The 115343-nt window shown below is 53.9% G+C and carries 108 protein-coding genes and 5 pseudogenes (2 of these 113 cut by a window edge); 40 read left to right on the top strand and 73 right to left on the bottom strand.

What is annotated here, in order from left to right; translation table 11 throughout:
• The 9 genes from ABKW30_RS09785 to hutI form a co-directional block, all read right to left on the bottom strand.
• A protein-coding gene (locus tag ABKW30_RS09785; protein ID WP_348598701.1) for a sugar ABC transporter permease crosses the window boundary here: on the bottom strand, positions 1-245 show its start. Its footprint begins 577 nt before the window's first position; 245 of the gene's 822 nt are visible here — the first part of the coding sequence; it begins with the start codon at positions 243-245; its stop codon lies beyond the left edge, outside the window.
• A gap of 67 nt (positions 246-312) precedes the next feature.
• Positions 313-1449 carry an extracellular solute-binding protein gene (locus ABKW30_RS09780; RefSeq protein WP_348598700.1) on the bottom strand — a complete coding sequence of 379 codons (1137 nt, stop codon included), beginning with the start codon at positions 1447-1449 and terminating at the stop codon, positions 313-315.
• Between the two features lie 75 nt (positions 1450-1524).
• Entirely contained in the window at positions 1525-2628 is a 1104-nt protein-coding gene (locus ABKW30_RS09775; RefSeq protein ID WP_348598699.1) for an ABC transporter ATP-binding protein, read from the bottom strand.
• A gap of 108 nt (positions 2629-2736) precedes the next feature.
• Positions 2737-3423, bottom strand: coding sequence for a UTRA domain-containing protein (locus tag ABKW30_RS09770; protein WP_348599003.1), 687 nt, complete (start codon positions 3421-3423; stop codon positions 2737-2739).
• Positions 3424-3499: 76 nt separating this feature from the next.
• Complete coding sequence (locus ABKW30_RS09765; RefSeq protein WP_348598697.1) at positions 3500-4078, bottom strand: HutD family protein; 579 nt, start codon at positions 4076-4078, stop codon at positions 3500-3502.
• On the bottom strand, positions 4078-5748 hold the full coding sequence (gene hutU, locus ABKW30_RS09760) for a urocanate hydratase (protein WP_348598696.1): 1671 nt from the start codon (positions 5746-5748) through the stop codon (positions 4078-4080). Before hutU ends, ABKW30_RS09765 begins: the two co-directional genes overlap by 1 nt.
• Positions 5729-6550 carry an N-formylglutamate deformylase gene (gene hutG / locus ABKW30_RS09755; RefSeq protein ID WP_348598695.1) on the bottom strand — a complete coding sequence of 274 codons (822 nt, stop codon included), beginning with the start codon at positions 6548-6550 and terminating at the stop codon, positions 5729-5731. Before hutG ends, hutU begins: the two co-directional genes overlap by 20 nt.
• A 10-nt stretch (positions 6551-6560) precedes the next feature.
• Entirely contained in the window at positions 6561-8102 is a 1542-nt protein-coding gene (hutH, locus tag ABKW30_RS09750) for a histidine ammonia-lyase (RefSeq protein ID WP_348598693.1), read from the bottom strand.
• Positions 8099-9352, bottom strand: coding sequence for an imidazolonepropionase (gene hutI, locus ABKW30_RS09745; RefSeq protein WP_348598692.1), 1254 nt, complete (start codon positions 9350-9352; stop codon positions 8099-8101). The genes hutH and hutI overlap by 4 nt, the downstream gene beginning before the upstream one ends.
• A 92-nt stretch (positions 9353-9444) precedes the next feature.
• Here hutI and ABKW30_RS09740 point away from each other — a divergent pair, with 92 nt between their 5' ends.
• Positions 9445-10797 carry a formimidoylglutamate deiminase gene (locus tag ABKW30_RS09740; RefSeq protein WP_348598691.1) on the top strand — a complete coding sequence of 451 codons (1353 nt, stop codon included), beginning with the start codon at positions 9445-9447 and terminating at the stop codon, positions 10795-10797.
• 135 nt (positions 10798-10932) lie between these two features.
• Here ABKW30_RS09740 and ABKW30_RS09735 read toward each other — a convergent pair whose 3' ends face one another.
• The 6 genes from ABKW30_RS09735 to ABKW30_RS09710 form a co-directional block, all read right to left on the bottom strand.
• Complete coding sequence (locus tag ABKW30_RS09735; RefSeq protein ID WP_348598690.1) at positions 10933-12684, bottom strand: cytochrome c biogenesis protein DipZ; 1752 nt, start codon at positions 12682-12684, stop codon at positions 10933-10935.
• A 121-nt stretch (positions 12685-12805) separates the two neighbouring features.
• On the bottom strand, positions 12806-13321 hold the full coding sequence (locus ABKW30_RS09730; RefSeq protein ID WP_348598689.1) for an HPP family protein: 516 nt from the start codon (positions 13319-13321) through the stop codon (positions 12806-12808).
• Between the two features lie 68 nt (positions 13322-13389).
• Positions 13390-14592, bottom strand: coding sequence for an NAD-dependent formate dehydrogenase (locus tag ABKW30_RS09725; RefSeq protein ID WP_348598688.1), 1203 nt, complete (start codon positions 14590-14592; stop codon positions 13390-13392).
• Positions 14593-14841: 249 nt separating this feature from the next.
• Positions 14842-15759 (bottom strand): LysR family transcriptional regulator, encoded by a 918-nt coding sequence (locus ABKW30_RS09720; protein WP_348598687.1) that lies wholly within the window; start codon positions 15757-15759, stop codon positions 14842-14844.
• An 81-nt stretch (positions 15760-15840) separates the two neighbouring features.
• Complete coding sequence (locus ABKW30_RS09715; protein WP_348598686.1) at positions 15841-16491, bottom strand: pyridoxal 5'-phosphate synthase; 651 nt, start codon at positions 16489-16491, stop codon at positions 15841-15843.
• A gap of 53 nt (positions 16492-16544) precedes the next feature.
• Positions 16545-17318: a class I SAM-dependent methyltransferase gene (locus ABKW30_RS09710; RefSeq protein ID WP_348598685.1), complete on the bottom strand. Its 774-nt coding sequence runs from the start codon at positions 17316-17318 to the stop codon at positions 16545-16547.
• A gap of 189 nt (positions 17319-17507) precedes the next feature.
• On the opposite strand from ABKW30_RS09710, the gene ABKW30_RS09705 reads away from it, so the two are divergent.
• Entirely contained in the window at positions 17508-18389 is an 882-nt protein-coding gene (locus tag ABKW30_RS09705) for a LysR family transcriptional regulator (RefSeq protein WP_348598684.1), read from the top strand.
• A gap of 294 nt (positions 18390-18683) precedes the next feature.
• On the opposite strand, the gene ABKW30_RS09700 is transcribed toward ABKW30_RS09705, so the two are convergent.
• From ABKW30_RS09700 to ABKW30_RS09675, 6 genes are read right to left on the bottom strand one after another with little or no spacing between them, the layout of a single operon-like run.
• Positions 18684-19574: an SIS domain-containing protein gene (locus ABKW30_RS09700; RefSeq protein WP_348598683.1), complete on the bottom strand. Its 891-nt coding sequence runs from the start codon at positions 19572-19574 to the stop codon at positions 18684-18686.
• Positions 19575-19633: 59 nt separating this feature from the next.
• Entirely contained in the window at positions 19634-20497 is an 864-nt protein-coding gene (locus ABKW30_RS09695) for an MBL fold metallo-hydrolase (protein ID WP_348598682.1), read from the bottom strand.
• A 6-nt stretch (positions 20498-20503) separates the two neighbouring features.
• On the bottom strand, positions 20504-21433 hold the full coding sequence (locus ABKW30_RS09690) for a phosphoglycerate dehydrogenase (protein WP_348598681.1): 930 nt from the start codon (positions 21431-21433) through the stop codon (positions 20504-20506).
• A 1-nt stretch (position 21434) separates the two neighbouring features.
• Positions 21435-22388: a shikimate dehydrogenase gene (locus tag ABKW30_RS09685; protein ID WP_348598680.1), complete on the bottom strand. Its 954-nt coding sequence runs from the start codon at positions 22386-22388 to the stop codon at positions 21435-21437.
• A complete protein-coding gene (eda, locus tag ABKW30_RS09680) occupies positions 22385-23038 on the bottom strand; it encodes a bifunctional 4-hydroxy-2-oxoglutarate aldolase/2-dehydro-3-deoxy-phosphogluconate aldolase (RefSeq protein ID WP_348598679.1) in 654 nt (217 codons plus the stop codon). The genes ABKW30_RS09685 and eda overlap by 4 nt, the downstream gene beginning before the upstream one ends.
• A 28-nt stretch (positions 23039-23066) precedes the next feature.
• On the bottom strand, positions 23067-23690 hold the full coding sequence (locus tag ABKW30_RS09675) for a glucose-6-phosphate isomerase (protein WP_348598678.1): 624 nt from the start codon (positions 23688-23690) through the stop codon (positions 23067-23069).
• Between the two features lie 198 nt (positions 23691-23888).
• Here ABKW30_RS09675 and ABKW30_RS09670 point away from each other — a divergent pair, with 198 nt between their 5' ends.
• From ABKW30_RS09670 to ABKW30_RS09635, 8 genes are all read left to right on the top strand, one after another.
• Complete coding sequence (locus ABKW30_RS09670; protein ID WP_348598677.1) at positions 23889-24869, top strand: substrate-binding domain-containing protein; 981 nt, start codon at positions 23889-23891, stop codon at positions 24867-24869.
• Between the two features lie 76 nt (positions 24870-24945).
• Positions 24946-26451 (top strand): sugar ABC transporter ATP-binding protein, encoded by a 1506-nt coding sequence (locus ABKW30_RS09665; RefSeq protein ID WP_348598675.1) that lies wholly within the window; start codon positions 24946-24948, stop codon positions 26449-26451.
• 12 nt (positions 26452-26463) lie between these two features.
• Positions 26464-27435: an ABC transporter permease gene (locus tag ABKW30_RS09660; protein ID WP_348598674.1), complete on the top strand. Its 972-nt coding sequence runs from the start codon at positions 26464-26466 to the stop codon at positions 27433-27435.
• 62 nt (positions 27436-27497) lie between these two features.
• The gene (locus tag ABKW30_RS09655) at positions 27498-29000 is read left to right on the top strand and encodes an FGGY family carbohydrate kinase (protein WP_348598672.1); all 1503 of its coding nucleotides are present in this window, start codon (positions 27498-27500) and stop codon (positions 28998-29000) included.
• A gap of 54 nt (positions 29001-29054) precedes the next feature.
• Entirely contained in the window at positions 29055-29828 is a 774-nt protein-coding gene (locus tag ABKW30_RS09650) for an SDR family oxidoreductase (protein WP_348598671.1), read from the top strand.
• Positions 29819-30895 (top strand): glycerol dehydrogenase, encoded by a 1077-nt coding sequence (locus tag ABKW30_RS09645; RefSeq protein ID WP_348598670.1) that lies wholly within the window; start codon positions 29819-29821, stop codon positions 30893-30895. Before ABKW30_RS09650 ends, ABKW30_RS09645 begins: the two co-directional genes overlap by 10 nt.
• 19 nt (positions 30896-30914) lie before the next feature.
• Entirely contained in the window at positions 30915-31661 is a 747-nt protein-coding gene (locus tag ABKW30_RS09640) for an SDR family oxidoreductase (RefSeq protein WP_348598668.1), read from the top strand.
• A 162-nt stretch (positions 31662-31823) separates the two neighbouring features.
• Positions 31824-32183 (top strand): hypothetical protein, encoded by a 360-nt coding sequence (locus tag ABKW30_RS09635; RefSeq protein WP_348599019.1) that lies wholly within the window; start codon positions 31824-31826, stop codon positions 32181-32183.
• On the opposite strand, the gene ABKW30_RS09630 is transcribed toward ABKW30_RS09635, so the two are convergent.
• From ABKW30_RS09630 to ABKW30_RS09600, 7 genes are all read right to left on the bottom strand, one after another.
• Positions 32154-33179 (bottom strand): GlxA family transcriptional regulator, encoded by a 1026-nt coding sequence (locus ABKW30_RS09630; RefSeq protein WP_348598667.1) that lies wholly within the window; start codon positions 33177-33179, stop codon positions 32154-32156. The two genes, ABKW30_RS09635 and ABKW30_RS09630, sit on opposite strands and share 30 nt — an antisense overlap.
• 237 nt (positions 33180-33416) lie before the next feature.
• Positions 33417-34808: a M20/M25/M40 family metallo-hydrolase gene (locus tag ABKW30_RS09625; protein ID WP_348598665.1), complete on the bottom strand. Its 1392-nt coding sequence runs from the start codon at positions 34806-34808 to the stop codon at positions 33417-33419.
• 77 nt (positions 34809-34885) lie between these two features.
• Positions 34886-36064 (bottom strand): PLP-dependent transferase, encoded by a 1179-nt coding sequence (locus ABKW30_RS09620; protein WP_348598663.1) that lies wholly within the window; start codon positions 36062-36064, stop codon positions 34886-34888.
• 157 nt (positions 36065-36221) lie between these two features.
• Complete coding sequence (locus ABKW30_RS09615) at positions 36222-37004, bottom strand: amino acid ABC transporter ATP-binding protein (RefSeq protein ID WP_348598662.1); 783 nt, start codon at positions 37002-37004, stop codon at positions 36222-36224.
• Between the two features lie 3 nt (positions 37005-37007).
• Positions 37008-37919 carry an amino acid ABC transporter permease gene (locus tag ABKW30_RS09610; RefSeq protein WP_348598661.1) on the bottom strand — a complete coding sequence of 304 codons (912 nt, stop codon included), beginning with the start codon at positions 37917-37919 and terminating at the stop codon, positions 37008-37010.
• 3 nt (positions 37920-37922) lie between these two features.
• The gene (locus ABKW30_RS09605; protein ID WP_348598659.1) at positions 37923-38819 is read right to left on the bottom strand and encodes an ABC transporter substrate-binding protein; all 897 of its coding nucleotides are present in this window, start codon (positions 38817-38819) and stop codon (positions 37923-37925) included.
• 196 nt (positions 38820-39015) lie between these two features.
• Entirely contained in the window at positions 39016-39942 is a 927-nt protein-coding gene (locus ABKW30_RS09600) for a LysR family transcriptional regulator (RefSeq protein ID WP_348598658.1), read from the bottom strand.
• 86 nt (positions 39943-40028) lie between these two features.
• Between ABKW30_RS09600 and ABKW30_RS09595 the strand changes: the two genes are divergently transcribed.
• Positions 40029-40832, top strand: a complete 804-nt coding sequence (locus tag ABKW30_RS09595) for a phytanoyl-CoA dioxygenase family protein (protein WP_348598656.1) — start codon at positions 40029-40031, stop codon at positions 40830-40832.
• Positions 40833-41235: 403 nt separating this feature from the next.
• Here ABKW30_RS09595 and ABKW30_RS09590 read toward each other — a convergent pair whose 3' ends face one another.
• The 6 genes from ABKW30_RS09590 to ABKW30_RS09565 all read right to left on the bottom strand — a co-directional run bounded on the left by ABKW30_RS09590 (position 41236) and on the right by ABKW30_RS09565 (position 46459).
• A complete protein-coding gene (locus ABKW30_RS09590) occupies positions 41236-42135 on the bottom strand; it encodes a LysR substrate-binding domain-containing protein (RefSeq protein ID WP_348598654.1) in 900 nt (299 codons plus the stop codon).
• A 445-nt stretch (positions 42136-42580) separates the two neighbouring features.
• Complete coding sequence (locus ABKW30_RS09585; RefSeq protein WP_348598652.1) at positions 42581-43636, bottom strand: linear amide C-N hydrolase; 1056 nt, start codon at positions 43634-43636, stop codon at positions 42581-42583.
• Positions 43637-43679: 43 nt separating this feature from the next.
• Positions 43680-44438: a hypothetical protein gene (locus ABKW30_RS09580; protein WP_348599002.1), complete on the bottom strand. Its 759-nt coding sequence runs from the start codon at positions 44436-44438 to the stop codon at positions 43680-43682.
• Between the two features lie 785 nt (positions 44439-45223).
• A complete protein-coding gene (locus ABKW30_RS09575; RefSeq protein ID WP_348598650.1) occupies positions 45224-45400 on the bottom strand; it encodes a hypothetical protein in 177 nt (58 codons plus the stop codon).
• A complete protein-coding gene (locus tag ABKW30_RS09570; protein ID WP_348598649.1) occupies positions 45397-45693 on the bottom strand; it encodes a hypothetical protein in 297 nt (98 codons plus the stop codon). The genes ABKW30_RS09575 and ABKW30_RS09570 overlap by 4 nt, the downstream gene beginning before the upstream one ends.
• A complete protein-coding gene (locus tag ABKW30_RS09565) occupies positions 45677-46459 on the bottom strand; it encodes an MFS transporter (protein WP_348598647.1) in 783 nt (260 codons plus the stop codon). Before ABKW30_RS09565 ends, ABKW30_RS09570 begins: the two co-directional genes overlap by 17 nt.
• A gap of 163 nt (positions 46460-46622) precedes the next feature.
• Between ABKW30_RS09565 and ABKW30_RS09560 the strand changes: the two genes are divergently transcribed.
• The gene (locus ABKW30_RS09560) at positions 46623-47591 is read left to right on the top strand and encodes a LysR family transcriptional regulator (protein WP_348598646.1); all 969 of its coding nucleotides are present in this window, start codon (positions 46623-46625) and stop codon (positions 47589-47591) included.
• Here ABKW30_RS09560 and ABKW30_RS09555 read toward each other — a convergent pair.
• Positions 47570-47866: pseudogene (locus tag ABKW30_RS09555) on the bottom strand (transposase); the annotation flags it as partial. The gene ABKW30_RS09560 and the pseudogene ABKW30_RS09555 overlap by 22 nt on opposite strands.
• Positions 47867-48361: 495 nt before the next feature.
• On the opposite strand from ABKW30_RS09555, the gene ABKW30_RS09550 reads away from it, so the two are divergent.
• A complete protein-coding gene (locus ABKW30_RS09550; RefSeq protein ID WP_348598645.1) occupies positions 48362-50092 on the top strand; it encodes a calcium-binding protein in 1731 nt (576 codons plus the stop codon).
• 119 nt (positions 50093-50211) lie between these two features.
• On the opposite strand, the gene ABKW30_RS09545 is transcribed toward ABKW30_RS09550, so the two are convergent.
• The 5 genes from ABKW30_RS09545 to ABKW30_RS09525 form a co-directional block, all read right to left on the bottom strand.
• On the bottom strand, positions 50212-50913 hold the full coding sequence (locus tag ABKW30_RS09545) for a glycosyltransferase (protein ID WP_348598643.1): 702 nt from the start codon (positions 50911-50913) through the stop codon (positions 50212-50214).
• A gap of 421 nt (positions 50914-51334) precedes the next feature.
• Positions 51335-51949 (bottom strand): hypothetical protein, encoded by a 615-nt coding sequence (locus ABKW30_RS09540; protein ID WP_348598642.1) that lies wholly within the window; start codon positions 51947-51949, stop codon positions 51335-51337.
• A 204-nt stretch (positions 51950-52153) separates the two neighbouring features.
• Entirely contained in the window at positions 52154-53530 is a 1377-nt protein-coding gene (locus ABKW30_RS09535) for an ATP-binding protein (protein WP_348598641.1), read from the bottom strand.
• Positions 53527-54183: a response regulator transcription factor gene (locus ABKW30_RS09530; protein ID WP_348598639.1), complete on the bottom strand. Its 657-nt coding sequence runs from the start codon at positions 54181-54183 to the stop codon at positions 53527-53529. Before ABKW30_RS09530 ends, ABKW30_RS09535 begins: the two co-directional genes overlap by 4 nt.
• A gap of 122 nt (positions 54184-54305) precedes the next feature.
• Complete coding sequence (locus ABKW30_RS09525; RefSeq protein WP_348598637.1) at positions 54306-54653, bottom strand: hypothetical protein; 348 nt, start codon at positions 54651-54653, stop codon at positions 54306-54308.
• A gap of 19 nt (positions 54654-54672) precedes the next feature.
• Between ABKW30_RS09525 and comJ the strand changes: the two genes are divergently transcribed.
• From comJ to ABKW30_RS09510, 3 genes and pseudogenes are all read left to right on the top strand, one after another.
• Positions 54673-55089: a competence protein ComJ gene (comJ, locus tag ABKW30_RS09520; RefSeq protein ID WP_348598636.1), complete on the top strand. Its 417-nt coding sequence runs from the start codon at positions 54673-54675 to the stop codon at positions 55087-55089.
• 15 nt (positions 55090-55104) lie between these two features.
• A pseudogene (locus ABKW30_RS09515) lies at positions 55105-55274 on the top strand (IS110 family transposase); the annotation flags it as partial.
• Between the two features lie 101 nt (positions 55275-55375).
• Positions 55376-55486, top strand: a pseudogene (locus tag ABKW30_RS09510) (plasmid stabilization protein); the annotation flags it as partial.
• 2 nt (positions 55487-55488) lie between these two features.
• On the opposite strand, the gene ABKW30_RS09505 reads toward ABKW30_RS09510, so the two are convergent.
• Positions 55489-56205 carry a GntR family transcriptional regulator gene (locus ABKW30_RS09505; protein WP_348598634.1) on the bottom strand — a complete coding sequence of 239 codons (717 nt, stop codon included), beginning with the start codon at positions 56203-56205 and terminating at the stop codon, positions 55489-55491.
• A 109-nt stretch (positions 56206-56314) separates the two neighbouring features.
• Here ABKW30_RS09505 and ABKW30_RS09500 point away from each other — a divergent pair, with 109 nt between their 5' ends.
• From ABKW30_RS09500 to ABKW30_RS09475, 6 genes and pseudogenes are all read left to right on the top strand, one after another.
• On the top strand, positions 56315-57829 hold the full coding sequence (locus ABKW30_RS09500) for an aldehyde dehydrogenase family protein (RefSeq protein ID WP_348599001.1): 1515 nt from the start codon (positions 56315-56317) through the stop codon (positions 57827-57829).
• 120 nt (positions 57830-57949) lie between these two features.
• Positions 57950-58900: a substrate-binding domain-containing protein gene (locus ABKW30_RS09495; protein ID WP_348598633.1), complete on the top strand. Its 951-nt coding sequence runs from the start codon at positions 57950-57952 to the stop codon at positions 58898-58900.
• A gap of 73 nt (positions 58901-58973) precedes the next feature.
• Positions 58974-59993: an ABC transporter permease gene (locus tag ABKW30_RS09490; RefSeq protein ID WP_348598631.1), complete on the top strand. Its 1020-nt coding sequence runs from the start codon at positions 58974-58976 to the stop codon at positions 59991-59993.
• Complete coding sequence (locus tag ABKW30_RS09485) at positions 59993-60730, top strand: ATP-binding cassette domain-containing protein (RefSeq protein ID WP_348599000.1); 738 nt, start codon at positions 59993-59995, stop codon at positions 60728-60730. Before ABKW30_RS09490 ends, ABKW30_RS09485 begins: the two co-directional genes overlap by 1 nt.
• A 31-nt stretch (positions 60731-60761) precedes the next feature.
• Positions 60762-61603, top strand: a pseudogene (gene kduI, locus ABKW30_RS09480) (5-dehydro-4-deoxy-D-glucuronate isomerase).
• 1017 nt (positions 61604-62620) lie between these two features.
• Positions 62621-62770: a hypothetical protein gene (locus ABKW30_RS09475; protein WP_348598630.1), complete on the top strand. Its 150-nt coding sequence runs from the start codon at positions 62621-62623 to the stop codon at positions 62768-62770.
• 8 nt (positions 62771-62778) lie between these two features.
• Here the strand turns inward: ABKW30_RS09475 and mnhG are convergent, their stop codons facing one another.
• From mnhG to ABKW30_RS09440, 7 genes are all read right to left on the bottom strand, one after another.
• Positions 62779-63165 (bottom strand): monovalent cation/H(+) antiporter subunit G, encoded by a 387-nt coding sequence (mnhG, locus tag ABKW30_RS09470; protein ID WP_348598628.1) that lies wholly within the window; start codon positions 63163-63165, stop codon positions 62779-62781.
• Positions 63162-63443: a K+/H+ antiporter subunit F gene (locus ABKW30_RS09465; protein WP_348598627.1), complete on the bottom strand. Its 282-nt coding sequence runs from the start codon at positions 63441-63443 to the stop codon at positions 63162-63164. Before ABKW30_RS09465 ends, mnhG begins: the two co-directional genes overlap by 4 nt.
• Complete coding sequence (locus ABKW30_RS09460; RefSeq protein ID WP_348598625.1) at positions 63440-63925, bottom strand: Na+/H+ antiporter subunit E; 486 nt, start codon at positions 63923-63925, stop codon at positions 63440-63442. Before ABKW30_RS09460 ends, ABKW30_RS09465 begins: the two co-directional genes overlap by 4 nt.
• The gene (locus ABKW30_RS09455; RefSeq protein WP_348598623.1) at positions 63922-65544 is read right to left on the bottom strand and encodes a monovalent cation/H+ antiporter subunit D; all 1623 of its coding nucleotides are present in this window, start codon (positions 65542-65544) and stop codon (positions 63922-63924) included. The genes ABKW30_RS09460 and ABKW30_RS09455 overlap by 4 nt, the downstream gene beginning before the upstream one ends.
• The gene (locus ABKW30_RS09450; protein WP_348598621.1) at positions 65544-65885 is read right to left on the bottom strand and encodes a Na+/H+ antiporter subunit C; all 342 of its coding nucleotides are present in this window, start codon (positions 65883-65885) and stop codon (positions 65544-65546) included. The genes ABKW30_RS09455 and ABKW30_RS09450 overlap by 1 nt, the downstream gene beginning before the upstream one ends.
• Entirely contained in the window at positions 65885-68803 is a 2919-nt protein-coding gene (locus tag ABKW30_RS09445; RefSeq protein WP_348598619.1) for a monovalent cation/H+ antiporter subunit A, read from the bottom strand. Before ABKW30_RS09445 ends, ABKW30_RS09450 begins: the two co-directional genes overlap by 1 nt.
• A gap of 68 nt (positions 68804-68871) precedes the next feature.
• The gene (locus ABKW30_RS09440; RefSeq protein WP_348598617.1) at positions 68872-69255 is read right to left on the bottom strand and encodes a helix-turn-helix domain-containing protein; all 384 of its coding nucleotides are present in this window, start codon (positions 69253-69255) and stop codon (positions 68872-68874) included.
• A 63-nt stretch (positions 69256-69318) separates the two neighbouring features.
• On the opposite strand from ABKW30_RS09440, the gene ABKW30_RS09435 reads away from it, so the two are divergent.
• A complete protein-coding gene (locus ABKW30_RS09435; RefSeq protein ID WP_348598616.1) occupies positions 69319-69507 on the top strand; it encodes a hypothetical protein in 189 nt (62 codons plus the stop codon).
• Between the two features lie 194 nt (positions 69508-69701).
• Here the strand turns inward: ABKW30_RS09435 and ABKW30_RS09430 are convergent, their stop codons facing one another.
• The 6 genes from ABKW30_RS09430 to ABKW30_RS09405 all read right to left on the bottom strand — a co-directional run bounded on the left by ABKW30_RS09430 (position 69702) and on the right by ABKW30_RS09405 (position 75559).
• On the bottom strand, positions 69702-70673 hold the full coding sequence (locus ABKW30_RS09430; protein ID WP_348598614.1) for an ROK family protein: 972 nt from the start codon (positions 70671-70673) through the stop codon (positions 69702-69704).
• Positions 70674-70677: 4 nt separating this feature from the next.
• Positions 70678-71385: a ribulose-phosphate 3-epimerase gene (locus tag ABKW30_RS09425; protein WP_348598613.1), complete on the bottom strand. Its 708-nt coding sequence runs from the start codon at positions 71383-71385 to the stop codon at positions 70678-70680.
• 1 nt (position 71386) lies between these two features.
• Positions 71387-72190, bottom strand: a complete 804-nt coding sequence (locus ABKW30_RS09420; RefSeq protein WP_348598611.1) for an alpha/beta hydrolase — start codon at positions 72188-72190, stop codon at positions 71387-71389.
• 5 nt (positions 72191-72195) lie between these two features.
• Positions 72196-73026, bottom strand: coding sequence for a sugar phosphate isomerase/epimerase (locus ABKW30_RS09415; RefSeq protein ID WP_348598609.1), 831 nt, complete (start codon positions 73024-73026; stop codon positions 72196-72198).
• Entirely contained in the window at positions 73026-74099 is a 1074-nt protein-coding gene (locus ABKW30_RS09410) for a Gfo/Idh/MocA family oxidoreductase (RefSeq protein WP_348598607.1), read from the bottom strand. Before ABKW30_RS09410 ends, ABKW30_RS09415 begins: the two co-directional genes overlap by 1 nt.
• Positions 74100-74350: 251 nt before the next feature.
• Complete coding sequence (locus tag ABKW30_RS09405) at positions 74351-75559, bottom strand: ROK family transcriptional regulator (RefSeq protein WP_348598605.1); 1209 nt, start codon at positions 75557-75559, stop codon at positions 74351-74353.
• A 272-nt stretch (positions 75560-75831) separates the two neighbouring features.
• Here ABKW30_RS09405 and ABKW30_RS09400 point away from each other — a divergent pair, with 272 nt between their 5' ends.
• The 5 genes from ABKW30_RS09400 (at position 75832) to ABKW30_RS09380 (ending at position 80914) form a co-directional block, all read left to right on the top strand.
• A complete protein-coding gene (locus ABKW30_RS09400; RefSeq protein ID WP_348598603.1) occupies positions 75832-76575 on the top strand; it encodes an ATP-binding cassette domain-containing protein in 744 nt (247 codons plus the stop codon).
• A 46-nt stretch (positions 76576-76621) separates the two neighbouring features.
• On the top strand, positions 76622-77602 hold the full coding sequence (locus tag ABKW30_RS09395) for an ABC transporter permease (protein ID WP_348598999.1): 981 nt from the start codon (positions 76622-76624) through the stop codon (positions 77600-77602).
• A 38-nt stretch (positions 77603-77640) separates the two neighbouring features.
• Positions 77641-78654, top strand: a complete 1014-nt coding sequence (locus ABKW30_RS09390; protein ID WP_348598601.1) for a sugar-binding protein — start codon at positions 77641-77643, stop codon at positions 78652-78654.
• Positions 78655-78728: 74 nt separating this feature from the next.
• Complete coding sequence (locus tag ABKW30_RS09385; RefSeq protein ID WP_348598599.1) at positions 78729-79862, top strand: Gfo/Idh/MocA family oxidoreductase; 1134 nt, start codon at positions 78729-78731, stop codon at positions 79860-79862.
• A 23-nt stretch (positions 79863-79885) separates the two neighbouring features.
• Positions 79886-80914 carry a hydroxyacid dehydrogenase gene (locus ABKW30_RS09380; RefSeq protein ID WP_348598597.1) on the top strand — a complete coding sequence of 343 codons (1029 nt, stop codon included), beginning with the start codon at positions 79886-79888 and terminating at the stop codon, positions 80912-80914.
• A 216-nt stretch (positions 80915-81130) separates the two neighbouring features.
• Here ABKW30_RS09380 and ABKW30_RS09375 read toward each other — a convergent pair whose 3' ends face one another.
• The 5 genes from ABKW30_RS09375 to ABKW30_RS09355 all read right to left on the bottom strand — a co-directional run bounded on the left by ABKW30_RS09375 (position 81131) and on the right by ABKW30_RS09355 (position 85535).
• Positions 81131-81442 (bottom strand): I78 family peptidase inhibitor, encoded by a 312-nt coding sequence (locus ABKW30_RS09375; RefSeq protein ID WP_348598595.1) that lies wholly within the window; start codon positions 81440-81442, stop codon positions 81131-81133.
• A 256-nt stretch (positions 81443-81698) separates the two neighbouring features.
• Positions 81699-82514, bottom strand: coding sequence for an ABC transporter ATP-binding protein (locus ABKW30_RS09370; RefSeq protein ID WP_348598593.1), 816 nt, complete (start codon positions 82512-82514; stop codon positions 81699-81701).
• A complete protein-coding gene (locus ABKW30_RS09365) occupies positions 82511-83551 on the bottom strand; it encodes an iron ABC transporter permease (RefSeq protein WP_348598592.1) in 1041 nt (346 codons plus the stop codon). The genes ABKW30_RS09370 and ABKW30_RS09365 overlap by 4 nt, the downstream gene beginning before the upstream one ends.
• Positions 83548-84591: an iron ABC transporter permease gene (locus ABKW30_RS09360; RefSeq protein ID WP_348598590.1), complete on the bottom strand. Its 1044-nt coding sequence runs from the start codon at positions 84589-84591 to the stop codon at positions 83548-83550. Before ABKW30_RS09360 ends, ABKW30_RS09365 begins: the two co-directional genes overlap by 4 nt.
• A complete protein-coding gene (locus ABKW30_RS09355) occupies positions 84588-85535 on the bottom strand; it encodes an iron-siderophore ABC transporter substrate-binding protein (protein ID WP_348598998.1) in 948 nt (315 codons plus the stop codon). The genes ABKW30_RS09360 and ABKW30_RS09355 overlap by 4 nt, the downstream gene beginning before the upstream one ends.
• Before the next feature lie 404 nt (positions 85536-85939).
• On the opposite strand from ABKW30_RS09355, the gene ABKW30_RS09350 reads away from it, so the two are divergent.
• Entirely contained in the window at positions 85940-88045 is a 2106-nt protein-coding gene (locus ABKW30_RS09350) for a TonB-dependent siderophore receptor (RefSeq protein ID WP_348598997.1), read from the top strand.
• Positions 88046-88086: 41 nt separating this feature from the next.
• Here the strand turns inward: ABKW30_RS09350 and ABKW30_RS09345 are convergent, their stop codons facing one another.
• The 8 genes from ABKW30_RS09345 to ABKW30_RS09310 all read right to left on the bottom strand — a co-directional run bounded on the left by ABKW30_RS09345 (position 88087) and on the right by ABKW30_RS09310 (position 95997).
• Positions 88087-88980 (bottom strand): AraC family transcriptional regulator, encoded by an 894-nt coding sequence (locus ABKW30_RS09345; RefSeq protein WP_348598589.1) that lies wholly within the window; start codon positions 88978-88980, stop codon positions 88087-88089.
• A gap of 482 nt (positions 88981-89462) precedes the next feature.
• The gene (locus tag ABKW30_RS09340; protein ID WP_348598588.1) at positions 89463-89762 is read right to left on the bottom strand and encodes an XRE family transcriptional regulator; all 300 of its coding nucleotides are present in this window, start codon (positions 89760-89762) and stop codon (positions 89463-89465) included.
• 124 nt (positions 89763-89886) lie between these two features.
• A complete protein-coding gene (locus tag ABKW30_RS09335) occupies positions 89887-90441 on the bottom strand; it encodes a nucleoside-diphosphate kinase (RefSeq protein ID WP_348598586.1) in 555 nt (184 codons plus the stop codon).
• A 156-nt stretch (positions 90442-90597) separates the two neighbouring features.
• Positions 90598-91062: a nucleoside diphosphate kinase regulator gene (gene rnk, locus ABKW30_RS09330; protein ID WP_348598584.1), complete on the bottom strand. Its 465-nt coding sequence runs from the start codon at positions 91060-91062 to the stop codon at positions 90598-90600.
• A gap of 665 nt (positions 91063-91727) precedes the next feature.
• Entirely contained in the window at positions 91728-92765 is a 1038-nt protein-coding gene (locus ABKW30_RS09325; protein ID WP_348598582.1) for an SMP-30/gluconolactonase/LRE family protein, read from the bottom strand.
• A 35-nt stretch (positions 92766-92800) separates the two neighbouring features.
• A complete protein-coding gene (locus tag ABKW30_RS09320) occupies positions 92801-94183 on the bottom strand; it encodes a tripartite tricarboxylate transporter permease (RefSeq protein ID WP_348598579.1) in 1383 nt (460 codons plus the stop codon).
• 1 nt (position 94184) lies between these two features.
• Positions 94185-94643 (bottom strand): hypothetical protein, encoded by a 459-nt coding sequence (locus tag ABKW30_RS09315; protein ID WP_348598578.1) that lies wholly within the window; start codon positions 94641-94643, stop codon positions 94185-94187.
• Positions 94644-94704: 61 nt separating this feature from the next.
• Positions 94705-95997 carry a hydroxymethylglutaryl-CoA reductase, degradative gene (locus ABKW30_RS09310; RefSeq protein WP_348598576.1) on the bottom strand — a complete coding sequence of 431 codons (1293 nt, stop codon included), beginning with the start codon at positions 95995-95997 and terminating at the stop codon, positions 94705-94707.
• 130 nt (positions 95998-96127) lie between these two features.
• On the opposite strand from ABKW30_RS09310, the gene ABKW30_RS09305 reads away from it, so the two are divergent.
• The 3 genes from ABKW30_RS09305 (at position 96128) to ABKW30_RS09295 (ending at position 99134) form a co-directional block, all read left to right on the top strand.
• Positions 96128-97510, top strand: a complete 1383-nt coding sequence (locus tag ABKW30_RS09305) for a PLP-dependent aminotransferase family protein (protein ID WP_348598574.1) — start codon at positions 96128-96130, stop codon at positions 97508-97510.
• Positions 97511-97517: 7 nt separating this feature from the next.
• Complete coding sequence (locus ABKW30_RS09300) at positions 97518-98426, top strand: hydroxymethylglutaryl-CoA lyase (RefSeq protein WP_348598573.1); 909 nt, start codon at positions 97518-97520, stop codon at positions 98424-98426.
• A gap of 315 nt (positions 98427-98741) precedes the next feature.
• Positions 98742-99134 carry a nuclear transport factor 2 family protein gene (locus ABKW30_RS09295; protein ID WP_348598996.1) on the top strand — a complete coding sequence of 131 codons (393 nt, stop codon included), beginning with the start codon at positions 98742-98744 and terminating at the stop codon, positions 99132-99134.
• Here the strand turns inward: ABKW30_RS09295 and ABKW30_RS09290 are convergent.
• Both ABKW30_RS09290 and ABKW30_RS09285 read right to left on the bottom strand, forming a co-directional pair.
• A pseudogene (locus ABKW30_RS09290) lies at positions 99124-99861 on the bottom strand (YoaK family protein); the annotation flags it as partial. The gene ABKW30_RS09295 and the pseudogene ABKW30_RS09290 overlap by 11 nt on opposite strands.
• A gap of 276 nt (positions 99862-100137) precedes the next feature.
• Positions 100138-100404: a helix-turn-helix transcriptional regulator gene (locus ABKW30_RS09285; RefSeq protein WP_348598572.1), complete on the bottom strand. Its 267-nt coding sequence runs from the start codon at positions 100402-100404 to the stop codon at positions 100138-100140.
• 177 nt (positions 100405-100581) lie between these two features.
• Between ABKW30_RS09285 and ABKW30_RS09280 the strand changes: the two genes are divergently transcribed.
• The 8 genes from ABKW30_RS09280 (at position 100582) to ABKW30_RS09245 (ending at position 110880) form a co-directional block, all read left to right on the top strand.
• The gene (locus ABKW30_RS09280) at positions 100582-100731 is read left to right on the top strand and encodes a hypothetical protein (protein WP_348598570.1); all 150 of its coding nucleotides are present in this window, start codon (positions 100582-100584) and stop codon (positions 100729-100731) included.
• Positions 100732-101014: 283 nt separating this feature from the next.
• Complete coding sequence (locus ABKW30_RS09275; RefSeq protein ID WP_348598568.1) at positions 101015-101404, top strand: DUF983 domain-containing protein; 390 nt, start codon at positions 101015-101017, stop codon at positions 101402-101404.
• Positions 101405-101495: 91 nt separating this feature from the next.
• Positions 101496-101786 carry a hypothetical protein gene (locus ABKW30_RS09270; protein ID WP_348598567.1) on the top strand — a complete coding sequence of 97 codons (291 nt, stop codon included), beginning with the start codon at positions 101496-101498 and terminating at the stop codon, positions 101784-101786.
• A 396-nt stretch (positions 101787-102182) separates the two neighbouring features.
• Complete coding sequence (locus ABKW30_RS09265) at positions 102183-102422, top strand: hypothetical protein (RefSeq protein WP_348598565.1); 240 nt, start codon at positions 102183-102185, stop codon at positions 102420-102422.
• Between the two features lie 180 nt (positions 102423-102602).
• Positions 102603-104246 carry a Na+/H+ antiporter gene (locus ABKW30_RS09260; RefSeq protein ID WP_348598563.1) on the top strand — a complete coding sequence of 548 codons (1644 nt, stop codon included), beginning with the start codon at positions 102603-102605 and terminating at the stop codon, positions 104244-104246.
• Positions 104247-105151: 905 nt separating this feature from the next.
• Entirely contained in the window at positions 105152-105997 is an 846-nt protein-coding gene (locus ABKW30_RS09255; RefSeq protein WP_348598560.1) for a hypothetical protein, read from the top strand.
• A 370-nt stretch (positions 105998-106367) separates the two neighbouring features.
• Positions 106368-107771 carry an ATP-binding protein gene (locus tag ABKW30_RS09250; protein WP_348598559.1) on the top strand — a complete coding sequence of 468 codons (1404 nt, stop codon included), beginning with the start codon at positions 106368-106370 and terminating at the stop codon, positions 107769-107771.
• A gap of 235 nt (positions 107772-108006) precedes the next feature.
• Positions 108007-110880: a winged helix-turn-helix domain-containing protein gene (locus ABKW30_RS09245; RefSeq protein ID WP_348598557.1), complete on the top strand. Its 2874-nt coding sequence runs from the start codon at positions 108007-108009 to the stop codon at positions 110878-110880.
• A gap of 394 nt (positions 110881-111274) precedes the next feature.
• On the opposite strand, the gene ABKW30_RS09240 is transcribed toward ABKW30_RS09245, so the two are convergent.
• The 4 genes from ABKW30_RS09240 to ABKW30_RS09225 form a co-directional block, all read right to left on the bottom strand.
• Positions 111275-112087, bottom strand: a complete 813-nt coding sequence (locus tag ABKW30_RS09240; RefSeq protein ID WP_348598555.1) for a siderophore-interacting protein — start codon at positions 112085-112087, stop codon at positions 111275-111277.
• Positions 112088-112092: 5 nt separating this feature from the next.
• Positions 112093-114099, bottom strand: coding sequence for a Fe(3+)-hydroxamate ABC transporter permease FhuB (gene fhuB / locus ABKW30_RS09235; RefSeq protein WP_348598554.1), 2007 nt, complete (start codon positions 114097-114099; stop codon positions 112093-112095).
• Entirely contained in the window at positions 114089-114934 is an 846-nt protein-coding gene (locus ABKW30_RS09230; protein WP_348598552.1) for an ABC transporter substrate-binding protein, read from the bottom strand. Before ABKW30_RS09230 ends, fhuB begins: the two co-directional genes overlap by 11 nt.
• Positions 114935-115020: 86 nt before the next feature.
• A protein-coding gene (locus ABKW30_RS09225; protein WP_348598550.1) for a TonB-dependent siderophore receptor crosses the window boundary here: on the bottom strand, positions 115021-115343 show its end. It continues 2095 nt past the right edge of the window; the window shows 323 of its 2418 coding nt (coding positions 2096-2418); its start codon lies beyond the right edge, outside the window; its stop codon occupies positions 115021-115023.

The following is a 115343-nucleotide window of genomic DNA, read 5'->3' as shown; positions in this document are numbered from 1 at the left end:
GTCAAATATCCGCCGATAGCCACAGAAAACAGACCTATCAGTGCTGTTGAGACGGTCACGATCACGACTGTAAAAATCATATCGCTTGAGTAAAGTTCAAACGATTTGCGAAAATTACCCAGCCCCAAGGCATTGCCAACCTCGAACGCACCAATAACGGATGCGATCAGCGGAACAATAAAAAACAGCACGATCATTATAAGTGCTGGAAGGACGAGCAGTATGGCGAGCAGGTTTTTCCGCATTAAATCAACCTTCCTGTAGAAGGGGAGGGGCCATCGTCGACAATGGCCCCCGGCTTGTTGCTTACAATCAGTTCGCTACGTTCTTCTCATAGGCCTCAAGAATCGCCGAGTTGTAGGGAGCGATCGGGAAAGGCTTCGCCTTGGTTGCCAGATCATCCGGTGAAATGTCTACAAAGAGCTTTTCCCAGCTGGCCTTGTCGAGTTCTGGCTGCACGAACTTCGCGTCAATGCCCGGATACCAGTTGAAGCGCTTCACAATGCCCTCAGCCTGAACCTTCGGGCTGGTTGCAAGTGCAACAAACTTTTCTGCCAGCTCCGTGTTGGGACTCTTGGCAGGAATGACATAGTGCATTGGCTGGCCGGGCATGCCAGGCGCAGGCAGGAACAGCTTCATTTCTGGTGGCAACTTGCCGTCAGCCTGCCAGGAATAGAACATATCCACCCAAACCGGGCCCATGGCGATCTCGCCACGGCTGAGCATGTCCAGCGTACCGGCATTGCCGGGTGTCAACGTGGCGTTGGTAGTGAAGTCTTTCAGACCGGCAAATGCCTTGTCCCACTTCCTGGTTTCGGCCTCTTCAAACGGGCCATTCATCAGTTTCTTCGCGTCGCCATCACCGAAGGCGTAAATCCAGCCCATGACAAAGCTGACACCCGAAGCGCCACCCTTGATGCCGTTATAACCGAACTGCCCGGGATTTTCCTTTGCCCAGGTGACAAGCTCCTCATAGCTTTTCGGCGGTGTAGGAATGAGGGCAGGATTATAGGCAATGGCGGTCTGGCTTGAGAACATTGGCATGACATAGCCATCAACATTCGAGCCAAGCGCCATTTTGGCCTTCTCGCTCGTCACCATCTCTCCGGATGCAATCTTGGAACGATAGGATTCCAGATAGCCGTCCGTGACCATTGGTCCGGCAAACTTTTCGTGGACAACTGCAACGTCCGCATCCCACTTTTCGACATTGGCCTTTGATTGCGCGTCAAAGCGCTCAACGATCTTCTGAGAGCCCGCATCCCCGGGACCCGTGCCTACAACCCTGACGGTCGTGCCGGGGTTTTCCTTTTCAAAGAGCGGCCCGAGATAATCATTGATGTAGTCGACCATATTCTGGTCGCCAGCCGTCAAAACGGTCAAATCCGCTGCGGAGGCTGAACCAGTGGCCAGCCCCAGAATGAGAGAAGCCTGTAGAAGCGTTTTCATGTGTAACTCCCTGAGCAAGTTGGTTATTCGTTGATATAAGAGACAGCAGAAGCTAAGCGTTATTTCACTTCCGTTTTATGATGGTTTTGCCGCATTTACCGGGGTATTGAAAATAAAGAGAGAATCCGCCGGTATGCGTATCTTCACCGTTTCGCCCTGGTTGAGCGGAGCATCGGCATCAACGAGTATTTCCCGATCTCCAAGCCGCACTGCATGGCGCCAATGGCCGCCGGGGTAGCTCACACTTGCTATCTGCCCCCGTAGTTCGAGATGGTCCGCCCTTTGCGACGGGGCATCGTGATTGCGAACAAGCTGCGCGGCCTCGGCACGAAAACGCAGCTCCACAGGACCTGTCATCAATGGACGTCCGGATCGCGACGTAACCGAAGTCTGATTATATTCACCCTCGGCAAGTTCAATCTGGTCCCCTTGCACCCGTGCGTGCATGGTCAGGATATTTTCGGCCCCCATGAACGCGGCAACGAAAGGTGAAGCCGGCTTATTGTAGACTTCCTCTGGCGGCCCCTGCTGTTCGATCCGTCCCGCATTCATGATGACAATGCGATCAGCCATGACCATCGCTTCTTCGCGGTCGTGTGTAACATGGACAGCCGTGATGCCAAGCCGCTTTTGAAGCGAGCGAATTTCATGACGGACCGTGAGCCGGATACGCGCATCGAGATTTGACAGCGGTTCATCGAGAAGGAGGATTTCGGGGTCAATCGCAAGCGCTCTTCCAAGCGCAACGCGTTGACGCTGTCCGCCGGAAAGTTGACCCGGCTTGCGATTACCCAAACCCGAAAGGCCAAGCAGACCCTGCATTTCGGCAACCCGGGTATTAATGGTATCGCGGGAATGTTTTTGCAGCTTCAAACCATAACCGATATTCTGCGCGACCGTCATATGAGGCCATAGAGCATAGGATTGGAAAACGAGCGCCATACCGCGCTTGTCAGGTGGAAGTTCCGTTACGTTCCGTCCCGCAACTTCGATTCTGCCTGAAAACGGTTTTGCAAAACCGGCGATTGTACGCAGCAGCGTTGTCTTGCCACAACCGGACGAGCCAAGCAGGGCAACAAACTCGCCTTTGGCAATATCCAGTTCGAGATTATCCAGAACAGTAGTCGAACCATAACCGACACTCATCCCGGCCACTCTAAGGAAAGCTTGATCGTCCATTTCCATCCCCTATTGCACAGCTGCGCAATTTTTTCTTTGTACTGTCTGTTTATAACAGCGGGATGACAAGTGAAATTTTTATGCCGTCCCAAAATGCACCGGAAATGACTAACTGCCCTTGGGGCTGAAATGAGCGATCAGGCGATAGGTATCACCGGGGTAGTACATGCGGACCGCAGTAATCGGTTTTGTCCCTCGCCATGTCGAGCGTTCAACCTGCAAGCAGGCAGCTCCCTCCTTTACGCCCAGATGGGCAGACAACGCAGAATCAGCATTCAAGGCACTGATGCGGTTTTCAGCCTCGGACCATGGCACATGCTCGCGAAGCCAGGTGCCGGGCGGGTCCTTTTCAAATGTCAGACCGGCGGCATCCGGTACACTCACCAGATCAATCAGCCGGTCTTCGAATGCGTGCACGCGCTTGCCCGCAAGATGGCGGCAGAGCACAGCCAGCACCGGGCGAGGGGTCTGAATATCAAGGCGTTTCATATCCGCAACTGTGCTGGTGCGTTGTCGCCTTGAAAGGATTTCAATGGAATAGACCTGTCCGACAGCCTCTACTTCAGCCCTTACATCCGAAATCTCGATGACAGCAGACTGCACAAGAGGCTGGGAAACAAAGCTGCCCGCGCGACGTCGACGCTCTATCAGTCCCGAAGCAACCAGCGCAACCAGCGCCTTGTTAACAGTCATACGCGCGCAGCCGTAAGTCTCCATCAACTCACGTTCGATCGGAATGCGGTATCCCGGAGCCCATTCCCCTGAAAGTATGCGTCGCTCGATATCGCTGCGGATCCGTGCCGAAAGCTGACCTTTGGACTGGTCAGGCTCATCGGAAGGAGGAGGGAGGACTTTGTTCAAAACAGCCTCATCAATTGACCGGCGGGTTTTGCGAGAGGCGGATAATCAGGATATGCGCTGCCCCCCCGACGGCAATGGGGGCCATATCATCGGCTTCATCGACAAACAACGCATCGTATTTCGTGAGCACTGTTTGCGAAAGTTCAAGTGTTCCGTCGCTGCAAAACACAATACTGATACCGGGCCCGGCTCTCACAAAACAGGGCTCGCCAACAGTCATCCGCTCCACTGTTGCATGCCATAGGTCACGCCGGGTCATGACATTGAGATCGACAATCATGCCCGATAAGAGTGTTGCGGACGCTGCAGCATCACCCCGAAATGCAAAAGGTGCAGATGCGGTTGTCAGGCAAGGAGGCGCCATGCCTGCCACCTCGAGATTCATGCCAGCCCCCTCCAGAACGGTGAGGATGCGGTCAATGTTCTCGAACGTTGAGAATGGGCCGTCGGCTGCCACGGTAGCCATGCTGACGCGCCAGTGAAAATCACCCACTTCTGCGCCTGCGGGGCCGACGGCTATTTCAGTCGTCACGCCGCCACCATTCTTCCAGGGCATCTGTTTGTGATCAGCAGCGCGCAGTATACGCATCAGCCCAAAATACCCGGCAGGTTGAGACCTTTTTCCTTGGCGCAATCAATGGCGATCTCATAGCCCGCATCGGCATGACGCATCACACCTGTTGCAGGATCGTTCCACAGAACCCGCCTGATACGCTCCGCAGCGTCATCGGTGCCATCACAGCAGATGACCATGCCTGAATGCTGCGAGAAGCCCATGCCCACGCCGCCGCCATGATGCAACGATACCCACGTTGCACCAGATGCCGTGTTAAGAAGCGCATTCAAAAGCGGCCAGTCAGATACGGCATCCGAGCCATCCTTCATCGCTTCCGTTTCACGATTGGGAGAGGCGACCGAACCTGAGTCGAGATGATCGCGCCCGATTACGACAGGTGCTTTCAGTTCACCCGTGCGCACCATTTCATTGAAGGCGAGACCAAGACGGTCACGGTCCCCCAGACCAACCCAGCAAATGCGTGCTGGCAGACCCTGGAAGGCGATGCGATCACGCGCCATGTCGAGCCAATTGTGCAGATGTGTATTGCCCGGTGTCAGTTCCTTGACCTTGGCGTCTGTCTTGTAAATATCTTCCGGATCGCCAGAAAGCGCCGCCCAGCGGAACGGTCCTACGCCACGGCAAAACAGAGGGCGGATATAGGCAGGCACGAAGCCGGGGAATGAAAAGGCATTTTCCAGCCCTTCATCCTTGGCGACCTGGCGAATATTATTACCGTAGTCGAGCGTGGGAATACCTTGATCCCAGAATGCAATCATAGCTTCAACATGTTCACGCATTGAAGCACGCGCCGCTTTTCCGACTGCTTTCGGGTCACTCTCGCGCTTGGCTCGCCATTCAGCCAGTGTCCAGCCTTTTGGCAGATAACCGTTGACCGGGTCATGCGCCGACGTCTGGTCCGTGACAATATCGGGGCGAACACCACGACGTACCAGCTCAGGCAGGATTTCGGCAGCATTTCCAAGAAGGCCGACCGACCTGGCTTCTCCGGCCTTTGTCCAGCGATCGATCATCTCTAGCGCTTCATCAAGCGTTTCGGCCTTCGCATCGACATAGCGTGTACGCAGGCGGAAATCGATTGAATCGGGATTGCATTCGACAGCAAGACAGCAGGCGCCTGCCATAACAGCGGCAAGCGGCTGCGCACCGCCCATGCCACCAAGACCGCCGGTCAATATCCATTTTCCTTTGAGGCTGCCGTTATAATGCTGGCGACCAGCTTCGACGAAGGTCTCGTACGTTCCCTGGACAATACCTTGCGTACCAATATAGATCCACGAACCGGCGGTCATCTGGCCGTACATGGCCAGACCTTTCTTGTCCAGTTCATTGAAATGATCCCATGTCGCCCAATGCGGCACGAGATTGGAATTTGCGATCAGCACGCGCGGGGCGTTTGAGTGTGTCTTGAACACACCGACGGGTTTGCCGGACTGAACCAGCAGTGTCTCGTCCTCGTTCAGCGTTTTCAATGTCGCTACGATCTTGTCAAAGTCGTCCCATGTGCGGGCGGCGCGACCAATGCCGCCATAGACGACCAGCTCATTCGGGTTCTCGGCAACATCCGGATCCAGATTGTTCATCAACATGCGCAAAGGCGCTTCGGTCATCCACGATTTTGCATTGAGTACATTGCCGCGAGGGCTGCGGATTTCGCGGATATTATGTCTTGGGTTGTTCATATCTGCTCCCCAGTTTGATTGCTGTCTGTTCCAGAATTTCGAGAATATCTTTCAGGTGTCTGCGCAGCTTTTCGGCCTTCGTCTCATCATATTTGAAGGGGAGGGCCTCGGTCGCCAGATGCGACGATTGCGTCAGCTCCATCTGTATTGCGTGAACGCCCTTTTCAGGCTGTCCATAATGCCGGGTAGTCCACCCGCCTTTGAAGCGCCCATTGATCACTGCGTCATAACCGGGTGCTGCAAAAGCAATACGACCCACCGCCGAAGCGATCTCCGGCGAGCAGCTTTTGCCCTCGCTGGTTCCGATGTTGAAATCCGGCAGCTTGCCTTGAAACAGGAAGGGGATATGCGAGCGTATAGAGTGGCAGTCATAAAGAATGCAAAGTCCATGTTCTGCCTGCACCCGCTTGATCTGCTCAGCCAATGCATCGTGATAAGGACGATGAAACGTCTCCAGCCTCCGCCTGACATCAGCAGCGGTCGGCTTTTCCTTGTCGCGCCAGATCGGCCTGCCGTCAAAGTCTGTTTCAGGAACCAGCGTCGTCGTGTTCTGGCCGGGATAAAGGCTCTTGCCATCCGGGTCGCGATTGGCATCAATCACATAGCGATGAAACGTGGCCCGAACCGTTGTTACGGTCGGTAACAGACCATCATATAGCTGGTCGATGTGCCAATCCGTATCCGCCAGCATCTGGCCATTCTCGTTAAGACGGGCAAAGATGTCAGACGGAACGTCGGTTCCGGTGTGCGGAAAACCGAGGATGATCGGGGAAGTCCCCTGTTTCACTTCAACAACGCTCATTGGCCGATCCTCACAGACTTGTATCGAGCAGCGGCAGTATATCTGATGAGATCGAAGCATTCAGCGCACCTGAAGCGACTACATCTGCAACGGCCTTCAGGTCAGGAGCCATATAGCGATCCTCTTCCAATGTGGGTACCGCTGCTCGAATAACGCCATGGGCACGGCTGAGTTCCGGACTGGTCTGCAAGGGAGCCCGCAGATCAATTCCCTGGGCTGCAGTCAGCGCCTCGATGCCGATGATCGAGAACAGATTATCGGTCATCTGCAGCAGGCGACGGGCACCATGGCAGGCCATTGAAACATGATCTTCCTGATTGGCGGAAGTCGGCGTCGAATCGACGGATGCCGGATGCGACATTTGCTTGTTTTCGGACATCAACGCAGCGGAGGTGACTTCGGCAATCATCAGGCCCGAATTCAATCCCGGCTTACGGGCAAGGAACGCTGGCAAGCCGTAGCTCAGTGCGGGATCTACCAGCAGGGCTATACGGCGCTGGGCTATTGATCCGATTTCGCAAATGGCGATTGCAATCTGGTCAGCTGCAAATGCGACGGGCTCCGCGTGGAAATTGCCGCCCGAGACGACCGAACCGTCGCTCAAAACCAACGGATTATCCGTAACCGCGTTGGCTTCGATTTCCAGTGTGCGTGCTGCCATTCTCAAAAGATCAAGACAAGCGCCGTCAACCTGCGGTTGGCAGCGGATACAATAGGGGTCCTGTACCCGCTCATCACCTTCAATGTGACTTTCCCTGATCGGGGAATTCTCAAGCAGACGCCGCAATGCAGCGCCCGTATCGATCTGGCCCCGATGGCCCCGAAGTGAATGTATGTCCGCATGGAAGGGAGCAGACGAGCCCATTGCAGCATCCGTCGACAGGGCACCTGTAATCAATGCCGACTGGCCAGCGCGATGCACACGGAAGAGTCCGGCCAAAGCCAAAGCGGTGGAAACCTGCGTGCCATTGATAAGCGCAAGGCCTTCCTTGGCTGCAAGTACAACCGGCTTGAGACCAGCCCGGGCAAGACCATCACCAGCAGGCATCTGCTTGCCATCGAATATGACATCACCTTCGCCAATCATGGCCGCAGCCATATGTGCCAGGGGAGCCAAATCACCGGAAGCACCGACGGACCCTTTTTCCGGAATGACCGGGATAACGCCCTTTTCCAGCATTGCTTCAATAAGAGTGATCAATTCGAAGCGTACGCCCGAAGCGCCGCGGCCAAGCGATATGAGCTTCAAAGCCATGATCAGGCGAACAATATTTTCCGGTAATGCATTGCCCACGCCACAGCAGTGCGAGAGGATCAGGTTGCGCTGCAGCGTTCCGACATCCGCTGCGTCGATTTTAATGGAGGCGAGTTTACCGAAGCCCGTATTGATACCGTAGACCGGGGCGTTTCCGGCGGCGATTTCAGCAATACGTCGCGCAGCAGCTTCAATTCCCGCATGATACGAGGAATCCAGCCTCACAGGCGTACCTTGCCAGTAGATGATTTCCAGAGTGCTGAGCGAAACTTTGCCCGGATGCAGTATAACGGTCATTGAGTAATCCTTTGTCCCCGGAATATGCGTGCACAGAGGGGGTTGAAGCCGATGCGGTAGACAAGATCGGCAGGACTCGTCGCATTCCAGACAGCAAAGTCAGCCGATTTTCCTGCTTCGATCGTGCCCGTCTCGTTCAATATGCCAAGCGCACGCGCCGCCTCGCGCGTTGTGCCGCAAAGCACTTCATCAACCGTCAGGCGAAAAAGTGTGCACGCCATATTCATCGTCAGAAGCAGCGAGGTAAGCGGCGATGTGCCGGGATTGCAGTCAGTCGCGACAGCAATGTGAACGCCTGCATCACGCAGGACATGCACGGGCGGAGCCTGCTCTTCGCGCAATGTATAAAAGGCACCCGGCAAAAGAACTGCGACAGTCCCGGCTGCCGCCATGGCTTTTGCACCATCTTTGTCAAGATATTCGAGATGGTCGGCAGACAATGCATCATAGGACGCAGCAAGCTTGGCACCGCCAAGATTGGAAAGTTGCTCCGCATGCAGTTTGACGGGAATACCGAGGGCTTTTGCCTTGTCGAAAACGCGGCTTATCTGTGCGGGTGAAAACGCAATGCCTTCACAGAACCCGTCAACAGCATCGACCAGACCTTCGCCATGGGCAGCGTCGAGCCCGGGCAAAACGACTTCTGCGATGTAGTCATCGGCGCGGCCTCGATATTCGACGGGCACTGCATGGGCCGCAAGATAGCTGGTATGAATGCGCACCGGACGCATTGTCGCCAACCGACGCGCAACGCGAAGCATTTTCAATTCGGCTTCAATATTAAGGCCATAGCCAGACTTGATCTCGATGGTCGAGAGCCCTTCGCTTAGCAGCGTATCCAGCCGCGGCAGGCTCTGAGCAAGAAGCTCATCTTCGCTCAGCGCATTGGTCGCCTTTACGGATGAGACTATGCCGCCGCCTGCACGCGCAACTTCCTCGTAAGTTGCACCTTCAAGACGCATCTCGAACTCGCGGGCCCGGTTGCCGCCATAGACCAGATGAGTGTGGCAATCGATCAGCGCCGGCGTTACCAGCTTGCCTTCAAGATCAAATGATTCAGCTGTGCTTGTCTGTGCGGGAAGTTCATTTTCGATCCCCGCAAAAACGACGCGCCCATCTTTTACGAGGATCGCAGCGCCCTCGATAATGTCAGTCGCATTATTCCTGCATGTCACCAAACGCAAATTGCGCCAGAGTTGATACCCGACGCTCGAAAAAGCACTGTCATCTGAAATTATATTTCCACCCATGAACTTTACGCCTTTTCTTCTCCTGCTAATATGTATAGACATAATTGAGATCAACGCAAACGGTTTTTCTGCCGCTTCGGGAGGATTCAACATTGACGCACGTTTTTGCACAATCTGCGCTGACGCCTTCCGGCTGGCAGCAGAACGTCCGCATAGGGTTCGACAATAACGCAATTACCGATATTCGGACGGATGCTACACCGATCTCGGGTGACGAATGCCATTCGATCATTCTTCCCGGAATGCCAAATCTTCACAGCCATGCATTTCAGCGTGGCATGGCCGGTCTGGCGGAAAGCCGTGGCCCGGGTTCTGACAGCTTCTGGAGCTGGCGCAATGTCATGTATCGCTTTGCTTTGACAATGACGCCTGATCAGGTGGAAGCGGTCGCTGCCCAGTTATATATGGAGATGCTGGAGGCGGGCTTCATTCGGGTCGGCGAGTTCCATTATCTCCATCATGATACTGATGGCCAGCCTTACGCCAACATAGCGGAAATGGCCGAGCGGATCGCAGCAGCCGCAAGCCAAACCGGCATTGGATTGACCCTGCTTCCTGTCTTCTACGCGCACTCGACTTTTGGAGGCGCCGAGCCATCGGAAGGGCAGCGCCGCTTTATAAACTCGCTGGACTCCTATGAGAAAATCCATGCCGGTTGTTTGGATGCAATCAAGGCCTTGCCCGGCGGCAATGTCGGCGTGGCCCCGCACAGCCTGCGGGCGGTTATTCCCGATGAACTTGCAGCCGTGACAGCTATCGCAGGCAGGAACCCGAAACATATTCATGTGGCGGAGCAGGTAAAAGAAGTCGAGGATTGCATCGCGTGGTCCGGTGCCCGCCCGGTTGAATGGCTGCTCCGGCATGCAGGGATTGACGAGACCTGGTGCCTGATCCACGCAACACATATGACTGACGATGAAATCAGCGCGATGGCACGCACTGGCGCGGTCGCTGGGCTTTGCCCGACAACCGAAGCCAACCTGGGCGACGGTACATTTTCTGCAGATCTGTTTGCGCAAGCGGGTGGCAGGCTTGGCATTGGTTCAGACTCCAATGTTCTCATCGGAATCGCAGATGAACTGCGCCAACTGGAATATTCTCAACGTCTGGCGCACCGCTCACGCAACGTGCTTGCACCAGCGGGCGGATCGACAGGCCGCAGCATTTTCGACCACGCAGTTCATGGCGGTGGAACCGCCCTTGGTGTCGAAACAGGGCTTGCGGTTGGCAGGCCAGCAGACTTCATCAGCATCCAACCGCAGACGGCTGCAATCTTCTCCGGTGACCTAGCACTGGACTCCTGGATATTTGCCAACGGTGCCAAGATCAACAGCACCTGGGTATCCGGCATCAAGCAGGTTGAGGGCGGCCGCCACAAGCTCCGTGACCAGATCGAAGGTCAATTCGGAAAAGTCATGAAAGAACTGGTTTCGGCAACTCCCTAGCGTAGCTTGCCGCGGCACCATGCCTGGAGAGCCAATGCTCCGCCCGTTGTTTCAGTCGGCGTGCTCGGGAATTTTGCTGGTTATTTTCCAGGCAGCGTGAGCCGGCCACAGGTTGGAAGTGTCCTTGCTTCTACATCACCCGAACGTAAATGCAAAAGCTTGCGCCCCGGAATCCAGAAACTCGATTTCAAAAAGTTTGTCTTCGATCGCCCCTTTCTGGCGCACCAATTGATAGAGACGCTGATCTGTGACAGTGCCGTTACCTTGCTCGTCAACGTCCATGCCGTGATCCGTCCCCGGCGCCGTGCCGTCAATTGTCAGACGAAAGCGCACAGGCTTTCCTGCCTGTTGCGGACCGAGAACCAAATGCAGGTCGCGGGCATGAAAGCGAAACGAAATCCTGCCGCCCGGGCGATTGAGTACACTACGCTCGTTTTCAATGGTCCATTGCCCTGCAAGCGCCCATTGGTTTAATTGAAGTTCTGGAGGAGCTGAGTAAATGCGGTTCACGTCTGCTCCGACATCTTCGATGGATACGAAGTTCGAACCACGATCATAACCCAGATAAGTCTCGGACGTGATCATGTCGGCCTTGTTCGCTGCGGCTTCCACCCCAGCGGCTTTGACCGTCACGAGATCGGTAGAGACGTTGCTTTTTCCTGCTTCTGCCAGCAATTGCTGGATGACCTTTTCAGACCGGTCATACTCACCTTCACCGAAATGGTGATAGCGGACCCGTCCCTGAACATCGATGAAATAATGCGCCGGCCAGTATTCATTCCTGAAGGCACGCCATATTTCATAATTGTTGTCGATTGCGATGGGATAGTCGATCTTCAGATCGGTTGCTGCCTTCCGGACATTGGCAACATCCTTTTCAAAGGCAAATTCCGGTGCATGCACGCCAATGACCACCAAGCCTTGATCTTTGTATTTTTCCGCCCATGCCCGCACGTAGGGAACGGCGCGCAGACAGTTGATGCATGAGTAAGTCCAGAAATCGACGAGGACGACTTTGCCGCGCAGTCCCTCAACCGTCAGAGGTGGTGAGTTCAACCATTCGACAGCGCCGACAAGTGGCGGAAATTGTCCTTCGACAGGCAGAGAATTTCCCGGACCCCCGGAATTGTCTGCCAGGGGGGCTGATGGTTCGCGGGAGGATTTCGGGCGTACCGTATCAACAATGGTCTGTTCGAGGCGTGATGTACTGGCGAGAGATATCTGCGTCAGGTATCCTGTATCGAGACCAAGAGCGATCACTGCAACACCGGCCAGAACTGCGGCTCCCAAACCGCGCCTGATCCATTCTCCGGCACCGAGTGAACGTTTCATGACCACGAACACTTTGCCACCGATCAGCAAGGCCAATGCGAGTGAAGTAGCAGCGCCTGCGGCATAGGCGAGGAGAAGAAAAGATGTTTGAACACTCGCGCCGTTAAGAGCAGCGCCGGTTAAAAGCAGGCCGAGTACAGGTCCCGCGCAAGGTGCCCATAACAGGCCCGTAGCAATACCCAGCAGAAATGACGATGCGACGGTGGTGCTGGATGTTCCATTGGATGCAGACCGGGAAAGTCTTGCACCGAGCGACACCAGGGGGCGGGTAAGCCTATCTGCAAGACTTGGGAACAGAAGTGTTGTTCCGAAGAACGCAACAAGTATAATTGCAGCTATCCTGCCAAATTGATTTGCCTGTACCGCCCATCCACCTCCAATGGCAGCCAGGCTGGCCACGCCAGCAAACGTAATGGCCATGCCGAGCAGAAGCGGGAACCCGCTCTTGGCGAATGGTTGGTCTGTCCTTGCGAAAACAAAGGGAAGCAACGGAAGAATACACGGGCTGACAATCGTCAGCGCACCGCCAATATAGGAAACAAGAAAGAGGATCATACTGTCTGCCTTTTGATGTCAGTCCCGATGGAGTTCATCCATCTGCTGTCTGAGATACGTTGGCTGACCGGATTAAGTTACAACGGATACGGTATATTTTTAAGAATATATCGTTTGGCAGTCAGGGATTGTGCGGATAAGGCCGTTTTGACAGTAACTTGTGGTATAACGTGGCAACCACAATAATGGTAGCTGTTCCTGCCAGCACGGGTGTCAACAGGAAATGCCAACTGGCACCTGCCAAAATAACGACGATGGGATCGGCTCCCGCTGGCGGATGAAGAGTGTCGGTAAACTGCATGGCAGCAATCGCAAAACCGACGGCCAGTCCGCAGGCAATGGGTGAAGTGCCCAGAGTTGCAAGGGCGATGAGTCCTGTTGCGGAAGACAGCAAATGTCCGCCAATGACGTTATGCGGTTGCGCAAGAGGACTTTGCGGAATTGCGAATATAAGAACACAACTGGCTCCAAAAGGTGCAATCAGCAGCGGTGTGTTCCAGATTGCAGCGATTGTTGCCAGAAGATAGACAGCCAGCAATCCTCCGAGCCCCGACACGCAGGAGACGACAAGCTTCAGTCGAAGTTTCGAAGCCATTGTTGATGAGCGCGTTCCCGGCACCTTTTCCTGCGATGACACATTCAATCTCCCGGTTGAGCCGATAGGAAAGCCGCCTGCCTTCTTCCGGCAGGCGGCTAGGAACCCTGTCAAGCGATCTTGAAACGGGCAGCCTCTTCGGACCCGCCAGTGGCGTTACCGGCACTATAGGAGCGAGCGCCGACGCCAGCGAGTTTTCCGCCATCAACAATCAAGTAATCATCCCGGATCGGCCGCTTTTCGAACCAGCATTCCAGAATTTCGCGTGTGCCGGCTGCATATCGCGTCTGGGCAGAAAGTGAGGTTCCGGAGATGTGCGGCGTCATACCGTGATGGGGCATTGTCCGCCACGGGTGATCCCGAGGCGCTGGCTGCGGAAACCAGACGTCGCCGGCATATCCCGCCAGTTGCCCGCTTTCGAGCGCGCGTACAATAGCGTCGCGATCGCAGATTTTGCCACGTGCCGTATTCACCAGATATGCGCCGCGTTTCATCTTCGACAGCATCTTTTCGTCGAAAAGATTTTCAGTTTCCGGATGCAGAGGGCAATTGATGGTCACGACATCGCAGACCTTGACCATGTCTTCAACGGTGGCGTGCCAGGTAAGGTTAAGTTCCTTTTCAACCTCTTCCGACAAACGGTGGCGATCAAAATAATGCAGGTGCACATCAAACGGCTTCAGACGGCGAAGAACCGCGAGACCGATGCGGCCCGCGGCTACGGTGCCCACATGCATGCCTTCGACATCATAGGAGCGGGTCACACAATCGGCGATATTCCAGCCGCCTTTGACCACCCATTGGTAGGACGGAATGTAGTTTCGGACGAGCCCAAGTATCATCATGACGACGTGCTCGGAAACACTGATCGAGTTGCAATAAGTCACTTCCGCAACTGTAATGCCACGTTCAATCGCAGCCTGCAGGTCAACATGATCGGACCCAATACCAGCCGTCAGTGCAAGTTTCAGATTAGGCGCACGTGCAATGCGTTCGGCAGTGAGATACGCAGGCCAAAAGGGCTGTGAGATAACGATTTCCGCATCGTGGAGTTCTTTTTCGAATACGGAGTCAGGTCCATCCTTGTCCGATGTGACAACCAGAGTGTGCCCAAGTGACTCCAGATAACTCCGCAATCCCAGTTCGCCGGAAACGCTGCCCAGCAAGGTGCCAGCCTGGAAATCGACTGCCTTGGGCGTTGGCAGAGTTTGCCCGCCGGGGTAGGTCTTTATTTCGGGAAGATCGTCCCGCGCATATGATTGAGGGTATCCGTCAATCGGATCGTCATAAAGAACGCAAACTACTTTGGCCATGAACGTTTCCTTCTGATGTTGGACAACAGGAAACGCACCTGACTACGCGTTATGCACAGTCAATGATATTCACCGGGGTGAATTGAAGCAAGGATTGCCGGATATTCCGGCCCCGCTCAGTTCCCTGCGTTTCCTCCTCCCGGTACCCACCTCATTATGCGAAGCATGGTACGCGGAACGTTGGAAGATTTGCATGAGGATCTGCAGCGTTCAAATGAATGGTTTGAAACAATTGATAGACGGTTTCGATCAAGCAGCCTGATCGGCATCAAAAAAGCTTTTCTCAAAATCCGCATTTCGCACCGCTCGCACAAGGGCGTTGGCCATTGGAGATTGCGGTTCGCGTGCCGAGAGAACCAATCCTATGGACTGGCTGTGTGCCGGATTAACAAGTTCGATCGAGACAAGCTCGTGCGTATGGCCGAACACATAGAAAAATGTATGCGGAACAATACCGCACCATTTGCCATTGCGCAGATGCGAACATACGCCAAGAAATGAATTGCTGACAATTGAAGGCCGGATTGTCAGCCCTGCCGATGCGGCAATGCCGTTAAGAATGCGGCGGTTCTGCATGTCGTCACTCAACAGACAAAGCGGTTGCTCGACAGCTTCCGACCACTCCACCGAGCTGCGATTTGCAAAAGGGTGATCCGGGCGGCAGACAAAAACATAATGCTCCCGATAGAGCGGAAGCCGTCGGACGTTTCGCAGCGGTTCATTGTCCAGATAGGTCAGGCCACCATCAATCTCGAATTCATCGAGACCCCGCTGGATAGCACGGGATGTCATGGATTTGATTTCAACGGTCGCGTCTGGATGATGTTCGCTGAAGCGTTCTGTCAAAAATGAAACAGAGGGCATGGCCGCAGGTATGACGCCGAGCCGCAATACGCCTGCAAGACCTTCATGAGCGCCGTTAAGGTCTTTGTGTAAACTATCATAGTCAGTCAGTATCTGGCGCCCCCAGATCAGAGCTTTTTCACCCTCAGGCGTTAATCCCATATAGCGATGGCCACGCACAATGAGAGTGGTTTTCAGATCTTCTTCCAGTTTGCGAATGGCAGCGGAGAGGGTGGGTTGGGCTACATTGCAGATCGCAGCAGCTTTGGCGAAGTGACGCTCCTGGGCCAAGGTCACGAAGAATGAAAGATGTCTGATCAGCATTCCCGACTCGCGCCTTTTCAAGATCGTTATATTTTACCAAATATAACGATCGAAGATACAAGTCCAGTTGTTGACGATCGTTCAGGCTCCGAGGAGTTCTTTAATCCAGCAGCTTTCTCCAAGGCGGTAACGCAGACGAACATGTTGCCTTTGTTGGTGTGCCTGCCAGAATTCAACTTCTCGTGGCTTGACCGCATAAACAGTCCAGTTTGGATCAACATGTGCCGGATGCTGTGCAAGAAACGCTGCCATCCGTGCCGTTGCCAGCTCATCCGGCTTGTGACTGGCAACGATCTTGCTCTGCTTTCCGAGAAGCGCCTGGATACGTGAACCGATCGGCTTGTCGAGGAAATCGTCATTTCGCTGTTCAAATCCCATGTCGGTACCAGTTCCCCTGATGCGAACCTGACGGCCAAGCTTCTGCCAGTAGAATGTCAGGGCCACGGATGGGCTATTTTCGATCTGCTGGCCCTTGGGACTGTTTCTGCCAGTAGAAAAATGCCAGCCATTATCATCAAGATTTTTGAGGATAAGCACGCGGGCGTCGGGCTCATTATTGGCATCCACAGTCGATAGGATCATCGCATGCGGTTCGCGAATGCCGGTATCAATCGCAAGCTGCAACCAATCAAGGAACAACGTTTGCGGATCGAGGGGTGTGCTTGAAGGATCGAATGCAAATGGGCTGGAAAGAGAACTCAGCGCACGCAGCTTGTCTTTCAGAGTGGACATGACGGTTCTTTCGCTGCAAGAATGGAGTTGGAATTGGCATGTTGCTTTGTCAGTCAACGGCCGATAATCAGTCTGAGAGACCCTTGGAAATAGGGTTGCGTACGTAAGTGCCCATAGCGCGTATCCCAGCCGCCGGTATCAAGATCATGCTGCAAATGATCGACAAAGCGTCGCGACATTGACTCCTCAAGGAAACTCCAGGCTGAGTTTGCAAGCCGCGCACCGGGCTCAAGCAGCCGTTCCGGACGCCCGTAATATGCTTCACCGAAGCCATCAACGCAGTTGAGCGGTATAGGGATCGGAAGGATGTCCCCCTTACCACCCAAACCATTTATGATCCTCTGCATGGATGGATAGCGACGCGCCTCCACCGCGATGGCCTCAGGTGCGTAGGCATTTAACCAGAACTGTTCAAGTTCGGCAGGGTCACACGACAAGACCAGCACTGGCCCGCGTGTCACGCGTCGCATTTCGCCAAGGCCCTTTTCGAGGTCCTGCCATTGGTGAACCGTAAAACTTGCCATGCTTGCATCAAAGGAAGCGGCCCCGAACGGCAGGTTCTCGGCAACTGCATCAATGGCGCTGGACAGGGTTGGGGGACGTTGAGACCGCATCGACGCAGATGGCTCAATGGCTGTGACGTTGAGATCGACAGGTTCATACGAACCCGCACCTGCGCCCACGTTCAGAACGGTTTTTGCCGCACCCAGTTCCGACCGTATAAACCGGGCAATGAATGGTTCAGGCTGCCGATATCTGGTATATCCGGCTCCAATCACTCCATAATTTGCATCACCGGCACTTCCGTCAGGTTTTCGTCTTGTCATAGGAATGGCTCCGCGGCTTCTCAATCGGGCATTGATACGCCAGATCACAAGAAGTTTTTGTTAGAGTCGGTTAGAGAGCGGGAAAGTTATGGGTTTCAGCCAGTAATTACTGGATTTATCAACGTTGTAGATGTACGTGCTGATGTAGAAAAGCGATTTCATTACACAAACATTGTACGGAAAACTCACATGACTCGCCGTCCGATATCCCTGAATGCCCTTCGTGCGTTTGAAGCTGCGGGACGACACGGTCGCATGACGCTGGCTGCTCAAGAACTGAATGTCACCCATGGCGCCATCAGTCGGCAGGTGCAGCATCTTGAAAATACTCTGGGCGTCACCTTGTTCGAAGGTCCAAAGAATGCGCAATGCCTTACGGAAGCAGGAACGAGATTATTGTCCAGTCTCATTCCGGCATTCGATCAGTTGGACATGGCCGTGCGAACAGTCGCCGATACCGAAGAGGGACCGCTCGATGTTTCTTGCCCCGGAACGTTCACGATGCGGTGGCTCATTCCCCGGCTGTACAGGTTTCGAGCTAATCAACCTGACATTGAGGTGCGTTTGACGGCATCAAGCAAGCCTGTCGATTTTTCCCGGAACGGTTTCGATGTTGCAATACGCGTGGGGTCAGACCCGTGGGCGGATGGGGCCGAGGTTGTGCCCTTGTTCAAGGAAACCATGGGACCGGTTCTCACACCAGCGCTTGCCGATGTGGCGGGGCATGATCTTTCCAAAGTTGCCCGACTGCATTCCCGCACACGCCGCCATGCGTGGAAGGATTGGTGCGAACGCTCGGGCACCCTCATCGACGATAAAGTTGGGGCCGAGTACGAACATTTCTACTTCATGCTGGAAGCAGCAAGTTCCGGACTTGGTGTGTGCATCGCGCCTTGGCCATTTGTATCGGATGATATCAGGTCAGGCAGACTGGTTGCGCCATTCAGGTTCATTGAAAGCGGTCAGGAGTATGTGGCGTTGCGAAGAAACCGCAGGCATCGCAAATCTATGCTTTTCTGTGATTGGCTTAAGGAAGAAGCCAATGCTTTCAGGAAGGCTTGGCAGTATTGATCTGCGCAGCAATATCATTGAGTGCGGTGAGAACTTAAGGAACGGGACGCCAACCAGGGAACGTCGAAATTCTCTTAACTGGCGTTTGACAACTTAAACAATTGCCATGCGATCGCCTTTTAGGGGATGCTTTGTTCCCGTTACCAAATTACAGAAGGTTCAAGCTGAGGATGAAATTCTCAGAGAATCCAATAGTATCTGCCTTTTCAAAGGAAGATCTCTACGACCTTTCTGGACAGCCAGGAACTGGCTATGCCCGTTGGTTTTCCAGATAGACTGATACGTTCTTGTATATCAGATTGGTTGCATCTTGCGCATGTCGCTGAGCTGCCGCTTCATCTGATGTATGCGGGCCTGTTCATCAGCGGGCCGGCGCATCGCAACGCTTGTCGAAAGAATATCGATGATGACCAAGGCAGCGATACGGGAAATCGTTGGTGTATACATATTGGTATTCTCCAACGTTTCTATGATGAGAGATACATCGCTGTAGTTGGTAAGCGGTGAATCCGAACCGGTCAGACAAACTACGGCTGCCCCGTTATCTCGCGCAATTCGCGCAATCTCGATGATTGAACGGGTCGTTCCAGTGTTGGATATGAGAAAAGCGACGTCACCAGGCTTCATCATGGCGGCAACCATGACCTGCTGATGGGAATCGAGCTGCGCCCCGCAAGGTACACCAAAAAGCGGAAACTTTTGTTGCGCATCGCGCGCGACAATCCCCGACGCACCAAAGCCGAAGAATTCAATGGATTTTGCTTCGGATAAAATATCGATTGCTTTATGCAGGGCTGCATTATCAAGACGAGAACGTGCCCAATCCAAACTTGTCATGGTGTAATCAAAGATTTTTCCTGCCACGATTTCCGGCTTGTCAGTATCGAGCAGCACGGAATGCGTAGCCGGTGTTCCGAAGGCCAGACTTTGTGCGAGGCGAATTTTGAAATCCTGAAAGCCATTGCACCCTATGGCGGTGGTGAACCTCAAGACAGTCGGCTGGCTGACCTGTGCAAGAGTTGCTGTCTCGCCCACCGTGGCATTCAACATCCGCTGCGGATCGCTGAGAACGATATCGGCAACCTTGCGGTCGGATTTGCGTAAGTCCGAACGCATGTTGCGGATTATCTCGATTATATTGCGGCCGCTATTGCCCCGTATTTCTGCGCCCGCATCCGTATCCATTTTGTGGCCTCTCTTGCCTCTCCCTCACCATCGCGGATCAAGAGGTTATTCGCTCTATGCTAAATCCTCGTCCAGGTGAACGCAATTCCCTGGCGGGCGCGGTGGATGACTGGAGATTTCGTCGACTGCGCCGCAGCGTCGATAACTTCCGGCCGCTCGGTATTGAAGGCAAAAAGTCCGTAGTGATGCGCGACCATATGCGGGCATCCAATTGACCGGGCAAGCGAAATGGCCTCCTTCAAGCTGAAGTTTCCAGGCACGCCATTTTGCGAAAGGTCTGTCCGACGGCCATTCACCGGAAGCAACGCTACATCGGGATGGAGAGCGTAGATTTCGTTTTCCAGGCCGGGAAAAGGAACGCAGTCGCCGGAATGCCAGATCTTTACGCCATCAAAGTCGAACACGTAGCCCAGAAATCGATTATTTCCTTCAGGGTCTGTTTCCAGAGTTTCATGAGCAGCGCGGGTGGCCGTAACGGTAATCCCCTGCCTGAAGCTGAATATTTCGCCGCCGCTCAAAAGGATCATGCGATCTTCTGCAACACCGGACCGGTCTACAGCCTGTGAGCGTGCCGCGCGTGGCACAATGAGGTTTGTCCGGGGATTTTGCTGCAGCAGTGGCTTGAGTGTGTCGGGGTCCATATGATCCGTGTGAGCATGCGTGCACAGTACAAGATCAATAACGCCTGTTTCGTCAACGGTAACTGGCGGCGGCATCAAACGGGTATGGGGACGTTCGGTACCCCGGTACTTTTCCGCAAGAGAGTCGGAAAGATAAGGGTCGATTATAATTCGCTTTCCGAGGGCTTCAATGATAAAGCCAGCCTGACCGAGCCAATAGATACGGATGCCCGATGTGGGCGGGCTGCGCAGTATTTTGGCGAGGGGACAGTCAAGCTCCAATTCTACGAGGCGTCCGCTCATTTTGCCTCACGGTCGCAGTGCTGCGACAAGATTGTCAGCTGCCAGGCGTGTGGCCCTATCCACACTTTCTGCTGTGAAACCTCCAATATGGCTCGTCGCAATAACATGCTGATGCGAGGCAAGTCCCAGGGAGACGGGCGGTTCGGGTTCGAAAACGTCCGTAGCATAGTAGCCGATCCTGCCCGCATCGAGTGCATCGATCAGCGCATCTTCATCGACCAGTCCTGCCCGTGCTGTATTGATGAGTACCATGCCGTTTTTAGCGGCGAATAACCGTCGCCGGTGAAGTAGCGTTGATCCGTCGGCCGGCAGGGGACAGTGAAGTGAAACGACATCTGCGTTCGAGATGACATCGTCAACATCCGCATAGGAAAATGCTGAGGAGGGAAAGTCCAGATTTGGTCGAAGAGGATCGAAAGCGATAACAGAAGCGCCGAGCGCTATCACCATGCGGGCAACTTCGCGGCCAATAGCGCCACACCCGATAATGCCTGTTGTACGGCCTCTGATTTCAATACCGCGCACACGAGGCCAGCCGCCGGACTTGATGCCGGCATCAGCAAATGGAATGGAGCGGAGAGCGCTGAAGAGAAGCCCGATGGTCAGCTCCGCAACGCCAAACGAGTTCGCACCTTCGGCAACCATGATCCTGACACCGCGCTGGTTCAACATATCCAGCGGCAGATTATCCACACCGACGCCATTACGGCTGATGACTTTCAGGTCGCTTGCTGCATCGATGATTCTGGCCGTCACCGGCTCAACTCCGGCTAGCCAGCCAACGCATCCCGGTACAAGTTCGAGCAGTTCGGCTTCGGTGGGAATGGCTCCCGGTGTTGAGTAGACGATATCGAAACCCTGTTCCTTCAACCGCTCAATATCAGGGTGAGGTTCTGAGGTCAGAGAACGTGGCGTAACCAGAATGCGTTGAGGCATATCATCGTCCTGCCGCATTGAGTGCAATTTTCGAGATTCGTTCAAAGGCAGGTCCCGAAGTCGGTATCATTACGTCAAATACCTCGGCAATTACCTGTGTCCAACCATGAAGGAAATAGGTCCAACCGTCCTCGATTTGGAGGTTTGCCAAATTTTGTTGGCGGCGCGCCTGATCGAGAAAGACCAATTCGCCACGATAATTGAGGTCCCACACTATGGAACGATTTGGAAAACTGCAGGCGTCGGACAGGGGCGAACCGGGCGCATCTTTACCGAGACCTGTGGCATTGATGATCAGTGAGCCAGGCTTCAACCTTTGTAGAACAGCATCATTATCCTCAGCCTTTGGAGCCAAAACATATTCGACCGGCACATCACTTGCGATCTGGGAATGAATTCGACGAATCTCGTCAAGCCGGTGCTGACTGCGGTTGGAAACAACAATACGCCCCGGAACATCCAGGCCGCGGGAGCGGCGCATGAGATGCCATGTAATCGCAATTGTAGACCCTCCCGCACCCATCGAAAAAAGATCAGCACCGGTGCGAGCGAAATAGCCTTTCTCAATGAACCCGTCGATGGCAAGGCCGGATGAAATAGGGTCTTTTGCATGGCAGACCAGTTTGCCGTCACGTTTGGATATACAACTCGTCTCATCCATAAGAAGGGCATGGGGATCAATGACATCGAATATGTCATTACAGGCATGGAAAAGATCGATCTTATGCGTTGTTACGAGCGCACCCAGGGAGAACGGATCGTTTTTGATGAATTCGACCGCATCGCGATATTCCGTCGGATCGTCGTGGAGTTTGAAGTCAATTCCCTTGATGATGGCATCGCCCAGGCTCAATTCTTTTGCCCATGCCGGAAAGACCTTCATGATCGAACTTTTGCCCGTGCTAACGCCGATGAAGTAAAGCGTCGGGCTTTTTGCTGGGGAGTATCCGGTCACTGACGGCTCTCCAATGCCTGTTGCGCAATCTTGATAGCAGCAGCGGCATTTTTCGCTATGTCCTTGAACCGGCCGTCACGAATGTCTTCGGTCTTTGCGATCCATGTTCCGCCGACAGCGACAACTTGACGTATGGAAAGCCACTCGCCGATTGTCGCTTCTGTCACACCGCCCGTGGGGATGAAGCGGATGCCGAGATGCGCAAAGGGAGCAGCTATTCCTGAAAGGGCTTTTGGTCCACCGGCTATCCCTGCAGGGAAGAATTTCGCCAACCGGACGCCGCGTGCCGTTGCGATCGTAAGGTCAGTAGGTGTCATGATGCCCGGATAGAAAGGCAGGCTTTGCGCGTTCGACGCATCGACTATTGCGGGATCAAAACCCGGAGCAAGAGCAAAGCGGGCACCGCTGTCGACTGCACGCTTGAGGCTTTGAGTATCTAGAATAGTGCCGGCGCCTATGCAAAGTTCAGGGCGGGCATCACGTATTGCGGCAAGCACCTCAGCTGCTGCTTCTGTCCGGAATGTGATCTCGGCCACGGGCAGGCCGCCCTCAAGTAGTGCATCTGCGAGGGCAATTGCATCGGAGGCTCGCTCAATTGCGATAACTGGGATGACACCGAGGCGCGCGATCAGCTCGATTGGATTTTCCATGCATCGGTCCTGTTGTGTCTGCGTTTCGTCAAGCATACTGTTTCATCAGTGCGGCAACCTGCTGGTCAGTGCGTGGTTTGTAGGCCGTATTGTCGACCAGCTCCCACCCGCCGGAATTATCAGCGACAATGCGATGACGCATTCCGTTGGATGCTTCGATGATGCCGTAATCCTGTCCACTATCGGAGGGATAGGCGAAAACCATGACGAGATCCTCGTCGCCGACATTGACGGACCGATGAATCCAGAATGGCGGCACGTAACAGATGGTTTGGGGCTTTATCTCGACAATACGTGTCTCGCCCGCAGGCGATTCCAGATGCATCAACCCGTAGCCACGCTGACCAAAATATATCTCCGGCCTGTCTGCTTTTGCATGTATGTGCCCACGTGTAAGATAGAATTCGCGGCCTACACGGCCGGGGCTCATACGGGTAACCCCGTAATTGATGTCGCCTGTGTGTTCGCCGGGGCGGAAATCTTCGACGTCATAAACAAGAAGGTCGCCTTCGGAACCAAGAAGAGCTTCGTAGGCCTCTGCGTTCTCGTAAAGCCCGACCAGATCGCTTAAACGCTTTTCATAGCGGCCGGTGCGTCCACTCATTCCACCAGCGTCAGGGTCAACTATGGATGAAACAGGCTCTCTCAACATATCAGTCTCCGTAATTGGTAGTAAAATTACATAATCAGATCAGAAGAAACGTGCAAGGGAAATTTTACTACCCGCAACCACCATAAAACATTGCATAATGATTGAAAAATATGTTGACGTTAAATTATTACGTAATTACGCTACATATAGCCATGAGGAGTTGGCTCGCGGGTTACGCGTTACGGAGGAGGAGAAAAAATGAAATTCCTGAAACAGAATGCTTTCAGACTGGCTCTTGTGGCTGCTGCGTCGGTTGCTGCATTTTCAGCGGCGCAAGCTGCCGATTGTAAACTCGGTATTTCCATGAAAACATTGGATGCGCCCTACTTTGCAGCACAGGAAGTGTCCGCCAAAAAGCATGCGGAAAGTTTGGGCTGCGAAGTCATTTCCGCCGATGCCCAGAATGATCTGAACAAGCAGGTTGCCGATATTGAAGACATGGTCGCGCAAGGCATTAACGCGTTGATCGTCAATCCCCGCGACAGCAAGGGTCTTGTTCCGGCTGTCAATGCAGCAGCTGCGGCCGGGGTTAAAGTGTTTGTCATTGATTCAACACTTGACCCGCAGGCACAGTTCATCACCCTCGTTCAATCTTCAAACACGCAGAACGGCTTGCTCGTGGGCCAGTGGCTCGCGGACCAAACAAAAGGCAAGGACCTGAAGATTGCACTGATTTCCGGCGACAAGGGCAACGAAGTCGGTCAGGAGCGCCGTCTCGGTGTGCTTGCCGGTCTTGCAGAAGGTCAGCTACGCAATGAGGGTCGCGCACGATTTGAAGTCGTCGGTCAGGGTTGGGGTGCCTGGGGCAATGAAGGTGGGCTGAAAGCAATGGAAGACCTTCTCGTTGCTAATCCGGACATCAACGTTGTGCTTGGAGAAAACGACTCCATGGTTCTGGGCGCGCAGAAAGCCTTCGAGCAGGCTGGAGGCAAGGACGACATCTTGTTCCTCGCAGCAGCCGACGGTCAAAAGGAAGCATTAAAACTGATTAAGGACGGCAAATACGGTGCGACGGGTCTGAATGATCCGGCTCTTGTCGCCTCCACCGCTGTCGATCTTGCCAAGAAGGCAATCGACGGTACGCTGCCGGCGGATGTTTCAAAGATCACTTATACGACACCAATGGCTATCACGAAAGATAATGTCGACCAGTACTACAAGGCCGATGCGGTTTTCTGATTGATATCATCTGACTGGCAGCGTCACATACTGCCAGTCGCTCCCCTTATTCGACTGTCGATAAGAAGAATTTGCCATGGATAGTCTCATTGAACTGACCGGCATTCGCAAATCGTTTGGAGGCGTTCGCGCACTTCAGGGCGTGGACTTTGCTTTGCGTGCCGGTGAAGTCCATGCATTGCTTGGCGAAAACGGTGCAGGGAAATCAACACTCATGCGTGTTCTTGGTGGTGAACATATACCCGAGTCAGGAACGATCAAGGTCCGCGGAGATGAAGTCGCCCTGCGCGGTCCCATGGATGCTCTCGGCAAGGGTATTGCGATAATTCATCAGGAAATGGCGCTCGCAACCGATCTTAGCGTTGCGGAGAATATCTTTCTTTCGGGAATACCACGGGTCATTTCATGGCGCGCCCTGAATCGCCGGGCCAGCCAACTGATCGAAAGCCTGGGTTTTTCGATTTCCCCGGGATCGATCGTGGGTGATTTGCCTCCGGCACATCAACAAGTGGTGGAAATTGCCAAGGCACTTTCCCACAATGCCGGTGTCATTGTTTTTGATGAGCCTACCGCTGTTCTATCAGTTCAGGATGCCGAGCGTCTGCTTGATATTATTCGCACATTACGGGAGCGTGGCGTCGGCATCGTTTACATCTCGCACCGCCTCGATGAGGTCTTCCGGATTGCTGACCGCATTACCGTCATGAAAGACGGTTCCTCGGTCGCAACGGTCGAAGCGAAATCCGTAGGAATCGACGATGTCATACGGATGATGGTCGGGCGCTCACTCAAGGCTTTATTCGGTGAAGATGTGGAACGCAAGCCTGGAAAGGAAGTATTGCGGGTAGAGAACCTTTCTGACGGGCGGCGCATAAAAGATGTTTCTCTGGCGGTAAGGGCAGGGGAGATCGTCGGGCTTGGGGGGCTGGTCGGTGCTGGTCGCACGGAGGTCGTGAGGATGATATTTGGAGCCGACCGTGCCAAATCAGGCAGTATCTTCATCCAAGGCAAGAAAGTACGAATAAATTCCCCTCAAGATGCAGTGAAGGCAGGTATCGGATTGGTACCGGAGAGCCGCAAGGAACAGGGACTGGTCCTCGATTTTCCAATTCGCGTCAATGCAACCATGTCCAGGCTTGCACCCTTGGTCAACGGCTTTGGTTTTATCCGCCGCACCGCTGAGAAGGCAGCCGCAGCAAAGCTGGCTTCTCAACTGAAGATTAAAGCGGGTAGCCTCAATGATCCGGTGTCGAGCCTGTCGGGCGGGAATCAGCAGAAGGTCGTTCTGGCAAAATGGTTTCATGCCGATGGTGACATGCTGATATTCGATGAGCCAACGCGCGGTGTTGATGTCGGTGCCAAAACCGAGATTTATTCGCTTATCAAGTCGCTGGCCGCCGATGGCCGCGCGGTGCTTGTCATTTCATCTGAACACCTGGAACTCTTTGGTCTTTGCGACCGTATATTGGTGATGCGCGAGGGAGAGATAACAGGTTCACTCGAGCCGGATGATTACACCGAAGAAAAATTATTGAAGCTGGCAATGGCAAGTATTGCTGCGCCAGCAGTATCGAACCATTGATTGGGTAGGCCAGTGACAGATTTGACCGAAACACACCGCCGCTCGCTGAACATCAGCAACATTCTCCACCGTTATGGCACGCTTGCTATCTTGATAGCACTGTTGATCGTGGCGACATCCATGTCGAACGTCTTTTTGACCGAACGGAATCTTCTCAATGTACTGCGGCAGATTTCGGGGACGAGCCTCATGGCGGTGGGCATGCTTTTCGTCATTCTCACACGCGGAATAGATCTCTCCGTGGGATCGATCGCAGCGCTCGGAAGCGTTATTTCCGCCATTCTGATTCAGAAGTACGGGACTGGCGTTGCCCTTGGCAGTGGGCTGATTGCGGGTGCCGCCTGCGGCCTCATATCCGGGCTGCTCATAGCCTACCTAAAGCTTCCCCCATTCGTAACAACACTGGCCATGATGACCATTGCACGGGGTCTGTCACTGATCATCTCCGCTGGCCAGCCCATCCTGATGGGTGACAGTGGCGCAGCAGTGACTGCATTCGGCTCGGGCACGTTCGGCTCCATTCCCTATCCAATAATACTGATGGGTGTGGTGTTTCTAATTGCCGGTCTGGTGCTGACTTTCACCCGTTTTGGACGACTTGTGAAAGCGATCGGTTCGAATTTGGACGCAGTGCGACTTTCGGGCATTCCCGTCGGATACTACACGATGGCGGTCTACGTTATTTCGGGCATTCTTGCCGCAGCTGCAGGCATAGTTTCAACAAGCCGTACCGGGATTGGTTCAGCCAATATCGGTGTCGGTGCGGAACTTGATGCAATTGCAGCAGTGGTTATTGGCGGTGCGAGCCTGATGGGCGGACGAGGTGGTGTCATAAACACGTTCATCGGCGTTATTGTCCTTGGCATTATTGCCAATATGATGAACTTGGCTCGCGTACCCGGGTATCATCAGCAGGTGTTTATGGGTTGCATCATCATAGGTGCGATGCTTCTCCAGTACGCCTCCAACTGGTTTCGCAAGTAGTCACCATATGGCACGGCCGTTATCAGAGCTGAGTTCGACCCTGGCCAAAAGGACACGGTTCCATGGATGATAATCTCACGCTTGCGATTGACGTCGGAACCGGGAGCGTCCGGGCGGCACTTGTTGACAGTGCGGGCAGGATACTTGTCATTGCTGCGCAAGAGCACGAGCAAATCGTCCCGCAATTTGGCTGGTCGGAGCAGCGCCCGGAGGACTGGTGGCATGGCGTCGTGGCTTCGATCCGCGAGGTTCTGAATAAGGTTCCGGATGCACATATGCGAATTTCAGCCATAGCTGCCTGCGGACAGATGCATGGGACAGTCCTGATCGGAAGCGGCGGTGAGCTGGTTCGGGACACAACACCTTTATGGAATGATAAACGCACAATCGACTATGTGGCGGACTTTGAAAGAACCCATGAGCCCAAGGATTATATCGCTGACTGTGCAAATCCGCCCGCGCCTGCCTGGCCCGGATTCAAGCTGCAGTGGCTGCGCGATAATGATCCCCGGGCTTACGAGAAAACGGCTGCTGTCCTTATGCCAAAGGACTACATCAATCTCCGGTTGACCGATGAAATCGCCATGGATCGTACCGATGGTGGGGCCAGCTTTTTGATGGACCCCCGCACAGGCGAATGGTCAGATAAAATGATCGGGCTTCTGGGTCTGGACCGAAACAAGCTTGCTCCGCTGCGAGATCCTCTTGAGTTTGTCGGTAGTGTTACGGCGATAGCTGCGGAAAAGACCGGGTTGCGCCAAGGAACGCCGGTGCTCGTTGGAGGGGCGGACTATCCTGTGGCGTTGCTGGGTTCCGGCGTATGTACACCGGGAATCGGCTCGGAGGTCATGGGGACCTCGGCCATTATTACCGCTATAGCAAAGCAGCCTCTGCTCAATCCTTCAGTGTGCAATGTCGGTACCGTCGAGGGAAATTGGGGGGCATTCATGCTGCTGGAGTCCGGCGGCGATGCCATGCGCTGGGCACGCCGTGCATTTCATGAAAAGCAATTCAGCTATGAAGATATAGTTGCGAAAGCAGCGGAGGCCCCACCAGGATCTGACCGGCTGTTCTTCATGCCCTACCTTGCCGGTGAACGGCTCGGCAATCACCGCAATGCGCGCGCACAATTCTTCGGGATCGGCGCCAATCACGGCCTTGCCCATATGCATCGGGCGATACTCGAAGGCGTGGCCTTCGGCGTCAAGCGTCACATTAATGTATTGGACGCGATTTCCGGTGCGCCCTTGGAGCGGATTATTGCATCAGGTGGCGGGACGAAGACTGCGCTGTGGATGAAGATCAAGGCCAGCATATACAATATTCCTGTTCTCGTCCCTGCCGAAGCTGAATGCGGCATTATCGGATGTGGTATCATGGCCACCACGGCGACAGGTCGTTTTGCCGATATCAATGCCGCTGTTGAGGCTCATGTCAGCTATGTCGAAGAGGTGATGCCAGATCCGAAATGGGTCGAGGTTTATGCGCCGATGCAAGACTTCTTCCAGAAGCTCTATCATCATAGCCAGACGCTTTACGACGATCTGGACGGGCTCTCGCGATGATTTTCACTGCACTGTTCGACAGCCCGATCAATTCAAACGCAAAGGTGCGCTTCCATGTATCTCGATAAATTCAAACTGACGGGTAGGGTCGCTGTAATCACTGGCGCTGCCCAAGGCATTGGGCTTGCGACAGCCGAAGCTCTCGCTGAAGCCGGAGCAACTGTCGTTCTCACTGACATGAATCTGGAGCCATTGAAGAGAGCAACTGAAGGCCTGTGCGGCAAAGGCTACAATGTGGACCATGAACAGTTGGACGTTACCAGTTCCGCCGGTGTTCAGGCTGCACATGACGCAATAGTCAAACGCCACGGGTCAGTGGATATCCTCGTCAACAATGCGGGTATTGCCATCAGCAATCATCCCGCTGAAACCATGACCGATGAAATTTGGATTAAAGTTGTCGACGTCAATCTCAACGGTGTTTTCTGGTGCTGCCGCTCCTTCGGAACAGCCATGCTGGAGAGAGGGTCGGGTACTATCGTCAATGTTGGATCAATGTCGGGGTTTATCGTTAATCGCCCACAGGAACAGGCCAATTATAACGCGTCCAAAGCTGCGGTTCATCATCTTACCAGATCGCTTGCTGCCGAATGGGGTGCGCGGGGGGTGCGGGTCAACTCGGTGGCCCCGACCTATATCGAGACAGAAATGACCAAATATGTTTATGACGATCCGGAGATGTATCGCCACTGGGCCGGCGGCACACCTATGAACCGTCTCGGGCGTACAGACGAGATTGCTTCAGTCATCCTTTTTCTTGCCAGTGATGCTTCAAGTCTGATGACCGGCTCGATCGTTCTTGCCGACGGTGGCTACGTATGTTGGTAAATGCAGGTACGGGAGCGCGCTTCCCGGGCAGATATATTCAGGGAGCGGGCGCTATCCGGCTTCTGGGGCAGGAGGCTGCCGTCTTCGGTAACAAGGCCGCACTGCTTCTTGACCGGGGTGTTTTTGATCTCATCGAAAAGGATATCGCTGCTGCCTTTGAAAACGCTGTCCCGGTTGGAATCATCCGTCATGGTGGAGAGTGTTCCGAGCGGGAAATTGCATTGCTTGTTGCGCGTGCGCGCGACATTGGTGCAGATGTGATCATCGGGGCAGGGGGCGGGAAGGCTTTGGATACGGCCAAAGCGGCGGCCCGCGATCTTGCCCTTCCAATCATAATTTTTCCGACGATAGCCGCTTCCGACGCACCATGCAGCGCGTTAGCAGTGATCTATAACGATGACGGTAGCGTGGCCTATGATACATTCCTGCCACGCAACCCGGATCTTGTGCTGGTGGACACTGCATTGATCGCCAAGGCACCCGCCCGCTATCTGGCGGCGGGTATCGGCGATGCACTGGCAACCTTCTACGAGGCTGAATCCTGCCGTCAAAGCGGCGCTTCCAACTGTATGAAAATACAAGGTGCAAGCTTGGCCTTCGAAGTGGCCCGATCCTGTCGGGACACGATCTTCAAATATGGAGTCGCCGCGCTGGCTGATTGTGATGCAAACACTGCGGGACCCGCTCTGGAGCGGGTCGTGGAAGCAAACATCCTTCTTTCCGGCATCGGTTTCGAGTCCGGAGGTGTGGCGGCCGCTCACGCCATTCATCATGGGCTATGCGAGCTGGATGACGTGCATCACCATCTGCATGGCGAAAAAGTCGCTATCGGGGTGTTGGCCGGTCTGCAACTGCACGGCTTGGAGGACGAGTTTCGAAGGGTTCGGGAGTTTTGTCTTTCGGTTCGCCTTCCAGCAAGGCTGGCCGACATCGGAATTGTTGAGCCTACGGAAGACAAGTTGAAGATCGTCGCCAGGCGCGCCTGCCGCAAAGGTGAAATCATCCATAATGAACCTATCCTGGTCACCGAAGATATGGTCATTGCCGCACTGAAAACACTGATCTGAATCTGCGAGGAGTGCTCAAATGAAAGAAACAGAAACCTTCAATGCCGGCTTGTTCTCCGGACGAACGGTTTTGGTCTCGGGCGGCACCGGTGGAATTGGCAGCGCGCTTGCGGAAGGGTTTGCTGCAGCCGGCGCATCTGTTATCGCTACGGGCAGTTCTCAGAACCGCGTAACCGCCGCCTGGCCGAAAGTATCGGATCGCCTGCGCTTCGAACAACTTGACGTGCGCGACGCTGCTGAAGTCGATACTTTTTTTGCCAAACTGGAAAGGCTTGATGTGCTTGTCAATTGCCAGGGCGTTGCGCGGCCCGACGCTGAATGGAATGAAGAAACATTTCTTGAAGTAATGGACATTAATCTCAACAGCGCGATGCGCTTGTCCCGGGCGGCGTTTCCCCTACTGAAAGCAACTGGTGGCAGCATCATCAATCTGGCATCCATGCTAAGTTACCTTGCGGATGATTCCGTTCCTGCCTACACCGCCAGCAAGACTGGTATCGTGGGGCTTACCCGGGCTCTGGCCCATAAATACGGGCGGGATGGTGTACGGGTCAATGCCGTTGCGCCGGGCTACCACAAAACACAGATGACTCAGCCGCTCTGGTCAGTTGAGGCAAGCGCCGGGAAGATTGCCGAACGGTCTGCACTGAAGCGTTGGGGCACGACGGGCGATCTGATTGGCCCCGTCCTGTTTCTTGCCTCACCGGCCGCCGAGTTCGTGACAGGGGTAACGCTCCCGGTCGACGGCGGCTATCACGTCGGATAATTTTCTATAAGTCAGGCTACAAATTCCAGCCACAACGATCTGTCAAATCAAATGGATGACTACCGAAGCAGCGGTCAGGAACATCAATCCGGAAGGTCCTTCACCGCCGGGGCTCTTTTAGCACCGCCAAAACCAGAATCGACCCTTATACAAGGCTGCTGATTGGCCGCACGAAAGATGTATGAACCCCAATTGCATGTCATCATCGATGCCAATGATCGGCCGGTCAGTTTCCTCATGACTCCAGGCCAGTTCACTGATTACACAGGCGCTGCAGCTTTGCTCGGCAGCTACCCAAGGCAACACATTACGACAGATGTCCAACAGTCGTTCTCTCCGCTGTCGCGCTCCCCGCAACTTGAATTGCCCAAGTGTATATGCGCGAACCAGGTTGGGGAAATAGCTTCAAGAGAGGTCGATAAAGTGTCGATCGCAGAAGGCGATCCAACAGAAATCTGGATCACTTTGCGCGTTTTTCCAGGCAAATTAAGCCTATGGCGTTTGATGCTCGGTGCTTTGTGAAATAAACTGCGAGCGCCTCCATACACTGGGTGAATAACCGTAGAGCCGTCGAAAGGCCCTCGCAAAGTGAGAAGCATTCTCGAAACCGACTGCCATCGCGATCTCGATCAGCGGAGTGTCGCTTTGCCTCAGGAGAGATTTCGCATGCTCCAGCCGCACGCGTCGATAGACAAGCGCGGGCGAGCTGTTAACTTTTTTCAGGAACAGTCGCTCAAGCTGTCGTCGGGAAATCCCCAGTGTTGCGGCCATTCCAGGGATGGACATCGCGTTCTCAATGTTCTGTTCCATCAGAATCGGCGCCGTGCGAAGCCTCGGATCGTCCGTGTCTATCGACAAGGGCCGACGCGATTGCACTGAATTGGCATTGCGAACTTTGTCAATCTGCAGCACTTCGAGCGCGTTTCGCTCGGCTTCTTCCCCGATATGCCGCCGTACCAATGCAGCAGCCAGATCGGCGGTGCTACTACCGCCCGCGCACGATCCACGTGTTGCATCGAGATTGAAAATCCTATCGGCCCGAACCCTCAGATCCGGAAAGCGTTCCCGGAAATCATTATAGTGCAGCCAACTAACGCAGGTCTCATGCCTGGATATGAGCCCGGCCTCGGCCAAGATGAATGTTCCCGTACAGACGCCGATCAAGGGTATCCCCTTGGATGCAGCCGCGCGTAGATATAGCAGGGTGTCGTTGTCGACCCCCGAGCCACCGGTCAATCGTCCCCCGATGACCACGATGTAGTCAAACTTCCTTGGATCAAGGAGCGACGACGTTGGCGCGACCTGAATCCCGCAGCTCGCGGTGACTAGATGCCTGGTATTCGACAGCACCTCCCAGTCCGCGTCGATCCGGCCTGAGCTGTCACCTTTGTCGCTGGCAAGTCGAAGCGTGTCGATGAAGAGGGCAAACGCAGTCAATGTAAACGAATGCGCAAGAACGAACCCGACCTTTAGGCGGACAGAACCAGCCTCTGGGGATGGTCGAAGAAACAAGGGCATGCCTTTCGTCGGTAATGTTTTTACGGAATTATAAATGAAGTGCCGGCGGACCGGGGAACCGGACGTTCACCACTGATCAAGGACGATGGACGAATGGTCCCCGCGTTGCCATCAAAAGCGTTCATTGAGGTGCAGCAAGGTTGCCAGCAGTTATCCGAGCATTGGTGAAACTTTCCGCCCAGGCGAGGCAAGGCATCTTGTGCTTTTCTTTAGCCGCAGTTCACACATCAACCGGACTTACTGCATTTGCTGAATCTCCTTGAAAATGCGCACCCAGCTTCTGGCCCCTTTCCTCAGACGCTCCATATCGTAATTTTCGTCGGGTGCATGAATAGCATCGGTCGAAAGGATGAAACCGATGACGATGCAATCAGCGCCCAACACTTCACTGAACTGCTGCACAAGCGGTATTGCGCCGCCGGTGCCTATGAGGACCGCTGGCTGCCCCCATTCCGCTTCGAGGCCCTGTGCCGACGCACGAAGGAAAGCACTGTCCTGAGAAAGTACGACTGGAGAACTACCACTTATGCCTTCAAACACAACAGAACAGCCGTCTGGAATAAGGGACTCAACGTATCGGCGAAAGCTTGCCCGGACTTTTTCTGGCTCCTGCCCGGAGACAAGTCTGAAGGAAAGGCGCGCTGTTGCCGTTCCGGGCAGCACGGAACGCTCTCCCGGCCCCTGGTTACCGCCGGTGATGCCGTTGATATCGACAGTCGGCCGCCCCCACATCGCCTCGAGTGCCGAATACCCTTCTTCGATCACTCCACCGCTTAGTTCAACGCCGTCGAACAAGCCGGAATATCGGGAAAGCTCGTGCCATTGTTTGCGGAGAGCGTCCGGAATATCTCGCACATCATCGTAAAAACCTTTAATCTTCACCCGTCCTCTATCATCATGAATACCAGCAAGGATGGCGCTTAAAATCCGAATGGGATTTGCAGCAACCGCCCCGTAATGCCCCGAGTGAAGATCGGGATTGGGAGCAGAAATCATTACCCTTTCGTGAAAAAGACCTTTAAGCTGTGTTGTGATCGCGGGCTGAGTGGGCGACCACATTTCCGCATCACAGATAAAGGCAACATCGCATGCGAGGTCCTCTCGATGCTGCTGAATGAATTCCGGCAGACTTGGCGAACCACATTCCTCTTCGCCCTCAAGTACAACAGTGATCTCGGCCGGGAATTCACCGTTGACACTTTTCCAGGCGCGCAGGGCCTCAATGAAGGTCCAAAGCTGGCTTTTGCTATCAGATGCGCCGCGACCATAAAACCGTTTGATGTCGCCATCTTCAATGAGTTCAGGCTTGAACGGAGCATACGTCCACTGTTCCGGGTCGCCGATGGGTTGAACATCGTAATGGCCATAAAAAAGCAGACGCTTTTGCTTTTCCTCGAGGCCGGATAACGACTGTGCAAGCACTACAGGATGACCCTTTGTTTGGATGATTTCAGCAACCAGCCCAACAGAAGACAGCTCTCGTAAAAGCCAATTGGCAGCTTGCGCAATATCCGGTTCCCGCGATGGCTCGTTTGAGATCGAGGGGATTGAGATCAGCTCAAACAGCTTTGAAACTGCCATGTTCAGATTGTCATCGATATTGTGGAGTACGTTCTCAATATCAGGCACTTTGGTCCCTCGTTCTATCGATTTGCAGAAATGACTTCACTGCTGTGATTGCAGCTTGGGCCGTTGATAATCCCGGCTCATGCTGCCTTGTCCGGTGTTTCGATACTCGCGAGAAGACGTTCGATATCAGCCCATAACTCTCCTTCGTCCTCGAGACCGATACTCAGGCGCAAAATAACGGCTGGCCCGGACCAGGATGTAGCGCTTCGGGAGGTTTGAACCGACATGGGAGCTGCAAGGCTCCGCGTCCCACCCCAGGAGGCTCCGATGGCGAAAACCCTGAACGCATCAAGTGCTGCGGCTACATGGGGAGCCGCCGACTGCCGAAACAATATGCTGAAGACACCGCTTGATCCGAGAAAATCCCTTTTCCAAATCTCGTGTCCCGGGAAGGACTCGAGTGCGGGATGCAGAACTTTTTCAACCAGCGGATGGTTCTCGATCTTTCGGGCGAATGTAAGCGCAACCCTTTCGGAGTGACGCAGTCGTACACCGAGCGTCTCAAATCCTCGCAGAACAAGAGAGGCATCATCCGGCGAAACTCCGATACCCATCCGCCCTATGAGAGAACGGATCGGCTTTATAAGGATCTCCTCCTTGACTGTGATGGACCCCATCAACACGTCCGAATGGCCTGAGACGAATTTGGTCAGCGCTTCGGTGACAATGTCGGCTCCATGAGCCAAGGGCTTGAAGTTGAGAGGAGTCGCCCAGGTGTTGTCTACCCCGACCAGCGCTCCCCGATTATGAGCAATCGACGCTATCCTCGGAAGATCGATAATTTCCATTGTTGTTGAGCCAGGGCTCTCACACCAGACGACTCGGGTTGTGTCTCGCATTTTCGACGCGACATCCTGGGGCGACAAAGGATCGAAGAAATCGACTTCGACACCCAGTCGTCGCAAATCGGTTTCGGCAAGGTCCCGCATTGGAGGATAGGCTGTATCAGCTATCAATATGTGATCGCCGGATGCCAGAAATGGCAAAACCGCCATGGCGTTGGCAGCCTGACCGGAGGGCGCGAGAAAAGTCCAGGCGCCGCCTTCCAGATCGCTCAGCTTGGCTTCAAGTGTGCGCGTGGTGGGAGTCCCGTACAGACCATAAGAATAGCCCTGAATTCCGCGGTTCAAGCGAGACGCATAAGCAGCAGCATCCTTGAACACGATCGTTGAAGCGCGATGAACTCCCACAGCGAGTGGTACAAACCCCTCAGTCGGCACCTGCGGCGTCAGAACGCATTGCGTGAGATCATTCATGATAAAGGCCTTTCTAATATACTTGCACAGCCGTCGGGAAATCCCGATCGACGGTCCGCGATCTATTTCTGTTCAAACGAGTGGTTGATTACCGGCGCCAGTCTAACTTCCGTTTCTGCGCCTATGCGACCTACACTGATCACCATCCTGCATCGCCTCACAAAACCTTGGAAAGGAACGCAATGGTGCGCGGGTTCTTCGGATGCTCGAGTATCTCGCGGGGATACCCTTCTTCAACAACCTGCCCCTGGTCCATGAAGATCAGATGATTGCCGACTTCGCGGGCGAAGCCGATCTCGTGGGTAACGACAACCATCGTCATGCCGCTGGTCGCCAGGTTCTTGATGACTTCGAGAACCTCTCCAACCAGTTCCGGATCAAGGGCAGAGGTCGGTTCATCGAACAGCATCACCTCCGGGTCCATGGCAAGCGCCCGGGCTATCGCCACACGTTGCTGCTGTCCTCCTGAAAGCTGCCCCGGATAACGGCTACCCAAACCGCCAAGTCCGACGCGGTCGAGAAGGTCATGCGCCTTGGCGCGGGCTTTCTCCTTTGGCCAACCCTTGACGTACGACGGACCTTCCATCACGTTTTCCAACGCAGTCATGTGTGGAAAAAGATTGAAACGCTGGAACACCATACCCGTCAACCGCCGCTGCGCAGCGATCTGCCCGGGCGTCAGGGGATGGAAGCGACCCGCCCGCTCTGTAAAGCCCTGGAGCTCGCCTTTGAGGAAGATGCGCCCGGCAGAAATATTCTCCAATTGATTGATGCAACGAAGTAGAGTCGACTTTCCGGATCCGGAAGGGCCAATCGCAACGGATACTTCGCCGCGACGTACCTTTAAGTCTACGCCTTTAAGCGCATGCACAAGCCCGTAAAACTTATGAATGTTCTGCATTTCGACGCAGAATTCGGAAGAATTAGCATTCATATCCATGACCTACTCCGCCCGCGCTGGATGAACGGAAACGCCTTTTCCGAAATAGCGCTCAAGATAATATTGCCCAACCATCAGCACACTCGTAATGGCGAGATACCAGGTGCCAGCTACCATCAGGAGCGGGATTGGCTGATAGAGCCTGTTAGAGATCGCATTGGTTGCAAACGTCAGGTCAAGCGTAAAGGGAATGGCAAGAACCAGAGACGTCATCTTCAGCATTCCAATGGCTTCATTACCAGTCGGCGGGATGATAACCCGCATTGCCTGGGGCATGAGTATCCGCCACCAGATCTTCGACTGGCCCATACCGAGCGCCTGGGCAGCCTCCGCTTGTCCACGGTCGATCGAGTTGAACCCGGCCCGGAAAATCTCTGTCAGGTAGGCGGACTCGTTGAATCCGAGACCCAAAATAGCGGCAAGGGCTGGCGTGAGGATGTACTTCGTCTCGACGGTGATAATCTGTGGGCCAAACGGTATCGTCAGGCTCAGAGTTGGAAACAAAACTGCAAAGAGGCCCCAAAAGAGCAACTGCGTATAGATAGGCGTTCCCCGAAAGAACCATACCCAGGCATAGGCAAGTCCGCGGAGAACTGGATTGTCGCGGTCACGCAGGATTACCAGAAGGCCGGCGACCGTGATTGCGACGCTCATTGCAACGACTGTCAGAAGCAAAGTCCAGCCAACGCCGCGGATGACCTGGGGTGCAAACAGATATGTTAAATAGATATCCCAATGAAAGTTGGGATTCGCAACGACTGCTTGCAACACCTGCAGGACAACGATCCCCAGGATCACGACAGCCAGAAAGCGACCGGGATGGCGGCGGGGGATCACGACATTGCGGGCAACCGGCGAATTTTCAATGAGGACCGGCGCTATGCCGGTCTCTACGCTCTTCGCAGACAAAGTCATGGGCTAGGACTTCACGTTCGGGTTGACCGAAGCTTTGTCGATCATTGTCGAACCTATGCCCCAGGTGTCGAGAATCGCCTTATAAGTACCGTCCGCGATCAGCGAGTTTATCGTGTCGGCGATGAGTTCGGCCAGCGCCATATCCGACTTGGCAACGGCTATTCCATTCGGTCCATGTTCGCTGAAGGGACCAGTACCTACTTTTATTGTTTCCAACACACCCTTCGATTGCTTGGCCCCATAACCAATACCGGCCTCACCTGAAACTGTAGCATCGACACCGCCGACAGCGACGCGTGTCAGGGTCTCGGGCTGGGTCGCGAACGGAATGATTTCAATCCCGGCTTTGCCTTCGGATTTGCATCGCTCGTTCTCTTTGCGAACGGCTTTCTCGTGGTAGGTCCCCGATTGGACCGCGATCTTGTGGCCACAAGGATTCGTCGGATCGAAATTTGTAGGGTTGCCCGATTTGATCGCCCACAAGTCACCCGTATCCGCGTAACTGACGAAGTTGACAGCCTTCATACGCTCCTTCGTGATTGAAAATGCCGAGACGCCCAGATCGAACTTTGTACCAAGAGCCGGCAGGATTGCTTCGAAGGCTGATGTCTGGAATTCGATCTTGATGCCAAGCTTCTTGCCGATCGCGTTTGCAATATCGACATCGATGCCTTCAGGCGTTTGACCGTCCTTTTCACTCAGGAACTCCCAGGGTGCGTAAGCGGTGTCCGATCCGATCGTCAGCGCACCAGCGGCCTTGATCTTTTCGGGAAGACGAGCGGCCAAGGCATCCTCCACCTTGATCACGGAAGTATCGAAACCCTGGGCGGAAACTGCGTATGTTGTAGCTGTTATGACAAGCGCTGCCATAAGCGGTAGGCGAATGAACGTTTCGAACATTTTATGTTCCCCATCTTTATGATTGCGACGTGTCGGGTTGGCTTTAAAACCGAGCCCTATTCGTCTCGTGTACTATGGGAGCTGCCGTCCACGTCGTCCAATAATAAGATTGGGACACTCTATTCGTGTAGGTTATTGATAGAGACCAGGCGCGGTTGCGCTTGCGCGCGCGTCATGTCTGCGCATCGACCGCCTTTCAATAAGTCTCAATTCCGGATGAATCTGGCTGTGAAGGGAATTTCGCCAGTTCATGGATAGCCATGCGTATTTGTGGCAGGGGTGTCGGCTGGGCGCCAATATAGGCAAGCACGACCGGCTCGACGGCGGCCTGATCACTGATGCGGGTTCGTGCCACGGGCTTACCATCGTAGCTCAGGGTACCGGTAGGCTTGGTATAGCTTAACCCTGTGCCTTCACCATTCGCTGCCAAACTGCGTAGCAATTCAATCGATGCCGCCCTGTGCCTCACGACCGGTGTCACACCAATTCTGTGAAACAGTCCTAGCATATGTTGCATTGAGAGATCCTGATCCGACAAGATCAGCGGCCGATCAGCGATTTCTGCGAGCGACACCGCAGGTCGCACGGCCAGGTCATCCTCAGGCGAAACCCAAATGCAGGGCGCAACAGACATGAGCAGGTCACGTTTGAAAGTTGAGTCGAGGCCCAGGTCATAAGTCAAACCGATGTCGATCTGCCCCGACAAAAGCGCCTCGGTAAGTTTTTTAAACGATAGCGATAGTACCCGGACGTCCGTGTCCTGAAATGCTGTTCTGAGGACAACGAGTATCGGCGCCAGCCAGCTCGGTGCCAATTCTTCCAGGATTCCCAAAGTGGCATGCGCCTGTCTTTTTTGAGACAGCGTTCCCGGACGCTCAAGCTGTTCGGCATCTGCGAGGAGGGACTCCGCATCAGTAAGGAACATACGCCCAAAGGGGGTGGGAGTAATTGCAACTCCCTTGCGACGTAAAAACAGGAGTTCTCCTACGCAATTTTCGACATGCGTGATTGCTACTGACAGCGCGGGTTGCGAGACATTTAATCGGACTGAAGCCGTCGACAAACTGCCCGCTTTTCCAACGGCAACAACATACTCTAGCTGGCGCAATGTGATATGAAGCATTTTCTTATAACTTGCTTTTGAAGATATTATTAGAAATTAACTGCAGTTCCCGTCAGCGTGCAAGTCTACTATAGCGGGAGGATCCCATGCCAAACTCAATTATCACCCAAGCTCACATCGACACCTTCCAGTCGGATGGTGTCGTTCTCATCAGAGGACTGTTCAAGGACCATGTTGAAACACTGCGTCGTGGAATTGAGGCCAATATGGCCCAACCTGGACCTTACGCCGCCGAAAATCTCAAGGCGGGCGACGGTGGGCGGTTTTTTGACGATTATTGCAATTGGCAGCGCATCCCGGAATTCAACGAAGTTATCCGACAGTCTCCCGCAGCCGAAGTCGCAGCAGATCTGATGGCTTCGAATACCGTTCAGTTGTTCCATGATCATGTTCTGGTCAAAGAGCCAGGCACATCAAAACCCACGCCATGGCATCAGGATGGCCCTTACTATTTTGTTGAAGGAAAACAGACGATAAGCTTCTGGTCGCCGCTTGATCCCGTCCGCAAGGCATCGCTAAGGTGCGTGGCTGGCTCACATTTGTGGGAAAAGCCGGTCTTGCCTACGCGATGGCTTTCAGAGGAGAACTTCTATCCTGACGACAATCTTTATATGCCGGTTCCCGACCCTGACGCTGAAGGAATGCCTATCCGCGAGTGGGAAATGGAGCCAGGTGATGCCGTTGCATTCAATTATTATGTTTTGCATGGTGCCCGTGGCAATGAAAGCACAATGCGACGTCGAGCTTTTTCGCTGCGGCTCATTGGTAATGACGTAAGATACATTGAGCGCCCAGGGCGAACTTCCCCGCCATTTCCCGGTCATGACATGAAAAATGGTGACCGTCTGAGGGAAGATTGGTTCCCGATCTTGTGGCCTCATGCCAGTTAATTGTCGAGAAATGTTCGAAAGTAGAGGCAGTTAACCGCAAGCGTCCTTGAGATCAATGATGCCCGGGGCCGTCACCACACTGCAAAATTCCGGACATCATCTCCAAAGGGTACTTTCAGAACTGGAGGTTTGGAGACAGGGAGCTTGCAGCTCGCACAAACTAGCGCGGAGTAAGCCGCAAGGCACTGCTGCCGGGAGGCCTGATCTTGTAAGCGCCATTGGCTCCTTGAACAGGATGTAGTTTGTGATTAATTTCCTTGAGTATCTTGCGGCATCGGCATCATCATGGGCATGAAGCGAAATTTCCTGCATTACATCGGCAACTATCCAGTTTTCGGCCGTCGGCTAACGGATCCAATCAGCAGGCGGGTTCTTTCTCTTTGAAGTTACCGATAACCGTTTCCTAATTCCAATTCGGCAAGCCGGACCAAATAGTCTCGCGCAGGTCACCTATGAATTCCTGGAGATGTCGCGAAGCCATCCTGTTCGGCGGCGTAATCAGAAGCGTGCGGAAATGCAATGCCGGTTCGAATGGTTTGAGCGTCAGACCGTGGCCGATATAAGGCTCGGCCGTCAGTGGATCGACAAGTCCGATCCCGATACCGGCTGCGACCATGGCACAGATCGTAGTGGAATACGGTGTCTCCATCACCGTACTTATCCTGACGCCCATGCTTTGAAAGGTTACCTCAGCTTCGCGGCGGGTTGTGTCTTCCGGTGCCAGGGCAATGAAGGGGTGATCTGCCAGATCTTGAGGGCGAACTGTCTCGTAATCCTCAAGGGCGTGTCCTTCCGGCACTGCAACGGCCACCCTGAATCGGGCGAACTCCTCCACTGTGACGCCTGTCCGATCGATCTCGTCGGCGACGATTCCGATATCGAACTGTCCTGACGCTACGAGGTCTCGCACCGTGGAGGACATGCGGGCTTGAAATGTGACCGCAATATTCGGGTTACGCGCCATGAATATTTTCAAGGCGCGTGGAAGCACATTCGTCGATAGCGCAGAAAGGCAGGCAATCTTGAGCTCGCCGGAGCCGAAATCACGAATGCGCGCCGCCGCGCCGCGCAGATGGGCCAAGCCGAGGAAAGCAAATTCGACTTCCCGAAAGAAAAGCTGACCTTCAGGTGTGGGATGCAATCGACCCTTAAGGCGGCGGAACAGCGCAAAGCCAAGCGAGCGCTCAAGCTCTTGGATCATCTTGCTAACCGCCGGCTGTGATACATGCAACACCTCGGCTGCTTTCGCGGTGGTTCCATTTGTCATAACTACGCGGAAGACTTCGACTTGCCTCAAATTCATCGCATCCTCCCCCACAAGATCATAATTTCGGGCATAGACGTGCCTCACTTGCAAAGCTACTGCAACTGAAATCTGGTTTGTGTCACTGCTTGTCGGAAGGTTGAAGCCTGAAAGCGAAGTCAATCATGTCATAAGGCGCAAACACAGGCCCCCACCCAAATCAACAGCCACCAGGTTGACGAGCGAAATTTGATTTGAAAGCGGTAAGACAGCTTTCAATCGGCTGGGCAAAGAGCAGCATCGGGTGTAGCAAAACTCCTCGCTATGCCACCAACATTTGCGCCCGACTTTTGGAAGAGAAACTCCCCTTTAGTTTCAATGGCAACCGATATGCCGTGAATTAAGAAATCATCCGACATCCGGCATCTCTTATTCAATGGTAACGACGATAAATGTTCCTACGAGGACCGGCACCTCATATCCGTCCGTCATGCTCTGCTTTCCTTCATTCGGCGGCCATGAAGTCAAAAGGTTTTGCCGGGACGAACTCGTTCGATGCCTCCCCGGCAAAGATACGGTTCATGTCCACTCCGAGATCCAGTTTGCGGACATGCACGCCTTCAGAGAAGTCGAGCTTCTTCAAGTCCACCCAGAAAACGTTGGGTGACGTTGCCGATTCGCCGTAGAAAACCATGCTCTTCTGATCCGCCACCACACGCCAGCGGGTCGTGGAAAGGTTCGGCGCTTCGGGAAGGCTTACGCCATAGGGTACCGAAGCGTTGCGGATAACACTGAACACAGCGGCAGCCGCGATCCGGGGATCGTCGCTCCGGGTCACCGCGTTGATGTAAAAGCCGGCGCGCACGAAACGGTCTTCGGATCGACCACTGCCGGGGAGGAAGTTGAGGGAATCGACCGCGCTCCAGTATTTTTGGTTGGCGAGCTGGTCGTTATAGGGTGGGTCGTTCGTCACTACCTGATACGTGCGGCCATGATGGATGCTCAGCTTTCCGCCGATCCACTCGAGGACAGCACTATCGCCGGTGGCATCGGAGAGCGTCAGATGCAACGGGGCCAGACTGCCGGGACGGCCGGGCACCTCACCGCTCACTACCTCCACGGGATGGCTGCGCGCGTATTCGACCGCCTCTGCGACTGTTGCGAACTGATCGAGGTAAAACTGCGCCCAGATCGAGAGCGACATGCGAGGCGTCATCCCGTCATCCTCGGCGAACTTTGTGGCGTTGAGCCATAGCAGGCTGGCGTTGAGGCCAGCTTCGTTCATGCCGTCTACCGTCGAGATGTCATAGCCGGAGACGGCCAGGCTGCCGAACTTCGATGTCCATTCCACCGACCGCGAACCGGCGGCTCCATTGCGCTTCATCCCACGAGGAAAGACCCAGAAGTTGCTCACCATAGGATCCTTGAAGTCCATATTGCGGCCTGTGAGGTTCCGCCCTTCAGGCCCCTGATAGACGACCCGTGTGCAGGCCTGGCCCTCGGCGGTCAGCAGGGCCGCGGCGGTAGTTAAGGCGGCGAAAATGCGTGTGAAGCGAGACATATTGAACACCAATCCATAAAAAACTGCGAGAAACCTTTGCCGATCAGAACCGATAGGTCACGCCGAGAACCGGGCCGCTGAGGCGCGTATCATAAACGTGACCGTTGTGTTTGTAATCGACGTCGAGCACCTTGTAGCCTACGGAGGCGGAAAGGCGATCGCTGAAGACGTAATTGACGGTAGCCATCGCTGACCATGTAAGATCAGAACCAGCACCGAAGCCACCGATATCGGCCTGCCCCTGAAGAGACAGCTGTTCCGTCAGTGGAAGGAAGGCGCGCAGGCCGACCAGCGGATCGACCCAGCCGAAGCTTTCGTCATAGCTGACAGACCCGCTCATACCGCCAAGGCTCCCGGTAAGCTTCACATTGTTGGAGACGTGCCAGACGCGCGCGCCGCCAAGGGCATCGAGGGTGAACTGCGGCCTGTCGATGACCCGGTAGCCGCCCATCAATGTCGCGGTGAACTGTTTTGTATCGACCTTCGCATCGATGTTGCCGCCCGGCGGTATCACACCGCTGCCGGGAATCGTGAATGCCGGCAGCGAGCCGGTACTATGGCTGTCCGTCGTATCGACGTACATGATGTCGCCCGAGAAGACGAAGCGGTCGTAACGTCCCCAGATGTTGATGAAGCCGCCTATGTTAAGGTTTTCCAGGACGTCCGGGAAAGATTTCTCGACGCCGATCGTCGGGCCGCGCCGGAACGGCGAAATATATCCGTCGAGGCTGGCCGCCCACATATAGGGTGTGACCTGCAAAGCCCAGTTTGGAGATTTCGCCGGGCCGTGCTCTTCGGGCATGTCAGGGGTAGCGTCCGCGCCATACGCGGAATGTGCGCCGCAGACGAGGAAGGATAAGACAATAAAAACGGCATACCAGGGCGACAGAACATCGCCGAGGCCGGTGACAATCGGCTTCCCCTGGCGGCTGTGGCAGGCGCGATCCCGACCCTGGATCGGCTCCTGGGAAATTTTGCCGGATCGAAATACCATGATGCGCCCCGCTCTCTGCATCCAGACTGCCAGTATTCGCCAGGAAATCGGCGATGTCGAGCCCCTTGCTCCTAAAGGTTTTGCAGAAATTCCCGCAACCTGCGACAGACAGGATCCGATCTGCAAGGTCTGCTTTAAGCGTCCTCGCCTCCTGTTGGCGGATCAACCGTGATTCAATGAAAGCCATAGGCTGTGCCGGCTGCATGATTGCCGGCCCAACTACTCAGTTTCCCAGGATTGAGCATCCGTATGACCGACAAAATGTGCGTTCCATCAGTCTCGAAAGATGTAACTGCATAGATACGACCATCAATTTTCCCGACTGCGCCAGCTCGACCATTAACGTTACCGACTCCAATGGAGAACTCCTGCGGCAGTTTCCCCAGGACGCCTTTCTCCAGACGCACAATACGTTTTGATCCGACAATCGGGCGCAACGCAGCCCACGCCTTTCCGCCGCTATCGCTAATGAAGACAGCATCCGGGCTGCGCAGAAAGGCTTACTGCACGGCGTCTTCGGCAGCGTGATTTCGTTTGGTTAACCCAGTCAGAGCGCGTGCTGACGTCAACCGGCATAGCGCTCTGACCTACGATCAGAGACGTCGGCTCGCGGGAAATCCGTGACGTCGGGCTGAAAATGCAATCACAGCCGTGAATGCGAGGAGCGGCACCACGGTCCATGGAAAGGCACTGACTCCGGCATTTTCAAGCAGTAGCCCTCCGAGTATCCCTCCACCGGCCATGGCGACATTCCACACAGTGACAATCATGGATTGCGCCACATCGGCGGCTTCCCCGGCAGCTTTGGCCGCGGCGGTCTGGACAAGTGTCGCCACGCCCCCCACGCAAGTCCCCACGCCACCACTGCAACGATGGCAGCTGTTGCGTCAGCGCCTCCAAACCCGAGGATCAGCACGGCGACGAGGAACAAGAATATGCTGGCCAGAAGCAGTTCCCGGAGCCAGCGATCAATCAGCACTCCCACCGCCCAGATGCTTGCCAATGCAACGACGCCGAAGATGAGGAGGATCAGGTCGATGCGTTCGCTAATCCCTGAGGGCACGAGGATCGGCGCGATGTAGGTGTAGAGGGGTGTTATGCGCGAGTACGAAGGTGAAGGTCACCAGCAAAACAGGTCGGATGCCGGATATCTTGAAAACACTGACAAGCGACAGACGCTGTTCGTTTGATTGCCCAGGGAAGTCGGGCATGCGCATCGCGACCCATATAAACAGCACCAGGGCCAAGAGACTCATGATGCCGAAGACAACTCGCCAGCCTGTCAGGGAAGCGAGAAAAGCAAAAGCGGGGATGCCGATCGAGAGCGCCAGCGGAATGCCCACCATTGCAATGGTCATGGAACGGCCTTTGAAGTGATCAGGAACCATACGAACGACATAGCCCGCAACCAGCGCCCAAAGAAGGCCAGCGAAGATTCCAGCGACGAAGCGAGCGCCGATAGTCAGGGCATAGCTGGTAGAAAACGCCGTAATCGTATTGACCACTGTGAAGCCTCCGATCGCAATCAGCAGCAGTGGCCGGCGCCGCCAACCTTGTGTTGCCGCCGTCAGTGGAATGGCGGTGGCGAGGGTTCCAATTGCATAGACGGTAACCAACTGACCGATCAGCGCTTCGGAAACGCCGAGGTCATGGCTCATCAAAGGCAGAATGCCTGCAGGTGAGGCTTCGGTCAGGACGGTAATGAAAGTCGCGAGAGCCAACGCGAGAAGGTTGGCCAGCGGTAGCCGGTCAGCCTGCCGCAACCTCTCGAATGACTGATGTAACGGTTGACCCGTATCGGCTTGGCCTGCCGTATTTGCAGAATTCATGAGCGTTTTGTCTCCAGGGAATGCCGTTTGTGTTGCAAGGCCGAGGTGACGGTCTTCGACTGTTCTGGCCCTGCTCACTCCCAAGATACCGAAGTGCCAAGTTTAGAAAATTGGGCTATAGTTCTAAACATATCGGAATTATATTCCGCATTGTGAGGTGAACTTGGACACGTTTGGAACACTGAAAATCTTTGTGCACGTCGCCGACGCCCGTAGTTTCACAGTTGCCGGGAGGCAGCTGGGCCTCTCCTCCTCCGCCGCGGGAAAAGCCCTTACCCGCCTGGAAGAGCATCTGGGTGTCCGGCTTCTGCATCGGTCCACCCGTTCCGTTACGTTGACCCCGGAAGGCAATTGTTTTCTGGAGCGCAGTCGGCGTATTCTTGGAGAGTTCGAGGCGGCTGAACGCGAGGTGGCGATCACCAGGCAGTCGCCAAGTGGCACGTTGCGTGTCAGCCTTCCGCTTGCCGGGATGCTTATGATGCCGGCGCTCAGCGCCTTCATGCTTGCGTATCCTGAAGTGGAACTTGATCTCGACTTCACGGATCGACTGGTTGACGTGATCGATGAGGGCCTTGATGTTGTAATCAGGGCCGGAGAGGTTCGCGACTCTCGATTGATGACGCGCACGCTAGGGCAATTCCGGCTGATGCTGGTCTGTTCGCCCCGGTATGTCGCGCGATCAGGTATGCCTCGACAGCCTGCCGATCTGAGGCACCATGCCTGCTTGCATCACCGATATGCGACAAGCGGAAAACTGGAGCCCTGGCCAATTAAATCCAGCCAGAATGCGATCGATCTCCCGCGAAGAGCCGTGGCCAACACTATCGAACCGCTCATCGATATGGCCGAACGCGGCCTGGGCATCGCTTGCCTGCCCGATTTTGCCATCAGGGACCAGCTAAGAACTGGCCTGCTAACGGCCGTCCTCGAGGATCATACCAGGCATGAAGGAACGTTCCGGCTCCTTTGGCCATCAAGCCGATACATGTCCCCGAAATTGCGGGTCTTCGTCGATTATATGAGCGAACATCTGATTGCCGGGTCGCAGTCTCCGTCGCGGACTGGTCCAATGGACAAGATGCCGTCAAGCAGTTCGAATTCCGGAGCGTTTCATGTTTTGACAAAAACATAGCCGGCATTGTTGAGATAGTTGGCGCATTCATGGGGCTGGATTGTTTCGACCAGTCTCCGATATGACGCCATGTGTCTTCGATGGTCCGCTTCTGTGCGTGCCGCATCCAATGCCTGATCTTCGAAAAGGCCGGCTCGATCGGATTGAGGTCGGGGTGAACAGGGTGGCAGAAACCAGAGCCGTGCGCCGGCAGCTTTGATCGTCTGGCGGATGGCGATTGACTTGTGGCTGCCGGGGTTGTCCATAATGACGATATCGCCTGGCTTGAGGACTGGACCCACTCCGAAAAAGACAGGCCTTTCTGCTGACGTTGTCGTTTCAACAGAGCTTGCAGCGTCTGCTCTGCTTCCACGATGAAGCGGGTAATTGGCAGGAAGGTCCCCATCCTGTTCTCCGTATGGCCAGGGTTTCGGTTTGTCGAGAAGCTCGCGGAGCGCGGAAGCAGGTATGCGTGTCCGCTCGGTCGCGCTACTGATGGCAAGGGTTTATTGCATCTCGAACAATTGGTTTCATAACCCGCATACTAAAACCGCTCGGTGAAAACCCCGTCAACTTTACAGTACGCCTGTATTGTCCATGGTACCGTGCCTGAGCGGCGCGCTGAACTCTATCAATATTTATTTTAATATTAAAATTAATTTACCCGTAGAATAGAATAACTCCTGCATACTATATTGGTTGAATCTCGATTTACTACCGGTTAAACCTGCTTGCTTTCAAATTCTGTTATTGTTTACTATAAATACCTGCTGGCAATTGGAGGATAAGGCATGACTGCGAGCTGGAATCATTTAAATTCGTCAGAAAACCAGAAAGAAATTTCTACTGTGACCGTTTCCGCGCGTGAGGATGTCGTGCTTTCCCTCGCGACAATCGATGGAACAGAAGGGGACGATGTTCTGGATGGTACTGGCGAAGACGATCGGATCAACGGGTATGGTGGGCACGATACCTTGTTCGGCCATGGCGGTGATGATGTCTTGAATGGAGGCGGAGGCGGCGATCATCTGGAGGGCGGCGATGGTGATGACTGGCTTAATACCGCTGTGGGCGACGTAGGCTGGGATGATCTGCTGGTTGGCGGAGCCGGCGACGATATCCTTACCTCCGGGTTTGGCAATGATCGTCTTCATGGCGGTGATGGTGATGACGTTTTAATCAGTGGCGGTGAAGGCAAGAGCTCGACCACCGGCGGCGACAGGGATGGTGACCAGCTTTACGGTGATGCCGGTAACGACACGCTCATTGGCAGCAGCATGAGCGACAGGCTTTACGGTGGAGATGGCGATGACGCTCTCTTTGGAGGGGACGAACAGGACATCCTCTACGGTGATGCCGGCGCTGACTTCATGGATGGCGGGCTTGGCGGAGACTATGTTGATTATCGTGCTGCCGATACCGGCGTAAGGGTCGATTTGCAGAACGGTCTCGGTCACGGCGGGATCGCGGAGGGTGATATTTACCGCAACATAGAAAACATACGGGGTAGCGATTTTTCCGACGTGTTGATCGGCAATGATGCAAACAATTTGCTTCTGGGATTTGATGGCAACGACGCCCTCTATGGCGGTGATGGCGACGACCGGTTGGAAGGTGGTGACGGCGACGACCTCCTGATGGGCGGAGCCGGTGATGACTATTTTGCCAACGAACCGGGAGCCGACCATTTCGATGGAGGAGAGGGGTCTGACACAATATCGCTGCGTTCGTATGATGGCGTTCCTGGCGCTGTAATTGTCAATCTTGCAGAGGGAACTGCTTCCGGAGGAGCACTCGACCCGGGAGATACGTTCACCAACATTGAAAATGTCATGGCCACGCAATTCCACGATACCCTCATCGGGGACGGCAACGACAATACCTTTACCGGCTATAAGGGTGCTGACTATATTGACGGCGGTGAGGGCTCGGATACCGTACAATACATTGGTCAGCCTTATGGCGGCGGCGGGCATTTCGGAATTGGTGTAAACATCAATCTCGCTACCGGCCGGGTCTATGGCGCCGATGCCAACGGTGACACACTTGTCAGTATCGAGAATGTCATCGGCTCAGGCTACAATGACGTTATCGCAGGCAGTGATGACGACAACCACCTGACCGGTGGTGGGGGGGCCGACGACATATCCGGCGGCGCAGGTGACGATGTTCTTGTCGATCACGACGGAGGAGATTTTCTTCAGGGCGGTGCGGGAGCGGATGTGTTTGTGTTCAATTATGGAACGGCCAGCCTCATCAGGGATTTTTCCTTTACCGAAGGCGACCGTATTGATCTCACCGAATTTTATGGACCCGACAACTGGATCACTCAACAGCCTGAGGACCTCTCATTTCTTGGATATCGTGACTTTACCGGCGAGGCCGGGCAGCTAAATCTTGTCCAGAATCTGGAATCAACGCTTGTCCAGATTGATCTCGACGGAGATCTCGCTACAGATTTTCAGATCACTCTGGAATCGGCAACCGGACCACTCACATCTGATGCATTCTATTTACTATAAATAGAGAAGGCTGACCGGATTGAGATATTCAGCCTTCCTTGCCAGGCTTGCTCGACAATAACCTGCAGCATCATTTTTCTGGCTCTGCGTTATAACCATAACCAAAAGCTCCCGAGCGCCTAGACCAGTTCCCAATCGCCATCGATCTCACTGGCCGCCGAACGCCATTCGTCAGCATAGTCTACATTCTGCCAATCTTTGAACCAAGGGCCGCCATTGGTAAAATGAACGGCGCTCGGATATCCGCTGGCAGGCTTTTCATTCCATCCCTCCAGCCAGTTCCATTCAAGTGGAATCTCGCCTATTTCATTGTCGTTGGCCCATTGCATGCGATGTAGATAGGCGCCACTTTCGCGGTTTATCACTTCCGGCGTCAACCTGCGGGTGGACGGATGACTGCAGTTAAACAACATAAAAGATGACCAGTTCTTCCGTGGATAATTTGTCTGGACTTTGCCATCCATTTTCGAGGCTGCCTTGGGTGTATAGTCATGTTTTACACAGACCACAGCTTTTGAATCATCCCTGTAGTCCCATAGCCCGGCGACGTCGGAAAAGAACAGGAAATCGCAATCACAAAAAAGCGCCCACCCCTTGAAGCCAGCGAGCCAGGGTGTATAAAAACGTGAATAGGTGAACTCTGTCGAGGCCAGCGGATCAACTTCGCGCGTGTAAACACCCTGCTCAACGAGATCAGCGAGTTTTATTGGCGTAACCCGCGCAGGGATTGATGCGTGTTTGAGCAAGGTGCTTTTGGCAACTTCATATGCGATTGGCTCACGCGAGTCCCACCCTATAAAAACATTAAGCGATCGATCCATAGTAAATTCCTTTATCTCGAAGTTCTTCGTGGATTGGACGCAGCTGATGTTTGGCTGCGGAGCTGTCGATCCCCGGGGTCTTGCAGACGTATCGTAGTGGTATGTCACAAAGCCAATGTGCTCAGCGTGAGTGTCCACCTTCTCCATAATGAAACGCCCTTTTTTGTCTGTTTGAAAATGGTCCGGTTCTTCGATCAAATGATGCCGCCCGACAAAAAATATCGGCCAATCGTCTTCTGGTCAGCAAAGGACACCGCGCGGTTTTGATGATGAAGTGCTGATTGTACTTCTTGAATGACACATCTACAGGCGGCATTGATATCATGTTGCCAGTATTTGCCGTGCAGAGGAGTAGTTGCCAGGACGGCTTCTGATCTCTGCGACCATGCTCAATGTACACGGCGTGACCGCATGAAGTACGTCATTCAAGTATACTGGTTTTCCCAGTCGCTATATTGCGTTCAACCCACTGCTTTTCAGCGTCCCAGCTGTGACGCTTCCAGCCTTCCCAACTGAAGCCGCATAGTTTTATATCCCACTCCGCGGGTGGAAACATTTGAAGGACATACCGGATACCGAAATAACCGGTGCTTGGAAAAATGGTATGCATTTCTGATTCCGACAATCCAAGTTCAGCACAACCGGCAAGATAAAATTGCGGCGGCATGATGCGTATTTCTTTTCCGGCACCTCCTACGATTTCTATGGTTTTTTCTGTCCAATCAGATCGTCTGCCCTTGAGTTGCGATAGAATGTTCGGTTTGGGATGATACTTTCGAATAATGCTTGGATGATAGGCAAGCATGACTTCCCTTGCTGCCTTGAACGTGGGGCTTTGCGTAAAGGAAAGATCATTCAACCGTCGTTGCATGGGTTTGCTCGAGGTTGCAAGGATCAGAAGGTCCGTGCGCGTGCCACTCAACCCCACCGACAATTTAGGCTCGTTGAATCGTACTATGAAATCTGCTGCATCGATGGTTTGCGAACGATCACCAGGCAACGTCCCGTTGCCAACCACGACAGCTGTCTTTCGCATTCATCAAGTCTTCCGTTCATTGCTGTTAGTCACCTAGCAAATTGTGATGAAGTCCTGATGAGGTGAAACTGAACTGAAACTGAAATGCTGGCAGGCGGATGAAAAGGGGCCATTATTGCTGCCTGAGCAAAATAACCGCGCTGGAGGACGGTGCACATCAACCTGTATGAGGGAGGTACACCGGCGCTCGCAATATTCAGCCAGTTAGGCGCGGGGCAGATGCACTTCCACCCAAAGACCTTGTCCAGACCGCGGTTCTTTCAGGATAATGCTGGCAGAAAATCGCCTGACGATATCGGCAACGATCGCCAATCCCAATCCGGCTCCCTCAGTCTCGAGCGTATCGCCTCGATGAAATCGTTGAAACACGGTTTCCTGCTGGTCAGAGGCGATACCCGGACCATTGTCAATAACCGAGAGGTGCCAGTTTGGACCATGAGAGGCAATCGTGACTTCGATCCGGCCCTCCACCGGTGTATATTTTACAGCGTTATCAATCAGATTGGTGACCATCAATTGTAAAAGAACGTCATCCGCAAGAACCTCGGCATTTTCGGAGCCTTGCAGGGACAGATCAAGTCGTTTTGCTGCTGCGTGATATCCCATTTCAGCCATAACCGCAGCAACGCTATTGTAGAGATTGATTGGTGAAAGAACCATCTGATAGTGATTGACTCTGCTGGTATGCAGCAACTGTTCAATCAGGCGCATTGCACGGTCATTGCTCCTGACAAGATCAAGAGCGATACTCCTGCGATCCTCTTCACTGTCCGCAGAGGCAAGCATTTGCAATAGTAGTTTTATACCAGCCTGTGGCGTCCTGAGTTGATGGGCGGCAAGGTCAGAAAACCGACGCTCTGATTGTAAAGAACGTTCAAGTGTATGCAGCAACTGATTGATCGATAAACCGAGAGGATGAAGGTCAGGTGGCAGATTGCCAAGAAAAAGCGGCGACATGGCGTCAGGTGTTCGGCTGCGTACTTCCTGGACCAATCCATAAATCGGACGCAGCCCTCGCTTGATGCCTATCCAAATTAGCAATGTGATCGTAGGAAAGAGAACGAGTAGCGGAAATACAAGGTTGAGCATAATCCTTGTAACAAGCGCTTGACGCAACGCCGTTTTCCCCCCCACCTCGACAACAATTGATGTTTGCGACACTGGTAATGAGTAAATACGCCACTCCTCGCCCTCATATTGAACATTCGTAAAGCCTGGCGGTTGTATGGGTATCTCGGCGGGAATGGCAGTGCTGGAGAAAAGCTGGATATGGCCATCTTTCCATAGGCGGAACATATGGGCGTAGGCATAGTCGTCTGCCTCGTCATTGATAGCGATCTGACTGGCCATATTCAAATCGATCCCCTTGATCTCTTCGGGCTGGCCGTCATCGTTCTGATCTACATTCTTCTGAAACAATGACCACAGAATATTCGTGTCGTTTATCAGTTGAGCATCGTAGACATGATTGATCTCCTTTGTGGCGCTCTTGAAAGCGAAGAAGCTGATCGCAGCTATGGCAATGAGCAGTATGGGCGCGGTTCGGAGGAAAAGCTGACGTGTAAGTGTTGAGCTTTTCATTTTTCCACCATGTACCCCACACCGCGCATAGAGTGGATGAAACTACTGCCTAACTTTTTGCGCAAGGAATAGATTATGACTTCAATTGTGTTGCTCTCGATAATTCGTGTAGCGTCATAGAGTGCATATTCGATGTCGCTCTTCGTCACATACTTCCCCGCTCGTTCCATTAAAAGCTTCAGCATCTTGAATTCTTGCGCCGTCATTGGAATCTGCGTACCCAATTTGTAGACAACCAAGGCTGCAGGATCCAGTTCAACATCATGACACTTGAGAGTACCGTCACTTCGTCCTTCACTTCTTCGTACAAGCGCTCGTACCCTTGCCAGCAGTTCATTGAGGTCAAATGGTTTGACGAGGTAGTCGTCGGCACCGCTGTCGAGGCCATCCACTTTATGTGGTGTCCCATCCAGAGCAGTCAAAAGTAGGACCGGGACCTTGTTGCCACCCTGCCGAGCGGTTTGCAAAATCTTCAATCCATTTATTTTGGGCAAATTGATATCAAGAACGACGACAGAAAAAACAAAAGTCTCCAGGGCGGCAAGACCTGCCTCGCCATCCCGATACCAGTCAACGCCATAGGCGTGCCTTTCAAAGGCACGTTTGAGGGAAGAACCCAGGATCGGATCGTCCTCTACAAGCAATAAGCGCATTACGATTTATTCTTCCATATTTCCGAACTGCCGCAGCGTTGCGCAATTGGAGCCAGAGGCGATCTCGGCCGATTGTTCAATTGCCGGCAGCTCACAGCGGGGTGTTTTTGTCGTCACTGCAGTTATACTGTGGGTGTAATGTCAGTAATAGAAATTTTTAGGATGCGTTTATAAGCGATGTCGGTGACCAGCATCGACGGGACTTCAGTTTTCCATTGCTTTGCCAGAGAAGTCTGGTCATCTGGAACTGAAATAAGTATCATTGTATAATCGCTTGTCGACAGGCAGGGGTTTAGTTGATGGCAGGCAGGTAAGCGGATTGGTCGTTTTGAGCGGAACAGGATCGGACTTTTGACCAGGTGCTGATGCTCGCCGACAGGCCGCAACAGGCAGGTTTCCTCGTGAGCCCGGCAAGCAGCCGGATGAGTATCCGCCAGCATAAACACGACCGAGCGCTTTTCGCTCACCATAAGCTATGCGCAGATCGCAGTGTTCGATCCCGATCTGGAGAACCCTTTTAATGGCTGGAACGGTCGTCAATACACGCAAGGGTTTTCACGGCGTGAAGGCTGTGTTTCCTTTGCTGTGCCAGACGGAAGCACGGCTTTTGTTGAGGTGCTTACCGAAAAAGACAACACTCAACTGCCGGGTCAGCCAACGCGGGTAATTTTGGTCACGTTCTACTTGCTGCAAGATCGCGTGGTTATCGGGTCGATCATGGATGAGCGGACGACGGTGCTCGGTGCCGGAAAATACCAGCTGACCTTTGAACTGCTGCAGGGAGCGGTCCAAGGTGGTCAGGCTTATGAAAAGTTTATAAGATTAGCGTTCGTTAAAAGTGAGGCGTCCGCGTTCGAGATCATGCTCGCGGATGCCGAGATGAATGTCGATCTGCCCCTTGGATAAGAACGCCGAACTGTTCCGTCCCCGCACTTAATTGCAGCACGGAATAAGGACACGTCATTGATGCGGCATGAAATGTGGTTGGACGCAAGGTGGGGAAAGAGCATTTGTTGGCAGATATTCATGCCACGGCCACCCGCTCCATCGGCCTTCCGGTTGATCCGGATTCAGACGCTATCGGCATATTCTGAACTAATTCAGTCTGCTCGATGCTGATACCATCAAGCAATCAATTGCCATTTTGATGGCTTATTTGTTCTGTGCTGTATGCGAACGAAAGGAGACTGTAATGGCAGAACCCCAACTATCTGTATGAAGTGCCCGCGCTCGCGGTCTCGCACACCGGCTGGCACGACACGAAAATCGATCAATTGCTGATATCGTGGAGCGTGCTCTTGATTTCTAGTCAAAAAGCCCTGGATTATCTGCCTCGATTTGCGGCAAATCATTCAAGATGCCGTTCAGATGCAATTGCATGGCATTCCCTGCGGTATCGGCATCTTTCATATCAATGGCGGTGACGATCATTTCATGCTGCAGTATCAGATTGCTCATAGAAGCTGGATTGCGCAGCTGCAGGTTGCAGACACGATCCATATGCGCCTTGATATCGGAAATCGCATTCCAGGCTAAGCCACAACCGGCACCTTCTGCAATAGCCATATGAAACTGCTCGTCTTCCCTTCGGAAGGCGTTGTGATCCCGTGCTTCCATGGCGGTTCTCTGCCTGTCGAGAATACCGTCAAGCTTTCGGCGGGTCCATGTGTCGAAGCTCTCGCTTGCGCGCCGTGCCACGGCAACCTCGATCGCCTCTCGCACAAAACGAGCTTCCATCATCTGCCGAGCCGAAATCTTGACAACAACCGTTCCTCGGTTAGGTCTGATTTCAACAAGCTTGGATTTACCGAGCGCGATCAGCGCTTCTCGTACCGGCTGCCGGGAAACCCCCATGCGATTGGCAATCTCCTGTTCGGAAAGCCGTGAGCCCGGTGAGAGATCGAGACAAATGATCGCCTCGCGCAAATCGCGTTCCACCTGTGCGGCAGTTGTTTCACCAGTGTCGATCTTCAAGGTTTCGAGGTTCATGCTTTTCGCCGTTGCGGTCTCGTTGACAATCATCAATAACCACCATACAGTACCATACAATTAAAAGGGAACACAAGCGCGGCGCAATGTACGCCGGGCGATATGGAGGAGCTGGGGCCAAAGCCCTGGTAGATAAATGACGATATACCCGAATTTTATAAGCCCGAATTCCAGTGATCCGCGATTACAGAGCAGATCGCGGTACCAGATGCTTGTTGATGGCAAGTCCGTCGATGCAGCTTCCGGAAAAACCATTGACCGGGTTAGTCCGGGTCATGCCGGAATTATAGTCGGCACGTGGCCCGATGCTTCTGCTGACGACGTCCGGGCAGCGATCGCCGCGGCTCGGCGCGCTTTCGACACGGGACCTTGGCCGACGATGTCTGGTGCCGAGCGTTCCCGTTTGATGTTCAAGACAGCTGAGCTCATTCTTGCCCACGTAGAAGAAATCGCGCTGATCGAGAGCCTTGAGGTTGGCAAGCCAATCGCGCAGGCGAGAGGCGAAATCACCTTTTGTGCTGATCTTTGGTCCTATGCGGCTGGCCAGGCGCGTGCGTTGGAGGGCCAAACTCACAACAACATCGGTGACAATCGGCTCGGTCTCGTGCTGCGGGAACCCGTAGGCGTCGTTGGTATTATCACACCTTGGAATTTCCCATTCATTATCGCGTCTGAACGGGTGCCATGGGCGATTGGCGGCGGTTGCACGGTGGTGCTTAAACCCTCCGAATTCACCTCCGGCACATCAATCCGAATGGCGGAGTTGGCACGCGAGGCCGGTATTCCAGAGGGCGTGTTCAACGTTGTCACGGGATATGGCGATCCGGCGGGTCAGGTTCTGGCTGAAGACCCGGGTACCGATATGATCGCCTTTACAGGTTCAGTCCGGGTTGGCACGAAGCTCGGTGAAATTGCTGCGCGAAGCGTTAAACGCGTTGGCCTCGAACTTGGCGGCAAAGGTCCGCAGATCGTTTTTGCCGATGCTGACCTGGAAGCCGCGGCCGACGGCATCGCCTACGGCGTTTATCACAATGCCGGCCAGTGCTGCATCTCCGGAAGCAGGTTGCTTGTGCAGGAAAATGTCCGCGATGAACTTCTGGAGCGTCTTCTCGATATTTCTCGCAAGGTGACCTTTGGTGATCCGCTGAACGAGCAATCCAAAATTGGTGCCATCATCTCGGAAGCGCATGCCGCCAAAGTGCATTCCTACGTCGAAGCAGGGCAAGCCGAAGGCGCGAAACTGCTGCTCGGGGGGGTGCGGGTCGGTGAAGATTCCGGTCTCTACTATGCACCTACGGTTTTTTCCGGTGTCACGGCCGATATGTCGATTGCGCGGGAAGAAATCTTTGGGCCTGTCCTTTCGACGCTGACATTCAAGACGGCAGATGAAGCTGTCGCTTTGGCAAATGCCTCGGAATATGGTCTGTCAGCGAGCGTGTGGTCGACCAATCTGGAGAATGCGCTGCAAAGTATCCGGCGCATCCGGGCCGGAAGGTGCTGGATTAACAGCATCATCGACGGAGCACCGGAACTGCCGATTGGCGGCTATAAAAAAAGCGGCCTGGGCCGTGAGCTTGGCCGTTACGGTTTTGATGAATATTCGCAGTTCAAGGGCATTCATGTGACCTTGGGCCGACCGGATCCTTGGTTCGGATAACACGGATTATCAAACTGAGGGGGAGGAGAACATCTTGACTGGCGCGATCTTTGGTCGGAGCTCGCCAGCCAAGATATGGGTCTTTCGACCCGATTGCACATCCATAGGGAGGATACGCAAATGACATTGACCAAAATGAAAACCGCAATGCTCGCAGCTTGCGCAGCTATGGCCTTCACATCTACCGCAGTAGCGGCGGATGTCAAGGCAACGATGATCATCTACCTCGATCCGAGTGTCCAGTTCTTTAATCCGGTGGTGAAAGGTGCACAGGATGCCGCGGCACAGTTCGGCGTGGATCTCGATGTGCAATACGCCAACAATGATCCTGTTCGTCAGAACGACCTGATCGAAAGCGCCACCGTCAGCGGCGTTGACGGCATCGCCGTTGCGATTTCCAGTTCAGATGCTTTTGATGCCAGTATTTGTGCTGCCGTCAAGGCGGGCATTATTGTTATTGGCTTCAACAATGACGATCTCGATGGCGCCAAGGGCAATTGTCGCCAGGCTTATGTGGGAATGGACGAATTCGCCTCGGGTTATGAGCTTGGCAATCGCATGATCGAGCAGTTCGGCCTGAAGGAAGGTGATGTCGTATTCAACCCGCGCGAAATTCCCGAGGCAAGCTTCGCGGTGGCGAGGGGTGGTGGCATCGAGAAGGCGATGACGGAAAAAGGCATCAAGGTCGAGACAGTTCGTTCAGGCCTCGATCCAGCTGAAGCGCAGAACATCATTGCTCAATTTCTGATTGCAAATCCCGGCGTCAAGGCGCTGTTCGGAACCGGCTCTGTCACCTCGACGGTCGGGGCAGGCGCAATTAAGGATGCCGGTGTGAACATCCCCTTCGGCGGGTTCGATCTTGCGGTGGAAATCGTCAACGCCGTAGAATCTGGTGCGATGTTCGCAACGATGGACCAGCAACCCTACTTGCAGGGCTACTATCCTATTGCCCAGATTGCGCTTGCGAAAAAATACGGTCTGACGCCGACAGATGTCGACACGGGTCAAGGTGCCTTTCTCGATAAATCGCGCATCAGTTCGGTCAAGCCGCTGATCGGCAGCTACCGATAGGGCGCCACGCCTGAAAGACCTTTCGGCTTTGCGCCGGAAGGTCTTCCGCCATCCCTGCAACAGAGTAACGACTGTGACCATCACCATGACCGACAGTGCCGTGCCGAAATCGCGCATCCGAAAACAATCGCTGCTCAAACAGATTATGACGATGCCGGCGGGCGCCATTCTGTTGGTTTTCGTCACTCTGCAGATCGCCTGCATCGTCGGTGCGCTCGCCTATCCCGACGACTTTCGTTATTTATCGCCCCAGAACCTGACGATCCTCATGAAAGCCATACCGGTGCTGGGCTGCCTGGCGCTTGGCGCAGGCATCCTGATGATCGCGGGCGAATTCGATCTGTCTATCGGTTCCGTATACACATTCACTGCAATCTTGATGGCAACGCTGGTCAATGCTGATGTGAGCGCTTTTATTGCCGCACCACTAGGAATTCTTACAGGCGTTTTGATCGGCTTGCTTAACGGGACGATCACACTGCGTTTCGGCCTGCCGTCATTCATCGTCACGTTGGGAGGCTTGCTGTTCTGGCGTGGTGCTGTGCTGCTTTATAATGGTGCCGTCCAGGTGCGGTTTGACCCAGAGCCAATCTTTACCAGCCTTTTTGCCGGTACGTTCCTGGGCGTGAACGCTGCCTTCATCTGGATTATCCTGTTCGTGGTGGGCTTTTATCTGCTGCTGCACCGCCACAAATTCGGCAACCACGTTTTTGCAACGGGAGGTAACAGGCCAGCGGCAACGGCTATCGGCATTAATACCGACCGTGTGAAGCTTGTTGCCTTCGCCATAGCTGGCGGCATGGCAGCCGTTGCGGGAATCATAGCGACTGCACGTGTCGGCAGCGTTCAGCCAGGGCAGGGAGCAGGGCTTGAGCTACAGGCGATTGCAGCCTGTGTTATCGGCGGACTTTCCTTAAGCGGCGGTCGCGGTTCGATCATTGGCATCTTTCTTGGTGTCATGCTGATCCACACCATCACCGATGTACTTCTCCTTTTGAGAGCGCCGGGCTTCTATCTCGACATGTTCATCGCCACCCTCATAGTGGTCGCTGCCGCCTTCAATCATCTCATCGAACGCCGGGGGGCTGCATGATGTCCTCGTCACACCTTCTGGAACTGCATAATATCTCCAAGAGTTACGGCGCTCTGACCGCGCTAAGTGACTTGAATTTCCACGTCGGCCACAGTGAGGTTGTTGGTCTCCTGGGCGACAACGGCGCCGGCAAATCGACTACGGTCAACCTCATTTCGGGGATACAGAAACCGACCACCGGTCACCTGACCATCGACGGTGAGAAAACAATGTTTACCTGCCGCTCCGACTCCGCCGATGCAGGTATTGAAACAATCTACCAGAACACTGCGCTCGTGGATTCTTTGTCGATCACGCGTAACATTTTTATGGGGCGAGAGCGTGTTAATGCGTTTGGATTCCTGAAACAGACCGAGATGCGTGAAATCGCTATGGAGGTGCTGGAGAAAGCCGTCCACATTTCCGGTATCGATTCACCCGACAAACTGGTGGGTGACCTTTCGGGCGGTCAGAAGCAAGCGGTCGCCATCGCCCGCGCCGTGTTCTTCAAGCGCCGCGTACTGCTACTCGACGAACCGACGTCGGCTTTGTCCGTGCGCGAAACAGAAGCACTGCTCGCGCAGGTGCTGAAGCTGAAGGCAGAGAACGTGTCGAGTGTCCTGGTGACCCATAATCTTTATCACGCTTACCAAGTCTGTGACCGTTTTGTGATCATGAGCCATGGGACCAAGGTTTTCGATGTGAAGAAGGCAGACACCACGATTAGTCAGCTGACCGAATACGTCGTCCTCACCTGACTTGCTATTAAAACATCAAGGGGCAAATGCCGTGACAATTTCTGTAAATGTTTACCAGGTTGTTGGCCCGGAAGATGCCGCAAGGCGCAATACGCAAGGATTGCGAGAAGGATTTCTCGCAGGAGGACTTTTTTCCAAAGGCAGCATCAATCTCACCTACAGCCATCTTGATCGGATGATCGTCGGTGGAATTGTTCCAACAAGCGAAACCCTGATAATCGATCATGTCAAGGAAACGGGGACCAGTCGGTTCCTCGAGCGCCGCGAAGCCGCTATTCTGAACATCGGGGAAGTGGGAAGGTCGTCATCAACGGTGTCGAATATCGACTTGGGTTTCAAGATTCACTTTATGTCGGCATGGGGCAGGGGGCACTGTTTTTTCAAAGTGACGACCAGGATAATCCCGCCGAATTTTATCTTCTAAGCACTCCGGCACACAGGGTCTGTCCGACCGTCCTCATTACACCCGATATGGCAAAAAAGGTGCGCATGGGCTCTGCTGAAGAGGCCAATGCGCGGACGATCAACCAATATCTACACCCGGATGTCTGTGAAAGCTGCCAGCTATTAGCGGGACTAACCATATTTGAGGCTGGTTCCGTCTGGAACACCATGCCGGCACATCTGCATGACAGGCGAATGGAGGTCTATCTCTATTTCGGGATGGAAGAGGCGACGCGCGTCTTTCACTTTATGGGAGAGCCTCACGAAACCCGGCATCTTGTGCTCAAAAACCATGATGCGGTTCTGTCTCCGGGCTGGTCAATCCATTCAGGTGCCGGTACCGGGCGATATTCCTTCATTTGGGCAATGGCAGGTGACAACATGAGCTTCACCGACATGGACAAGGTGCCAATGGACAGTCTGAAGTAACCGCTGTCCAGCACAATCGCGTGGATTGATCACCGGGGAATTTTGGCCAATGGTGAAATGATCTGCCATACCCAAAGGCAACTCAGGTTCGCATCCGAGATAAATCGGGACGCCAACAGCCAGCGCCAAGACAGGGCTGCCACTGCATTGCCGATTTATTCGTAGACTGTCACTATGAGGTTGGTGACGAGTATTAGGCCGATAGTTGTCAGAGACATAAAAGCGATTAGATCATTCATCGAAATGACCCTCCTGTAACCGGATATGTCCATTATACGCCTTCAGTCCGAGTATTTCGAGTGATTCTTCACGCCGGCTCGGAATGGTGGCAGCGCTAGTTGGACAGGCAATATTGCCACAATGGCTTTGTCCAGTCAGTCAAATCGATGTGGAAAGCCCCGCGTATATTGCCATTCCCGGGCGAAGTGCCTCCAATTATCGTAACCAGTCAAAGCCAAGCCAACCCTTCCGAACAATGTATAGAAGCGCACACTCCATTTGGTCTCATATACGTGTCTTGTTCATTTAAAGTGATATCGATACAACTCCATTGTTCAGGCTGTTAGTATAGTAAGTTGGCATCGCATATATTACTTGTTGTTTCACAAATGTTCCAAGGTCTGGTCTCTTGACAACAGATGAAATCTGCATTGAAAATTTTGAAGTTCAATCGGACGGCTCCGCGCGTTTTGATATCGTTCTGCCCTTGGTGGTTGTTTCTGGATGGACGTTGTACAAAAATTCGAACCAGCAATGGACCCTGTGTCCGCCACACACTCAACGGCGAGGTGCAATCCTGCTTGCTGATCATGTCTATCGTGCCATCAAGGCGGAGGCCATCAATCTGATATCCCCCGAGAGTATCTAATCACAGGTAACCGAAACTCTGTTGAGCTGCGCATGCAAGGTGAGCAGACGGCGACAAAAAGCATATGCAGGATGCAACGCATGGACCGGAACATAAGGTGCTGACTTTCGTTCATCTATAATGAAAGTCCTTCAGACGGTACAGAAACCATGATTGAATATGTGTGGGTGCTCGTCGTGCTTGCAGGCCCGGTGCTGTTGGGAATCGTCATTGCGGCAAAGCAATGGTTGGCTGTCCGTTCAGGCCCGAAGGGGTCGGGATACAAAAACGAACGGCCAAAACAGCGCGACAATACTTGATATAAGGCTCAGTGTTCAGGCCCATCCCGTGCGGATCGAGGCAAATCGGCCTTGATGCCAAATGGGGGGACACCTTCATTGCCTTCCGTCCGGTCACGATAGAGAGCGGCCCGCCCAAGCAGCATAAGTGTAATCGGTGTCGTTATGGTTATAAACAAGGCAATCAGTATCTCGTGTACGACAGGTCTTGACTGGAGGATGGTGAAGTAGATGACTGAAGCGATTAGAATGCCTCCAGTTCCACATGTCGTACCGAGAGTGGGTGCATGGATTCGCTCATAGAAGCTCTGCAGCCGCAGGAGGCCGATTGCTCCCAGAAGCGTCAGCCCTGATCCCACAAGAACGAAAAACGCCGTCAGCAAAGCGGCCCATATAGGGATGTCGCCATGGGTCATTCAATGACTTCCCCTCGCATGAGAAATTTGGCCAAAGCCACCGTGGAAACAAATCCCAGAAGCGCAATGACAAGGGCAGATTCGAAGTATATGGAGGTACCCGTACGAATGCCGAAGGTCAGAAGAAGAAGCATGGCACTGACGTAAAGCGTGTCGATACCCAGAACCCGATCCTGAGCGCGCGGCCCGATGACAAGACGAAGCACCGCGCAGGTCATGGCGAGGACAAGAAAACCCTGCGCGACCGTGAGGGACCAGAAAAGGATGGCGCTGCTCATGCAAATATCTCCATCAGAGGCTGCTCGTAACGCTGTTTGATAAGCTTTATCAATTGCCGTTCGTCCATCAGGTCGAGGACGTGAATCAGTAAACTGCTATTGGCGGACTGATACTCAATCCAGGCAGTGCCAGGGGTGCTGGTAATGATACAAGCCAGTACCGCCAGAGCATTGTGGTCGCGCAGTTCCAGAGGGACAGAGACGAAGCCTGACACCCGTGCCGTTCTTTTGCCGCGGAGCAGAATCCCCGTCAAAGCGATGTTGGACCGCAGAATATCAATCAGTACGTCGAGGAACAATCGTACGATCAGATCCAGACGGCTCAATCGGGGTTTTGCCGGTTGCAGCACCGCCATTGCCCGGGACGCACCAGAAGCGATGAGACTTCCAAGCACAAAATGGGCGACCGACAATCCATTGAGCATGATCCAGACAATGAGCAAGAACAATGTCAGGAATGGGTGAGGGAGCCAGCGGCTCATTGATCTGCTCCTTCAGGCGTGAGTGCTTTTGGCGCGGACATAACGGCACGAATATAGTTTTGGGGATCATACAGCGATCTGGCAGTAGCATCCATGTAGCCCATCGCCGGGCCAGCCTGTACCGCAAGCTGAAGGCAAAGCATGAGGAGGAGAACAATTGGCAATAGTTCCGAGATAAGGACCCTCGGAACTGTCCCTTCAATTGGAGCCCAGAATATCCGGATACCTGCGCGCGTCATAGCGATGAGCGCTGACAAGCCCGAGAGGATAAGCAATGTTACCAATACCCAGGTCATAGTTGAAATGGCGGCACCTGCACCAAGGCCGCCCGGATTGAACAGCGCGGTTAATAACGCGAATTTGGCAATGAATCCCGAAAGAGGCGGTAGCCCCGCAAGAAGAAGGCCGCAGGCGGCAAAACAAATACCCAAAATGACGAGCGTAGACGGAACGGCAATACCAACTTCTTCATCAACGGCTTCCTCCTCGTCACCGAATGCTTCCCGCGTAACTGCCAGAACATTTGCTGTGATGTCCTGCGCCCGGTCCACCAATTCTGTCAAAAGGAAGAACGCGCTGATCGCCAGCGTTGAGCTGACCATATAATATAAAGCGCCCGTCGTTACTGCGACATCTGCCATGCCGATGGCTGCAAGCAATGTGCCCGAGGATGCCAGGACGGTGAAACCGCCCAGCCGGCCCATGCTCTGGGATGCAAGCACACCGATCGCGCCAAAGCCCAGCGTAGCCATGCCGCCCAGCAACAGCCAGGAGGCGCCAAATCCGGAGGACACGCCGGCATCGGCGCCAAACAGCAGCAGCGACAGTCGCAAGATGACATAAATTCCGACTTTGCTCAGGATCGCGAACACAGCTGCAACTGGCGCTGCTGCTGCGGTATAGGCCGCAGGTAGCCAGAAACTTAGCGGCCACATGCCTGCCTTGGCCAGAAAAGCCACGCCAAGCAGCGCAGCACCAGCTTCCAGAAGCATTCGATCCCTTGCCGGAACCAAGGGGACGCGAACAGCCAGATCAGCCATGTTCAATGTCCCCGTTACGCCGTAAATCAGGCTCACCCCGATCAGGAACAGAGAGGCAGCAGCGAGATTGATAACGATGTAGTGCAATCCGGCCTTGACGCGCAGTTGCCCTGAACCATGTAAAATCAGGCCGTAGGAGGCTGCCAGCATGACCTCGAAGAATACAAAAAGGTTGAAGATATCCCCGGTAAGGAATGCGCCGTTAACGCCCATCAGAAGAAACTGGAACAATGTATGGAAATGCGGGCCGCCCTTGTGCCACCGGGCAAGCGAAAAAATCAGGGATGATGCCGCCAGCACTGCCGTTAACAGGAGCATCAAGGCTGAAAGCCGATCAAGGACAAGAACAATGCCGAATGGTGCCGGCCAGTTGCCGAGAAGGTAAACACCGTCGGCAGATGGGGCTGCTGCAGCTGCAGCATTCAGAAGCATAATAGCAATTATCAGCAGCGTCAGGGTCGAGAGAACACCCACGGTTGCCTTGAAAAAATGCCGCCGTTCATCAAACAACAGCAGGAATGCTCCCGTCGTCAATGGCAGTATTACCGGAAGGATCATGAGATGATCGGTCCACCGCATTAGTTTGGTTCCTTGCCATCGACATGATCACTTCCCGTCAACCCGCGCGAGACAAGCAGAACGACAAGAAACAGCGCTGTTGTTGCGAAACCTATAACAATTGCTGTCAAGACAAGCGCCTGCGGTAGAGGGTCGGTGTATTCCAGGGGATTGATACCCGCTCCGGACTTCAGAACGGGTGGCGCATTCATTCGAAGCCTTCCCATACTGAAGATGAAAAGATTGACGGCATAGGCAATCAGGGAAAGCCCGATGATGACCTGATAGGTGCGGGAGCGCAGAAGCAGCCAGACACCTGATCCTGCGAGGACGCCTATAGCAACTGCGAGGATAAATTCCATCAGGCTTTCTCCCCGGCTGCAGGCGTGGCGGCGCGGGCGGCTCGCAGACTGCGAATGGACTGATGGGCGAGAGCAATCAGCATCAATACTGTTGCACCAACAACGAGCGAGAACACACCGAGATCAAACAGCGTCGCACTTGCCGCAGGCACCTGACCCAGCAAGGGCAGGTCAACATAGAGCGAGCGCGACGTCAGGAAGGGATAGCCCAGTACCAGAGAGGCAACGCCAACAAACGCTGAAAAAAGCAGGCCGCAGCCAATCCAGACGACTGGCAGAACCTTCAGCCTGTCCTCGGCCAGCCGCGTACCCAGCGCCATATACTGCAGCAAAAAGCCAGCAGCCATGGCGATCCCGGCCGCGAAGCCCCCACCTGGAAGATCGTGACCACGAACGAAGAGATATGCGGAGAACACAATAATGACCGGAAACAACCATTGCATGATGACAGCAGGAATCATGAGGTAGTCGCTCACCGTATCGCCTGACTGGCGATCCGGCTGGGCTTCGTCGAATGCCAACTGTGTCTTTTGCTGTTCAGGAGATTCTACACTGTCAGCGGCAGGACGAAAGCGGCGCAACAGTGCAAAAACCGTTAACGCAACCACCCCAAGAACGGTGATCTCTCCAAAGGTATCAAATGCGCGAAAATCGACCAGGATGACGTTGACAACATTTTTACCTCCACCTTCGCTATATGCCCGTTCCAGGAAGTAATCTGCAATTGTTTCGGGCGAGGCGCGCATCATTACGCCATAGGCAACCATTGTCATTCCGGCACCCACGAAGAGGGCTAGAACCAGATCGGTGAAGCGGAAAAAGTTGAATCTTGTTTTTCCTGAATCAGCCATATCGTTCAACTGGCGCTTTGGCAGCCAGCGCAGGCCAAGCAGAATGAGCACCATGGTTACAATTTCGACCAGTAGTTGAGTGAGTGCAAGATCCGGCGCGGAAAGCCAGACGAAGGTTGCGGATGTAACCAGACCTGCACCGCCAAGAAGAATAAGTGCGGCCAGACGATGGAATTTTGCCTGATAGGCGGCGCCGATCGAACAGGCTATGCCTATCATCCACATGGCAAGAAAGATCGGGTCGGCTCCTGCCCATGTGAAGAGACCGGGGTCAAAGCCGAGGCTGTACAGCGGTCCCAAGGCGGCGACGAAGGCCACAACAACCAGCATACGGAGTTGCGGTTGCAAACGTCGTGTGCCGAGATGGCTTTCCAGATAACGCGCCCCGCGCCATGAAATCGTCACCAGTACCAGTTCAAAAATGCGCTGGCCCCTGATGTGACGGAATATGGGCGGACCGTCTTTGCACCGAGCCAGATAGTTCCGCAGAAGAATGTACAGGATAATGCCCGCTATAAGTGCAACACCGCTCATGACAAGGGGAAGCGTCAATCCATGCCAGATGGCCAGACTGTATTCGGGCGTCTGCGCGCCGAGGACCGAATTTACTGCAATGTGGAGAAAAGGGCCAACGGTCAAAGCGGGTAAAATACCGATAAGAAGGCAGGCTATGACGAGCAGCAGTATCGGAAACAGCATCCAGAATGGCGGTTCATGCGGCTGGCGTGGCAGATCTGCAGCAGGTGGTCCGAAGAATACCCCGTGAATAAAGCGAACCGAATAGGCGACAGCGAATGCGCTGGCCAGCACGGCAGCATAGGGCGCGGCGGTGTCAAGAATGGAATTGGCATGGGTTTCGATGGCTTCGGCAAAGAACATTTCCTTGGAAAGGAACCCGTTGAGGAGTGGCACCCCAGCCATTGATGCGCTTGCCACCATGGCAAGTGTCGCAGTAACGGGCATGAAGCGGAAAAGACCACTCAGACGCCGCATGTCGCGGGTACCGCTTTCATGGTCGATAATGCCCGCAGCCATAAAGAGAGAAGCCTTGAATATGGCATGATTCATCATATGGAAAATTGCAGCGACTGCCCCAAGCGAGCTGCCAAGGCTGAGGAGCAGGGTGATCAGGCCAAGGTGACTGATGGTCGAATATGCAAGCAACCCTTTTATATCCTGCTGAAAGATGGCGAAATATGCCCCCAGAACCAGCGACATCATCCCTGCCAGCCCGACGATCCAGAACCACTCATAAGAACCCGCGAGGACTGGCCAGAACCTTGCCATCAAAAATACGCCGGCCTTAACCAGCGTCGCCGAATGCAGATACGCGGAAACAGGCGTCGGAGCGGACATTGCGCTTGGCAACCAGAAATGGAAAGGAAACTGGGCGCTCTTTGTCAAAGCCCCCAGGAGGACGAAAACCAGGACGGGCAGATAGAGTTCATGAGAACGGATCATGTCTCCCGATGCCAGCACATGATCAAGATCATAACTACCGACGATATGCCCGATCAGTAACACGCCCACCAGCAGGCCAAGCCCTCCAATACCGGTAATGGTCAGTGCCATACGGGCACCAGTGCGCGCATTGGCGTTGTGGTGCCAGTAACCGATCAGCAGGAACGAAAATATGCCGGTCATTTCCCAGAAGACAACCAGAAGGATCAGGTTGCCTGAATTGACGATGCCAAGCATTGCTCCCATGAATGCCAGGAAGAACGCGTAGAACCGCGACACCGGATCGTCCGGCGACATGTAATAGCGGGTGTAAACCACAACAAGAAAGCCAATACCGCTCACCAGCATGGTGAACAGCCAGGCAAATCCGTCCATTCGCAGAGAAAAACTCAGTCCAAGTGCCGGAATCCACTCAGTTTGGCTGCGAACTGTCTCGCCAGCGGAAATGCCCGGATAAAAAGTGCATGTCAACGTTAATACCGCCAAAGCGACAATACCCGCCAGCCATACCTCGGCGTTGCGGGCATTCGAAGGCAGAACGGCAGCCAAAAGACTGCCCAGGAATGGCAGGCCGACTACAAGTATGAGTGACGCGGTATCGGTCATCGTGAGCAGCCACTTGAGTAGGAATTAAACATCATTGCTCGATGTCGCCATTACGGTTAACTTGCTGATTATTGGTTTTGCTTTTTTTGCGAACCAACGGGGGACCCGCTCTCTGTCGACTTCAATTTGTGACCAACCTCGACGATTGCATGGAGCGCTGGCACCAGTTCCTTTCCAAGTGACGTAAGCGCATATTCGACCGTAGGCGGAGAGGTGGGCTGTATCGCCCGGGTAAGAACTCCTCGAGCTTCCAATTCCTTAAGCCGTTGCGACAAGACCTTTGCCGATACCGGCATAATATCAACGCGCAGTTCACTGAACCGACGAGGACCGGCGCGCAGATTCCAGATTACGTTCGGCGCCCAGGCGCCTGCGATGATCGACAGGCACTCGGTTAGCGCATACGATTCCGGTGGCGGTGTGCTCCGGTTTTTTCGGATTTTGAGGCTCATTGGACGTCCCGGTTACCTGCGAGAAACCAGAATATGTGGTAACTTATGGAAACGAAGTTGGCAATGGTAACGAGCACTCATAAGTTTGTGTCATCAACCGAACCAATCGAGGTTTTCAATGCTACTCTGCTATGGGCTTGGCGCCTGTTCCCTTTTATCCGGATCATCCTGATAAAACTCGACCTGTCATTCAACGTTATCCAGGTCGATATGAAAGCAGGTACGACGAAAAAGGTTCTGACCACAATATGATCAGCTCGAGAGGTGATGCCCCGGTTCCCGGAACTGAATCCGGCGTAATGATCATCGAAAATCCGGACATCCTGCATCGCGCCGATCAGGTGCCCCGATATGAACTTGCACCTACCATGGCGCAGACGAAAAGAACAAGATGAGGCCCGGTCGCCGGTAGTGTCCCATCCGGGCCCAGCCGCCCCTTGTTGAATTCATCCAGTTCCGCCAGCCCTGCTGTCGGCTTTCGCCATGGCGAGTGAAGCGACACCAAAAAGCCCGGCATTGTCGCCGAGCTCTGCTGCGACGACTTCCACCTGCTTGAAGGGGCCCATTGCCTCTTTTTGAATTACAGCATGGATTTCGTCTTTGAGAAGATCGAAAGCCTGAGACACGCCTCCACCCATGATTACCCGCTCCGGGCTGAACAGATGGATGAGATTGGTAAAACCTACGCCCAGATACCATGCTTCGTCTTTGAGCAAGGCGATGCACTCCGGGTCCATTTCCCGCGCGCCGGCAACAACGTGGCGCGACTGGATTTTTTCCGTCAAAGCTTTTTTACCAAGAAAGCCTGCGGTATTGCCTAACGCTATTTCACTGGCCCGTTTACCGAGCGCAGTGCCTGCGGCAAATGCCTCAAAACAGCCGGTGCGTCCGCAGGAGCAAACCGGTCCGGCCGCAGCCATTCGAAAGTGGCCTACATGGGCTGCAAGCCCGCGGCGGCCATGCAAGAGGCGGCCATCCATGACAACCCCGCCGCCGATGCCCGTGCTGACGGTAACGAAAACAAGATTATCAAGCCCGCGCCCGGCACCTTGCTTCCATTCGCCGTAAGCGGCGGCAATCCCGTCATTTTCAACAATGGCCGGAAGATTAAAGAGGTCGGACAAACGCTGCTTTAACGGGAATTGCTCCCAGCCGGGTAACGTCGGTATGTGATCCACGATACCCGATACAGTATCCAGTGGTCCGGGCGCAGCGATACCCACAGCCTTTATTGCTGTGAAGTCGATACCGGGAGCCACCTCTTTGGCCAGTTGCGAAAGCTGCAACACAACGCCTTCCGGGCCACCAGCGATATCGGTCGCTCCAGCTGCCCTCCTGATGATGGAATTTTTACCGGCGAGCGCGGCTCTGACCTGGGTTCCTCCAAGATCGAAACCAAGAGAGTAGCATTCTTCCATAATCTCAGCTCTTACCTTGCTGGGCGTGAACCCACGCGATGCGTGCTTCCAAATCATCGCTGTTGAAGGCCAGCGACCCCATGACGACGGTGTCGGCGCCGGCTTTGCGTAGATCCGGCACGGTCTCTTCCCGAATGCCTCCGTCCGCAGCGAGGAGAACGCGATGGGGCGGGTTTTGATTTGCGATAAGCTGTTTTGCTGCCTGCAATCGCGCCCCGGCCTGACTATCCAGGCTTTGGCCTTTCACACCGATCCGGGTTCCCAGCAATGTAACCATACTGATCTGGTTTATACAGGGAACAAATGCAGAGACAGACGTCTGTAGTTGCAGAACAAGCCCTGCTTTCAATCCCAAGTTTTCAATCAGTTGCAGAACGCTTTCAAGATTGCTGTTTTCGGCGTGAACACTGATGAGATCGGCACCTGAATCGGCAAATTGCCTGATTTGGTCCGGAAGTATGCTATCTGACACCATGAGATGAACATGCAAAGGTTTTACCGTACGTTTGCGGCATACTGATACAAGATCGGGAAAAAACAGCATGGCAGGTGAGAAGTGGCCGTCGGCAACGTCAATGTGATAGATATCGACGGCGCTGTCGACACGATCGATCTCTCCGGCCAATTGCCCGAGATCGGCGGACCACAGTGAAAACTCGGCAAGCAGCCGGTCAAAGGGCAGTGTTTCGGGCCAGTCTTGCCGGGGGGGCATTTCAAAGCCCTTTCAGAAACGAAGATAGTGCTGCCCGGAAGTCGTTACGATAGGCATCAGGGTTCGTAGCCTTGGGTGTGATTTCGACAAACTGTGCGTGCCCAATCAAGCTGGCCAGCTCTCTGCCGTAAGCGATCGGGTGGACCATGTCGCGTTCACAGGCAACGATCAATGTCGGGACCGTTATGGAGCGGATATCATTTTCCGTAATGCCGGGACCGCTGCCGGAAATCGACAGCAGCAGTCGGGAAGTTACAGAACCCGGTTCTCTCGAAAAGAAGCTCCGCAACGATGCAAGATTGTCCGGCGCATAACGGGACAGCTCGGCGGCGATGGATGATGTTTCAAAATGCCGGCGTGCTTCCTGGGCGGGATAGTCACGCAAAAGTTCACCAACATAGGCGTTGGGCGCCATATTTTGCGGAGCGGGATCGGTCAGCCAGGCGGGCCGGGCAAGAATCAGGGCGCTGACGAGATCCGGTCGCGTAACCGTAAGCCGAAGTGCCATCGCCGCCCCCATCGAGATGCCGCCAACGACGCACATCCCCAATCTCCTGTCCTCGATTGCAGTGGCGAGATCATCGGTGAATGCCGGTATCGAAAAAGCAGAAGGATTGCCAGCTTCAGATTGACCGTGGCCGCGGCATTCCAATGTCAGGCACTGATGTCCTTCGTCAAAGGGAAAGACCTGCGCCGGTTGCGCAGCATCCCCGCAAAGCCCGTGCTGTAATATGACAGGTCGGCCTTCACCCAAACGCGATAGGGCAAGCTTTGTGTTCAGGGCTCCCCGGACAGTGGTTATCATCGTCGTCAGCCACCTTTTGAAAGTGTGGTTTTCAGAAAAACGGCCACACCTTCCGCTTCACCTGACGCCAGTCCATGAGTGATCAGACTGCCTTCAAACCCGGCTTTTTCCAACGCTGCCAGATAATGCCCGTAGTCAAGAACGCCTTTTCCGGCAGTGGCAAAATTTCCATCGGCATTGCGGTCTTTGGCATGGGCTATTTCTATCCGGTCCTTCAAAAGGTCGATTGCATTTTCAACGATCAGCCGCCGTGTCGGGGCTTCCTCTGTTTCGAACAGGTTGGCAGGGTCGAATACAATCCGGATACGATCGCTTCCGGCCGTATCGATCAAAGTGCGGGCCCGCCGGGCCGAATTTACAACATTGCCAAGTTCAGGCTCGACCCCGACCAGGACATCAAATCGTTCCGCAATAACGAGCTGGGCCTGAAACTCGAGGAGCATGTCGGTCCAGGCGGATTCACCTTGATTGTCGGGATGATGCCGCCATTGGTCCAGCGGGTCACGGCTTCCGGTGCAGACGGTCAATAGTCGCGAGCCGATGGCGTTTGAAGCTGCGGCAATCGCCTCAAAGCTTCGGCGTCCCGCTTCACGCAACGCTACGTCAGGATGGATCATATTATAGGTGGCGGAAATTGCAGCGATCTCGACGCCGGTTTCCTCGGAGGCGCTTTTTATTGCTTGAACCACCTGCGGGCTCACGTGCTCCGGCAGGGCGCCGATGCCCGAACACGCCATATTATATTGCACCGAACTGTAACCCGCTTCCGCCGCTGCCCGCAAAACGTCCAATGGCGACGTGCCCGGAAAGGTCTTTGCAAAGATGCCCAGCTTCATCACACCATTCCCGTAACATCATTGAGTTTTACCGGCCTGCCGGTTCCCGCTGATTGCGCAATTGCGGCCATTCCACGAACCGATGCAATTCCGTCATCGATGCTCGATCCAGTCATGGGCGCATTTTTCAAAATGACATCGGAGAACGCTTCCAGCTGACGTCTGTAGAAGTGCCCGTCTGCACCCAGTACACGCGTGGTTTCACCGGTCGCCTCGTGAAAGATGTCGACTTCGCTCGATTTGTATAGCCACGGATTATAGGTTTTGCCCACTATGCTGCCATTTTCACCATAGATCTGGAAGCCTTCGTGCCAGTCCATGCGAACCGCAACCGTCAGGTCAAGATGGCCCATAACCCCGTTTGCAAATTCCACATCGATAAACCAGCAATAGGCTCCGAATTTATGGCGGAACCTTGCGTCGACTTCTACGATCTCTCCTGCAAAATAACGGGCGGTATCCAGAAGATGGCTGCCGTGCGCCAGCATGAAGTATCGTTCGAGATTGGCTTTCGGATTTCCGGAAGGTTTTTTGACTTCAGCACTTTTCACCATCAGCGGTTGAACGGCGTCTGTAACAGCATAGCGATGCGTAGAGTCACAGTACCAAGCCTTGAGCGCCAGCATTTCGCCCATTTCATTATCAATGAAAACTTTGGCGCTTTGCAGTCCGGCATCGAACCTTTTCATATGCCCGACCTGAAGAATCTTGCCGCTCTTTTCGACCGCGAATTTCAATGCCGTGACTTCCTCGACCGATATGCCCAGCGGCTTCTCGCACAGCACGTGTTTTCCCGCTTCAAGAGCTTTGATTGTCGCCGGCACATGAAAAGCATCCGATGTTGCGATAATGACGGCATCAACGTCCGGATCGGAAAGCATGTGTTCGTACTCTGCAAATGCTTTTTTGGGCACATGCGTCTGTTCCATCCGATCCCGAAGGTCATGAGCTACGTCGCAAATTGCGTAAAGCTCGGCATTGTACGCCTTGTTCGCGCTTTCAAAATGCGCTGCCTGTGAAATGGGACCGCATCCCAGAATGCCAACCCTAAGCTGCCTTGACCCATCGTTCATTCTGAAACCTTCCAATTCCTGTTTATCAAGCGTCGCTTTTGGGCCGATAGGCGAGGCGCATCACCAAAATACCCGAAAACAATCTTGCTTCTCCTCCTGGCGGGCCAACGTCCCGCCTCAAACGCAGCTTTTGTCTGTGCCAAGCGCTGCCGGCAATATATGTCACGCAACCTGAAGAGGTGCAATTAGTATCTTTATAAAAGAAATAATATTCAAGCTTGATTCCCAAGCTCGGCCGGTATGGCCGATGATCAAGGTGTCAGCTCGACATCCGCAAGGTCCAGCCGGGAAATGTCGAAGGCGTGGTGATGGGCAATTGTTGCAGCCCCGACAGCACATTCAAAAATGCCAAGTTCCGACAGGCGGACCTGGGGCGGCGGGACGCCGGGGATGATGCCCGCTCCTACAGCTTCCTGAATTTGTGCAAGGCAAGATTGTATGACGGGGCGCATGGTGCCTCCCAGCATAACGGTGGTGGGATTGAACTGATTGACCAGGGTCACGATCCCAAGCGCCATCCAGTGAGCAAAGCTGGCGACTGCAGCCATAGCTTTTTTGTCGCCGCGTTCTGCTGCTGCTACGATGTCTCCCGGCAATGCCGCATACTGGCTTTCACTAAGATCGTCATGCCCGGTATAGGCCCGTGCCAGGGCGCTCAGATTGACCCATGTTTCCAGGCATCCAGTTTGACCACAACTGCATTTTGCACCTTCACCGGATATTCGAATGTGACCAAACTCTCCTGCCGTACCATTTGCCCCACGCAAGAGACGCCCGTTTATAATGGCAGCACCACCGCATCCTTTGCCGAGTTTGAGGAATATCGTGCAAACGCTCGGCAATGCGGGTTGGGTATAAACCGAGCCAAAGGCTGCAGCATTGGCGTTGTTTTCAACATAGCACGGCAAGGTGATCACCTTACTGAGAATTGCAAGCAGGTCGACGGCTTTCCATCCAAGTATTGGCAAGTTAATGACGAAGCCCTCAGACGTGACGACACCCGGCACAGTTACTCCGATACTGTAAATCTTGCCTCCATACCGGATGTCACGCTCAAGAACTGCAAGATGCTCCCCAATGGCCTCTGCGGCATTGATCGGGCTGATATTTTTGCTGACGTGCAGTTCGGATGAAGCGGCAATCCCTGCGGACAGGTCAATGAGTGCGAAGCGCAATATGCCGATGCCGATTTCCACTCCAAGAAAATAAGCGCCCTTTGCATTGAGCGCAACACTGACACCGGGCCTTCCGGGCTCGCGTGACACTGTGTTTTCAAAAGGAGAAAGCTTCACATCATGAACGAGGCCGCGGTCTGACAGACTGTTGATCAGACGCGTAATTGTGGCGGGGGTGACAGATAGATTGCGTGCGATGTCCGCCCGGCTTGCGCCGCCGCGTATCCTGAGCATTGTGAGGATTTTTCGCTCATTTACGAACTTCGCAAGGGTCTGGTCAGCCATTGTTGAATGTTATCCAATGTGAGTGCTGAGGTTTATCGTATGATTTGCTCAAAGTCAGCAACGGGCATCAGTTTCCTTTCAAAAAAAACTAAATGGAATCCTACGCCCGGCTTCTTTTTTACTTTGTTCCGTGTACGATCCCGGTTCAACTTCCTTAAGATCACGCGCTCGAGATCGGCAAAACTAATTTCGGCCGATACGTTGACATCCTCATGTTAATCATATTTGTTTCTTTAAGAAATAAATATGATCCAAGCTTGGGAGGAGATTGGATGCACACGCTCGCCAGTCTCGAGGACATTGTCATGCAATTCGGTGCCATCAGGGCCCTGGATGGCGTCTCGATCGACATACACCGGGGCGAAGTACTCGGTTTGATGGGCGATAACGGTGCCGGAAAGTCGACTCTCGTAAGGACGATTGCGGGGAATTTCCAGCCAACCTCGGGTCGCTATGTTCTTGAGGGAGAGGATATTCAGCTATCCGGGCCAGCCGACGCCCGCCGCCATGGCATAGAGGCCGTCTATCAGGACCTTGCCCTGTGTAACAATTTGACAGCTGCAGCCAATGTTTTTCTCGGCCGGGAAATAACCCGCCGGATAGGTCCGCTTAAGGTCCTTGACCACCGTTCGATGAACAACAGGGCGGCGGAGCTTTTCAGGGAGTTGAAATCGGAAACCCGTCCCGCCGATCTGGTCGAACGGATGTCCGGCGGCCAAAGGCAAGCCGTTGCCATTGCCAGAACGCGCCTCGCCCAATCCAAGATAGTCCTGATGGATGAACCGACGGCTGCAATCAGCGTGAGGCAGGTGGCAGAAGTGCTTGCACTTATCCGGCGCATGAAAGATCAGGGACTATCGGTAATTCTCATAAGTCACCGCATGCCCGATGTTTTCGAGGTGTGCGATCGCGTCGTCGTTATGCGACGGGGCCGGAAGGTAGCTGACAAACAGATTGCAGATACCAGCCCGGAAGAAATCACAGGCCTGATTACAGGTGCAATCCATACCGCTTAGGGCGATAGATTCGGAGTATTCCATGTCTCAAACCAACGGGCCTGACATGAATATCGATCTGCTGAAAGGCAGCGATCGTTCCCTGTTGCAAAGAATGATGCTGACCCAGGAAATGTGGATTGCCATAGCAATTTTCTGTCTGGGCGTAATCGTCTCCCTGATATCAGCAAAATTTGCCACAACCGGAAACCTGCTGAATGTTCTCCAGAACGCCTGCTTCATCGGAATCATGGCTCTGGGCATGACGCCGGTACTCATCAGCGGCGGTATAGATATCTCGGTTGGATCGATATTGGGGCTTTGCGGCGTTACGCTCGGTATCCTGCTGAACGCCGGGGCACCTATTGGCGTCGGCATTGCAGGAGCCCTGCTGCTCGGCGCATTCTGTGGGGCAGTAAACGGATCGATCATAACTTTTGCCAAACTGCCGCCTTTCATCGTGACCTTGGCGACCTTGTCTATTGGACGAAGTCTTGCTCTCGTTGTTACCAACAATGAAGTTTTCTACGAGTTTGGCAGTGCCACCGACTCGATCATTGCACTGGGCGGCGGCTATACATTCGGCCTGCCGAACGTCGTTTATGCCCTCATCATCGGCATTCTTGTGCTGCATTTCCTGCTGAGAATGACACGGTGGGGCAGGTACATTTTTGCCATTGGTGGCAATGAAGATGCAGCGCGGCTGGCCGGTATTCCGGTCGACAGCATCAAGGTGTCGGCTTACGCCTTCAGCGGACTTATGGCGGCTGTCAGCGGTGTATTCCTTGTCGGCTGGCTCGGCGCGGTCACGAATGCCATCGGGACCGGCTACGAACTGCAAGTGATTGCTTCAACGGTGATCGGCGGAGCCTCATTGACTGGCGGGTTCGGTACGGCGTTGGGAGCCGGAATTGGCGCGATCCTTGTCGAGGTTATTCGCAATGCACTTCTGATTGCAGGGGTGAACCCATTCTGGCAGGGCACATTCGTTGGCGGGTTCATCCTGGCTGCAGTGCTTCTGGAGAGGATCCGTTCCTTGCGACGCTAGGCCGGAAACAAGAACAGCGAACAATGGAGGAGAAAATTATGTCGCTGCTTAAAACCCTGAAATACTCAGCTTTGCTGGCATGCGTGGCAGCATGTGCGGGCGCAACGACGGCGAATGCCGCAGAGCGCGAATTTGCCCTGGTCTTCAAAGTGCTCAACAACGCATTCAGTCCGCCCATCGACGCAGGGTGCAAGGCGGCAGCCAAAGAACTCGGCGACGTCAAATGCACATATATCGGACCAACGGAATATGACGAAGCCAAACAGGTCCAGCTGGCACAGGATATGATCACCCGCGGTGTAGACGGATTGGGAATATCCGCCGGAAATCCGAAGGCCATGGCCCGAATTCTGAAAATGGCGAACGACAAGGGTATTCCAGTCGTCACGTTTGATACCGATGTCCTGCCGGAGGACGCGAACCTTCGGGCAACCTATATCGGCACCGATAACTACGAATTCGGTGTGGAACTTGCCAAGAAAGTTCTCGAAAACAAGAAGAGCGGTGGCACGGTTTGCATACAATCTGGCGCACCGGCATCAGAAAATCTCAAGGCCAGAGTGCAAGGAATACGCGATACCCTTGCGGGCGTAGGTAAAGACGAGCCTGCCGGTGCTTTGAGCGGGCAGAATGGCTGGACAGAGCCTTCCGGCTGCCCCGTATACAACAATGACGATATCGCGTTGGCTGCCCAGCAGGTTCGCGATGTCATGACAAACAACCCCGATCTTGACGCCTTTGTTGCTGTTGGCGGTTGGGCACAATATGCCCCGCAAGCCTACAAGCAGGCCATGGAACCGCTTAAAAGCAAACTGGACAGCAAGGAACTGGTTGTCGTGTTCGGTGACAATTTCGGCCCGCAATTGCCTTTGCTTGCTGCCGGACTGAGTCATTACAATATCGGCCAGAGACCCTACGATATGGGCTTTCAGACAATCAAGGCTCTAGATGATCTGACCAAGGGCAAGAAGCTGGAGCCCTTTATTCAAACCGGTACCGAAACCTGTACGCCGGAAAACGCAATGACCACCTGCGGCAAGGTCGCTCAGTAGCGGCTTTTCACAAACTGACTACATGGCTGGCTCTTATGGTGCCAGCCATTCTTTTGTCTCCAGGAGTACCGCTGATGATCTCACGGCGTCTAAGACTTGGTATGGTCGGCGGGGGGAAGGGTGCCTTCTTCGGAGCTGTTCACCGGCAGGCTGCTGCAATGACACAACGCTATGAGTTCATTGCAGGGGCGCTTTCCAGCGATCCTGCACGGGCGGCCGAAAGTGGAAGGGAGCTGCTTCTGGCTCCCGAACGCAGCTATTCCGATTTCATGAAAATGGCCGACACCGAAACCTTGAGGGATGATGGGATCGATCTTGTGGCGGTTGTTACACCCAATCATCTTCATGCGGCTGCTTCAGGTGCGTTCCTGGCTGCCGGTATCAGCGTCATGTGCGACAAGCCCCTTACGGCAACGCTCGAAGAGGCGTTATCTCTGGAGAAAATTGCAAAAAACAGCGGAGCACTTTTGGGTGTCAGCTATACCAATGCCGGTTTCGAGATGGTGCGCGAAGCGCGATCAATCGTTGAAAGTGGAGCGCTTGGGAATATCCGCGTAATCAGGGCGGAGTTTCCACAGGAGTGGCTTGCAACGGCGGAGGAAACTGCAGGAAACAAGCAGGCAAAGTGGCGTACGGACCCTGCACAAAGTGGTGCCGGTAGTCTTGGTGACATTGGAACCCATGCGTTTCATCTGGCGGAGTTCGTTACCGGCCAGCGGTGTGTCTCCGTTTCAGCTGAGGTTGATACTTTTGTTGCCGGACGCCGCGTCGATGACAATGCCTCCGTTCAGCTCAGATTTTCAAATGGTGCAAAAGGAACGCTCTGGGCCAGTCAGATCGCCATAGGCCGGACAAACGGCTTGCGATTGGAGATTTATGGTGACAAGGCATCTCTTGGCTGGGGTGTCGAAGAAGCCAATATTCTGTACTTGTGCCCTTTGGGGAAACAACGGATTGTCATCGATCGTGCATCTCATGGTACTTCGGTAAAGGGTCATTTGCCATCCGGCCACGCACAGGGATTTGTTGAAGCGCTGGCCCGGCTTTACGTCGACATGGCGGAATGTCTCGAGGCATCGCTTTTGGGCAACCCTGCGCCGGCAAGCGCCAATCTTCTCCCCGGACTGGACGACGGAGTTCGTGGAATGAAGTTCATCAATGCTGTGCTGCGCTCCGGCCATGATGATGGCCGATGGACGGCTTTTTAATAGAGACAGACAAAGGTAGTGAAATGAGCCATCTGTTTAAAATATTCATCATGCCTCATCCAAGATCGCTCAACGATGTATTCGACGAACAGAACCTTCAGGCGCTGAGGGAACTGGGGGAGGTGATTATCCATGAGGGCCCGGAGCTGACGGAACAGGAGTTCAGTGAAGTTGTCATGGATGCCCATGTCATCATGGGAGTTTTCGACATGCCAGCCGAGCGCCTGGCCAGATGCAAAAATCTGCGCGCATTCATCAATAGTGAAGGTAATTTCCTGCCTAACATCGATTATGATTATTGTTTCAGACACGGCATCCGCGTTCTGTCAGCGAGCCATGTATTCGCGGAGCCAGTGGCAGAAATATCTCTTGCAATGGCCATCGATCTTGGCCGGGGCATCACCCGTTCAGACCGGTTGATGCGCCAAGGGATTGAAAGTTACGGGTTCGCCGCAAATAGCGAAGCCAGGGTTCTTTTCAATGCAGATGTAGGGCTGGTCGGGTTTGGCGATCTTGCCCGTTCGCTGCTGCCGCTGCTCAAGCCCTTCAATGTAAGAATCAAAGTCTATGACCCCTGGATTCCAAAAATGATAGTCGAGCAGGCAGGCTGTACCTCCGTGCCGCTGGACGAAGTTTTGCAAACGAGCACGTTTATCTTTATCCTCGCCGGGGTAACTGCCGACAATGAGGGTTTTCTGGGGGAGAAGCAGTTTGCATTGATGCAGCAGGGGACCATCTTTCTGCTCCTGAGCCGCGCAGCTGTCGTTGATTTTCCAGCCATGCTTGCTGCCGCAGCCAGCGGCCGTATCCGCGTTGCAACGGATGTGTTTCCCGTTGAACCCGTCCCGGCTGATGACCCGGTTCGCCAGCTTGAAAATACGCTGCTGTCACCACATCAGGCGGGCGCGCTTGAAGGCGTATTGAAACAGATGGGCCGATCTATCACGGCAGATATTGCTCTCATCTCCCGCGGGCTGCCTCCGATGATCTGTAAAGCAGCGCAGCCCGAAACCGCATCCAGATTCAGAAGTATGCCTGTCAGCAAGAGTTGATTCGTCCGCCATATCATTGCGCAACGGCAGCACCGGTGCGCATCAATATTGGGACCTGTTCTGTTTCTTGCCTCATCAGCTGCCGAGTTCGCTCACGCAGCAGCGAACATAAATGGCCGATTGCAGGCCTTTGCGTTCCTTGGGAGTCATTAAGCTGTTCGTCAACCGTGATCGATGCTTTTGACGAAACAGTCAGTGACCCTGCGAAATGGTAACCTAGCCGCAGGTGGCTCGCGTCACGATACCATGATCATCAACTTCTGTTGTCAGACGGTCCTGCCGATAATCCTGCGTAACCATATCGCCAGGTGATATTCGGCGTATCGTAACTGCTCCCGTCAATAGCTTCACCTCGTCTTCTGTCAGGGCCGACCGTCCGACAAGTGTCTTTGCAGCAACCGGATTACAGCGGGCGGCATGGCTGCTGCCGTTGCCGGTGTTCCGGTGGTCGGCGCAGGCAACGAGGCCGAGAGAAAAGAAAAAGGCCGCTGTCGTTGTCAGAAAACGATGCTCAATCATTTTGTCCATACCCATCCAAATTTCAGTTAAATCGAGAAATCCATCACCCGGCCAGAGTTATTCTATTGTAGAGTTGAGCACTGAACAGTCTGGACCACAACAGACTTAACCTGGACTTGTAGACATTTGGCTACAATCGAAAATGTCCCGAATTTGCCTATTATCGGCATTTTCAAAGGATGTTTAACCACTGTTCGTCACAGCATTATGGTGCCATTGCCCAAGGTTTAGCTGAAGTTCGCTCCGGCGAACTATCGATGTGATGCTATTTTGCAGTCAGGTCGTTTGTCATCCTATGCCGGCCAATTGGAAGCATTATCGGGCGCCCGGAGGTCGGGTCGTTGATGATACGGCATTCGAGGCCAAAGGCCCGCCGGACATTCTCTTCTGTCAGAACATCCTCCGGCGTTCCGGAGACATGCAGGCGGCCACCCGCTATTGCTATAAGGTGATCGGAATAGCGTGCCGCAAGATTAAGATCGTGCAGCACCATAACTATGGTGGTCTGCCGGGTTTCATTAAGGTCGGTAAGAAGGTCCAGCACTTCGATCTGATGGTTGATGTCAAGAAACGTTGTCGGCTCGTCCAGCAGTAATATCTCTGTTTGTTGCGCCAGCGCCATGGCGATCCAGACCCGCTGCCGCTGTCCACCGGAAAGCTCGTCCATCGGCCGGTCGGCCAGATCCATAGTTCCGGTAGCAGTCAGTGCGGCGGCCACGGCATCGTCGTCCTTACGGGTCCAGCGTGTAAACATACCCTGGTGGGGATGTCTCCCACGGCTCACCAGATCGGCGACGATGATACCTTCCGGCGTGACAGGAGCCTGGGGAAGCAGACCCAAGGTTCGTGCCAGTTCCCGGGAGGGGATTTGGTGTATTGACTTGCCATCGAGCAGTACACGGCCCTGACGAGGCGAAATGAGCCGGGACATCGTCCGTAAAAGCGTGGACTTGCCACACGCATTTGCACCGACGATCGCAGTGATCTTGCCGGGCGGCACAGCAAGCTCTAGCTCACTCAGAATATCTTTGCTTCCGTAGCCTGCCGAAAGCTGGCTGACGGCGAGAGAATGAATGCTCATAACGAGCCTCCGCTTCGATTAACGCGAATAATCAACAGAATGAGGTAAGGAGCACCCAAGGCGCCTGTAACAACTCCCACGGGATAGCGGGTTGGTAAAAAAAACTGGCCACAATAATCGCCGACCAACACGAGTAGTGCCCCGATCAGTGCTGAAGGTATCAGAAGAGAGCCATTATTCCCCACGAGGCGGGAAGCAATGGGGCCGGACAAAAATGCGACAAATGCAATCGGTCCTGCCACCGCCGTAGCGCAGGCAATCATGCCGACCGCTGCGACAATGATTATTACACGGACTTTGGCGACGGGAACGCCCAGAGCGGCGGCAGTATCGTCGCCCAGCCTTAGCGCCTCCAGATCGCGAGCGCGACCAAGCAACAGGCCCCCGAAGACGCTGAGTGCCAGTATAAGGGGTAAAGTCTGACCCAATTGCGCGCCGTTTACACTACCTGTCAGCCAGCGCATTGCTTCCTGAAGGGTCCAGGCGGGGGCATTGGAGAGAATATAGGCGATGAAGCTTTCCAGCATGGCCGAAACTCCGATGCCCACAAGGATAAGGCGCGTCCCGGCAACCCCGTTCCTGAAGGAAAGGACGTAGACAAGCAGAGCTATCCCCAAACCGGCAATCACGGCGAATATCGAAACTATCGGTCCGCTCAGCGACAGGACGACAATTGCAAAGACCGCCGCTGCACTGGCGCCGGAACTGATGCCAATTATGTCGGGGCTGGCGAGAGGATTGCGCAACATCAGCTGGAAAGAAACGCCGCCAAGCCCGAAGCTCAGCCCAGCGAGAACGGCAAGCATTGCTCTCGGCAGGCGCAGTTGACGGACGGTAAAAGTTGCGCCGGCGACATCCTCGCCCAGAAGCACACGTATTACGTCTCTGGGCGGTGTGAATGACTGACCCAACAACAAGGTCAGGGCAATCGTAACGGCGACCAGTATCAGAAGAACGGCTATTACGACATTACGCTTGCGCGCACGCCGACGACGGCCACCAATGATGGAATCAACGGTGAAAAAGGGAACAGTCACAGCTCGCGTACCCGCTGATGTCTTACGAGCCAGATGAAGAATGGTGCGCCGATCAGGGCAGTAACAATTCCAACATCCAGTTCGGCAGGTCTGGCCACAATGCGTCCGGCTATATCGGCAATAAGTAGCAGGCAGGCACCGGTCAAAGTGGAGAAGGGCAATAGCCAGCGATGATCGACACCGACCAGCAAACGGCACAAATGGGGCACGACCAGTCCCAGAAAACCTATAGGCCCGCAAATTGCGGTGATCGCTCCGCAAAGAAGAATCGCGCCAAAGGCCGCCATTGCACGGGCCGCGGCAACGTGCTCGCCGACACCGGCCGCCAGTTCGTCCCCCAGAGCCAGCACATTCAGTTTTCGAGCAGATAAAAGGCTTATAGCAAAACCTACGGCAAGGAATGGCAGTACGTGGGAAATGCGCTCGAATGTCACCCCGCCAACGCCGCCTATCTGCCACGCCCGTATACCCCCTGCGATATCACCGCGCGGAAGCACCACTGCAATGACCATTGAGGAAAACGCGACCGAGGTTGCTGCTCCTGCAAGTGCCAGTTTGAGCGGAGTCGCTCCTCCGCGCCCCAACGACCCTATGGTGTAAACAAAGACGGCTGCGGTGCCGGCCCCGAAAATGGCCGTCCAGATATAAGCATTGGCCGACGAGATCCCAAACCATGCGACTCCAATAACGACGGCGAGTGATGCGCCCATGTTGACGCCCAGAATGCCGGGGTCGGCGAGGGGGTTGCGCGTAACGCCCTGCATGATCGCTCCCGCCAGCCCAAGGGCGGCTCCCGCAAGCAAGGCAGCGAATGTGCGTGGAATTCGCAAGGCGATTGCCGCCTGGCCAATATTGTCTGCCTGACCGCGAAGGGCCGCAACAATGTCACCCCAATCCACATCGCGTGTGCCAACGGCTACAGAGGCAGCGCAAAGGCTGGCAAGAAGGAGGATAAGCACAGCCAGCCAAAAGCTGCGGAGATGATTTGACCGCCCGGGAAAAGCAGGACGTTCCGATGACTCTATACCTTTGACGTTCATTGTGATTTCGTGGCAGCCTCGGTAAGCAAGGCAATATAGTCTTTCAACACCCATGAGATTGAAAGAGGTGTCGGATTTGCGGCTGTACCAAGCGGGTCTCTGCCCAACATGACCGTAGCATTGTGGGCCACCGCAGGCATTTTGGACATAAGAGGGTCTGACGCAAGCGCGTCAATCAGTTGCTGGTCGCCATAGGTAACAACAATATCGACATCATCAAACGCATCAATTCGCTCCGCACTGATGGAGCCGGCAAAGCGTCCCGGTACTGAGGCTTCCACTACGCTTTTGGGTGATTTCAGTCCCAGATCAGCGAAGAATTTCACCCTGGTATCGTTAGTGGTATAGAAATTGACGGTGCTCAGATTTGTTGCATCGAGATGAGTGATGAACATTGCAGATTTGCCTCGAAGTTCGGGGTGCCCGGCGACCGTCTCGGCAATCTCGCTCTCGATCTTTGCAATCAAAGCTTCGCCCTCATCGGCCATTCCCAGCCCGGTGCTGTTGAGGTGGATCATTTCCCGCCAGTCTGTGGACCAGACAGCCTCAGGATAGGCAACAACCGGAGCGATCTGGCTAAGTGTGTCGTAGTCAGATTGGCTCAGGCCGGAGTAAGCGGCGAGGATGATATCGGGATTGGTGGCGGCAACTGCTTCAAAATCAATCCCGTCACCCTCATCAAAAAGCAAGGGTGCCTTGGCACCTAGTTTGGCCAGTGCTTCTTCCACCCACGGCAAGAGGCCATTACCATTGTCATCTCCAAAATTGGCGGCCGCAAAACCGACCGGCACAATCCCGAGCGCCAGGGGAACTTCATGATTGCCCCACGCCACTGTTGCCACCCGCACCGGTTTCTTGGTGATAGTGGTCGTGCCCAAAGCGTGCTTGATGACGACGGGATAGGTGGTTTCCGCCCAGGCATTGCTCGACATATTGCTCGACATGATGAGTGACAGGCATGTCACTGCCCATATCAGGGAAGATCGGAACCATGGCATTGGGCAAACTCTCCGCGTATTTAAGTTGACTTCCAGTTTCAGGTTAATCCAGTGACGTCAACTCTGTTGCGAAGGCTCGGTTGAATATCCGCAAAGTTTCCGTAGGTTTTTACAAAAATGGTGGAATCTACAATACATGACAAGTATGCTCAAGTTAGTAGGCGCTGTACGCTAATTCAAACCCATCATTCCGTGTCGTCGGCACTTCAAGAAGCGATCTCAATCCATTCAGTTTGTCGGGATTCTTCAGAAGATGATCTCCGGACAGTCCTTGGTAATGCCGGTTCTCTCTTGCCGACGGCCAGCAATAGCAACACCAACGTCCGGAATTTCACATGGCTTTCAACACAATGGGCAACAACATTAGACAAGCACATAGGCGCCAATGGCGCGTGGTGCTTGTGAGTTGTACAGCGCTTGTCGTCTTCGCTCCTGCCAAATCGCTGGCCCAGCAAGCTGAAAACACAGGTCCAGGGATAGTTCTTGATACAATCACGATTGACGGCAGGGACGATGATTCAAAGTCGATCGTTGCAACGAAAACGTCCAGTGGCAGCAAGATGGCGACGGATATTCTGGATACGCCAGCTTCCGTATCTGTCATCACCGCAAAGGAGATGCAGCAGCGTGGCGCACAAAGCGTTGAACAGGCTCTGCAGTATACAGCAGGTGTGAGTACGGATTTTTATGGTTCGGATGACCGGTTCGATTTCTTCAAGATTCGCGGCTTCGATGCCTATACCTATCGTGACGGGTTACCATTGGGGCGCCCTTTCGGCGGCCTGCGCGAGGAAGTTTATGCATATGACCGCGTCGAAGTGCTCAAAGGAGCCAACTCCACGATCTTCGGTGTTTCGGACCCGGGCGGGTCGGTTAATTACGTTACCAAGAAGCCGAAGAGCGAGAAGTTCGGCGAGGCTTACGTCACCGGTGGATCGTATAACCGCAAGGAAGTCGGTTTTGATTTCGGCGACAATCTGACGAAGGACAACACGCTGTCCTACCGGCTGACCGGTAAATTCAGGGATGCCGATGCAGAATATGACTATTCCCGTGATGACGAGAAATTCTTCATCGGCGGTCTGACATGGCGTCCCACCGATATGACCAGCCTGACCGTCGTGTTCGATCATCTCCACCGTAACGGCGTTCCCGGTAGTGGAGGGCATCCGGTCGGATCGGATTTCAGCCGCAGCCGGTTTTTTGGCGAACCGGACTACAACTACCGTGGTACGGACAGAAACACGGTCAGTGTCATGTTCGATCATGATTTCGGCAATGGTTTCAGCTTCAATTCAAATGCGCGCTATAGCGATGCCAAGACGGATTTCGGCTACGCCTATATTGCGTCAACGCCAAATGATGGCTCGACTATTGCAAGGCGCGACTTTTTCGGTAACGAGTCCTCAAACGAGAATTTCGTAATTGATGGGCGCCTGCAATATGAAGTGAATTTCAAGGACATTGAAAGCCGCACCCTTGTCGGTGTTGAGTACAATAAATCTTCCTCCAGCAATGGCACTTATTACGGACCAGCAGGTAGCATAGATTGGAACAATCCCGTTTATAGCGGCGGCCCGGCGAATCTTCCGCTGATCAGCAGCACCAGAACCAGGCAGAATACCAAGGCTGTCTACATCCAGCAGGACCTGACCTTTGCGGAGAAACTCATAGCGACGGTCGGGCTGCGCAACGACTGGCTGGATATCGAGGAAAGGAACAGGCTCAACCCGGAAGCCTCCGGCGAGGCCGACCTCAGTGAATTGACCAGCCGTTTTGGCCTTACATATAAACTGACCGACGAAATGTCGATCTATGCAAGCTATGCCGAATCCGTTGCCCCACCGACCGTTGGCCTCGACCCTGAGGAAGGGGAACAGTATGAGGTGGGCGTCAAGTATCAGCCCACGGCATTTCCGGCATTGTTCACGGCTTCCGTTTATGAGCTGACCAAGAACAATATCACCGTCACTGATCCTGTCACTTCCGTTCAATCGACCATTGGCGAAGTGCGGGTCCGCGGCCTGGATCTTGAGGCAAAGGCAGAAATCACGGATAGCCTTAGCCTGACGGCAGCCTATTCATACCTGGATTCCGAAATCGTCGAGAATGGAGGGCGGGGCGACGAAGGTAATCGCCCGTCCTTTGTATCCAAACATCAAGGTTCACTATGGGCAAACTACAAGATTGAAGGTAGCGGTCGTCGCGGAGACGTGATCTTCGGGCTTGGTAGCCGCTATACAGGGTCCTATTACTTCGACAATGGAAACACGACGAAGACAAAAGGCAATGTCGTCGTCGATGCCTCTTTCAGCTACGAGTTCCTTGATAAATCCACGCTTGACGTCAACGTAAGCAATCTCTTCGACAAGAAATACGTTGCCTATGGCGGATTTGGAGCGGACTTCTACAATCCGGGTCGGGAAATCGCGGTGAGCCTGCGTCGTACCTGGTAACACAACTGGCCCACCCGCAATCCTTTCGGGTGGGCCAGTTGTCAGTTCTTCCGGCGTATCCGGCGCCACGCTGCGGGTGTTTCACCCGCAATCTGCCTGAAGGCTTTTGTCAGATGAGCCTGATCGGAAAATCCGAGTTGTGCAGCAATGTCAGCGACGGTCAGGTCGCTTTCCAGAAACATCTTTTGGGCGAGCTCTATGCGCTTGCCCAGCTGCCATTGCAGGGGCGTCTTGCCCGTTGTCTGCCTGAACACATTGGCAAACCAACTTTCGGACAGGCCAACCGTTTCGGCCATTTCTGCCACACTCAACCGGCAATCACTGCGTTCATTAATGCGCGAAATCAGCTTTTTCATCTTGCCGTCTGTGAGCCTGCCATTGTGGGTGTCGCTGTTACTCTCAGGGATATCAAGAAGACCGGTTACAATACTACCGACAAGGCTTTCAGCAAAAATCGCATGCCTGGACGGATTTGACATTTCATTGACCAGCAGCATGGCCAGCGTTTCAATTGCTGCGACATCCTGAATTTCGACAGGTCGCCGCAATGCTGTCTGGGCAACGGATGCTCCCACGGAAGGAGATAATATCCTCAGCAGCCTGTCCTTGTGCAGATGGAGATCAAGATGCGAGAACCGGTGCGAAGACGTGAAGTTTGTCCATAAGGGAACCCCGGCTGGCACATAGATTGCCCTTACCATGGGGCGATGGAACTGTGCGAATCCTCCCTCCCGGTTGGACATGCTGATATGTGAGGATACATCGTTGAAAAAAATCACTATGCGTGGGTCAGGAGAAAGGTAATATGCCTTTGCACCGGATAGTCCTTCGGCGTCCCAGAAGACACTCATCATGCCGTCAAGACCACGCCATTTGACCGGAGCAGTGGGTCTTATGCCCTCTGTTTGGCAGATCATGGAATGTCTGTAGCTCAATGTTGGAAGCAGCCTGTGCTGAACATAAAAGTCATGTCATTTCCAATGATGTTTGCAAAGGCCGGATTCTTCGCAGTCCAGGCCTGCCTGCTGCAAAAAACTTATCATGACATTATTAGTCATATTTATTCGTGATGGCAACGTTTTAACGCGGGACGGGCAATCGCGGCATTCGGCAAAAATTCTACATATGTGAAAAGGTGAGCGCTATCTGCATAAAACGTCCAGGCGATGACAGTACCAAGAGCTACGGGCGCATTTGTGAACAAGTAGTTCCAAACCTCAAATATGCAGAAACTGCATGGTTGAACTCCGCCGGGGAATTTGCTGCGTCTGATCAATCGCTAATGATTGAGAGAGTATATGTTGTCAATCAGGAGTTTGCTATCGGCCACCAAGGCATCATCATAGTTTCTGCCACGGAACACGCTAACGCGACTCTGTCCCTCTTCACACGGTGAGTTTCCAATACAAGCCAGGGGTTAAGGGACGCGGTCCGGTGCAACGATGCCGCCTTCATTCTCAAGCACGGCGATACGTTTGGCTTCAGATTTTGTAAACTTCAGTCGCACGCCGATGCCACCACCATTGTCCGAAATGAAAACAGCGCCAGCCTCCTCCAGGGCCAGCTGTAACGCACTCGCGTCATTTCGCGTTGGTTCTTCAAGCTTGCGCTCAAAATGCGTGATAATGTCCACGCTAACGCCAGCCAATGTCGCAAGGCGATCGCGAGAGAGGTCCACAAGTGCCCGGGCCGCGCGACATTGAGAGCCAGTAATCATGATCCATCTCCATTTACATGCAGGATCGTTCAGGAACGAACTCATGCAATCGTTCAGTAGCTTAGAAAACAGTCGTGTTACATGCAAACTCAGTTTGTTCGTCCTTATCAAGAGTGTTCCGCGGTCAGGCAGCTGAAGGATCGGGTTCATCATCGCCATCATTGTCGTTCCTGGCATTTACCGGATCCTTGATATGAGAGGCGGGTTTCTTGAAGCGAAACAGCCTTGAATCCATCCTCTCGTTTTCTTCAATCATTTCCCTGCGTTCGTCTATGCGTCGCTCTTCCGCTTCAGGTTGATAAATCACTTTCTCAACCATTACAGTTTCCTGTACGCCGGGTGATTTTCCTATGATGGCACTTTGCCCTTCAGCCAAGCCAAGCAGCCCCAATCCTCGCGGATTGCTGATCGATATGACCGTCATTCCGACGACCCCGCGCATGGCATTGCTCGCGATAGTGCGGCTTTCCAGCAAACCGTTATCGACACGAAAGCTGATGCGGCTATTAAGGGTCGCGATTGTTGATGGGATGTCTTCAGGAAATGTCACAATGGCATTCGAGAGTTTTTCCCGGAGAATGCTCCGCATGAGTTCATCCTGCAGGAACATATCATCCAGCATGGATTGCAACGTATAGTAATCCTTCGTGGTGAGTTGGCAAAAGTCTGATTTGAACATGACAATCTCCTGCCGGAGACCCCCGGTTCCGGCTTACACTTCTAGAAACCCGATGAGAAAGCCCCCCTGATATGAGGTCACTCGAGAGCAACGGGCCATATCAGGGATGCTGCCGTGCAGGATTGATCACCGCACGACCCAATAAGTGTACGCTTGTCATGACGCTTTATCGCTCCACCCGTGCAGAACTTTTTCCTTCTTGTCCCGTGAAGAGCGGGATTGTTCTGAATATTGCACGATCAGAGGTGTGAGCTTGTGCAGCCGACCATCTCTCGTTGTCCATTCCATAGCCATCCCGGTTTTCAAGCCGACAAGAGCAGTCCCGATCGGGGTCAGGATGGATACCTTTCCCTCAGAAATGTCAGCATCCCCTGGATACACAAGCGTGATCGTTCGCTGATCGTCTGCGTCAGTCCTGTAGGTTACGACCGACCCCATACGCACCACATTCCCGGGCACCGAACCGTCGGCAACAACTCGCGCCCGATCAAGCTCAAAAGACAGGCTCTCGGATATTTCAGGAAAGCGATCAGCAGCAGCAGCGGCAATATTATTCAACCGCACGTGGTCAGTTTTTCCGATCACAATGGACGGTTTCTGCGAGTTCTTGATGTGTTGCATCTTTACAGCCTTTTTACCGAGCAATGGCACAGCTGCACAAGAGCAGATCAGTGCCGTTTGGCGGGCTCTTTTTACAAGAAGTATGGTATTCAGCGCGCCGCACAAATTATCACCCCCGCGACCCGGAGCGTCTGCAACCGAGTCCGGGGTCAGGCTCCCGCGACGGGACATATCCTGAAAATTACTTTTCTTGTATGTTCGAAACCTGTGAGCATCCAGAATGCCATGTCCGATTCTGTAAGAATAAATATTTCTTGTAACTTTAATATACTTGGTGCCTTCAGGTAAAAAGTCAAGGTGTACAATTGGGTATTATCACATAGAGTTCGTTCCAATCGTTCTGCGTCAGTTATTTCGAATGAACCAGACAGCCCTTACTTGCGACGGTTGGCGGAAATGGAATGCCGGAAGATTAACGCCAGTCCCAATCCGTTGCGGACGCTGCTCTACGGTCCGGTGAGCGCAATCAGCCGTGGATGTGCCATGCTTGAAACCGGGTCAGGATTAAGCAGCATAAATCTGAAATCTGTCGAAGAATTTCGATGTACATAGACTGGCAAACAGTACCTGAGTAAAGCCACAAACGCCGGTTATCCATCTTTGAAATGCGGCACAAGCATTGGTTGCCGCCGGAGTTTAATCAAGCCTGCATTTGTTGCATCCGCTCATGGCATTCCCGGGCTCTGGGAGGCTGCCTTTGCGAGTGCACGCGCCACAAAAATTGTAGACCCCTGTCCCTTGTCCCAGTCGTTTGTGAAGATTAGCAATTCGTCTGTGCCTGGCCGGATCACCATTGATGTAGAACGCAAATTATGGCCTTGATCTCGTTCCGGTAGCAAGTACTGCCCGACGGGAAAACCCTGGGGACTAAACACCATGATGCGCCCTTGGCCATACATGGCAACATAAACATTTCCCTCAGCGTCCACGCGAAGTGAATCCGGACCACCACCGACAAAATTGTAGACAACCGACGAACCGAACGGCGCTATGGTGGTCGGGTCAGATAGTGAGATACGATGAAGCAGACTGCCTGCAAGCTCGCTTACCCAGAGGGTTTTTCCATCCGGACTGAGGGCTAATCCGTTTGCAATCCTGAGATTGGGCACCACCAGGACAGGTTTGTCCCCGTTCGGCCCGATGTAGTAGACGCCTCCGGTGGCTACACTTGAACCGCCTTTGAAATCGGTAAAATAAAAGCCCCCCTTCGTATCAAACACAAGGTCATCGGGCAGAAAACCATCATCCCGCGATACCACTGTTTGAACATCCGTGCCATCTGCGGCCATTGCAATGACTGAACCTCGCGAGGCAAAGTCCCCGAGTTCGGCCATATAGATGCGGCCATCGGGATGAACGGCAAACCCGGCGGGGCGAAGTTGCGGGTCAGGTACGAAGCTTGACAGCCGTTTTTCGGGCGTCAGACGAAAGACAGTTCCGCCAAAGACCTCACAGAACACCAGATCGCCTCTGGCATCGAAAGTCGGGCATTCCAGTTGCAGGCCCTTGTCGGAGACTTTGAAGTACTTCTTCGCCTCCACCGATGGCAGATCGGCCTCCGCCATCGCCAGTGGAACAACACTTTTCAAAGACTGAGGTATTTCTAAAGCGGGAAGGGCGTTGCCATCTTCCGTTCCGTAAGCAACGCTGCTCGTAAAAATCACCCCCGCAGTCAAGATCAGGGTAGATATCAGCCTGTTCATGTTCTCCTCCCAGTTCTGCATCAAGACTTGGTCGTTCAGCCTATTAGCTTCATGATTGCGGGTACGCTGAGGATGGCGGCGTAATAGCCCATGAACTGCACACCGGTGTTCATACCGAGCACGCGATAAAGAAGGCCCCCCAAGAGGCCCACGGTCATGATAACCAGTAGTGCGAGAAAGCCGCCCTCCCAAAGACCAATCACGAGAATAAGGCCAACGAAGGTAGCTATAATGGCTTCATGGCTGATATACCTTGCCACAAAAGCCGCCGCACTGCGCGCATGGTTCATAGCGAATGGATAGGCGATGGCTGCGGCAATCACCACAGATATCAAGCCCCAGATCAGGAACTCAGAAACCGACATCATCGTGTGCAGGTTGTTGACTACTCCGGTCCCTGTGTCGACGGTAAAGCGCGGCGGTGCGTTGAACAGCGGCGCAGCCGGACCCGCAGCAACCGGGCTGAGCGGCAGGCCGAAAGCGATAAGCGGGATCAGAGCCTCGGCGATATAGGTGGATTCCGTAACACCGTTTCGCACCGCCAGTACGGAAGTCAGCCGATGATAAGCCTGCTTGATGCGCGCTCCGACAATTTCACCTGCGATAACGGTAACGGCAACGGGGCTGAACACGAATGTCGCGCTGGTGATCGCAGCGGCCGCCGCCGTTGTGGTGATCTGGCTCTTGTCGAGTACCCGGAACGGGTTCGGAAAGTATCCGCCCCAGCTTTTGACATCGGGCGCCAACGTTGTCTGACGCAGCTCACCGCGGTTCATACGTTTTTGCTCAAGCGGTGATATGGCCGAAAACAGTTCCGCAACAAGTGGACCAACTGCGATCCCAAGGAAATAGCTGACGCCGAGCTTGACGTCATGCACGGCTGTGAAACCTTGCAACGCGATAATCATCAGCGTGAAAGGGATCAATGCAATGACGGAAGCCCAGCGGCCGGCCGAGAAATAGGCGATGATGATTGCGGCTCCGATGAACAGCCATGGAGCAGATGCCGTGATGTATGTTCCGAAGGGTGCCAGGATAACGGCGAACAGCACCGCAAGCGGCACGGCGATAAAGGCTGATATGACAGAACCTGCCAGCATTTTTCGCAGTGCTACATGTGGCGCTCCGAGATTGCGCAACGCAGTCGCCTGCTGAAGAAGCGGCAGTGCCATTGTGTCGCCCGGAATTCCCAGAAGTGCGGTCGGTACCGCATGCGTCATATGTTTGGAAATAGCTGCACACATCCAGAAGGTGAACACCCCAGCCGGCGGCGCTCCCAGAAGGACGACCAAAAGCGTCACCGGCGCAATAGTTGTCGTCTCGTCAGTTCCCGAAATCAGGCCAATGGCGGAAAACAGAATTGCGCCAAGCAAGCCGAGAGACAGAGCGAGAACTATATCGTAAAGAAGTCCGTCCATATCACTCGCCCTGCCTTCCGGAGTTACGGCGCTCTTCATAACTTTTGAATAGATCGTAGAGCCCGACCTCACGCATTTCCTGTGCGACGGGGGGCGGAAGGTCTTCTACCCGACCGATGGGACCACCCTCCTGTTCAAGTTGTTCCAGAATCTCGGTCTGCCAAACGGTTCCTGTTTGAGCCTGCTCGACCACCATACGTTTCGGTGCAAACAGGCGAGCGCAAACCGCTCCGCTGGCAACGGACCCTAGAATACCGGCCAGCATGGCAATTGCCTTGCCGACAGCCGGGGTGGAAGCCAGCGGTGCAATCGTTTGAAGAGCAAGAAAATATATCGCGATGCTTGCCACGGCACCGATAATCATTGCCTTTCCGAGTTGGGGACGCGAGACAACGTCTCCCCAAATCTCGGCCAGCTGGCCATGCACGCCCACCGCGCGCACTGCACTTGAATCCATCATGTTGTCCTCCCATTACATTCAGGAACCGGGAAATCTCCTCGTTGACCGGCCCCAAATTTCGTTATTTGCGCAGTTCCGCCAATATTTCCTCGGCGCGGACGGAACGGACGTCGTGATCGGCCGCGAGCGTGCGGGCAACCGCATCGATCTCCTCGCCCAGGGCACCGGCGCCGATTGCAACGTTGCGCGCGTGCAGCGCCATATGGCCGCGTTGAATGCCCTCCGTGGCAAGTGCCCGAAGGGCTGCCATATTCTGGGCAAGTCCGACCGCAACAGTCACTTCCGCAAGCTCGGCCGCCGTTTCGACATTCAAGATTTGTAGCGCTGCCTGCGCTGCTGGATGGGTTCTGGTGGCGCCACCGACGAGACCGAGCGCCATCGGCATTTCGATGGTTCCGACGAGTGTTCCTTTAGCGCTGACCTCCCAGGTCGAAAGCGATATGTAACGTCCGGAGCGTGCGGCATAGGCGTGGGCCCCCGCTTCGATTGCTCGCCAGTCGTTCCCGGTCGCCACCACAACCGGATCGACGCCGTTCATGATCCCTTTGTTGTGCGTGGCAGCGCGGTAGGGATCGATCGCTGCCAATTCATAGGCATCGACAATGCCTTCGATCATTCGGCGTCCTGAAAATTCCTTTGTAGCCAGGGCTTCCTCGGTCACTTCAATGCGAGCCCTTGCCAACCGTAGATCCGCGAGGTTGGATAGAATTCGCAGCCGGACTTCACCACCGGTTATGCGTTCGACAATCGGCGAGACCGCTTCCGCCATTGTGTTTACGGTATTGGCACCCATCGCATCGCGCACATCGACCAGAAGGTGAAGGACCACCATCGGCCCCCGGGACGTCGAAGGGAAGATATGAACTTCAATGTCCCGGCATCCACCGCCGAACTTCACCAGAACTGCATCCCTGGCATTAGCGGCTGATATGATCTCGTCGCGGGCCCCCAGGATGGCCAGCCTTGCACCATAAGGATCGGACGTGCCAAGCACCTGCACTTGTGCACGCATGACGGGCGCTGTCGATGATGTCAGGAACCCGCCACAGCCGCGCACGACGCGGGCCATATAAGAGGCGGCAGCGACAACCGACGGCTCTTCCACAGCCATTGGCACCAGATAATCCTGACCGTTGATCAGAAAGTTCGTTGCTATACCGAGCGGAAGCTGGAAGGTGCCTATGACATTTTCGATCATACCATTGGCGCGCTCGACGGGTAAAGCGTCCGGCGCGGCAAGGACAGATCGCGATTGCTCATCCAGTTGCGCAGCTTGCGCGACCTGCTCCAAACGTTTGGCAGGAGACAGATTTCGCATATTCTCAATACGCGACGTGGCGGTCCTTTTATTCAATGGCTCACTCCCAAACCAGATATTTCCAAGCTTGCGTCACGGCCAAATTGTCCTAGAATATGGCCCTTAGGCAAGGGACAGTTAGCCGGTTTATTGCAGGCACTGTCCCGCTGCAGCTTTGGGACGATTAATGAAGGTAGTTGACAATATCGTCGCCCAAATCAGTGGGCAGATCGCGTCGGGCCTGTACCGATCCGGTCAGAGACTGCCGTCTGTCAGAGGAGGGGCCGGGCAGTTCGGTGTCTCTAAAAACACGATGGCAGAAGCTTATGACCGACTGGTTGCACGCGGGCTCCTCATTGCGCGGCAGGGGTCAGGCTACTTCGTTTCGGAAAACCGTCCGGCGCCATTACCGCACGTAAAGCCGGATGTCACCGAAGCCACGGGCATCATGTCCTTGCTTCGCGAGCAACTTGATCAGAACTATCTGACACGGCCCGGTGACGGTCGCCCACCGGCAAGCTGGACCGAAGATGCGGACATGCGCCGAATCTTGCGTACGAGCCGCAGTGCTACCGCAGAGGTGGATTTCGGATACGGGAGCTCCTGGGGCCTGAGCGGACTGCGGGAATGGCTTCGGCTTTCGCTCGCCGAACGTTCGATCACCACCGAGCCCGATGGATTGATGCTGACGAGCGGGGTCAACCACGGTCTGGACCTGATTATTCGCCATTTTCTGGAACCAGGCGATACGGTCTTCGTCGACAGCCCGGGATACTATCCCCTTTATGCGAAACTTCGGCTGGCGAAGGCGAATGTTGTCTCCATTCGCAGGCTGCAGGACGGCCCCGACCTCGATGACCTGCGCCGGGAGTTGGTCATCCATCGTCCAAAGCTGTTTTTCACACAGAGTCAGGCGCACAACCCGACCGGAGGCACTTTGTCTCCCGCCCACGCATTTACGCTTCTGCAGATAGCGGAAGTTCATGATTTTCGCTTGGTTGAAGACGACATCTTCGCGGACCTTATCGCCCCGACTCTGCCGCGGCTTGCAGCTTTCGGCCAACAACAGCGCGTTCTCTATGTCGGTTCATTCTCCAAAACGCTATCCGCGAGCCTGCGCTGCGGCTACATTGCCGGGGCGTCTGACACGATCCGTAGCCTCGTCGATTTGAAGATGATCACGATGGTCGCAACGTCACTGCATGTAGAGCGTGTTGTTCTGGAGATGATCGAAAGCGGGCAGTATCTCAAGAACCTGAGACGCCTGCGTGGTTGGATCGAAGACGGTACCAAGGCGACCGGGCAAGCCCTTTCGGACGTGGGGCTCGACGTAAAACTTCCGAAGGTGCAGGGTTTTTATATTTGGATCCCGCTTCCGCCATCTCTGGACGAGACCGCGTTCTGCCGTCGAGCGGCCCAGAATAATATTTTTATCGCGCCTGGAAGTGTCTTTTATGTAGACCGGCAGATCTCGGTCCAACCGGCCATGAGAGTAAACGTAGCTTATGGCGCCGACCCGCGCTTTTGTGCCTTTCTGCGCGAAGAAATAAGAAACAGCAAGAAAAGTTGAGGACCCAATGAATAACATTCGGCTCGTTGAGGTCGGACCGCGTGACGGACTGCAGAATGAGGCTCGCCCGCTCGGCGTCGCTGACCGCGTGCAGATGATCGAAGGTTTGATCAACGCGGGCCTTCGAACAATAGAAGCGGGTAGCTTTGTCTCGCCGAAATGGGTTCCCCAGATGGCGGGCTCCGCGGAAGTCTTGAGGGTGATCGGGCGACGTGAGGGCGTCAGTTTCCCCATGCTTGTCCCAAATTTGAAGGGATTCGAAGCCGCTCGGGAGGTCGGCGCGGAGGAGATCGCGATCTTTGCGTCAGCATCGGAGAGTTTTTCGCAGAGGAACATCAACTGCTCGATTGATGAAAGCTTCGAGCGCTTTCTACCGGTTCTGGAGGGTGCTCGCGACATCGGTATGCGTGTACGGGGCTACGTGTCTTGCGTATTAGGCTGTCCATATGAAGGAAGCGTCCCGCTCTCATCGGTGGTCAGTGTCGCTCGCCGTCTGCATAATATGGGGTGTTACGAAATATCGCTGGGCGATACGATCGGTATCGGTACGCCGAGAGCCGCGGCAGCCATGGTAAAAGCCGTTGCCACGGAGGTGCCTATGACCGAGGTTGCACTTCACGAGCACAATACCTACGGCCAGGCGCTGGCAAACATTCTTGCCTGTCTGGAAGAGGGGGTGACGGTGTTCGACGCATCGGTGGGCGGGCTCGGCGGCTGTCCATATGCGAAGGGAGCAACCGGCAACGTTGCGACGGAAGAGGTAGTGTTCATGCTCGAGGGTATGGGTGTCCGTACCGGTGTCGATTTGCCAAAACTCTGCAATGTGGCGGTACGGACCGCCACGCAACTCGGTCGAGATCCTGTTTCGCCGATCTCGAAACTTCTGGCTGATCCGACGGAGGCGGCGATATTCTGATGTTCCGCGGCGGGCCATTCAACCGGAATTGTGGCTTTCACGCGCCAATCAAAAACGACTCTTGTCGGCCGTATTCAATGGAAGGTTTCCGTCGGCCATAAAAGCATTGCAGGCCCTATAGACTTTGAGGTTCCCGAGCCCGATCCTGAAGGCTATCTGCTGACAGGCAACCCATCGGCAGTACCGGCCATTAACAGCATTCTTGAAATATTGCCGGATGAAGCACAGATTGTCGTTGTTGTTGTTAAGGCAGTTTCCTCAGGTGACGAGAAAATTCCGATCAGGTTTTTGGCCGAAGGTCTCATTCAAAGCGAGATGACAATGAGCATTGTATTTGAGAATACCTGCCCGGTTCTGCGTGACTATTTCGACGCCCTTTATTTTTGCGACGTCAAAAAACTGGAGCGAGTTTTCCATCCCGCGGTCATCGATGCTACAAGAGATGAAGCGTCTTGCCTTCATCGCATAATGACAGAATATGTTCCGATTGTCGCCATGCGACAATCCCGTGCTTCTCGAAACGAGGCTGGGTACGACTGTATCGATTCCATCGATCAGTTTGCTGTATCGGTGCTGTCTCGAAGGTTGATCCGGTGCACTTCAGGCTGGCTGCGAGGAAGTCCGTTGATCGGCCAAGGGAGCAGCACCTTTGCAAGTCAGTCCGGTGGCTTGGATATCACCGCCAATGGTGTAAAAATCTTGCCCTGAGGTCAAAGAAGACCGGCATGATGGACAGCATCAACAATATGGCCGCAAGAACCAGGGTAAAGGTGAAGCCAACCTGCTTGAAGCCAATCGCCCCGATGACGCCGCCGGCAAAGAATAACGCAATGAGTGACCCCAGCAACTTCAGCTTGCGACGATCGGCAATGACAGGCGGGTGCACGACATTTGTGTTTTTGCCATTGCGGTAAAGCAACTTGCCAATTTCGATGCCTGCGTCGGTCACCAGACCAGTGACGTGGGTAGTGCGGATTCTTGCTCCCGACAACTTTGTAATGATGGCGTTCTGCAATCCCATGATAAAGCAAAGCAACATCACTGTGGCAGGAGCGAATAGCCAATGGTGCTGTTCAAGGTTGCTGCCCAGCAGGCCAAAGAAAACAAGAAGCAGGGCCTCAAACATGAGAGGAAGCGCATATTCGCTCTCAAGGCTGTGTCTCCGGCCCCAATTGACCAGCACAGCAGAGCATGCTGCCCCCGACAAAAAGGAGAAAAGGGCTACGATACCCCCCACAAACAGTTCCATCTCTCCAAGCATCAGATTATCGGCCATGGCGGAAACAATTCCGGACATGTGTGAGGTGTACTGGTGAACTGCAAGAAAGCCTCCGGCATTGGCGGCCCCTGCCACGAATGTCAGATACCGCGCCAGATGTCTGTCGCTCCGATTGCTGCGCTCCTTACCAGCAAGCACGCGCAGATATAGGATCATTGTTCGCTCAGCATGAAAAGCCGTGCCATTGCATGCACAGGCATACAGGCCTTTGGTAAATTTGCCGTTGGTATCATGTTCTGCCGATATACTCGGTCATACCAGTTCCTGTCGTATGAATCCTCCAGCGTGATAAATGTGCTGAGCTCGTCATCGTCGGCAGTAACGCGCAACAGGAATTGTTTAAATCCTTCTTTGGCGAACCGCTGTTCTGGCGCCGGTGACAGAACTCTTCGAACCCAAGATGACGTCATGCCCGTAGAAGATTCTCCAAAGTCAGCCGGGCCTGGACGATGCCGGTTGCCGCAACCGCACGCCACGCCCGCCGCTATCGCTGCGGGCTTGTTCGCCAATCAGTTCAACGCCGGCATGGTCAAGTGCGTTGATCACCTTCATCAGGCTGTCGACGATGCCGCGGACATCCCCGGTGCTGGCTTCCATTCGTTGAATGGTCGGAACCGAAACTCCGGCCATGTCTGCCAAGGTTTTCTGATCGATCCCAAGAAGGGCACGGGCGGCGCGCAACTGATTGGCTGTGATCACGTTTGAATCCACGTTTGCATATGATTAGTCATGGTGTAAACTGTATCAATGATGTATAAAGCATCAACATGCAACGATAAAAAATAGGTATGCCTCTTGGCAATCCCAATGTCCGTTGTTAATATATATCCCATGAACGAGCGATACAAACTCCAGCAAGAAACTCCCGAAACCTGGATGGTTATTGACACAAGAACAGACCGGGCTGCCGAAATGGGTAGCCGTACTGTTGTTGGCATGAACCGCCAGGATGCCGAAGAACTCGCTGAACTTCTTAACAGGCTTGAAGGCCAGCGATTGGCAGGAAGGTCCGGGCAAGAAGCATAAACATCACTTGCTTCCAACTCTGTATATAAGCCGCAGGGATAATGATGAAGCCACAGAATAGACCGTTTATTACTGAAATAAAAAACGCCGCCGCAACCGGAAGAACAATCCAGGTCCGGTATGAGCAAATTCGCCTCCGAAAGCTTCCCGGCCGGTCGACAACGGAGGAAGGTCTCCGACAGTTAAAGAAATCGCCAACTGCTTCTGTTTGGCGGCTTGGCGTCCAGCCATCAGTCCATTTAGCCCCGCATCATTTGTGATATCACATTACCAAGGTTGATTGATGAATCAGGACCGAGCCCTTTATCCGCCCGTTGATCCGCTCAGAGCAGGGATCAGGGCATACTGCCCTCGCTGCGGACAGGGGAAACTATTTAATGGCTATCTGGCACCCGCACGGCGTTGCACGAATTGTGGTCTCGACTATTCCTTTATCGACACGGGGGAAGGTCCGGCTGTTCTGGTCATGCTGCTGATCGGTTTCATCGTGGTGGGTCTTGCCCTTTGGATGGAGGTCAACCTTGATCCCCCACTATGGCTTCATTTCGTTCTTTGGATACCGTTGGCACTGGTGTTGTGTCTGACAGCATTGCGCTGGATGAAGGGGATTCTTATTGCTCTCCAGTATCGACACAAGGCGGTCGAGGGGCAAATCGACAAGGTATCCGAATGAAGTCTGGAAGGCGGCACTGCAGGTTTGATTTTCCGGGACGGCCCGTGCCTCACGGGAGCATGCAGCTGGAAAGCGGAGGTGACTGGGTGAGATGAGCGACAGCGGTTCCCTCGACATCGAGGTGTCACCAATCAGCGGCAGATTTGCCCGTAGCGGAATAGCGGTCAATGTTCGTATCTACCGCCACAAAAACTCGAATAGTACCGAGTTCTGGAATCTTGAGGTAACGGGCGAAGAAGGGAGCTCCAGCTTTTCGGAGTACGGCTTTACCACGGATCAGGATGCCTTCAAGGCATTCTATCATATGATTGAAGAGAATGGGATTGCTGCAATCCTTGACTGGAAGACACCTGTTGGCAAGTCAAGGGCAGGTTCGTCGTGAGCAAGCGCAAGAGAAGTCCAACGCCTCCGCCCATAGGAGAAAAACCGGACATCAAACCAAATGCATGGGATGCAAGGCTGTATCAAACGTCTGATCTGGCTATGCGCACTATTGAGAACGAGCAAGCCGACATCCGCGAAAAAACCAGACGGCTTCGGGAGGCGCGGCTTAAGGCCGAACGAACAGAAGCTGATAATCTGTCGGCTGCACCAACACCCGATAAAATCGCTCCGGTTCTCCCTCGTATGAAACCCAATGCGAAATGAAGGAAAGTAAAATTGCCCGATATGACGGGACAGCGTTCGCAGACACACCGGCATCGCGGAATGAAAGCCTGGTGAGCAGTCTGAAGCGCATTTTCTTCAATCGCAGTTACAGAAAATCATCGGACGAATAATGACTCTCCTCAACCTGAGTGATGAAGAACGCTCGAGCAAGCACCTTAGAGCTGTCCTGTCAGTCGATGATCAGGGCAGGGAAATACTCTACGGCCTCAGCAGGGCTCAATCCGAATGGATGATTGACTATCAGCGGCTTTATCCTGTTCCATTGCGCAAGCAGCACCCCTCAACCGAGGAAAGACAGATCTATGTCAGGCTCTATGAAAAACACAATCTGGCGCGATTATATAGATAGTCCGCTTTGTCAAAGAATTGATGGCATAGGGAGAGCTGCAACACTTCCGGCAATCAAAATATCCTCATTCCATACGGTTAGGATCGACAATGAGCACATAGGGGCCGCCAGTTCGTCGCTGGAAGTCTATGGCCAAAGGACCAGTCTTCAAAGACTGTCGCAGAAAGAAGAGAACTAAGGGTGGAAACCATTTCGACAGCATTACTCCTCCTGCTGGCAGTTGTCGTCAGTGGCTCCCTGGGGCGGATCATTCCGTTTGCGCTTCCTCTGCCCTTGGTCCAGATCGCTCTAGGCGCTGCAATTGCCTCTGTAGCGACACTCCGCGTCGAACTCAGTCCAGAGATTTTTTTCCTTTTGTTTTTGCCACCCCTGCTTTTTCTCGACGGATGGCGTATCCCCAAAGAAGGCCTGCTACGGGACAAGGGAACCATCCTGGAACTTGCTCTGGGTCTTGTGGTCTTTACTGTCATTGGTGTCGGGTTTCTTATCCACTGGATGATTCCGGCAATGCCACTTGCTGTTGCCTTCGCTCTTGCCGCGATCGTTTCGCCGACTGACCCGATAGCGGTGTCTGCCATTGCTGCCCGCGTGCCAATTCCCAAACGTCTCATGCATATCCTCGAGGGAGAATCCCTGCTGAATGATGCATCGGGGCTCGTTTGCATGCGATTTGCCGTCGCGGCTGCACTCACCGGAACATTCTCCCTTACCGACGCGGTCGGAACATTCGTATGGGTTGCTGTGGGCGGCATCGCCATTGGCGTAAGCGTTACGTGGAGCGTAACGACTGTCAAGAACTGGCTCTCCCGACAATTCGGGGAGGAGACCGGGTCACAGATTCTGATCAGCCTTCTCATCCCTTTTGCAGCCTATCTTCTGGCCGAGCATTTGCATTGTTCCGGCATTCTGGCAGCTGTCGCCGCAGGTATGATGATGAGTTATGCAGAACAGACCGGCCAGGCGCTCGCAGTCACTCGCGTACGGCGCAGCGCTGTCTGGGACACGGTACAATTTGCCGCCAATGGCATTATATTTGTGCTGCTGGGAGAGCAACTGCCGCAGATCGTTGCCGGTGCTGCATTGGTTGTGCGCGAGACCGGACATCATGACCCGGTCTGGTTGGTGTTTTATGTGATTGCTATCAATCTTTCATTGGCACTATTGCGGCTCGTCTGGGTATGGACGTCACTTCGGTTCACGCTGTTCCGTCAGGCACGCCAAGGTGAAACCGCCGTTGTTCCAGGCTGGCGTTTGATCGTTGCAACATCGCTTGCAGGTGTCCGTGGCACGATCACACTGGCGGGTATCCTGACCCTGCCACTTGTCATGAATGACGGCTCGCCGTTTCCGGCAAGAGATCTTGCCATTTTCCTGGCAGCAGGTGTCATTATTGTCTCGTTGGTAGCGGCCAGTATCGGTCTGCCTTTTCTCCTCCATAATCTAGAGCTTCCTCCCGAACCCTCTCACCAGGAAGAGGAGGACCGTGTAAGGATCGCTGCCTCGCAAGCCGCCATCAAGGCAGTGGAGCGAGCGCAGCACGATATGGGGAAGGGTAAGAGTGATACAGACCTTTATGCCGATGCCGGTGCCCGTATTATGGAATTGTATCGGCGGCGCATTGATGGTCGCTCCAAGACAGGAGAGGAAGGAAAGCTGGTCCGCAAGATAGAGGAGATCGAACGTCTGCTTCGACTTGCAGGCCTGCGCGCCGAGCGAGAGGAGGTTTACCGCAATGCTCGCTCCCATCAACTGACAGATGAACTGACACAGAAACTCGTCCGCGAGGTTGATCTGATGGAAGCGCGCTTTGCCGCGAACACATAGCCTTCGCAATTCGTGCTTCACCGGTACCGGAAAACAAGTTCCCAGATCCTCGTTTATCTTGTGCCGGCTTAACTTGGATTGGGCACAGGATGAGACCGGTCAAGGTGCGATTGACACTGCGATTTCGCGCCATATGTTCATAGCGGTGTTTCTTAACTTTCGGTATTCGGCAGTCGTCATCCTCTTGCCTTGAAAATGAATAAGGTTGTTTATCGGGCCATGATGGAGACGAAGAACCTCGTCTTCTTCATCGAACTCTCCTCAGCCCTGACTGGGCGCGGTTCAATTACTTGAAAATTCCAGTTGAGTAGAATGGATCAGTTTGGCGGGAGCAGGTCAGGCAAGGTCAGCCTAGTCTCTGCCCCGGTAGATAAACCAAACGAGGCTTATCACGCCCAGTACAGCAACGGCATAAATCAAGATTTCATCGGTCAAACACTATCTCCAGTCCGGGCTAGCGGGACAGTTTATCATATAAGAATGGACTTGGGTGATACACAAGCGTCTTTCGGCCACTGGAAGTTGGCATCGACATGCTGTTAAACGAAGCAATCAAAAAGACTCAGCTTATGAGCCGACACAATCGCCAGTCTCAACCTGGAACCTGTGGCGTCCACGCGGTTTCCGATAGTCAAGCGCCAATATTCCTAGGCTTTAAATGTTGAAGGATATTTCATGACAATAATTCTGGATACCGTTTTCGATTTAACTGACGATATATTGCACTCTATAACATTATGTGATTGATGGGAGATCACACAATCAATTTTGCCGATTAAGCGATTTAGGAGCATTGTTGAGGATTGCTACCTCCAATTGAACTACCAATCGATGCAGTAATAGCCTGGGTGGATGGATCTGACCCAAAGCATTTCGCAAAGATGCAAGAGCACTTGGACGGACATATGCTCGGGAAGTCGACCCGATATGCTAACAATGGCGAAATCTATTACTGCATTGCCTCAATTATAAAGTTTGCTCCGTTCATCCGGCGAATCTGGATAGTCTCGGACGGACAAACGCCAAAATTCATTGACGCGTTCGCGAATGCGGGCCTCTGCGACCGGGATTTCATCCGAGTTGTTGATCACAAAATGCTGTTCGCGGGATACGAGGACATGCTGCCAACGTTCAACGCCAGAACGATCGAAGCTATGCTGTGGCGCATCCCAGACCTGAGTGAGCACTACATTTATTTCAACGACGACTTTTTCGTTAATAAACCTCTGACTCCCGATTTCTTTTTCCAGAACGGTCTGCCTGTGATCTTTGGAAAGTGGGTTCCACCGCAGCGTCTACGCCTTAAAACATTCCTTCGCAGGGCGTTTAAATCTAACGCTGCTACCTTTCCAAACCAGCGCCCCACATATAGGCGAGCGCACGAACTTGGTGCCCGGATTGCTGGCTTCGAGGGTAGGTTCCTTCTGGTGGATCACCTTCCTCATCCCTTGCGTAAATCACTACAACAGGCTTTTTACCAAAGAGAATCAGAGATTCTGCGTAGCCAGATAAAATTCCGTTCGCGAAGTATTGAGCAATATTCCCCCGTTGCCCTGGTCAATCATCTGGAAATTTTAGCCGGAAGCGCACACATCAGAAACCCGGCCAAACTGGCTTATGTGACACCCCACGCCCTCTCTTTATCTACCGCTTTGCCCATCAGGTTCGGAGTCCTCGCCGGCCATTTGGCTGTATCCAGAGTCTGGATGGATTCTCGAACTCTGCCCTGCGTCTCGTACGAAAGGTTATGAAGCGCAAGCTTGGACACTTTTTACCCGAAACCATCATTTTTGACGATTAGCGTGGTAACGCATCATTCAGACAGTCTCGCCGCTCTATCCAGATGGGGCGGCGTTTTTACTTTAAACGCCCTTCCATCAATGCCAAGCTTACCGATATCTAAAAATAAACTAATATTTCACCTGTCGAATGAGTGCGGATCGAACGTTTATCTAAAGCTATTTGCGGGACAGGACACTAGGACCGAGCTGACTAACGCCCATTTGTTAAGCGGCGGCGGCCGGAAGCCTCGCCATTGTCAATTCAAATAACCTACATTAAGGTAATCTTGATTAAGGTAATTGGGATTAAGGTAATTAACTTTACCTTAAAGGAGGTGCTGTGGAGTATCTAGGCCGTCAACGCGAACTCACGCTATTCAGAAATGAATTAGACACGGCAAGGCCGTCTCTTATCATTCTGTTTGGCCGACGTCGTATTGGCAAGTCACGGTTCCTGCGCGAACTTGCTAAAGGCCGCACCGAGATTTATTTTCAGGCCACGAGGGTGTCATCACTATTAAATCTTGAGCAGTTCAAAGCTGAGGTTGCAAAAATAGTCGGCTCCAGGCCGCAACTGAATGCTCTGTCCAATTGGGAAGGAGTATTCCACTATGTTGCGGAGCACACGGCTGAACATCCTGGTCTGATCGTTACTATCGATGAATTTCCCTACCTACTTGATGACGAACCCGCACTAGCCTCTATTCTGCAAAAATTCTGGGACTCTGATGCGCTTGGCCAAGGAGCCATGAAGTTGATCCTTTGCGGTTCTGCCATTTCCCAGATGGAAGAATTATTGGCTGAGAGGAATCCCCTCTATGGCCGCAAGACCTTATCGCTGGACATGAAGCAACTGACCTTGACCGACGTCGCCAAGTTCTTCCCGGAATACGCTGCCGAAGAAATCATCAAGGCTTATGCGATTTTCGGCGGCATTCCCTATTATCTTCAGCTCTGCAATTCGCAGGTCTCCCTGAGGCAGAACGTCGTCAATCTATTGCTGACCGAGACGGGTACGCTGATTGACGAACCCAACACGTTGCTTCAGACCGAGTTACGGGAACCAACATTTTATTCCAGCATCCTGGCTGCTGTTTCCGATGGCTGTAACAGCAAATCGGAAATCGCAAATCGATTAGGGGTTAAAGCAGACAACATCGGTCCATATATGGCAAAATTGCTGGCCCTTGATCTCATAAGCAATCCTAAATCGTTAGATGCCGATGAAAAAGGCCGAAATCGCCGCTATCGGGTCGCGGACAGCCTGATTTCGTTTTGGCATCGCTTCGTTCGTCCGAACTTGACGGCGATCAGCAGTGGTTTTGGCGAAGATGTTTATGATCACGTCATAGAGCCTCAGTTTTCAGAGTACATGGGTATCAAATTCGAAGGAATTGCGCTTGAATATGCCAAACTCCACATTCAAGCGATACTCGGAGTGCCGGCCCAAGAAGTAGGACAAATCTGGGGTCACGCCGATTTCGATATTGATGTCGCTGGAAGACTGCTGAACGGCGCATTCTTCTTCGGGGAGTGTAAGTGGAAAAGGAGCGCTATCGACCTTGGCCACGTGCGGTTGTTACGCGAGCGATCAGAAAAAACAACCTACGGCAAAGGTGAAATTGACAAGCATTTTATATTCTTCAGCAGAATTGGTTTCTCAAGCGAAGTTTTGGATTTGGCAAAAGAAGAAAGGCAGCTTCATCTACTTACTCCTGAAAATTTGGTGAAGCCACGCGGATAGCCCCACTTGCTCGTGTCCGGAAACGGCGACTTCATCATCTTGTGGCACTTGTTCCGTAAGGCCGCAATAACGAGGTAACAGGCATGGTGTGTATTCCTCGTAAAGCGAACTCTTTGGGGCTATTTAGATTGAACTCCCGGGAAACGCCCGTTATGTCCTGTTTTATTCTGTTAGCTGCTGCGAGCAGGCGCTTTGCGAATGATGCCGCCTTTCGAGATTAGCTGCGAGGGATGGCATGAGTTACGAGACATCTTCGAGCGCGAATGAAATAATTTTTGGTCCTTTTGTTCTGGCTGCAGGCAAACGGCTTTTGTCGAAAGATGGAGCTGCGGTTCAGCTTGGTGCCCGCGCGCTCGATATTCTGATCGCTTTAACGTCCTGCCCTAATCAAATCATAAGCAAGAGAGACCTGCTGGCCCATGCATGGCCCGATGCTACTGTGGAGGAAGGCAGCCTACGGTTTCATATGGCCAACCTGCGTAAGGCATTGGGTGACGGTAGGGAAGGGGCGCGTTATATCGCAACCCTGCCAGGACGCGGCTACTGTTTCGTGGGACCAATTTCAACTGCTAACGGGCCAAGCGCACAGCACGGCAAAAATCCCGCTGAGATTACCCATGCCAACCTGCCATCTCGACTGATCCGAATGGTGGGACGGGACAATGAGACACGTAGTCTTTCAACCAAACTGATTGCAAAGCGTTTTGTGACAATAGCTGGCGCCGGAGGCATCGGCAAAACAACCATTGCGATAGCCTTGGGCCATGATCTGTATGAATCTTTTGCTGGTGCTGTCTACTTCATTGATCTTGGCGCACTCACTGACCCGGGTCTGGTGGCAACGACGATAGCTTCCATTTTGGGGTTATCAGTGCAGTCCGATGACGCCACATCCGGATTAATTGCCTATCTTGCCGACAAGCGGATTCTGCTTATCCTCGATACCTGCGAACACGTTATAGAAGCATCAGCGGAATTAGCCTCGCGCATTTATGCAGATGCGCCAGACGCCCACATTCTGGCAACCAGTCGCGAAGCTCTGAGAGTGGAGGGGGAACATGTTCACATATTGAAGTCACTTGCTTGTCCGCCGGACGATCGGCAGCAACTCCCCGCAGCGATTTCGAGGACATTCCCTGCAACCCAGTTGTTTGTGGAGAGGGCCAGTTCCAGCGGTGCACAGTTCAACCTTCGTGACACCGAGGCAGCAATTATAGCAGCTATCTGTCGAAAGCTCGATGGAGTACCCCTTGCAATCGAATTGGCGGCCGCGAGGGTAGTGGGTCTCGGCCTTGAAAGAACTGCAGCGCTTCTCGATAATCGCCTGGCATTATCATGGCCAGGGCAGCGGTCCGCACCTAAGCGCCATCAAACCTTGCAAGCTACTCTGGACTGGAGCTACCAGCTCCTTTCCCCCCTGGAACGCAAGACACTTAACCGCCTTGCGGTGTTCGTCGGAGATTTTACGATAGAGGCCGCCATGGCCATCGTGACAAGTCCGGCAATCGATGAAAACCTTGTATTCAGCCTTATCGATAGCCTTGTGGCCAAATTCATGGTCGCGACTGCACCATCCGGTGCAACAATGCGGTACCGGCTCCTTGACACAACAAGAGCCTATGCCCTCAGCGCAAACAACGACGAGGACGAAAAGCGCGAGTTGGTGATGCGTCACGCCACCTATTATCTAGGCTGGTTGGAGGAAACCGGGACCGAGTGGCCGACTTTACGTACTGCAGCTCAACGAACACTGTATCTGGCAGGGCTTTCCAATGTACGAGCGGCCCTCGAGAGCTGTTTTGGTACAAGTAGCACTGCTGAAGTCGGAATCCGGCTTACCGTCGCGGCGGCCCCGGTCTTCCTGTCGATGTCCCTGCTGACTGAATGTCATCGCTGGACAGAGCGAGCTCTTCTTTGCCTGGAGTTTGTTGGCAGCGAACGGGACAGGATGCACCTGCATGCGGCCTCCGGTGTCTCCTTGATGTTCACTCGGGGAGGGCAGGACGCAGCGCGTGTAGCTCTGAACCGCAGCTTCGCGATCGCCGAGCAGTTCGGCACGCCACTTGATCAACTGCAAGTGCTGGGGCCGCTCCAGATGTTTCACTTGCGCACCGGAGCATTCAAAACCGCTCTTGGCTATGCCAAACATTGCTCGAACTTAGCCGGGACGCTTGATGATCAGGTCTCCATTTCACTTGCTCATTCCCTGATGGGCATTTCCCTTCACCTCGGTGGACATCTTGATGACGCACGCATCGAGCTTGAGGCTGCATTGCAGCCTAGATCGCGCGATTCACACTCTACCATCATTTATCTTGGTTTCGACGGTCGAATTCTGGCAGGCGCTATCCTCGCAAGGAACCTGTGGCTACAGGGCTTTGGCGATCAGGCGCTGGAACGGCTCCGATTGACCATCGCTGAAGCCGCCGATAAAGACCATCCGCTAACGCTTTCTATAGCCCTGATATGGGCCGCATCCTTGTTGTTGTGGACGGGCGACCTCAAGGGTGCCGATCACTACATAGATTGGCTACTCTCCCGCGCGGAATCCCACGCACTCGGACCATATCTCGCAGTTGCGCGCGGTTTCCAAGGCGAATTGGCAATTCGACTTGGCCACGCGGAAATCGGTGTTGAGAGCCTGCAGGAAGCGTTGGAGAAACTGCATGCGGCGCCTTATGAACTTCTCACCACCCCCCTTAACATCGCACTCGTTCAGGGGTTTGCTGCCGCGAACCGATTTACTGAAGCCTTTTCGCTAGTTGACGCAACCCTCAGACTGGTCGAGTCACGCGGCGATCTTTGCTACATGCCTGAATTGTTGCGCATGAAAGGCAATCTTCATCTCACCGCCCCGCAGGTAAGAGTGGACAAAGCGAAGCTCTGCTTGCAGTCATCGCTCAAGCTCAGTCAACGTCAGGGTGCATACGCATGGGAACTGCGTGCGGGAACCGACCTGGCTCGTCTGTATCTTGGACGCGGGGACACCGGCGACGCACTGATGTTATTGCAGCCATTATGCGAGCGAGTTGTCGAAGGTCTCACGACTACTGATGTCAGAGCAGCGACTGGCTTGTTGGCAACGTTGCAAAAAAACAATCAAAGTTGATGTGTCTGCAAGTTGGGGAAAAAATTTGCGATGATGCCGAAGCACCGCCACTTTGCCTTATTTCCTGACCTTGTATGAGACCTGAATGCCAGCAGTACCTCCGGTTTCGATGAACAAGTCGGTGAACACGGGAATTGTCGCGCAGCGAAACAAGTCACGCTGCAGCTTGCAGCAAAGTTGAGCCATGCTGATCATCTTTCCGCCTACCTGCGTGAGGATCTCGGGGCGGTTGGTAAGTCACGGCGGCAAATGCTCGTTCTCGCCCGGAGTCATCGTTGTGATGGTGAGGGTTACGTGATTGCTGCAAAGTTTGCCGAGAAGCTAGATGCAGTCAGTCAAGAAGAGAATTTAACATCGGTCGCAAACCTGCAATGTTGTAATCAACTGTCAAACGCTACTCGCCATGGTCGTATGACCCTTCCACAGAGCCTAGCTTCCAGTAATTGAGGATATATGCCCGCGATGCAGGTAGACCGTACTCCTTGCGCACATAATTGCGCACTTTCCGAGCAATGGACGCTTCAGCACCTAGCCAAACATAGCTTTCGGTAATGAGTCCTCTTCCAACGTTGTGTACTGCGCCAGGCAGCTTGCTTTTTTCGCTTGGGCTTGTGAGATTGGAATAGAACCATTGAAGTTTCATCCCGACTGGCAGGCGTAATGGCTGTTGTTCCGAAAGGTCTGGCACTTCGATAAAGACGTCACCAACCGCTTTATCCGGTATGTTGTCGAGAATATACCCTATCGCTGGTAACGCGGTGTGATCTCCGGCGATGATGTAACGGCCCGGTTCATTTTCCAACACACGAGCATGTGGTCGCCAAAGCCCGATTTCATCTCCTGGAGAAGCGTTTCGAGCCCATCTTGATGCGACACCTTCATCTCCGTGCAGTACAAAATCAATGTCCATACTGTTGGTTGTATAGTTGAACTGACGGACGCTATAGGTTCGCACAGCCGGACGGCGCTCGGGAGGCGGATAGATTGCATGGCCATTTTCGCCAGCGATCGGCCATTCTTGTTCCAACATGTCTTCACGCGGAATTAGTGCATGAACGTGTGGGCCCATTGCGCGGGGAGGGCAATCAAAGGCTGATAGATCATCGACCTCAACGGTAACCCGCCTCATCAGTGGCGTGATATTGCGGGCAGCGACAACCCTGCCGATGCGAAAGGATTCAGGTCTGCGAAGTAATGCCGGGCTCATGGAAGCTATGCCTTCTGCCGGAGTTGAAGAAACAGAAAGAGGGGGCCTGCCAGAAAAGTCGAGAAAAGACCCGCCGGGATTTGGTAAGGAAAGATCGCTATACGACCAAGCCAGTCGGCGGCGATCATTAGGGCAATGCCCAAAAGAATGCTTGACGTCAGGTGCTGGCCGGCCCGGCTAAATCCTCCCAGCCTTGAAAGGTGAGGAGCAAGCAATCCCACAAATGTTAGTGGCCCGACGGCGAGTGTTGCGAGGCCGGTAAGACTTGCGCTCAATAGCAGAAGAAGCAGTCGTGCCTTATCGGGCGGCAACCCGAGTGAGCGGGCGACGCTTTCTCCGAGAGGCAATATCTCCAGGCCTCGCATTGCATAAGGAATGGGCAGGAGCAACGCTACTCCGCAGATCGCAGTTGCCACTGCACCTGTCTCGGTTGCCCGATATGTCGAACCGGCCATCCAGCCAAGCAGGATAGTCATTCTGGGATCTCCACTCGACATCAATACAGCAGCTAGTGCGCTGAACGTTGTGCCCACAGCAATGCCGACCAAGAGAAGGCGGTGGGGTCCCAAACCACCTTGCCGCCCTGCGATGACGATTGAGAGGAACGTGAGTGATGCACCGGCAACGGTCGCAAGGAATTGCCACTGGGGGGCAGGGGCAGTCACAATGAAAAGCAATACTATGAGACCGAGTGCAGCGCCCGAAGAAATGCCTAGAATTTCCGGACTGGCCAAAGGGTTGCCGGTCATCCGCTGCATGATAACCCCTGCAGCTGCCAGCATTGCACCTGCGGTACCTGCAGTAACGATACGCGGCCAGCGCCATTGTAGCATGCTGCTGAAATCATCGCCGGAGAGCCAATCCCATCCTGTTGATGTCGGCCCGAAAGCAAGAGCCAACCAGATCAGGCCAAAGATAAAAATGCCTCCCAGCAAGAAGTATCTGTAAGGGTAACGGTTTCGCATGAGTATCGTGGAGGCGTCATTTGAAGAAACCGTGGTCGCCTTGAGGCGCGGTAACAGCCAAAGCAGCAAGGGACCACCCAACAGAGCTGTTGCCGCGCCCGTGGGAATTTCCCGGGCAAAAGGTGCAAGCTGCACTAACTGATCGGTCGAGCAAAGAAGTGCCGCTCCTATCAGGGGAGCTGCAAGATACTGCGCTTGCACACTGCGTGCGCCGCCCGCGCGGGCAATTGCAGGAGCGGCCAGACCGATGAAGGCAATCATACCGACCTTACTGACAATACTTGCTGAAAGCGCAACCGCCAGCCCTATCGTCCCCACTCGGATGGCTGTTAAATTACCTCCAAGGCCTCTTACATTTTCGTCACCGACCGACAGCAATGAGAGCTGTCTTAACAGCAGCAGTGAAACAAACGCTGCAAGTGCCATACGGATGGACAGTGTGACAGCTGCGTCCCAGCCGTTCTGCACCAGTGATCCCGAACTCCATAGAAAGACGCCAGTAAGATAATTCTGATTGAACAGGACGAGTACGCCGGAAGCTGCTCCGCAATAAAGACTAATGAATATACCGACTACAATCACGCGGGCAGGAGAGAGATTGGCACTCCAGCCTATCGCCAGAATGAGAAGAATAGCGATTGTCGCACCGAGCGAGGCAACGCCTTCAGCGCTCAACGAACCGGCAAGTTCGGGTCGAAAGAGCGTCATCGTGACCAAAGCCAGCTGAGCGCCGGCAGATATGCCCAGTGTTGCGGGTTCTGCCAGCGGATTACGCAGAACGCTTTGAAAGAGGACGCCTGCCAGCGCCAATCCAGCGCCTGCTATGAGGCTGATGATTACACGTGGTAGAAAACTCTCGAAAAAAATGATCGACGCAACGCTGTCCGACCTCTCGGGATTCATCAGCGTGCTCCATTGGTCCGGAGGCAACAATCTTGTTAACGACAGGCAGCAGAGCGCGGCTGCGAGAATAAGAAGAATTCCCGAAATCACCTGGTTGATCGATAAGCTTTGACCTATTGTCCCGACGTTAGGCTCAGCTTTCATCAAGTAAACCCGTGCTGACAACGGCAGAGATTGCCTGCGCAAAGCGCTGGGCGGTTGGTAGAGCGCCGTACATCTCGACATAAGGTATTGGAGCCAGCCGTCCGGCCCGGACAAACGGAATACGTTGCCAGAGTGCTGTTGATTTGAGTGCATGCAAAGCAGCATTCGTTATCGGACTTTCGATGTACACAAAGCCAGCATCCGGATTGGCGATCAGACTTTCTATCCCGATGTTCGCGATACCCCAGGGGCTTGTGGGTCCATGGTAGGCGTTGCTCAAGCCGAGACGGCGCATGACGCCATCGAAAAGACTGTTCGTGCCATAGACGATCATGTGCCGCCCATCCAGCAACGGTGTAGCGAGATAAAAGGGGCGCATGCGTCGCGGACCAAGTTCTGATCTGAGCGACGACAAAGTTTTGTTGTGAAGACGCAGGAATGCATCCGCTTGCCTGTTTTCACCAATAGACTCGCCAATTCGCAGCAAGGCATCGGCTGCAGAATCATAAACTGGCCTGCCAGCGCCATAGATGGGCACCGACAGAACTGGCGCGATGCGTTCAAGTATCGCATTGTCGGTCCCAACGCCGAAGGAACTTATTATAAGTTGAGGCGCAAGCGAGTGCAGCAGCTCCAGGTTAGGTTCATAGTAGAAACCTACATCCATTGCCTTGCTCAGTTCAGGTACGTCTCCTTCCGCAGCCAAATATCCCGTCAATCCAGCCACGCCGATCGGTTCCACACCAAGTTTGACAAGCATCTCGGTAGAGGGAGCATCAAGAGAGATGATGCGCTTCGGCGATGGTGTTCGCGCAAACGCAGAATTGAGGGACACAAGCGAAAATCCGATTGTCCCAGCCATCGAAAGCACGTGACGCCGAGAATGGCGACCCGTCGCTAAGTCCCTCAGACCGGCTGGCGCTACCATCGATACTTCATTGTTGCGTTGATTGTACGCCCTTGACCGTAATAGCAAAGCAAAGGTCCTTGGCAGTAGCTGACATATTCCTTGTTCAGAAGATTGGTGCCAGTGACACGGAGATCAAGGCCGTCCAATTTTTTGTTCAATTGTCCAAAATCAATGCTCAATGCGGCATCGACGAATACATGACCATCAACTTCGAACTCATTGGCTGCGTCGCCGAAAGATTTGCCCTGGTAACGCAAGCCACCCCCTATACCAAGCCCCGCGAGAGCTCCGCTGTCTGCCTTATGATCAAGCCAGATCGATGCCTGATGTCTTG

Origin of the sequence: Phyllobacterium sp. SB3 (assembly GCF_040009165.1) — a bacterium.
GTDB lineage: Bacteria > Pseudomonadota > Alphaproteobacteria > Rhizobiales > Rhizobiaceae > Phyllobacterium.
Note: the sequence above shows the minus strand (reverse complement) of the source record. Positions and strands in the feature narration are given on the sequence as shown.

Coding starts and splice junctions, on each gene's coding strand:
- ABKW30_RS09395 (WP_348598999.1), top strand. CDS start 76,622: ATGAATATCGATCTGCTGAAAGGCAGCGATCGTTCCCTGTTGCAAAGA.
- ABKW30_RS09390 (WP_348598601.1), top strand. CDS start 77,641: ATGTCGCTGCTTAAAACCCTGAAATACTCAGCTTTGCTGGCATGCGTG.
- ABKW30_RS09275 (WP_348598568.1), top strand. CDS start 101,015: ATGAATCAGGACCGAGCCCTTTATCCGCCCGTTGATCCGCTCAGAGCA.
- ABKW30_RS09605 (WP_348598659.1), bottom strand. CDS start 38,819: ATGTTCGAAACGTTCATTCGCCTACCGCTTATGGCAGCGCTTGTCATA.
- ABKW30_RS09540 (WP_348598642.1), bottom strand. CDS start 51,949: ATGCGAAAGACAGCTGTCGTGGTTGGCAACGGGACGTTGCCTGGTGAT.
- eda (WP_348598679.1), bottom strand. CDS start 23,038: ATGGAAAATCCAATCGAGCTGATCGCGCGCCTCGGTGTCATCCCAGTT.
- ABKW30_RS09415 (WP_348598609.1), bottom strand. CDS start 73,026: ATGAAGCTGGGCATCTTTGCAAAGACCTTTCCGGGCACGTCGCCATTG.
- ABKW30_RS09550 (WP_348598645.1), top strand. CDS start 48,362: ATGACTGCGAGCTGGAATCATTTAAATTCGTCAGAAAACCAGAAAGAA.
- ABKW30_RS09765 (WP_348598697.1), bottom strand. CDS start 4,078: ATGCGTATACTGCGCGCTGCTGATCACAAACAGATGCCCTGGAAGAAT.
- ABKW30_RS09590 (WP_348598654.1), bottom strand. CDS start 42,135: ATGAATTTGAGGCAAGTCGAAGTCTTCCGCGTAGTTATGACAAATGGA.
- ABKW30_RS09645 (WP_348598670.1), top strand. CDS start 29,819: ATGTTGGTAAATGCAGGTACGGGAGCGCGCTTCCCGGGCAGATATATT.
- ABKW30_RS09380 (WP_348598597.1), top strand. CDS start 79,886: ATGAGCCATCTGTTTAAAATATTCATCATGCCTCATCCAAGATCGCTC.
- ABKW30_RS09405 (WP_348598605.1), bottom strand. CDS start 75,559: ATGGCTGACCAGACCCTTGCGAAGTTCGTAAATGAGCGAAAAATCCTC.
- mnhG (WP_348598628.1), bottom strand. CDS start 63,165: ATGACCCATGGCGACATCCCTATATGGGCCGCTTTGCTGACGGCGTTT.
- ABKW30_RS09620 (WP_348598663.1), bottom strand. CDS start 36,064: ATGAATGATCTCACGCAATGCGTTCTGACGCCGCAGGTGCCGACTGAG.
- ABKW30_RS09615 (WP_348598662.1), bottom strand. CDS start 37,004: ATGGATATGAATGCTAATTCTTCCGAATTCTGCGTCGAAATGCAGAAC.
- ABKW30_RS09690 (WP_348598681.1), bottom strand. CDS start 21,433: ATGCCTCAACGCATTCTGGTTACGCCACGTTCTCTGACCTCAGAACCT.
- hutI (WP_348598692.1), bottom strand. CDS start 9,352: ATGGGTGGAAATATAATTTCAGATGACAGTGCTTTTTCGAGCGTCGGG.
- ABKW30_RS09545 (WP_348598643.1), bottom strand. CDS start 50,913: ATGGATCGATCGCTTAATGTTTTTATAGGGTGGGACTCGCGTGAGCCA.
- ABKW30_RS09440 (WP_348598617.1), bottom strand. CDS start 69,255: ATGAGCCTCAAAATCCGAAAAAACCGGAGCACACCGCCACCGGAATCG.
- ABKW30_RS09360 (WP_348598590.1), bottom strand. CDS start 84,591: ATGAACGTCAAAGGTATAGAGTCATCGGAACGTCCTGCTTTTCCCGGG.
- ABKW30_RS09695 (WP_348598682.1), bottom strand. CDS start 20,497: ATGAGCGGACGCCTCGTAGAATTGGAGCTTGACTGTCCCCTCGCCAAA.
- ABKW30_RS09725 (WP_348598688.1), bottom strand. CDS start 14,592: ATGGCCAAAGTAGTTTGCGTTCTTTATGACGATCCGATTGACGGATAC.
- ABKW30_RS09580 (WP_348599002.1), bottom strand. CDS start 44,438: ATGCCCGAAGAGCACGGCCCGGCGAAATCTCCAAACTGGGCTTTGCAG.
- ABKW30_RS09420 (WP_348598611.1), bottom strand. CDS start 72,190: ATGATAACCACTGTCCGGGGAGCCCTGAACACAAAGCTTGCCCTATCG.
- fhuB (WP_348598554.1), bottom strand. CDS start 114,099: ATGAAAGCTGAGCCTAACGTCGGGACAATAGGTCAAAGCTTATCGATC.
- ABKW30_RS09410 (WP_348598607.1), bottom strand. CDS start 74,099: ATGAACGATGGGTCAAGGCAGCTTAGGGTTGGCATTCTGGGATGCGGT.
- ABKW30_RS09385 (WP_348598599.1), top strand. CDS start 78,729: ATGATCTCACGGCGTCTAAGACTTGGTATGGTCGGCGGGGGGAAGGGT.
- ABKW30_RS09675 (WP_348598678.1), bottom strand. CDS start 23,690: ATGTTGAGAGAGCCTGTTTCATCCATAGTTGACCCTGACGCTGGTGGA.
- ABKW30_RS09705 (WP_348598684.1), top strand. CDS start 17,508: ATGACTCGCCGTCCGATATCCCTGAATGCCCTTCGTGCGTTTGAAGCT.
- ABKW30_RS09340 (WP_348598588.1), bottom strand. CDS start 89,762: ATGATTACTGGCTCTCAATGTCGCGCGGCCCGGGCACTTGTGGACCTC.
- ABKW30_RS09610 (WP_348598661.1), bottom strand. CDS start 37,919: ATGACTTTGTCTGCGAAGAGCGTAGAGACCGGCATAGCGCCGGTCCTC.
- ABKW30_RS09640 (WP_348598668.1), top strand. CDS start 30,915: ATGAAAGAAACAGAAACCTTCAATGCCGGCTTGTTCTCCGGACGAACG.
- ABKW30_RS09465 (WP_348598627.1), bottom strand. CDS start 63,443: ATGAGCAGCGCCATCCTTTTCTGGTCCCTCACGGTCGCGCAGGGTTTT.
- ABKW30_RS09495 (WP_348598633.1), top strand. CDS start 57,950: ATGACATTGACCAAAATGAAAACCGCAATGCTCGCAGCTTGCGCAGCT.
- ABKW30_RS09655 (WP_348598672.1), top strand. CDS start 27,498: ATGGATGATAATCTCACGCTTGCGATTGACGTCGGAACCGGGAGCGTC.
- ABKW30_RS09435 (WP_348598616.1), top strand. CDS start 69,319: ATGGTAACGAGCACTCATAAGTTTGTGTCATCAACCGAACCAATCGAG.
- ABKW30_RS09665 (WP_348598675.1), top strand. CDS start 24,946: ATGGATAGTCTCATTGAACTGACCGGCATTCGCAAATCGTTTGGAGGC.
- ABKW30_RS09425 (WP_348598613.1), bottom strand. CDS start 71,385: ATGCCCCCCCGGCAAGACTGGCCCGAAACACTGCCCTTTGACCGGCTG.
- ABKW30_RS09245 (WP_348598557.1), top strand. CDS start 108,007: ATGAGTTACGAGACATCTTCGAGCGCGAATGAAATAATTTTTGGTCCT.
- ABKW30_RS09445 (WP_348598619.1), bottom strand. CDS start 68,803: ATGACCGATACCGCGTCACTCATACTTGTAGTCGGCCTGCCATTCCTG.
- ABKW30_RS09455 (WP_348598623.1), bottom strand. CDS start 65,544: ATGCGGTGGACCGATCATCTCATGATCCTTCCGGTAATACTGCCATTG.
- ABKW30_RS09650 (WP_348598671.1), top strand. CDS start 29,055: ATGTATCTCGATAAATTCAAACTGACGGGTAGGGTCGCTGTAATCACT.
- ABKW30_RS09710 (WP_348598685.1), bottom strand. CDS start 17,318: ATGACAAGACGAAAACCTGACGGAAGTGCCGGTGATGCAAATTATGGA.
- ABKW30_RS09240 (WP_348598555.1), bottom strand. CDS start 112,087: ATGAGCCCGGCATTACTTCGCAGACCTGAATCCTTTCGCATCGGCAGG.
- ABKW30_RS09430 (WP_348598614.1), bottom strand. CDS start 70,673: ATGGAAGAATGCTACTCTCTTGGTTTCGATCTTGGAGGAACCCAGGTC.
- ABKW30_RS09525 (WP_348598637.1), bottom strand. CDS start 54,653: ATGGTGAGCGAAAAGCGCTCGGTCGTGTTTATGCTGGCGGATACTCAT.
- ABKW30_RS09400 (WP_348598603.1), top strand. CDS start 75,832: ATGCACACGCTCGCCAGTCTCGAGGACATTGTCATGCAATTCGGTGCC.
- ABKW30_RS09600 (WP_348598658.1), bottom strand. CDS start 39,942: ATGCTTCATATCACATTGCGCCAGCTAGAGTATGTTGTTGCCGTTGGA.
- ABKW30_RS09295 (WP_348598996.1), top strand. CDS start 98,742: ATGACAATGAGCATTGTATTTGAGAATACCTGCCCGGTTCTGCGTGAC.
- ABKW30_RS09355 (WP_348598998.1), bottom strand. CDS start 85,535: ATGTCGAGCAATATGTCGAGCAATGCCTGGGCGGAAACCACCTATCCC.
- ABKW30_RS09715 (WP_348598686.1), bottom strand. CDS start 16,491: ATGTCCACTCTGAAAGACAAGCTGCGTGCGCTGAGTTCTCTTTCCAGC.
- ABKW30_RS09735 (WP_348598690.1), bottom strand. CDS start 12,684: ATGATCCTCTTTCTTGTTTCCTATATTGGCGGTGCGCTGACGATTGTC.
- ABKW30_RS09575 (WP_348598650.1), bottom strand. CDS start 45,400: ATGATTGTCACTGTGTGGAATGTCGCCATGGCCGGTGGAGGGATACTC.
- ABKW30_RS09700 (WP_348598683.1), bottom strand. CDS start 19,574: ATGGATACGGATGCGGGCGCAGAAATACGGGGCAATAGCGGCCGCAAT.
- rnk (WP_348598584.1), bottom strand. CDS start 91,062: ATGCAACACATCAAGAACTCGCAGAAACCGTCCATTGTGATCGGAAAA.
- ABKW30_RS09280 (WP_348598570.1), top strand. CDS start 100,582: ATGGTTATTGACACAAGAACAGACCGGGCTGCCGAAATGGGTAGCCGT.
- ABKW30_RS09255 (WP_348598560.1), top strand. CDS start 105,152: ATGCTCGGGAAGTCGACCCGATATGCTAACAATGGCGAAATCTATTAC.
- ABKW30_RS09780 (WP_348598700.1), bottom strand. CDS start 1,449: ATGAAAACGCTTCTACAGGCTTCTCTCATTCTGGGGCTGGCCACTGGT.
- ABKW30_RS09530 (WP_348598639.1), bottom strand. CDS start 54,183: ATGCGCTTATTGCTTGTAGAGGACGATCCGATCCTGGGTTCTTCCCTC.
- ABKW30_RS09720 (WP_348598687.1), bottom strand. CDS start 15,759: ATGCTGATCAGACATCTTTCATTCTTCGTGACCTTGGCCCAGGAGCGT.
- ABKW30_RS09775 (WP_348598699.1), bottom strand. CDS start 2,628: ATGGACGATCAAGCTTTCCTTAGAGTGGCCGGGATGAGTGTCGGTTAT.
- ABKW30_RS09315 (WP_348598578.1), bottom strand. CDS start 94,643: ATGATGGATTCAAGTGCAGTGCGCGCGGTGGGCGTGCATGGCCAGCTG.
- ABKW30_RS09450 (WP_348598621.1), bottom strand. CDS start 65,885: ATGGAATTTATCCTCGCAGTTGCTATAGGCGTCCTCGCAGGATCAGGT.
- ABKW30_RS09350 (WP_348598997.1), top strand. CDS start 85,940: ATGGGCAACAACATTAGACAAGCACATAGGCGCCAATGGCGCGTGGTG.
- ABKW30_RS09475 (WP_348598630.1), top strand. CDS start 62,621: ATGATTGAATATGTGTGGGTGCTCGTCGTGCTTGCAGGCCCGGTGCTG.
- hutG (WP_348598695.1), bottom strand. CDS start 6,550: ATGAGCGTTGTTGAAGTGAAACAGGGGACTTCCCCGATCATCCTCGGT.
- ABKW30_RS09305 (WP_348598574.1), top strand. CDS start 96,128: ATGAAGGTAGTTGACAATATCGTCGCCCAAATCAGTGGGCAGATCGCG.
- ABKW30_RS09585 (WP_348598652.1), bottom strand. CDS start 43,636: ATGTCTCGCTTCACACGCATTTTCGCCGCCTTAACTACCGCCGCGGCC.
- ABKW30_RS09265 (WP_348598565.1), top strand. CDS start 102,183: ATGACTCTCCTCAACCTGAGTGATGAAGAACGCTCGAGCAAGCACCTT.
- ABKW30_RS09300 (WP_348598573.1), top strand. CDS start 97,518: ATGAATAACATTCGGCTCGTTGAGGTCGGACCGCGTGACGGACTGCAG.
- ABKW30_RS09565 (WP_348598647.1), bottom strand. CDS start 46,459: ATGAATTCTGCAAATACGGCAGGCCAAGCCGATACGGGTCAACCGTTA.
- ABKW30_RS09535 (WP_348598641.1), bottom strand. CDS start 53,530: ATGAAAAGCTCAACACTTACACGTCAGCTTTTCCTCCGAACCGCGCCC.
- ABKW30_RS09460 (WP_348598625.1), bottom strand. CDS start 63,925: ATGAGCCGCTGGCTCCCTCACCCATTCCTGACATTGTTCTTGCTCATT.
- hutU (WP_348598696.1), bottom strand. CDS start 5,748: ATGAACAACCCAAGACATAATATCCGCGAAATCCGCAGCCCTCGCGGC.
- ABKW30_RS09595 (WP_348598656.1), top strand. CDS start 40,029: ATGCCAAACTCAATTATCACCCAAGCTCACATCGACACCTTCCAGTCG.
- ABKW30_RS09670 (WP_348598677.1), top strand. CDS start 23,889: ATGAAATTCCTGAAACAGAATGCTTTCAGACTGGCTCTTGTGGCTGCT.
- ABKW30_RS09325 (WP_348598582.1), bottom strand. CDS start 92,765: ATGAACAGGCTGATATCTACCCTGATCTTGACTGCGGGGGTGATTTTT.
- ABKW30_RS09375 (WP_348598595.1), bottom strand. CDS start 81,442: ATGGACAAAATGATTGAGCATCGTTTTCTGACAACGACAGCGGCCTTT.
- ABKW30_RS09485 (WP_348599000.1), top strand. CDS start 59,993: ATGTCCTCGTCACACCTTCTGGAACTGCATAATATCTCCAAGAGTTAC.
- hutH (WP_348598693.1), bottom strand. CDS start 8,102: ATGACCGTTATACTGCATCCGGGCAAAGTTTCGCTCAGCACTCTGGAA.
- ABKW30_RS09370 (WP_348598593.1), bottom strand. CDS start 82,514: ATGAGCATTCATTCTCTCGCCGTCAGCCAGCTTTCGGCAGGCTACGGA.
- ABKW30_RS09320 (WP_348598579.1), bottom strand. CDS start 94,183: ATGGACGGACTTCTTTACGATATAGTTCTCGCTCTGTCTCTCGGCTTG.
- ABKW30_RS09270 (WP_348598567.1), top strand. CDS start 101,496: ATGAGCGACAGCGGTTCCCTCGACATCGAGGTGTCACCAATCAGCGGC.
- ABKW30_RS09630 (WP_348598667.1), bottom strand. CDS start 33,179: ATGCCCTTGTTTCTTCGACCATCCCCAGAGGCTGGTTCTGTCCGCCTA.
- ABKW30_RS09335 (WP_348598586.1), bottom strand. CDS start 90,441: ATGTTCAAATCAGACTTTTGCCAACTCACCACGAAGGATTACTATACG.
- ABKW30_RS09505 (WP_348598634.1), bottom strand. CDS start 56,205: ATGATTGTCAACGAGACCGCAACGGCGAAAAGCATGAACCTCGAAACC.